We start from the raw sequence: 114,698 nt of genomic DNA, 5'->3' as shown, positions 1-114,698 counted from the left end.
ACGTCGTCGCCGTAGAGATCCCGCAGCCAGCTGGCCTGGTAGATGGTGTCGAGGTAGCGCTCGCCGAGGTCCGGACCGATGGCCACCGCGGTGAGTTCGCGTGCGTCGTGCCGGTTCAACCAGTCCGTCGCGCCGCTGACCACCGTGCCGGTGGAGCCGCCGAACACGAATCCGCGTCTGGCCAGCCGGTGGCAGGTACGGACGGTGTCTCTCTCCTCGACCCGTATCACTTCGTCCACGTAGGACTCGTCGAGCAACGGCGGGCGCATGCTCATCCCGAGGCCGGGAATCATCCGGCGGCCGGGCGGCCCACCGAAGGACACCGAGCCCACGCTGTCCACCGCGACGACCCGCACCGGCCGGTGCCACTCCCGGAAGAAGCGCGCGCAGCCCATCAGGGTGCCGGTGGTGCCGGCCCCGACGAACAGCACGTCCAGCTGCGGGAACTGACGGGCGATCTCCGGCGCCGTCCTGCGGTAGTGCGCCTTCCAGTTGCTCGGATTGGTGTACTGGCTGAGCCACACGTACCGGGGGTCGGAGGCGCACAGCGCACGCACGTACTCGATCCGCGCGCCGAGATAGCCGCCGTTGCTCTCCTGCTGACCGGCGATCATGTGCACCTGGCTGCCCAGGGCCTCCATCATCATCCTGGTCGACAGGTTGCCGCGGGAGTCCGTCACGCACAGGAACCGGTAACCCTTGCTCGCCGCGATCATGCTCAACGCCACGCCGAGGTTCCCGGACGAGGACTCGACCAGGATCGAATCCGGCTTCAGAACTCCGTCCCGCTCGGCGGCCTCCACCATCTCGAGGGCGGCCTTCATCTTGATGGAGCCGGCGAAGTTGAAGCCCTCGCACTTCAGGAAGAGCGTATGCCCGATGATCGCCCGGAGGTCGACATAGAGATCCTCTTCGTTGAAGGCCTGGGGAACGGAAATGACGGGCACGACGGTCTCCTCAATCTGGAGCAGAGCACTTTCGGAATGTCCGTCCGACCGTGGGCGGGCTTCTCGGTTCTGTGGGCGGGAGCCCGTGTCCATCCGAGTCGGACAGGGCCCTGCGTCAGGGGTCGCTGTCTTCTGCGGCCCGGGTTCGCGGCCGGCTCATCCGTACCGGCTCAGTTCGTGGAAGAAGTCGTCGACGACGTGCAGCTCTCCGCAGCGGGTCACTTCGTCGTAGACGTACTTGCCGACCGCGAGGTCGAGCACCCCGAGGCCGAAGGGCGAGAACACCACCGGCCGGTCCGCCGGCACGGTCACCCGCCCGGCCATCACGTCGTCCAACGTGCCGTGCACGAAGTCCCGGTTGCCCGTGAGCTGCTCGGCCAGATGCGGCGAGGTGTCGGCCTTCAGGCAGTGCTCGACGTCGTCGACGATGTTGGTCGAGGCGAGCAGGATCTCCGGCGCGAGGTCGCGCAGCGACACATGCAGCACCACCGGATTGTGATCGAACCAAGACAAATCACTGACGTGCGGCTGCCCGGCGACCGTGGCGAAGACCACCAGGTCGCTGTTGCGGATCAACTGCTCGGCGTTGTCGTGCACGGTGACCCGGCCGGTGGCGCCCGACTGCTCCAGGTAGCACCGGAAACCCGCCGCGCTGTCGGTGGACAGGTCGTGCACACCGATCTCGTCGAACGACCAGCCGGTGCCGACCAGGAACGTGTGGATGTACCGGGCGATCAGGCCCACCCCGAAGAAGCCGACCCGCGTCGGTCGCGGCCGGTCGCGGCTGAGCCGGTCGGCGGCCGCGGCGGCCGACGCGGCCGTCCTGGTGGCGCTGATGATGGAGCTCTCCAGACAGGCGAACGGGTAGCCGGTGTCATGGTCGTTCAGGATCAGTACGGCCGAGGCCCTCGGGACACCGGCCTTCACGTTCTCCGGGAAGCTGGAGATCCACTTCAGGCCGTCCACCCGCACCTCCCCGCCGATCGAGGCGGGCAGCGCGATGATCCGGGAGGACGGGCGGTCGGGGAACCGCAGGAAGTACGAGGGCGGGTTCACCGAGTCACCGGCGCCGTGCACCCGGTAGGTGGCCTCGACCAACTCCACGATCTGCTTCTCGCGTCCGCGCAGCGCGCGCTGGACCTGGGCACCGGGGATCACCGCGAACGGCGGCACGGTGATCGGCGGGGCCGGCGCGGGCTCCGGTGCGGTGGAACGGATGGTGGTCATGACGCGGTCACCTCGACGGTCGGAGAGCAGTCGGTCAGACGCACCGGGTCGGCCAGGGCGACGAGCACTTCGCGTGGTCCCTCGAAGGGCTCCCTGCTGTGCGCGGTGCGGATGTTGTCGACGAGCATCAGGTCGCCCGCCTGCCACGGCTCGCGTGCGGTGTGGGCCTCGTAGACGCTGTTGAGCAGTTCCACGACGTCCTCGCCGATCGGGTCGCCGTTGCCGAAGCGGGTGTTGAACGGCAGTCCGTCGGCCCCGTAGACGTCCATCAGGTACTCACGCACCTCGGGGGCCATCGTCCACTCGTTGAGGAACGCGATCTGGTTGAACCAGCAGCGGCGGCCGGTGACCGGGTGACGCACCACGGCGCTGCGGCGCTGTCGGGTGCGCAGCCCACCGTCCGGCTGCCACTCGAACGCGATCGCGTTGGCGCGGCAGTAGCTCTCGACGGCACCACGGTCCTCGGTGCCGAACGCCTCGGCCACGGACGCCCCGATCTCGTCGTTGTAGCTGCGAGTGAGCAGCCAGCCCTCGCGCTCGAAGCGTTCGGTCAACTCGGCGGGCAGCGCGTCGAGCACGGTCGGCGAGTCGGCGACCGCGGTCGCCCCTCCGTCGGTGGGCGCGCTCAGACAGGCGAACATCATCAGGCCGGGGAACTCGAGCGTGTAGCTCAGTTCGTGGTGCATGCACATCGGCTGGTTCGGCGGCCACTTCGTCGAGGAGTACACGCCGTCGGAGTAGGTCCGCCGGGGCGCGAAGACCTCCTTCTCGGTCATCAGACCGGTGGCGAGCTTCGAGAAGACGGCACCGGTCTCGGCCGCGTCGCGCAGCCCGAGGCCGCGGACCAGGACGCAGCCGTGCTCGGCGACGACGGCGCGCAGTGCGTCCCGGTGCCCGGCTGCCCAGCTCGCCGCGCCACCGGTGGCCTCGGCCCGCAGGAGCGGAGGTCTGCCGGACTGCAGTTCCACGTCGACCATCGACGCCGTGGAAGTGGACGACATCTCGATTTCCTTTCCGTAGCCACTCAGTCGGTTGTCACTCGGTCAGTCACTCGGCGGTCAGTCACTCGTCGGTCGGTCACTCGTCGGTTGTCACGAGTCAGTTGTCACTCAGGAAGGAGCGAACAGTTCGGCGGCGCGCAGAACGGCCTGTGCCGCTTCGGCCGGACGGGTGCGTGGGAAGTAGTGGCCGCCGTCGGCGAGCTCGTGCAGGTCGACCTGTTCGGCCAGGAGCTGCCAGTCGCGGTAGCGGTGCGGGTGGTCCGCCGTGCTCGGGTCGTCGGCGGCGACGACCACGGTGACCGGAGCGGACAGCTTCGGCGTCGGCGGGTTGTCCAGGAGGCCGGCGAAGTAGCGGTGTGCGGACACGCAGTCGTGCCGGTAGGCGGCACCCACGTGCTCGGCGTGCCGCGCGTCCAGCTCACCGAGTTCGGTGTACCCGCCGGCCGCGCTCAGCTTCGCGGCGACCTCGGCGTCGCTCAGTTCCGTCAGCTCGTCGATCGCGGCGCGCCGCCGGGCGGCGTCGCCGAGCAGTTGCGCGCCGAGGAACACCCGCTGGACGTCCACCCCGCGCTCCTGGAGCCTTCTGGCCGTCTCCACGGCCGGCGCGGCGCCCGAGGAGTGGCCCCACAGCAGGACCCTGGTCAGGCCTCGTCGGACGATCTCGTCGACGACCTGTTCGACCACTTCTGTCATCGGTGCGAACGGTTCACTGCCGGCTGCCATGTCGTGACCGGGCAGCTCGACGGCGTGGACGGCGGGCCCGTCGGCCGGCAGCGCCCTGGCCAGCGGCTGGAAGTTCACCGCGTTGCCGCCGGCGTACGGGAAGCACACCAGGGCCCCGGCCCGCGCATCGTCCGATTCCGACAGCGGGTGCAGCAGCCCGGGGTGCCGCTCGGACCTGCCGTCGACCAGCCCGGCCAGGTCGGCGAGGACCGGGTGACGGGTGACGTCCTTGAGGGACACCGCACGGTCCAGGGTGATCGCCAGCTTCACCGCCGACAACGAGGTGCCGCCCCGGTCGAAGAAGTGGTCCCGCCGTCCGATCTGGTGCTGCGGAATGCCGAGCACCTTCGCCCACGCGGCCGCCAGCCGGTGTTCCGTCGGTGTGTTCGGCGCCTGGTAGTCGTCCTGGACGACGCCGAGTTCTCCGGCGAGCGTCTGCAGGGTCTTTCTGTCGATCTTGCTGTTGGCGGTCAGCGGCAGGCGTTCGCGCCAGTGGAAGGCCGACGGGACCATGTACTCGGGCAGCGACTCGCCGAGCCGGGCCGGCAGGACGTCGCCGTCGAGGGCCCGCGGGCCCGAGTAGAACGCCACCAGGTGCTTGCTCTGGTCGGCCCGCTCGGCGACGACCACCGCGCCGTCACGCACCCCCGGCACCCGCAACAGGGTGTTCTCGATCTCGCCGATCTCGATCCGGAAGCCACGGATCTTGACCTGGGTGTCCCGGCGGCCCAGGAACTCCAGCTTGCCCCCGGGCTGCCAGCGGCCGTAGTCGCCGCCCCGGTAGAGCCGGGCGCCCTCACGGTGCGGATCGGTCAGATAGGCCTGCCGGGTGCGCTCGGGGTCGTTGATGTAGCCGCGGCCGACGCAGACGCCGGAGAACACGATCAGGCCGGGGGCGCCGAGCGGTACCGGGGTGAGGTGCTCGTCGACGACGTAGACGCGCACGTTGTTGACCGCGCGGCCGAGCAGGATGCGGTCCGGAGCCCGGTCCATGACCTCGTGGTTGGTGTCGTCCGAGGTCTCGGTCAGCCCGTAGGCGTTGACCAGCTTGATCCCGGGCTGGACGGCGAACCAGCGCTCCGTGAGCTCCTTCTTCAACGCCTCGCCGGTGACCGACACGCATCGCAGGTCCGGCAGTTCGCGGGGGCGCTGCCGCAGACAGGACACGACGACGTCCAGGTACGAGGGCACGACTTGGAGGACGGCGACCCGGCCTTCGACGATCTTGTCGACGAACCGCTGGACGTCCAGGATCACCTCCTGCTCCACCAGCAGGGTCCGCCCGCCGACCAGGAGTCCGGACACCAGTTGCCACAGCGAGATGTCGAAGCACTGGGGCGCGGTCTGCGCGACCACCTGTCCCTCGCCGAGCCCCAGGTCGTCGATCTTGGCGTAGAGGTGGTTGAGCATCCCCGCGTGCTCGCACATCGCGCCCTTCGGCTCACCCGTGGAGCCGGACGTGAAGTAGATGTAGGCGAGTTGGTCCGGTGCGACGGGCACGCCCGGATCGTCGTCGGCGTGGTCCTCCGCGTAGGCCGCGTCGATGAAGACCTTCCCGATCCCGGGCAGGGACTCCAGGGCCTGGTCGAGGGTGGTGGTGCTGCCGTGTTCGGTCAGCACGAAGGCGCACTCGGCGCGAGTGAGCGTGGTGGCGATGCGGCCGGCCGGGAAATGCGGCTCGATGGGCAGGTACACGCCCCCGGCCTTGAAGACCGCCAGCACGGCGGCCGGCCAGTCCAGGTTGCGTTCGGTCACCACCGCGACCACGCCCTCCCGGCGCAGCCCCCGCGCCAGCAGCGCGCGTGCCAGCCGGTTGGCCCGGGCGTTGAGCTCTCGGTAGGTCCACCGCCGTTCACCGTGTACGGCGGCGACGGCGTCCGGGTGTTCCCGCACCCTCTGTTCGAACAACTCGTGCATCCGGCGGTCCGGCAGGTCCCGGTGGGGTCCGGCGAGCCCTTCGAGCTGGAAGTGGAGTTCCTCGGCGGAGAGCAGGATCTGCCGTCCGTGCTCGGCATCCGGACCGACGGCGATCCGGGCGAGCGCGGTGAGGTGGTAACCGGCGATCCGGGCAGCGCAGTCCGCGTCGAGTACGTCGGTCCGGTACCGCAGCCGCAGCACGAGCCGGTCGTCCCGCCACGAGAACCCGACCCACAACACGGTGTCCTCGGCCAGGTCACCGCCCACACCGCCCGGATCGAACACGGCCTCGAAGGGCGGTTCGGTCAGGCCCAGTTCGCGCCTGAGCTCGTCGACCGGGAAGTCCTTGTGCGACAGCAGCTCCGACGCGGCCCGATGGGCGTTCAGCAGCAGCGTCCGCCACGTCGAGGGTTCGGTCGTCAGCCGGCAGGGCAACGGCCGGCCGCCGTCGACGGGGACGTAGCCGGACACGACCTCGCGCTCACCGGACAGCGCGGCGAGCACCTTGGCGTGCGCGGCCAGCAGCACCGAGTCGAGCGGTACCGCCAGGTCCTGCGCCAGCCCGCGCAACGGTCCCGCGACGTCCTCCGGGACCGTCGTCTCGTGGTCGGCGACGCCCGCCACCGGATGGGGCGTCCACCGCGGCAGCGCGGTGAACCCACCGGCCACGAGCTGACCGCGCCAGAACTCCCGATCGGCTTCCACTTGCACTCTCATCGCATCTTCCCGTTCACTCACTGGACCTGCCGGCCGGGGCGGTCACGCTGTGCCTCGTACGCCAGTGCGGCAGGCTGATAGGGGGTGTCGCGCATCTCCGCCGCGGGATTTCCGCCCCACCGGGCGCGCTCCGGGACTTCCTCGCCCTTCATGAGGAAGGAGTCGGAGGCGAGTTCCGCGCCGTCGCCCATCGTCACGCCGTAGTGGACGTGGGCGCCGACACCGAGCGTGGAGCCGGCGCCGATCGTGCTGCGGTCGGACTTGAAGGTGCCGTCCTCCTGCGAGTGGCACTGGATCTTGCTTCCCGCATTGAGCGTGCAGTCGCTCCCGATGGTGGTGAGCATCCGCTCGGTCAGGTGGCAGCCGTCGTCGAAGACCCTGCTGCCGATCCGAACGCCCAGCATGCGCCAGATCAGGTTCTTGAAAGGGGTTCCGTTGAAGATGTTGAGGTAATTCTCGGGCACCTTCCAGAGGCGCTCGTGCCACCAGAAGTACGGTTCGTAGATGGAACACAACTGCGGTTGCAGCCCGCGGAATGCCATGATGCAGCGCTCCACCAGCACGAAGTAGACAGGCGTGAAAGCAAGGCTGAACACCAGGAACACGGCGATCAGTACCTGTCCGTAGGAGTCGTACAGATCGACGTCGGCGAGAGCGACCACCGTGAGGACGAAGAAGTAGATCCACCGCACCATCAGGAAGAGGACCATCGAGCGCATGTTGTAACGGTTCTTCGCGGCGAGACTGCGACGGAACTCGTCGCCGTTGCGGAGATGGTCGAACCGGGAATCGCGCTCGACCGACCGGGGAATCTCGAAGCACGGCGAGCCCAGCAGGCCCACCCCCTCGCGCACCTCGCCCTCGAGCGGAATCATCACCTTCGTCGCGAGGAGACAGTTCTCGCCCGTCCTGGCCCCCGAGGGATAGGCGATGTTGTTCCCGATGAAGTTGCGTGGTCCGATCGAGGCCCTGGACACCCGGAAAGAGGAGCTCGAGTAGTCCGCGTTGACGATGGAGAGCCCGTCGGCGACCATCGTGCCGCTGCCGACGGAGCACAGATACGGGGTCTCGTGCTGTACTTCCGTGCCGAAATTCGACCCGGTCTGTTCGATCCGGGACAAGTCGTATCCGAGGCCGCGCAGATAGTAGACGATGTAGGAGCTGTCACCGAGCAGCCATTTGAAGAACTTGATGTTGGTCATGCGCCCGATCGCGCGGAACGTCGAGTAGTGAAAGCCGTACAGCGGGTAGACCTTGTCCGGCTTGATGACCAGGTTCAGCAGGCGCGGAACGGTGAACAGCACGGCCACGCCGAAGACGACGAAGCCGAAGAACAGCGTGAAGGACAGGACCAGCGCGTCGCCGTAGAGACTCGGTGCGGTGAACCCCACCGAACCCGGGCCCAGCCGGTCGTGCAGCGCCGGAATCAGGTCCAACAGCAAGTACGCGCCCCCGACCATCAGCGGCACGTAGAGGAAGAACACCTGAAGCAGGGTGACGAAACCGAAGCCGGCCCGGCGCAGTGTGCCGCACGCGGTCGGCTCGACCCTCACGTAGTCGTGCTCGGTGGGCTGTGCCGGGGATCCGTGCCACTGTTGGCCGTCCGGAACCGCCTGGCCGCTGTACAGCGTGGACGTGTGGCCGAGCTGCGCCCCGTCGCCCATCGACGTGTCGATGTCGAGCACGGTCTTCTCGCCGATGAACACGTCCCGGCCCAGGGTGACCCGGCCGGTCTGGATGCGGCCGGCGTGCGCCCGGTAGCAGTGGAAGAACGAGTCCTTGCGGATCACCGTTCCGGCGCCGATCGTGAGCAGGTCGGGGCAGGCCGGAGTCTGGCGGGAGAGGATCGTGACTCCCTTGCCGATCCGGGCGCCCAGGGCGCGTAGGTACAGCACATACAGGGGATTTCCGATGAAGAAGATCATCGGGTTGGCGTGGATCAGCGCCTTGACGGTCCAGAAGCGCAGATATGTCAGTCCCCAGATCGGGAACTCGCGCGGTTTCCACCGGCCGACGAGAATCCATTTGGCCACGATCGGGAAGGTGCACAGAGCGACGAATCCGATGGAGCCGAAAACGAGCGATCGTAGGTAGATGCCGATCGCGTTCGAGCCGGCGGACACCCATCCATAGCCTCGGTCGGCGACAATTCCGGCGAGGAATGAATATCCCAGGAAGAACAAGAACTGAAGCGTTCCGCAGAGGACGTACCGCGCCGTCCCGGCCCGGGTCACCACCGTGGCCGGCACCGGATCCGACGACTCGGAGGGAAGCGGTTCGGCGTCCCCGAGTCCCGTCGCCAGGCTTCGGATCGTCGGGTGCCGGTAGATGTCCTTCATCGACGCCGACGGGAGATCCGGCCGCTTCCTGACCCGTGCACAGAATTGGGCCATCACCAATGAGTTGGCGCCGAGGTCGTCGAAGAAGTGACTCTCGACCGATACTTGTTCGACGTGGATGACGCCGGCCAACACCTCGGCGAGCTCTCTCTCGATGTCGCTCTTCGGTCCGGTGTATCCACGCTTGTCGAGTGCGGATTCACCCGGACCAGGCGTCAGGACTTCGACGGACTTCTCCTCCATACGAGCTCCTTGAGGAACTTTCGAACGCCGCCTGGAAATACGGTCGACGCCCTGCACTCGCGCTTTTTGATGGCCGGAGCGAGTAATCCGGAAGCCATGAGGTCGGAATCTGTTGTCCGGTCACAAAACAGGTCCGGTCACAAGACCGTTGCCTCAGTCTTATCCGCCCACCCGTGGGGCTGCCACTCGAACCGGATCGTGTCGGTATGGCACTGTCCTTCGACGGCGTCAGGGGGTTCTCGCTGCTGACGCCCGACGCCCGCCACACAGAGCGCTCGGCACCCGTTTTCACTCCTCGTCCACCATCCCGCCCGACGGCCCGGCGACGAGTTGCGCGGGGGATTCGCCTTACTGCGTACGGGTGACGTGTACCTGATCCGGGAGGGCGGGTGGACGCCGCCGACGGAGTCGCGGACGTGGAGAGCTGTGGGGAGGCGGAGGGTTGTGGGGACGTGGAGAGCTGTGGGGAGGCAGAGGGTTGTGGGGACGTGGAGAACTGTGGGGAGACAGAGGGCTGTGGGGACGTGGAGGAGAGGCGCGGCGCGCCGGCCTGGCCTTCAGCCGCTCACACGCGCCGAGGGGAGGGCACGGGGACAGGGGCGTCCACGAAGAGGACTGCCGCCGGCAACCCCCGGCACGACCGAGCCGGAGGCGCCCACGCGGTCGCGTGGGCGCCTCCGGCTCGGTCGGGGACTCCGCTACCGCCCGGCAGGGGGCGCCGCGTGTCCCGACGGCGCCTTCTCCGTGCCGGGTACCCGCACCAGGTCCACGTCGCTCGCGCGGACATAGGCGATCCGGTGGCCGAACTGGATCTCGTAGTACTCCTCGCGCCCCGTCACCACCAGGCTCGGTGTGTCGCTGAAGGTCGATCTGTCGATGTAGGAACCGACGGGCCGGGACTGCGCCACGTACCGCTGGCCCGCGAGGAGGGTGTACGGGAGCGGGGACTCGGACTGCTGCTCCACTCCCTCCGGGTATGCCTCCTCCTCCGGGAGGGCGCGCCCGAACACCGGGATCTCGCTCAAGCCCTCCTTCGGTGTCACGAACCGGCCGCTCGCGCCGACGGCCGTCGGATGGTTCTTCGGGTTCTTGAACCACGCCTTGTGGCCCAGATACCAGATCGCCGTCCAGTCGCCACTGCGTCCGGCGACCGCGTAGGTCTGGCCGGCGGAGACCCGCGATCCCAGGTCGTTGACGTCCACGGTGGAGTCCTCGCCGTCGGGGCGCCGGCCCGGGTCCTGGATCAGTGGCGCGTGCTCGCTCGGCTCGGTGTGCAGGCGGACGGCGCTGGAGCCGTGCGGCGCGCACTTCACTCCGCTCTTGGTGCACCCCGTGAACAGCGGCTTGTGGGTGGCGAAGTCCGGCAGCACGGTCACCAGGTCGCTGTCGGGCCCGGCCGTGGCACGCAGGGGTGCGCCGAGGAGGTCGAAGTAGTGCCGCCAGTCCCAGAAGGGGCCGGGGTCGTCATGCATGTCGGGGATGCTGGAGGTGGTCGGCGACGCCACGTTGTCATGCCCGAAGATGTGCTGCCGGTCGAGCGGAATGTCGTACTTCTTCGCCAGGTAACGCACCAGTTTCGCCGAGGCCTGGTACATCTGCTCCGTGTACCAGGCGTCGGGCTGCCTGAGGAACCCCTCGTGCTCGATGCCGATCGAACGTGCGTTCACGAACTGGTTCCCGGAGTGCCAGGCCACGTCCTTGGTCCTGATGTGCTGGGTGACATGGCCGTCCTTGGAGCGGATCGAGTAGTGCCAGGACGCCTCCGTCGGATCCTGCACGGTCTGACGCATGGACGGCAGATCCGCCTCCGTGTCGTGGATGACGATGTACTCGATCTTCTGGTCCCTGGGCCGGTCGGCCAGGTCGTGGTTGCCGTAGTCGCCGTTGTCGTCGTACTCGACGTACGGCGCGGCCAGCCAGTCGCAGGTCAGCCCCGCGGGGCACTCGACCTCCTTTGGCCGCCGTGCGGCCTGGAGATGAGGGGTGCGGGGGCGCACGTTCGGGCTGGCGGGAAGGGTGATCTGCTGTCCGGAGTCGGTGGTGCGGTGCGCGCCCTTGCGGATCACCGCGAAGACGTTGTTCGCGTACTCCGCCGCCGACGCGGTGTCGCCCGTCCCCGGGAAGCGTGCCACCGCCTCCCACCAGTCCGCCGGGTTGGTGCTGAGCGGCTTGCCGAGTTGTCGTTGTGTCTCCGCGAGGAGCGCCGCACCTCCGCGTACGTTGGCCTCGGCATCGGTCCGCAGCCGCGCCACCGGGGCTCCGATCAGGCCGGCGGCCCGGCGCAGGTCCGCGGGCTGCGCGGAACGGCCGCCCGGGGAACCCGCCCCGGGTGAGGCCGAGGGGCCCGCCGCGGCCACGGGCGGCTGGGCACCTCCGCGATGCGACTCCGACGGAGCCGGTGTCGGGGACTTGTCCTTGGCCCTGACCTGGCGGGCGTCCACCAGATGCATCGGCCCATAGCCGCCGACGACACTCGGGGTGCCCGGCCGGGCGTCCCATCTCGACTGCAGGTACGACACGCCCAGGAGCACACTGCGCGGCACGTGATACTCGTCCGCGGCGTCCGTGAAGACGTTCTGAAGATGCCGGTCGGCCGACGTCCCGCCGGTGCATGCCGCCGGGCCGGCCAACAGCGGCATCAGGAGCGCCGCGGAGGCGGTCATGCGGACTGTACGGCGGTGCTCACGTGGGGAGTTGGGGACACGGGGGGCGACACGTTTTCTCATCGCAAGGGTCTCCAATCATGCTCGTCGCAATCAGGACAAAGGAGTTGCCCTCTGCATCACCCCCCGTACGTTTCCGTGCCCGACACGCCCCGTCGCGCCAAGCGTCACTGGTGTGGCCCAGCCACCCGGCAGAGGCCACCCGGTCGGCGGCAGAACGTCCGCCCCGGCGGGGAGTCGGCGCGAGCCCGCCGTACCGCGCGGGAGTCCCGTCGTACGGGGCGCGCGGGAGCCCCGTCGTACGGGGGAGGCGACGGCTCAGTCCTGGACCGGGTCCACCTGCCAGTCGGGGTGTCCCGGCATGGACGGGGTGCGGTCCCCGTACAGCCACGGCGTCAGGAACGGCTTCAGGTCCGCGCCCGCGACCTCGGACGCGAGCGCGACGAAGTCCTGGGTACCGGCGGCCCGGCCCTGGTACTTCGTCACCCAGGACCGCTCGATCCTGTCGAACGTCTTCTCGCCGACCTTCTCCCGGAGGGCGTAGAGCACGAGCGCAGAGCCGTCGTACCGCACCTGCTTGAACAGGGCCGCCTCGGTGCGGGGTTCGGCGGGCGCCCCGTCGTCGTGACGCCACTGGTCGTGCTGCTCGTACGCCGCCCGCATCGCGGACTCGACGCTGTCGCCGCCGTGCGCCTCGGAGTAGACACGCTCGTAGAAACGGGCGTGCCCCTCGCTCAGCCACAGGTCGGACCACCGCCGAATGGCCACGCTGTCGCCGGTCCACTGATGGGTCAGCTCATGCACGAGGTCGCGCTCGGCGTCGACCCGGTCACCCCGCAGGTCACCCTTCGGCACGAGGGACAGCGACTGTGTCTCCAGCGCCACCGGCAGGTCCGTGTCCCCCACCAGCACGCCATAGCGGCGAAAGGGGTACGGGCCGAGCCGCTGCTCCAGCCAGGCCAGGTGTTCGGGCGTGAGCGAGCGGTACGCCGCGGTGTCGGAGACCAGGTCACCGGGAACCACGTCCCGGACGGGCAGTCCGTGCGGACCGGTGCTCTCGACGAACGTGAACTTCCCGATCGCCACCTGCACCAGCTGCGCCGCGACCGGCTGTTCGGAGTCGTACGTCCACCGGACCCTTCCGTCGGGCTGCCGGACGCGCTCGACGAGCCGCCCGTTGGCCACCACGCTGACGCCCGGTGGAGTGGTGACGAGGAAGGTGACCGGCGCCCGCAGGCTCGGATGGTCGTTCGCCGGGAAGATCATCTTGGCCCCGTCGGGCTGCGGATAGAGCACGGTGCCGTCGGACGTGGGCACCCAGCCGTAGTCCCCGATCGCGTCGCCGCGATGCCGTCGCTGCGTCGGGTCGGCGGTGTAGGAGACCCGCACGGTGAACGCGCCGCCCTGGGGGATCGGCTTCGCGGGGGTGACGACGAGCTCGTCACCGTCGCGTACGGCCCTCGCCGGTACGTCGTCCACGGTGACCGAGTGCAGCGTGTTGCCCGCGAAGTCGAGGTCGAAGCGGGACAGGGCCTGCGTGGCGCTCGCGCTGATGGTCGTACTGGCGTCGAAGCGCGTCCTGGGCGCCCGCCAGTCGAAGGCGAGCGTGTAGCGGCGGACCGTGTACCCCCCGTTGCCGTCGAGCGGCAGCAGCGGGTCGCCGATACCCGGGGCGCCGGGGGAGGGGGCCGCGCCGGGTGATCCGGCGGAGGGGGTGGTGGTGGCGAGGGTGCCTGGGTGGGCGGGGGAGGGGTGGTCTCCGTGGGGGAGAGCGCCGACGAGAACGACGGCACCGCCGATCCCGATGGCGCCGGTGAGGGCGAGGAGGAGGGCCGCACGGCGGGTATGGCGGGTGCCGAGACCACGGAGACCACGGAGACCACGCAGGCGCCGCAGGCCACGGAACTGATTCGGCTGCCGGGGGTCGTGGATCTCCATGGCCGCACTATGTCAGCAGGATCCACCCATAATCGCCTATTTCATCGCACATCCCTGTCGGCCGGTCACCCCGCGCGGGTCCGCTCGAGCGGCGGACGGGTGTGCGAGTCGCGGAGTGGATGCGGATCGGGCAGAAGCGGGGAACGCTCCCCGTTTCCATGCTAGCGTCGGGGTGGGAAACGGGGATCAGTCCCCGTTAGTGGGGAGGGTGGACGTGACGGATACGGCGCTGGTGTTGGGCGGGGGCGGCCTGACCGCGTACGCATGGCAGGTCGGCATGCTGGCGGGACTGGCCGACGCCGGGCTGGACCTCGGCGGTGCCGACGTGCTCGCCGGCACGTCGGCCGGCTCGCTGCTCGCCGTGGAACTGGCAGCAGGGGCGGCGCCCGCCGACTTGTACGAGGTACAGGTCGCCCGGAAGCGAGCCATGATGGAGGTGGACTTCACCTTCGTCATGATGGTCAAGTACCTGTGGGCCGCGCTCGGTTCGCGCGATCCGGCGACCGTGGTCAAGCGGCTGGGCCGGCTCTCCCTGAACGTGCGCGACGTGACGGAGGCCGACGTCTTCGACGCGATCCGCCCCCAACTGCCGGTTCGGGACTGGCCGGAGCGGCCCGTGCGGCTGTTCGCGGTGGACGCGCTCACCGGCGAGCCGGCCGGCTTCGGCGCCGACAGCGGGGTCGACCTGGTGACGGCGATGTCGGCCACGTGCGCCCTGCCGCCGCTGTTCCCGCCGATCGCGATCGGGGCGGGCCGCTGGATGGACGGGGGCGTACGCTCCACGACCAACGCCGACTTGGCACACGACTGCCGACGGGTTGTGGTCCTGGCCCCGATCCCCACCGTGCCGGGTGCGACCCCGAGCGCCTTCGACCAGGTGGCCTCCCTGGAGGCGGGCGGCACCCGGGCCGCCCTGCTGGTCCCGGACCGAGCGGCTCGCCGAGCGTTCGGCCGCAACGCCCTGGACGCGTCCCGCATTCCGGGCGCGGCCCAGGCAGGGCTACGCCAGGCGGCCGAGTACGCCGAAGAGGTCCGAGCCATCTGGCACGGCTGAGCCTCTACCGAGTTCGATCTACCAATTTCGATCTACCGAGTTCGATCTACCAATTTCGATCTACCGAGTTCGATCTACCAATTTCGATCTACCGAGTTCGATCTTGAGTCCGTCGCTGGGCTCCCAGTCCTCCTGCCCGATCGCCTCGGCACAACCTTCGCCACAACGCGGAGCCGGACCCAATGCCGCATGCGTCGAACTCGCCGCGTCCGTAATCGAGTCACGTCCTTGGATACTCAGCCGCACTTCCCCGCAACCCAGCTGTTTCCCCGGTCGCCGTCTCCGTTCGTTGCACAGGCGCCCCGGGGATAGGCTGGTCGTACCGAATGCGGTCATGCGGCCGCCGACGAGACCATTTTGTCGCCGATGGCTGTCTGGCCACGGCATGAGTCGGCGGTGCGGCTCGCTTCCGTGGCGGCCGTGCTCCACGCCGACACTCCCCAGCAGGCCTTCTCGCCGCTGCTGTTTCCTTTGCGGCCAGGGAGTTTGCTGTTTTCCGTGCGGCCAGGGAGTCGCAATGAAGAACCTCTTTCTGCTGCACCGTCGCGCCGCGACCGTCGTCGCAGCGGTGCTGTTGACCGGTGGCACGGTATTGGAGACGGGCGCTTCCGCGACCGTCTCCAACGTCGGCCCCTCCGATCAACACGCCATCGTCTCCGAGACCAACAGCGTGCGCCAACAGGCCGGCCAGTCGCCTTTGACCTGGGACGACTCGCTCGCCAAGGCAGCCCAGGACTGGGCGGACGACCCGGCATCCACTGCGGGCGGCAAGCTGCACCATGGTCCGACGAGCAATGCCGCTGAAAACATTTCGTCCTCTCCGGCGTCCTCGGCCACAGGCCGATGGGCAAGCGAGAAGGCTGCCTACGAGGCCGACCCCAACCATGACACCGACAGCCCCGGCTACCAGAAATGGGGTCACTACTACAACATGATCAACGAGAGCTACGGGAAGATCGGCTGCGGCACCAGGAGCGGCGTTCCCACCGGGTCGATCACGGTGTGCCAGTACGCGCCCTGACTCCGGCGGCATCGTGCAGACAGGTCGGGCTGGGGTGGCACCGGATGGCGCTGACCCTGTACCGGGACATTCACGCGCGGTCGGAAAGGACCACTCAGGCACCAAACATACGCACGCGCGTCTGGTGAGCAACCTCCGTGCGCTCGTGCGTTACGAGGAAGCCGATGAAGTCGACGGCGGAGTACTGACGTACGGATCGCCGACGCCCCAAGGAGGACACGGGGCCCTTGCGCATGGTCCTCGGGGAGCCTGAGCTTCTCTTCGTAGCGGCCCCCGGGCCTTGGGTTGTTCGAGGAGTCAACTGGCCGTCGCTCGCGCACAGTTGCCTCCCTCGAATCGCAGGGCGGCCCTGGTACCGACGGCTGGGGTGAGGCAATCATGCAGGTATGCCTCAAGGGGGTCGCCGTCGCCGGGCATCGTTGACGCCGAATACGGCATGACGCACCTCACCCCTTCAGCATTTGGTCCGTACCAAACTATTGACGCCCCCTTATCTCACTTCTTAAATCAAGAGGCGACGCACTCACCCCCCACCTCGCTCGGCGCACCCGTGCGCCGGAAGGGAGAGCCGTGGTCTCGCCACGATCGCTCCGCAGATGTCTCCTCGCCGCCCTCTCCGCCATGTTGGTCGCGACCGCCGCGATCGGCCCGGCACGGGCGGACACCCCGAGTGTCGGGGCCGCCGCCGTGACGTTCTCCGACACTTTCGACGGGCCCGCCGGAGCGGCCGTCGACTCCTCGAAGTGGCAGATCGAGACCGGCGACAACGTCAACAACCACGAGCGGCAGTACTACACGTCGGGCAACAAAAATGCAGCCCTGGACGGTCAGGGGCATCTGGTCATCACGGCCCGCCGGGAGAACCCGGCCAACTACCAGTGCTGGTACGGGACTTGCCAGTACACATCGGCCCGTCTGAACACGGCCGGGAAGTTCAACGCCCAGTACGGGCACGTCGAGGCCCGGATGAAGATCCCGCGCGGGCAGGGCATGTGGCCCGCGTTCTGGATGCTCGGCACACCGGTCAACTGGCCGGACTCGGGCGAGATCGACGTCATGGAGAACGTCGGCTACGAGCCCTCCACGGTCCACGGCACGATCCACGGCCCGGGCTACTCCGGCTCGGGCGGCATAGGCGCGGCCTACTCCCTGCCCGGCGGCCAGGCCTTCGCCGACGCCTTCCACACCTTCGCCGTGGACTGGGCTCCCGACTCGATCACATGGTCGGTGGACGGGACCGTCTACCAGCGGCGCACACCCGCCGACCTGAGCGGCAAGGCCTGGGTGTTCAACAAGCCGTTCTTCCTGATCCTGAACCTGGCGGTGGGCGGCTACTGGCCGGGCGACCCGGACAGCTCCACCGCCTTCCCGCAGCAACTACTGGTGGACTCGGTGTCGGTGACCACGGGCGACACGGCCGCCGGCGTCGCGATCAGAGGGCTCGCCGGGAAGTGCGTGGACGTCGCCGCGGCGAACTCCGCCAACGGCACCCCCGTACAGCTCTACGACTGCAACGGCACCGCCGCCCAGCAGTGGACCGTCGGCTCGGACGGGACGATCCGCGCGCTCGGCAAGTGCCTCGACGTCACCGGCAACGGGACGGCGGACGGCTCGACGGTCCAGTTGTGGGACTGCGCGGGCGGACCGAACCAGAAGTGGGCCGTCTCCTCGGCGAACGACATCGTGAACCCGCAGGCGAACAAATGTCTGGACGTGACGGGCAACAACTCGGCCAACGGCACCCGGCTGCAGATCTGGACCTGCTCGGGCGGCGCCAACCAGAAGTGGACGGTCGGCTGAGCCGCAGGCTCTAGGCCACAGGGGGCGCTTCATACGTCCGTCCGTCCGAAGGTGTGCCGGAGGTGTGTCGCGAACAGCGAGACACAACAAGAAAGAGCGGGAGCCGGCAAATCCGACTCCCGCTCTCTCGCATCGGCATCCGTCCTGGTCAGCCCTTGCTTTCTGCTGATCCCTGGCGAGTGCCCCGAAAGAGTCCTGCCCCGGTGCGGCGAGCGGCGGTCGGGTCCTGCGGCGGACTGGCAACGAAGATCTACCTCGCCCGCGACGCCCGAGGTGGCGTATGCCGGCAGCGGCCGTCACGGGGGGTTGGCCGCCAGTCGGCAGGCACCGCTCGCGGCGCCGCCCGGCGTGCCGACCTGGGTCAGGGCGCTCGCACAGCCCTGCAGGTCACCGTGCACACCTTGGGTGCACGCGATTCTGACGGCGTCCGAGACTTCGACGCCTGTTTGTTTGACCATGTTCGTGCAGGCCGGGATGTCCGCGTGGGCGGCGGGGGCGGCGAAGGCCACGCCGCCGAGTGTGAGGGTCAAACCGGTGAGGACACCGGTGATACGGGCCGCCGTGTGCATGGCAGGCACCTGCTCTCCGGGGCTGGTCGGGGATTCGCGGATTCAAGGCGCCGAGCAGCGGACGCGCCCGGCGTACGACCGTGGCCTCGGGCCCCCACCCGGCGGCTCGGCAGGACTGCCCCTCCTCTGTTCGACGCTAGAACAACCCGCCGCCGCGCGCACTGCGGCCCGACGGCGGGACACTCCTAACCGGCTCATTCCGCTCGTCCGGGCGGTCCCACCGGTGCGGGGCAAACGTGCCGGCCCAGGCGCCGCCCCGACGCTGTGCCCGGCGACCGCGGTACGACCACGACCAGTACCGCGTCTCGCCTTGGTCCCTCGACGTGAAGCCGTTGGCTGGGCGCCCCTGCGACCTGCGGCACGCGTGTACTACGCGTGGCTGAACGCCGGGGTTCCGATCGCTGAGGTCGCCGCCGGGTGGGTAACTCGCCGGAAGTGATCCGTCGTCGATACCACTTACGTCGATGGTCACGAGGAAGCAGCCAACGCGAAGATCGCAAAGGCACTTGATGAGGACGGTGACGCAGCCTGGCTCGATCACTGAGTGGGTGTTCTGTGGGTCTTCGTCTGCCGTCAGCTTGAGTCGGTCTCCGGGGTGTCCGGTGTCGGCTGGGTAAGGGTGAACAGGCTGGGTTCGGGTTCGGCGGGGATGTCGCGGTTGACCGGGCTTTTCAGCTTGGCGCGCATGCCTTCGGTGTGCCGCGGCTCGGTGCCGAGGCCGAGGGTGCGGCAGACATCCCTGGCGCGCGGCCCGTCCCCGTTCTGCTCGAAGAGGGCGAGGATCTCGCGGTAGCTGTGCGGCAGCGGCTCGGGCGGTGGGGCGCCGTCCTCGGTGGCCAGTTCCAGCGCGGTCTCGCGAGGGGTCTCCAGCGGGTTCCGGTAGCGGAGGTCGCCCGCCGTGCGGGCAACTCTCCCGAGGCCATCCATCGCTTTTCGGCGTCTCATCGGACAGGTCGTTCGGGGATCCTCGGAAGAACCTTCTCGGCGATGTTGAGGAGAACGCTGTCGTTCGGGAGGGCTCCGGACGTGCTCCACACGGTGATGTCGCAGTAGCCGCCTCGGTCATTACGGTCCAGGGCCACGGACAGCGTCCTGGCCAGGGGGCCTTGTTCGACGGGTCCGCCGGATCCGCCACTCCCGAGATTGATCTCGAGCTTCATGGTGTGATCCGAGGAGAGGACCGCGGGCCGACCGAGAACCGTGAGCGTCTTGATGTCCTTCTCATCCCCGAACTTCATCAGCTTCACGTACTGGGCGGTCGACAGCTCGTTGTAAGTGGCCGAGACATTCACGGTGTACGTGTCGAACGTGACCTCGGCCTCCGGTTGGGCGACCTTTCCATCAGTCAGAGGAGCGGTGTTGTTGGTGCTGGAAACAGTGGTCGCGGTCTCTCCAGGCGTTCCAAGGAGCTTGGCCAGGTCTGGCCGGTTGAGCGCCTTGCACAGCTCTTCACCGGTCACAGGCTGGGGCGTGTCCTTGTAGGCCTTCGGAAGCTCCTCGTGTGCCCCGCCCGAACACGAGGCGAGCTGCGGGGCGTTGTCGCCGGACGGCATGAAGCGTGGGGCCACCCACAGCGCGGCCGCGAGTGCCCCGAACACGGCCACGGCCGCGACGGCCTGGCTCCATGCGTTGTGCTCCTTCTCCGGAGTGCCCGGGCTGGGACGCGGCCCGGTTCCGGCCTGGGCCTGAGGCTGGGGCTGGGCGGCAGCATCAACTGCCGCCCGGTCTGCGGAGGCTGTCGGACTCGGGTTCCGGCGTGCGCGCAGGGCCCGGATCACCGCGTAGACACGTATTGCGGTGAACACGAGGAACACCACGCCGAGACCGGCCGCGACCCGATCGTGATCGCGGACGGCGAGATACATGATGCGTACGCCGAGAACAGACCCGACCGCGATGAGCAGGGGCTCGCGGACCCAAAACGGCAGGAGACGGAGGAGGAAACCGAGCATCCGGCGATCTCACCAGGACAAGATCACATTCGCCATGATGGAAGCCACAGTTCCGGGCACGTGCAGGGCCTGCCGAAGCAAGAGCCGCCAAGCCGACGCTTCCGAGATCGGCTATCGGGACGACAGCGAGTGCCAGTGCTGAGCCAAAGATGCCTGATGTTCTCGACCACTCCACTGCCCTGAGCTCGGACACCCACAGCACGCCCGTGACCCGCCGTCCGCTACTGGCCTTCAGGTTCCTGAAACCCACTCGCTGCTCACTCGCGATCAGTGCGTAACAATGACAAAGAGCCGGACCCAGTAGGACTGGGTCCGGCTCTTATCGTCTGGCACTTTGGCTGGTCAGCGGGTTGATCGCGCTGGTCCGGCTTCTGTGCCCCCGGCAGGATTCGAACCTGCGCACACGGCTCCGGAGCACAATCAGAGTTCGACTTGCGAACGCTCCCTGAGCAGCGAGTTCCTTGATCGTTGAAGGCGTGCGATGCCCTCGTGTATCGCAGATAGTGCGTATCGGTTAGGGAGCGGGTCCGTAGTGGGGCGAGGGCACGTTCGAGTGAGTCACAGTAGATCTGGAGTCGCCTTCGGCTCCTGCGGAGATTGAGAGGTCAGCTTCGCCGACGCGCTCCAACATTTTTTGGGGACTCGCGTCCTGCAACACACGCTGGAGTCAGACCCGAACCGCCGGATGGCCCGTTGGTCACTCTCCGATCCGACGGCGGCTGCTTCTGTGAACCGTGCTAGACCGGTTGCTGACGGTCACTCTGGTTGCTCGGGCAGGTGTAAGGGGTGCTCGTGGTTACGGTCGGCTGGCACGGTTCCTGTGCCTGATTCTCGTGCGGTCTCGGCTTCTTCTCGGGCGTCGACGAGGCTGTGGCGGCTTTGCAGGGTGTCGGGGTGGGTGTCGCCCAGCGTCTGCTCGTACTGGGTGACGGTGGCCTCCAGTAGGGGGATGGCTCGGTCCGGGTCTCCGGGGATCGAGGTCTGGAACGAACAGGCCCGCCCGTTCCGCTGGACCAAGACAGCCGACCAGATCATCGACCGGATCTGCCGCTACTGCGACAGGATCTCCGGACCAGATCACTAGGTCGCTGGCCCCGGCGATGCCGGAGGGGGCCAGCGGATCCGCTCCCATCGTCCGGCCGGGCCGGGCGGTCTTCGCAGGCCCGGCAAACTGCACGGAGACAAGGGTTACGGCTCCAGGCACCTGCGACGATGGCTCGCCGCTCGCGGGATCAGACGTCGCCTCGCCTGCAAAGGCATCGAGTCATCCCGACGTGCGGGCCGGCGCCGCTGCGTCGTGGAACGGACCGGGTCCTGGCTGTCCGGCTGTCGACGCCTTCACGGCCGCTACGAGCGCAAGTCCGAACACTTCCTCGCCCTTACCGCCATCGCCGCGACCCTCATATGCCACCGCCGCATCGCCCGCATCGCCAAATGAAATGACGTCAAAGTGGGTGCTTCCCCGATGAGGCGGGGAAGCACCCACCGAAACCTTTAGCTCGCTGTGGTCACCATGCTAGTGCAGGTGTTGGCATCCACCGCGAGGTCCGCGTACTCTCCGACACACAGTTGAAACTTGACCTTAAGACCATCAGGGAACGTCTTGTTCTGGTAGCCGATGGTGCCATTGCCCCTGGTGTTCCAGATGGTGCCCCACCGAGTTAGGACGGTGAAATTACCGGCAGAGTCTTTTTTGTACAGCTCCCAGTACACGACAGCAGAGTGACCGTCTGCCTTGCCATCCTCCACTGAGAACCAGTCCCCATTTGGGGCGAAGCAGCCCTGCCCGTACGACGATACTCGGCATGCACTGAATGTGAGAGCGGTACCACCGGTGCTGGATTCGGTGACATCGGTTTCGGCACTTGCCGCAGATGCGGGAGAAACTGCGACCGCCCATGCGGCGGCGGCGGCCGCTACGACAGTCATGAACTTTGATCGACTTTTCACGTGTTCTCCTAATTTTTGCTAAGGGCGAAAGGCCTCGCCGGAGCCATGTCGGGCTTTCCTCTTGAAGAATGCTGCGCGATTAGTGTTCGCCATGCCTTCACGTATCAACAGCGCCGGTTTCATCGGAGCATGATCAGGCTTACCGCGTCGGCCCTGATGCGCGGACGGTGGTTTTCCGCCACTCTTCGCAACACCGTCCCCACTGGAGGTTAGCCCGTCCTGGTTCCCCTCTGGTGATGATCACTGGAGTTGCCGCACTTTATCGAGTGCGGCAGTTCGCGGCAACCGTCGAAGTGTAGGGCAAGGAATACGGACTCCAGCGGCCAGGACGGTTGGAATGCCGAAGCCCAATAGGTTCAGGTGAAAATAAATCGCCCACCAACTCGCATACCACTCCCGGAGGCATATAGCGATACCGCCATCACCACGGCGGACGCCAGCCCCTGAGTGCCAGCGGCACCATCCTGGCCACTGAACAAGTCTCCAGGCCTAGGTATCTGCGTCAGTGAAACTCTTCGGCTTGGGCGTGGCCGCATCCTTCTGCGGCCGCATGGCGTCCACACCTGGTGTGTCGCGTGTATCGCAGATGGTGCGCGAACAGTGAGAGAGAACGAGAAAGAGCGGGAGTCAGTGAGACTGACTCCCGCTCTCGCATCTAGGCATCCGCCCAGCTCAGCGCTTGATTCAAGCTGGCTGTGTGGCGAGTGCCCCCGGCAGGATTCGAACCTGCGCACACGGCTCCGGAGGGCCTTTCAGATGGCTGCGTTTCTCCTGGTCAGGCGATGTGTAACCGCCCTGACACAGGCAACCTGTCCACGGATGGTCCACGGAGTCGGAGGCCGGCTGGATTCTGGGCGTCCTGGCCAAAGATCGCCCCATGCGGATCACACGACGGGCCCCTTTGAGGCTAAGGTCTCCGGTTCATGCGCATGAACCTTCGTGCCACCATAGCTTCGAGGGGAAGGACGGAAATAATCTGTTCGTCCATCCGAGTCTCGCTATGGTCAGGGCCATACCGATCGAGGTCTATCTGGAGTGCCCTGTTTGCAATTTCGAGAGCCTGTTGTTCATCTCCCATTAGGGAATGCGTCCGAGCCAAATGCAAGAGAGTCGCCGGTAGCGGCGCGGCGTTAGGAATCCTGTCCATTATCTCGATGGCTTGCATCATATCTTGCCTCGCTCGATACAACGATTTGTCGCCAGGCTGACACGAAAGAAGTAGTATCCGTCCACGGCAGGAGAGGTATTTTGAATTCAGTAGATCGCTTCCGCTAGGTATTGTAGCGAGGAAACGCTCCACTTCTTCAAGGAGAGGGGTTGCCTCCGCGACGTTCGCTTCGTCTAGGTACGAGTCGGCCAGTTCGAGTACGTTCTCCATGTAGACCACGCTGCGGGTAACGCTATTTGCCAGTTGCTCCACAACTGCCTTCTGGTGTTGAAGACGATCTCCCGTATTGTTGCGATGGAGCGCAAGGGCGGCAGCGTCACCGTATATAGCGGCTGAGATCGAATTTCGATCCTCACTGAGTTGCCTCTCGGTGATCTTCCGTAGGCACCACAGGTTGACCTGCGACGCCTCTTCGTCTCTGTTTAGAAGGAGAAGAATTCTAAATTTGATGTGAGCCGTCATTAGGCGGGTCCATATTTGGACCTCTGCGATCTGCGGATCCTCCTCTGAAGTTGGATCCGGGATCCTTTTGAGCGCCATCTCTGCAAGGCCGCTATCGTGCAGGCGGCAGGCTATTCGTCCTAGGTCCGTGTACGCGTACATCTTGGACGTAAGGTCGTCCGGATAGTGGTGCAACACAATGGAGATGTTTTCCATCGCGACGTCGATTGCTTCTTCACGGGCGCCCTGGTATGCGAGTGCGCTACCCAGCGTCTGCGATATCCTGAAGAAGGTGGTCGTAGTAACGAACCCTTGAGGTATGAGCCTTCTGCCTACTTGATGAATTTCAGTAGCTAGGTTTACTGCCCCGTCGATATCTCCGAGGGTGAGTAGCTCCTCGCAAACGGAGACGGCTGTGAAAATCACTGCTGGGCCAGTAAGATCCTCTATCAATGCGAATCGGACCGCCGACCTAGTGTGGCCTGTGTAGCGGTACATTGGAATGTCCTCGGACCTGGTTTCCTCCTCCGCAGGCATTAGCGCCCCGGTTAGTACACCGATCGCGGATTCGATCCAGGGGACTTTGTCCTTTGTGGCCGCTCTGATGATTAGCTGGACCAGAGGGTGCACTACCAGGTGTCCGTCATCGATCCTGCATAGCGCATACTTACAGAGTGATGTGACCGCTTCATCCCGTTGCAAATTATCCCAGAGGGCAATTCTGGAATTCCAGCCGGATTCGTCATCTGCGCACCCTCCCCATTCGGGAAGCTTGGTTTTTTGCCATGGGAATCTTTTGATCCGCAACTTTTGATGCCCGTTTGTTACCCATGGGCGGATGGGTTCTTGGGCAAAGAATGATACGGGGATCGGTTCGGCGCTGAGGAATGAAAGGGTGCGAATTAGGCTGCCTGCCTGACCGCCTGCCTCGTCAACTGCTGCCAAAGCAAGGAGGATTGCCTTGGCTACGCTGATGGGGTGCCTGCTCGCTTCACCTAGGCTCAGAAGTTCTATTGATTGGGACTCTAGCCGGATGATGTATTCGCTGAGTGAGATGCGTGAACTATTGCAATAATTGACCGCTTGGCTGAGGGCCAAAGGATGGCCAGCAAGATGCTCTAAGAGTTCGCTGACGTTGTCTGCGAGTTCCGGCGGCAGTGACTTCGCGACGAAGGACTTCGATTCCTCTTCCGTCCACGCCCCTAGGGCAACGTATTGGAAGCCCTCGTCGATATGATGCGCTGTGCTAGTGATGATTATTCGAGTCAGTGATTTTCTTGGTATAACACCTCGAACTACGCTTGGGTCCGTCACTCCGTCGATAATTAGAAGAGTGGCCGATGACTCGATTAGCGGAGGAATTTCTGTACTGGAGACGCCAAAATCGCCACTCATGGAGGTACTCGCGGGAACTCCAGATACCACGGCAAGAGACTCAAGCAGTCCTGCTTTAGTGCTGCCGTCCACGAAGATCGGACGTAGAGTGTCCTGCTCGGATATTGCAAAATGAGATGCGAGCGAACTTTTGCCGATTCCTGCGAGTCCATGAATTACGACAGGCGCGACATATTCGGCATCGCCAGGGCGCAAGAGGTCGCGAATTTGTGCCATCTCATGGGACCTTCCGGTGAATAGGGAGTCCTCATGAATGGAGCGAACAGGGGTCCTATTTAATTCGTATGCTGCCTGCCTGTCGGCTTCGAACAGAATAATGTTTCGTAGTGTATCTGCGGACAAGTATCCTTCGACGTCGGGTCGGTTTATTATGTCATCCCGAATCGTCGGGCTCATGGATCTGAAAGTACCGCTTCGCGATTGCGGTAGTTCAGTACCTGTCTCGCCAATCGCTCTAACCAGAGCCTTATAGCTATTCTCGGCGAACTTGGTGTTACGGCCGTTCGTTTCCAGGTAACTTGCGGTTCTCCGGATCCCAACATCGCTGATCTCATTGCGGCGGGGAAGTGGTGTGGCTGGCAAATTTAGATGCCGAAGGAATTCCTCGCTGTCGGAAGCAATTGCCCCAAGGGCGCTTGCTAGCTTGGCGATTAGGGTGCCGTCCGGGCTGGCTTCTCCCGTGCAGACGCGCCAAATTTCATGTCCAGTTCCGGAGAATCCGGCATTACTCCAGAATGCGACCGTGCAGGTCCGTCCTGCCGCGCACCAGGCATCGTAGAGATCCTTAAGGACGCTGTCTTTTCTGAGTGCCGACCAGCTCCATGAGGAATCTCCTGATCGATTCGCTTCTCGATGCTTAATGGAGACGAGTTCGGGAAGTCCGGATGTGGGAAGGGTGATTACATCTGTAGAGTGCTCAATTAGTACTCCCTCTAGATCGTCTGAGAGGTGATCTAGAATGAATAGAGCAACGCATTCGTCTTGATATTCGAAGCGCGCCCGTGTTCCGGGGGCGGTGTTTTTTCGATCTTTTGGGATGCCTCTAAGGGGGCTTGGTACATCCGACTGATTGTTCGAGCTCTCCCGGTTCCCCATAAAAGACGATGCTAGCTTGGCTGTGCTGGGGCGGAAAGGTTACCGAGGGCGGTGGAGTCTCAACGGCCGAGTCAAGCCGGAGGGACGCCGTCCATCGACAGGACGGCGTCCCTCCGGGCAGGGGTTTTACAACCCTGGCCTCATCCTTATCAGGTCGATCACGGGGGTCTGCCAACGTCGGCCAACCGCCCCTGCGCCTCGCCCGATCGTTCACCGGCGTCCGGCCTCGACCGCTGCTGTCCGTGCTTGTTGGTGTCAGCCGCTGGTGTCAGCCCGTGCCCGCGGTCTTGACAAGGGCTGTCACCCAAGAACGATCATTCCGGTCAGCGTGATGATGATCCCTGGGACTGCCCAACGCCAATCGGTGGTGCCCGGACTACGTCCGTTCTTCCAGACGCCGTTCTCCTTGTCCCATACCGCTCGGCGGGACATGTACATGAGACCGAGGCCGACGAAGAACGTGATCCAACCCAGGGCAGCCCGCATGGCGTCTTCCTCCCCATCGGAGACCGCAGTGTAGCGAGCTGGGCAACCGTGACCCACCCACCTCAACCCACCACTCTCCCCAGCTCCCATCCCGTCTGCCGTCGGCCCACACACCGTGGAGCGGGCGTGGTTCAGGGCGTCAAGGTGGAGCGCGCCACTGTACGAACGACCTTGACGCCCTGGGCCGCGACTGCTCGGCTCTGCCTGGGTCGATGGCAGACGGGATGGGAGCACCCCACGCACGCCACTCGCGGCCGGCACCCGCGAACGGCGCCCCCTCCATCTCGGAGCCTGAGCGCCCCCGCCGGAGGCAGCTATGACCGGGACTGCTGTGTATGCAGGTCTCTACGCTCGGGCCGTTGCTTGCTGCGGCCCCATGGGCCGGCCCCGGCGCCGAAGGCGCAGAGGGGCCGAGCCCAAGGGGCCAGCCCGCGCTTGCGCGGGCCCTTGAACCAGTAGAGAAAGTTGTAACTCAGTCGGTCGCGTGGGGCTTGAAGTTGTATGCGCAGGACGGAAGTTCAATGCTTCGTCGGTGTGCCAAAGGCAGGAAGAGCACTGGTCGAGCCGTCCAAGTGATGCGTGTGCCGCCCTGGTTGATCGTGACTGTGCAGGGCTCCGAGCACAGGAGAGCTCTCCTCGTCTCGATGCGGCCCTCGTACAGCCACTCCCAGGCCTCGTCGGAAGCCCAGGAGTCCAGCGCTGGCGTGATGGTGCGCAGTGCGATCGCTATCCAGCGGTCCGCCTGGCCAGCCGAGTGGGCGTCGAAAGAGCTGTGAAAGGCCGGACTGTCTGCCTTGGTGAGGTCTTCGGTCCAGCATTCGCACCAGAAGCCGCGGATGTATCCGTTCACGAGGTCACTCCGGGCGGGTAGGTCACGAGGACGTAGCGCGTGTTCTCGTCGTGCAGGGTGAGTTGGTAGGCCGTGCCCGTGATCAGGTAGGTAAGGGCTCGTTCGTGCTCGCGCTCGTCCTTTAGCCAGCAGCGGCCCGGCTGGGCGTAGGCCATGTCGAGCTGGTCTGTGACGTTCCTCGTGCGTTCTCGAAGCCACCGCAGGGCCAGGCGGGGACTCGTCGCGTCGTGCGATCCCAGGAGGATCGAGCTGGTCTCGTGCAGCGGGTACGCCACGGCCCAGCAGCGGTATGCGCCACCCTGTCCCGGCCCCGCTTCGGCTAAGTCCTCGGGCGTGGTCGACGTCAGCACCGGTGACCTCCCGGCTGGGCGCTCGTGAAGAGTTCCGCGGTGACCGTGTGGCCGGCCTGGCTGTCGTGGATCACGACCCGGTGGGCAATCAAGCTGACCATGCCCAGGCCCCGCCCGTGTGTGGCGTCCTGGTCGGCGTGCTCGGCCTTCGGAGCCGTTCCGGTGCCGCCGTCGTCTGTGACCGACAGAGCAACCACTTGGGAAGAAACCGCGAGAGCCAGATGGAAGCTGCCCGACTGCTGTCCGCTGGCGGTGTGGAGGATCGCGTTCGCGCTCAGCTCGCTCACGATCAACTCGGCGTCCTCGGCCAACGGCGAGCCGCTCAGGATGTCCCGCGTCCAGCGGCGGGCCCTGCTGACCTCTTCTGGGAAACCTGGGCAAGTGAGGCCCCAGACCCGCGCAGTGCTCGTATACTCGTGCATACAAGTTCCTTCGTGCTGGTAGGCCGCCATGTGCAGCGGGTTCTGGCTAGACGAGTTTCACGCCGTCGTGGGCGCGGATGGCCGGCGGGGATGCCGCGTCGAGCGCGTCCAGGACGCGGATCGCGTATGCCTCGTCGGCGAGGTCGGTGACTTCTTCGCGGGTGACCCAACGCAGTGCGCGGGTCTCGTCCCCGGTGGTGGGCGAGCCGTCAGCGGCTTCACAGCGGAAGACCAGAGAGACGATCAGGCCCGTCATGTTCTTGTAGACGCCGGTGAGGGCCGCGGGAAGCGCGATCTTGATGCCGGTTTCTTCCAGGACTTCGCGCTGGAGTGCCTCGGGGAGGGTTTCCTCCCGCTCGACAACGCCGCCCGGAGGTTCCCACTGGCCGTTGTCGCGCCGCTGGATCAAGAGGGCCCGGCCCTGGTCGTCGACGATGACTCCGGCAACGCTCACGGAGTGCGGACGGTCAGTGCTCACGTTCCTCGGCCCTCTCAGATCGCTAGGCTCTCCACCGTAGCAACAACACTCGCCCACTCGTCTAGATACCTAAAGGAGTACTCGTGACCTCACTTCCGTCCCTGCTCGGCGATCTGGACCCCACGAGCGATCGTGCGGTGTTCCGGCAGATCGCTGACCAGCTGCGCGAGGCCATCGACCGTGGGCGATTCAAGGAGGGCGAAAAGCTTCCCTCGGAAGCCGAGCTCGTCGAGCACTATGGCGTATCCCGGATGACCGTCCGCAACTCCTTCTCCATCCTCCAGGGCGAGGGCCTGGTCGCCGCCGAACACGGGAAGGGCGTCTTCGTCCGGCCGCGTCCGCCCGTCCGTCGGCTGGCCTCCGACCTGTTCGCCCGGCGCCACCGCGAACAAGGGAAGTCCGCCTTCATCGTCGAGGCGGACGCCGCGGGCAGTCACCCCCAGGTCGACAGTCTTGAGGTCAAGGAGGAGAAGGCCAGTCAGGACATCTCCACCCGGCTCGGGTCCGTACGGCGCGTGCTCGCCCGCCGGCGCCGGTACCTACTCGACGGCCGACCGGTCGAGTTCGCCACCTCGTACCTCCCCCTCGACATCGCGCGCGGCACTCAGATCGCCGAACCCAATCCCGGACCCGGCGGCATCTACGCCCGTCTTGAGGAGCTGGGACACCACCTCGACCATTTCGAGGAGGAGATCCGCGCCCGGATGCCCGCGCCGTCTGAGGTCAAGACACTCCGGCTGGCTGCCGGTGTGCCGGTGATCCACCTGATCCGCACCGCGTACGACACGGAGGGGCGGGCCGTCGAGGTCTGTGACACGGTCATGGCAGCGGACGCGTACGTCCTCTCCTACCAGCTCCCGGCGACCTGATCGGCGGTGCGCGAGGCCACTTCTTCGGACTCGTACACCCCAACAGGCATACTCGTATAGACGAGTGGGCAAGTTGTGTGGCGGGGTGGTCCATGTTCCCGGAGAGATCGGGTTCTAAGGCTGCATCTTGTATAGACGAGTAGATGGGAAGAACTCTTGCGCACCATCCGTGTGGAGACCTCGGCCGCGACGATCCTGCTGACCGAGGCGCCCGAGCCCAAGGTCCGCGACCGTCAGACCGGCGAGATCGCCAAGGACATCAACAGCGGTGAGGCCCTGATGACGATCGGCGTCGTCTACATCGAGGAAGGGGAGTCGTCCCTGATCAAGGTGACGGTTCCGGAGAGCGGGGTGTCCGAGGGGCTCGCGCTCGGCGCTCCGGTCTCGCTGCCGGGGCTCGTGGCCCGGCCCTGGGAGAGCGTGTTCAACGGGCAGCAGCGGCACGGCATCGCCTACCGCTCCGCCGCCGTCACTCCGGCCGCGTTCCCGGCGGCCATGGGGGCCACGGCCTGATGACCGATCTGGCAACGCTTCTGGAGGTGGGTGGTCCTGTCGCCGCGCTCGGCGGCGGGGCTGCCTACACCCGGGCCAAGCACCCCGGCGTCTACTGGTCCACGGTCGGCCTCCCGATATCCACGGCCCGGCTGCTCAGCTCCTACAGCTCCGTCATGGAGGCCTGCGGCCTGACCGTGGCTCCCTCCCGGCTGCGGGTCCTGGCGGTCAAAGCCACCACCCGACGGGAGATACGCCCCGTACCGCCGCATCGGGGCATCATCCGGCCCACTTCGACCGGGTTACGGCTTCGACTGCGGCTCGCCCCCGGGCAGGAACCCGCCGACGTCGCCGCCTCGGCCGAACGGCTGCGGCACGCCTGGGGCGTTCACGCCGTGTACGTCACGACCGTCAAGCCCGGTGTGGTCGAACTGCGGCTCGTCGGCTTCGACGTGCTGCGGCGGGTACGGATGCCGCGCAAGGTCGATGGCGGGTTCCTCAAGGTGCCTGTGGCGCTGCGGGAGGACGCGACTCCCTTCGTACGGGACTACCGGACCGTGCCTCATCAACTGACCCTCGGGGCAACGCTGTCGGGCAAGTCCATGTACCTGCGGCATCTCGTCGCCGGAATCGCCCCGCAACCCGTCGCCCTGGTCGGCATCGACTGCAAGCGCGGTGTGGAGCTGGCGCCGTTCGCCGCCCGGCTCTCGGCACTGGCCACCGACCCCGAGCAAGCCGCCGAGCTGCTGCCGGTACTCGTCAAGGAAATGGAGGACCGATACGACCTGATCAAGGCCCGGCAGGGGATCGCGCCGGACGCCCCCGACGAGGAGATCACCTCCGACATCTGGGGACTGCCCGAGCACGAACGCCCCGTCCCCATCGTCCTGTTCGTCGACGAAGTGGCCGAACTCTTCCTCGTCGCCACCCGCAAGGACGAGGACCGGCGCGACGAAATGGTCACCCAGCTCATCCGTCTCGCCCAGCTCGGCCGCGCCGCCGGTATCTATCTGGAGGTCTGCGGGCAGAGATTCGGCGCCGAACTGGGCAAGGGTGCGACCATGCTTCGGGCCCAGTTGACCGGCCGTGTCTGCCACCGCGTCAACGACGAAGCCTCTGCCAAGATGGCACTCGGCGACATCGCCCCCGAGGCCGTCTCCGCCGCGTGCGCCATCGCCGCCGAACGGCCCGGCCTGGCCGTGGCCGGTGACACCTCCGGCGGCTGGTCCCGCATCCGCACCCCGTACCTCTCCCTCGGCGACGCCGCCGAGATCTGCCGCGAGTCGGCCCACCTGGTGCCCGACCTGCCCGCACTCAAGCGCTTCCGGCCCGACGTGCCCGTACGACCCGTCGAGACGGCGACGGCCCCGGTACTCCAGCCGCGCCCCGTCACCGACTGACACTCGCCCCCTCCCCACCCCGGTCGGCGTGACCGCCTCGCGCCAACTCCCTACCTCTCCCATGCCTGAATCCGGAAGGAGCCGCAGCATGCGCGCCCAACTGGCCCGTATCGACGCGGTACTCGTCCAAGCGCTCATCGCCGCAGCACTGTCCTTCGCCCACCTCCATGACGTCGCCTCGGCGGCCGGTCAGGACGGATGGAAGGCATGGGCGTATCCCATCTCCGTCGACCTGCTGCTCGTCGCCGCCTGGCGCCGACTGCGGACCGGCGACGCGAAAGCGGCTGGGTGGTGCTGGTTCGTCATCGCGCTCACCGCGTCCCTCGGGGCGAACGTTGCCACCGCCGGACTCCTCGACCTGGACCAGGTGCCGGCATGGCTGCGCATCCTCGTCGCGGGCTGGCCCGCGGTCGCCTTCCTCGGTGGAACACTCCTCGCCCACTCGGCCCCAGCCCCACACGAGGACACCGAGGAGCAGGACGACCAGGGGGACGCGCCCGATCCCGCCCCGGAGCTCCCTGCACAACCGGCTCCCGGGCCGACCCCGGCTCCGCCTGCCGTAGCCGTCCCGGCCGCCCTGGTCGAACACGCCCGCAAGGTCGCCGCCGAGCACCGCACCCGTACCGGAACGGCCATCGACACCCCGACCCTCCGTGCCCGGCTCGGCGTCCCCGCCCCCATGGCCGAAGCCATCGCCGCCCACCTCTGAAAGGAGTCCCACATGTCCCCTGACCGGCGCTTCCGTGACGTCACCCGCATCGGCCCCGTCCAGGTCGGCACGTCCTACGACAACCGGGGCCGTGAGAAGCACACCGCCGCCTGCACCGCCCCGCGCTGCGGCTTCTCCGCCGACTACGACAGCCGCGCCGCCGCCGAACTCGCCGCCCGTACCCACCGCTGCCCCGTCCGCTGAAAGGACCTGCACCACGTGACCGTCAGCCTCCCGCTCGTCGTCGTCCTCGGCTTCATCGCTTGGGGAGCGGTCAAGTTCCTCGGCGTCCGTACCTGGATCGTCGTCGTGATCGCACTGTTCGGCTTCCTGCTCTCGCACACCTTCATGGCTCCCGCCATCGACTCCGGCACGCGTTCCGGCGTGGGCATTGTCAACGGCTCACATGACTAGACGAGTAGATAAGGAGCGTCCCGCTGTGTTCCTGCCCAAGTACCCCGACAACCCGACACCGCCGCCCGCACACACCCACACCCCGGCCGATCCGGCACCCGTGCGACGCGCGCTCCCGCAGATCTCCATCAGCCCCGGAGCGGTCGCGGCCGTCCTCGTCGGCGGAGTCGTCCTGACCGCGCTCCTGGCCGCCGTCGCCGTCACGGCCATATCCGTCGCCATCGCCGCCGTGGTCCTGCGCTCGATGCTCCGCGACCACCACCGGCGCTGAACAGCGCCTGATGCCCCGGGGCGGTTCGACACGGCCAAGCATCCACCGCCCCGGGGCTCATCCCTCCTGACCAGCGCAGCAAGCCAGCCAGAAGGAGAACGCCATCTTCGCCCGCCCTACCCCGCCCCCGCTGCCCGAACTCGCCAAGCTGGCCCAGCACGGCACCCTGCCCGGTATCCTCCGCCAGCTCTCCGGACTCGGCGGCTGCACGACCCCGATCCGCCTCGACGGCCACCGCACCGAATACGACGTCGACACCCGCACCGGCGAGATCGGCCACGTCCTCCACCGCCTCGACTCCGCCGCCCTCCCGGCCGGTCATCTCCTGGTCCGCTGCAACAACCGCCGCATAACCCGCTGTGCGGCCTGCGCCGAGGTCTACCGCCGCGACACCTTCCACCTGATCACCTCCGGCCTGCGCGGCGGCAAAGGCGTCCCGGAACGCGTCGCCGCCCACCCCCGCGTCTTCGCCACCTTCACCGCACCCAGCTTCGGGCCCGTCCACAACCGCCCCTCCGGTCCTGCCGGTTCAGTCCGTCGTTGTCGATGCGGTGTCCGCCACGACCAGGACGACGCCGAGCTCGGCACCCCGCTCAACCCGGACACCTACGACTACGAAGCCGCCGTCCTCTGGAACGCCCACGCCGGTCCGCTTTGGCGGCGCTTCTCCACCTACCTGCGCCGGGAAGTCGCCAAGCGGGCCGGACTCTCACAGCGCGCGTTCCGCGAGCACGCCCGGGTGTCCTTTGCCAAGGTCGCCGAGTACCAGAAGCGCGGCGCCGTCCACTTCCACGCCGTCATCCGCATCGACGGCCCCGAGGGCGGCGACACCCCGCCTCCGGCCTGGGCTACCGCCGAGCTGCTCACCGATGCCATACGCGCCGCCGCTGCCCACGTCCGCGTGGATGGTCTGGTCATCGACGGACGCGCCCACACCTTCACCTTCGGCCGCCAACTCGACGTCCGCACCATCCGGTCCGCCGACTTCGAGGGCGGCCAAGAACTCACCGAACGGGCCGTTGCCTCGTACATCGCCAAGTACGCCACCAAAGGCGCCGAGACCGCCACGGGAGCTCTCGACCGCCCCCTCAAGTTCCTCGCCGAACTCGCCCAACTCGACATCACCGACCACGCCCGCCGGATGATCCGCACCGCTTGGACCCTCGGCGCCCGCAAGGAGTTAGAAGACCTCCGGCTCCGGTCCTGGGCCCACATGCTCGGCTTCCGCGGCCACTTCTCCACCAAGTCCCGCCGCTACTCCACCACCCTCGGCGCCCTCCGCACGGCCCGCGCCGAATGGCGCCGCGCTCAAGCCGTAGCAGCCACCGAGGGCGAGACCGAAATGACGACCCTCGTCCTCGCGCACTGGGTGTTCGCCGGTACCGGCCTCAGCAGTGCCGAAGCCTGGCTTGCCGCATCCCTCGAACCCGCCCCCGGAACAGAAGGAGAACCGACGTGGACCCGCGTCGCGACGAGCTGATGACCGTTCGCCAAGTCTTGGATGAGCTGGGCGGCGTCTCTCGCCGGACGTTCTACCGCTGGCGTGAGTTGGGATACGGGCCGGCCGCGTTCAAGCTGCCCAACGGGGAGCTCCGAGTGTGGCGGAGTGACTTCACCACGTGGCTGCGACAGCTGGAGACCGCAGCGTGAAGTCTCTCGACGTGAAGGTCTGGGCTGTGCGCAAGCGCGATACCAAAACGCCCTCATACGGCGTCCGCTGGTCCGTGGCGGGCAACGTCTTCTCCGACTCCTTCCGCACCAAGGCGCTTGCCGACCACTATCGCGCGAAGCTCATGCGCGCGATGCGCGATGGTGAGGAGTTCGACAAGGAGTCCGGCCTCCCGGACTCGATGGAACAGAAGAAGTCGGCCGTGTCGTGGTACGACTTCGCCCTCAGATACCTCGCGATGAAGTGGCCCCACGCCGCTCCCAATACGCGGGACGGCATCAACGAATCACTAACCAGCGTGACTGTGGAGCTCCTCGCCGAGCGGGCTGGACGACCGTCCGACCAGGCCATCCGTAAAGCGCTCCGCAACTGGGCATTCGTGTTGCCGGGGCCCGATGACCGAGAGGTCCCGGACGATGTACGGAACGTCCTTCACTGGGTCTCCAAGGCATCGCGGCCACTCGCCGATCTCGCTGAGCCCGCCACGGCCCGTGCAGTGCTGGACTCGCTGAAACTCAAGCTCGACGGCACGGCCGCAGCCGCTGAAACCGTGCGGCGTAAGCGGCGGACGCTTGTCAACGCTGCCAACTATGCAGTCGACCTGGGGGACCTGCGCGAGAACCCCATCACGGCTGTCCGCTGGCAGAAACTGAAGGTGTCCAACCAGGTCGACCCCCGCGTTGTCGCCAACCCGGAGCAGGCCCGGAATCTCCTGGCGGCCGTCTCCTACGTGGGTGGCCACCGGCGTGCTCGTGGTCGGCGCCTCGTGGGTCTGTTCGCTGCCATGTACTTCGGCGGTCTCCGGCCGGCTGAAGCGGTGGGCCTTGTCGAGACTGATCTGACCCTCCCTGAACTGGGCTGGGGATCGGCTCTACTCCACCGAACGCGCCCGTCGGTCGGCAAGCAGTGGACCGACTCAGGGGAGGCTCACGACGACCGGGGCCTCAAGAACCGCCCTGCTGAGGACGTCAGGCGGGTGCCTATCCCGCCCCACCTCGTCGTCGTGCTTCGCGAACATCTGGCCACCTTCGGCACGGCAGACGACGGGCGGCTCTTCTTCAGCGAGAAGGGCTCGGTCGTCCCGTCCTCGACCTACTACCGCGTGTGGCAGGAGGCTCGGCTTCTCGCCCTACCACCGGCCGTAGCGGCGTCACCCCTTGCGAGTCGCCCGTACGACCTTCGACACTCGGCCCTGTCGACCTGGCTCAACGCTGGTGTTGATCCCACTGAGGTAGCCGAGCGCGCCGGCAACAGCGTCGAAGTGCTGTTGGGCCGCTATGCGAATTGCCTCGACGGGCGCCAAGAAGTCGCCAACCGCCGCATCGAGGACTTGCTCCGCGAGTACGAGTGACACGGCCTGCCCCATGATCGAAGCCCCTGGAGTTTTGTCCAGGGGCTTCGCTGTTCTCGGGCTGACTCCGACAGGTTCGGCTGTGGTGGTTGGTGGCCACAGTGTCATCAGCCCCACTGGGCGACGACGGCTTCCTCGACACAGAAGATCGCATCACACTCGACGCACTGCGCGTGACCGAAGACGTAGGTCAATTTGCGTGCGATATCCGGCTGACCGTCGGCGAGTGCGCGGGAGTAGAGCCTTTGGGCCAGCCCTTCCAAAGCTGCGGGGGCCTGAGGCCGCAGCGGCACCTGCCTTGCCCTGGTGGTGGGCTCCATGTACATGCTGTCCGTGGTGGAGAAGAAGCCGTACTTGCCGAAGACTATGAAGTTCTGCGCACTGCACGAGGGGCAGGGCACCTCGTACTCCTCGTCGTTCAGTCCGTCGAACTGCTCGCCCCAGACCTCGACGCCCTCGAAACTCAGCAGCGTGCCGAGCAAGTCGATGTAATTCGTGGGGTCGTCGGCGAGTCCCGGGTCCTGGAGGGCTTCCTCGGTGAGTTGCACCAGGTCGGATATCTGGGAGGCGTAGGTCACTTGGGGATCCTCATCGCCGTATGGCTGATCTGTGCTGGCCACAATTGAGCCGGCCAGGTACAGGGGCATCCGCCGGTCCGCCGCTGACCACTGACGCGCCATCTCGGTCAGAGCGGGCAAGGCCGCGTAGCTCGCCGAGTAGACGGTGCCCTGATGGCACAGTCGGGACCAGAGTTTGTTCCAGCCGGGGTCCTGCGCGTCAGGACCCACTACGTCAAGCAGGACGGGGACGTCTTCTGCCGTGCCGTAGGCGTGGTGGAGCCGAGACCAGTCCGTCATGCCGATGATCTAAGCAGCCGAGCGCGGCACGATGCTGCGGCGGTCGGGGAGGGCGCGTGAGCCGGCCGCCTCTGGAATCCGGCAGTGACCTGCGGCGATGGGCCAAGATCCCGTCCACGCCTCGTCCACGGACCCCGACATACGGCCGCTTCGGGTGGCATCTGCCTGCACATACGCGAAGACCCCGGCCTCAGCGTTTCCGCTGGTGACGGGGTCTTTGGGCACCTCATACAGGGTGCCCCCGGCAGGATTCGAACCTGCGCACACGGCTCCGGAGGCCGTTGCTCTATCCCCTGAGCTACGGGGGCGTGTCGGGCGCGGTGTTCGCGGCGACGGGTAGAACCCTACCAGCTCTTTCGTGGGGGACTGGCATGGGTTTATGTGGGGGCGGGGCGGTGTTCCGGGGAGGGGGAGCGGAGGCGTCCGCGGGGGGCCTCCTCGGGGTGGTTGCCGCCCCCGCACGGGGGTGGAAGTGGGGAAAACCCGGACGGCGCGGTGGGCGCGCACCTACTCTCGAGTTGTGCCAGGCGCGTCCGGTCGGGTGCTTGTTGTGGACGACAACAAGGTCATCCGGCAGCTGATCAGGGTCAACCTCGAGCTGGAGGGCATCGAGGTCGTGACCGCGGCCGATGGTGCCGAATGCTTGGACGTCGTGCATCACGTGCGCCCCGATGTGGTGACCCTGGATGTGGTCATGCCTCGGCTCGACGGGTTGCGTACCGCCGCCCGGTTGCGTGCCGACCCCCGGACCCGGAATCTTCCCCTCGCCATCGTCAGTGCCTGTACGCAGTACGAGGTCGACAGCGGGCTCGACGTCGGCGTTGACGCCTTTCTTGCCAAGCCCTTCGAACCTGCCGAACTCGTGCGGCTCGTACGGGAGTTGATGGAGCGGCGGGGGAGTGGGGGCGGGAGCGGGAGTGGGGCCGGTGGTGGCGGTGCCTTTGGCGGAGAAGCCTTTCGTCCAGATGAGCTCGGCGCCGAGGAGGTCGGGGCCGAGGAGGCCCAGCGCGCCGGTCATTGAGCGGGTGCCGCGCCGCTGAGTGGTGGTGATGAGGAGTCGGGGGTGGTCGGCCCTGCGGGCACCTGCCCTTCCGTGTCGGTGATCGGTGATCGGTGATCGGTGCTGCGTGAGAGTGGTGGGTTCTCCGTCGCCAGGGATGCGGTCGTCTTGCGGTTCCGGTCCCTCGTTCGCCGACGTTCCCGAAGCTCCGTTCGAGTTGCCGTACTCCGTACTCCGTCCACGTCGCTTCTCCTACTCCCTCCACGTCGTTGAGCGTCGGCCGTGGCGGCGGTCACTCGCCGTCCGTCAGTGAGAACACCCGCGCCCTCCGCGCCCCGTCCACATCCCGGACCCTCGCCAAACCGACTCGCCTACCCACCCCCCTCCTCCCCTACGCTTGTCCCGTGACCCCCGTCGAGCTCTCCCGCACCGTGCTGCGCGCGGTGCGTCGTGCCGTGGACGAGGGGGAGCTGAGCGTGGTCGTGCCGGTACGGGTGGTGGTGACGCCGCCGGGGCCGGGTGGGTGCGGGGACTACGCCACGAACATCGCGTTGCAGTTGGCGCGGCCCGCCGGGCGGCCGGCACGGCAGGTCGCCGAGATCCTGCGGCCCCACCTCACCCGCAGCGACGGTGTCGCCGACGTCGCGATCACCGGGCCGGGGTTCCTCAACATTCGTCTGGGGGGTGGCGCGGGCGCCTCTCTCGTACGGGAAATCCGGCTCCGGCGTGACGCCTATGGGTGCGGCGACGTCCTCGCAGGGCAGATCGTCCCGCTCCGGATCCCGTACGACATCAGGGCCGAAATCGTCGCCGACGCGCTCGTACGGATCGTGGCCACCCAGGGCGGCCGTGCAGAGGTGCACCACTTCCATCCCTCGCCCGCCGAGCCCACGGGCACCGACCTCTCGCCCGCCGAGCCCACGGGCACCGACCTCTCGCCCGCCGAGCCCACGGGCACCGACCTCTCGCCCGCCGAGCCCACGGGCACCGACCTCTCGCCCGCCTGCTCTCGCCGAGCCCACGGGCACCGACCTCTCGCCCGCCGAGCCCACGGGCACCGACCTCTCGCCCGCCGAGCCCACGGGCACCGACCTCTCGCCCGCCGAGCCCGCCGACCCCGCAGGCACCGAGCCCTCACCGACCGACCCCTCACGCACCAAGGCGCCGCACGCCCACCCCTCGCGCCCCCACCACTCCCCGCGCCCCCAGCCCGCGACCCTTCGCCCCACCCCGCCCCCGAAGACCCCACCCCCTCGGCCCCGACGCCGCCCGCTGGGCCCTGCTGCACCCCGCGTCCCACGACCGGCCGCGGGTCAGTGCCGATCACCTGCTTCAGCGGGAGAGCAACCCGCTCTTCCGGGTCCGCTACGCCCACGCCCGCACCCGGGCCCTCACCCGCAACGCCGCCGCGCTCGGCTGCACCGGCGACCCCGGTGACGTACCCGGCGAGGGCACCGACGCGCTTGTCGGTGCCCTCGCCGGGTATCCGGCCGTGCTGACGCAGGCGGCCCTGCACCGCGCGCCCGACCGGCTCGCCCGGCACCTCGTCACCACCGCCGACGCCCTCCTCGCCTTCCAGCACACCGTGCTGCCGCTCGGCGACGAGAAACCCTCGGCCGCCCACCGTGCCCGGCTCGCGCTCGCCGAAGCCGCCGGGACGGTGCTGGCCGGCGGCCTGTCCCTGCTCGGCATCAGCGCCCCTGACTATCTGTGACCGTCTGTGAGAGAAAAATGAGCCGTTCCGCACACCCCGCCGGGCCCCGTCACGCCGATGTCCTCACCGAGGGCCACTACAGCGCCCCGCCCGCCGACCTCAACGCCCTCGACCCCAAGGTCTGGGCGCACACCGTCAGCCGTACGGACGACGGCGTCGTCAGCGTCGGTGGGATGCAAGTCACCCGGCTCGCCGAGGAGTTCGGCACCCCCGCCTACTTCATCGACGAGGCCGACTTCCGCGAGCGCGCCCGCGCCTGGCGGACCGCCTTCGGGCACGACGCCGACGTCTTCTATGCCGGGAAGGCCTTCCTCTCGCGCGCCGTCGTGCGGTGGCTGCACGAGGAGGGGCTCAACCTCGACGTGTGCTCCGGCGGTGAGCTCGCCACCGCCCTCTCCGCCGGGATGCCCGCCGACCGCATCGCCTTCCACGGCAACAACAAGTCCGAGGAAGAGATCACCGCCGCCATCGTGAGCGGGGTCGGGCGGATCGTTCTCGACTCCTTCCAGGAGATCGTCCGCGTCGCCCACATCGCGCAGTCCCTCGGCAAGCGGCAGCGGGTGCAGATCCGCGTGACCGTGGGGGTCGAGGCGCACACCCACGAGTTCATCGCGACCGCGCACGAGGACCAGAAGTTCGGGATCGCGCTGGCCGACGGGCAGGCCGCGGAGGCGGTGCGGCGGGCGCTCGCGCTCGACGGGCTCGAGCTCGTGGGGATCCACTCGCACATCGGTTCGCAGATCTTCGACATGGCCGGGTTCGAGGTCGCCGCCCGGCGCGTGGTGTCGCTGCTGGCCGCCGTTCGTGACGAGCACGGGGTCGAGCTGCCCGAGATCGACCTCGGTGGTGGTCTCGGCATCGCGTACACGAGTGACGACGATCCCAGCGAGCCGCACGAGATCGCGAAGGCGCTGGGCGAGATCGTCACGCGGGAGTGCGAGGCCGCGAAGCTGCGGACGCCCCGGATCTCGGTCGAGCCGGGGCGGGCCATCGTCGGGCCCACCGCCTTCACGCTCTACGAGGTCGGCACCATCAAGCCGCTCGATGGGCTGCGGACGTACGTCTCCGTCGACGGGGGCATGTCCGACAACATCAGGACCGCGCTGTACGACGCCGAGTACAGCGTCGCTCTCGTCTCGCGCACCTCCGACGCCGAGCCCATGCTCGTCCGTGTCGTCGGCAAGCACTGTGAGAGTGGCGACATCGTGGTCAAGGACGCCTTCCTGCCCTCCGACCTGGCCCCCGGCGACCTCATCGCCGTACCCGCCACGGGTGCCTACTGCCGGTCCATGGCCAGCAACTACAACCACGCCCTGCGCCCGCCGGTCGTCGCCGTGCGCGACGGCGAGGCCCGGGTGATCGTCCGCCGGGAGACGGAGGAGGACCTGCTGCGTCTCGACGTCGGGTGACCGGCCGATCAGGTCGGAACGACCGGCTGGTCACCCTCGGAATGACCGGCTGATCCAGGTCGGAATGACCGGCTGATCCAGGTCGGAATGGACGGTCGGCCCAGGTGGAAGATCTCCTGCCGCCGGCTGTCAGAAAAATGAAATAGATGTCTCACGATCCGGACCAGGGATAGAAACTCCCGTCCGGTGAGTGAGACTGGTCCAACCGTAGACGGTATGAGGAAACGAGGTCGGATGATGCGTACGCGTCCGCTGAAGGTGGCGCTGCTGGGCTGTGGGGTTGTCGGCTCAGAGGTGGCGCGCATCATGACGACGCACGCCGACGACCTCGCGGCCAGGATCGGGGCCCCCGTCGAGCTGGCGGGCGTGGCCGTCCGCCGGCCCTCCAAGGTGCGCGAGGGCATCGACCCCGAGCTCGTCACCACCGACGCCACCGCCCTCGTCAAACGCGGGGACATCGACGTCGTCGTCGAGGTCATCGGCGGTATCGAGCCCGCCCGCTCCCTCATCACCACCGCTTTCGAGCACGGCGCCTCCGTGGTCTCCGCCAACAAGGCGCTCCTTGCCCAGGACGGTGCGGCCCTGCACGCGGCGGCGGAGGCGCACAACCGGGACCTCTACTACGAGGCCGCCGTCGCCGGCGCCATCCCGCTGATCCGGCCGCTGCGCGAGTCCCTCGCCGGTGACAAGATCAACCGCGTGATGGGCATCGTCAACGGGACGACGAACTTCATCCTCGACAAGATGGACTCCACCGGGGCCGGCTATCAGGAAGCCCTCGACGAGGCCACCGCGCTCGGGTACGCCGAAGCCGACCCGACCGCCGACGTCGAGGCGTTCGACGCGGCCGCCAAGGCCGCCATCCTCGCCGGAATCGCCTTCCACACGCGTGTGCGCCTCGACGACGTGTACCGCGAGGGCATGACCGAGGTCACCGCCGCCGACTTCGCCTCGGCGAAGGAGATGGGCTGCACCATCAAGCTGCTCGCCATCTGTGAGCGGGCGGCGGACGGGGGATCGGTGACGGCGCGCGTGCATCCGGCGATGATTCCGCTGAGCCACCCCCTCGCCTCCGTGCGCGGCGCGTACAACGCGGTGTTCGTCGAGTCGGATGCCGCCGGGCAGCTCATGTTCTACGGGCCGGGCGCCGGCGGCGCCCCGACCGCGTCCGCCGTGCTCGGCGACCTCGTCGCCGTCTGCCGCAACAAGCTCAGCGGTGCGACCGGACCCGGCGACTCCGCGTACACCCAGCTGCCCGTCTCGCCCATGGGTGAGGTCGTGACGCGGTACCACATCAGCCTCGACGTGGCGGACAAACCGGGTGTTCTCGCCCAGGTGGCCACCGTTTTCGCCGAGCATGGCGTATCGATCGATACGGTGCGCCAGCAGGGTAAGGACGGCGAGGCCTCTCTCGTCGTCGTCACCCACCGAGCGTCCGACGCGTCCCTGAACGGGACCGTGGAGGCGCTGCGCAGCCTCGACACCGTGCGGGGTGTCGCCAGCATCATGCGGGTTGAAGGAGAGTAACCAGCAATGACCCACCAGTGGCGCGGAATCATCGAGGAGTACCGGGACCGGCTTCCGGTGTCCGACAGCACGCCTGTCGTGACGCTCCGTGAGGGCGGCACGCCGCTCGTGCCCGCGCAGGTGCTCTCCGAGCGCACGGGCTGCGAGGTCCACCTGAAGGTGGAGGGCGCCAACCCGACCGGGTCCTTCAAGGACCGCGGTATGACCATGGCCATCACCCGGGCCAAGGAGGAGGGCGCGAAGGCTGTCATCTGCGCCTCCACAGGCAATACGTCCGCCTCCGCCGCCGCGTATGCCGTGCGTGCGGGCATGGTGTGTGCCGTGCTCGTCCCGCAGGGCAAGATCGCCATCGGCAAGATGGGCCAGGCCCTCGTGCACGGCGCGAAGATCCTCCAGGTCGACGGCAACTTCGACGACTGCCTGACGCTCGCGCGCTCGCTGTCCGACAACTACCCGGTGGCGCTGGTCAATTCGGTCAACCCGGTGCGCATTGAGGGCCAGAAGACCGCCGCCTTCGAGATCGTGGACATGCTCGGCGACGCGCCCGACATCCACGTCCTGCCGGTGGGCAACGCGGGCAACATCACCGCGTACTGGAAGGGCTACACGGAGTACGCCGCCGACGGCATCGCCGGGCGCACCCCGCGCATGTGGGGATTCCAGGCCTCCGGTTCCGCGCCCATCGTGCGCGGCGAGGTCGTCAAGGACCCGTCGACGATCGCCACCGCGATCCGCATCGGCAACCCGGCCTCGTGGAAGTTCGCGCTGGCCGCGCGGGACGAGTCGGAGGGCCTCATCGACGAGGTGACGGACCGTGAGATTCTGCGCGCCTACCGGCTGTTGGCCGCGCAGGAGGGCGTCTTCGTCGAGCCCGCGTCCGCCGCGTCGGTCGCCGGTCTGCTGAAGGCCGCCGAGCAGGGCAAGGTCGACCCCGGCCAGCGGATCGTCTGCACGGTCACTGGAAACGGGCTCAAGGATCCGGACTGGGCCGTTGCGGGTGCCCCGCAGCCGGTTACCGTTCCTGTGGACGCGGCCACGGCGGCGGAGCGGCTCGGACTGGCGTAAGGCAAAAAGGCCGTAAGGCAAAAAAGGCCGTAAGGCAAAGGGCTCGGGCCGGCGGACGGCGGGGTGGGCGGAGTGGCGTAAAGCCGCCTGGCGCACATCCGCCAGAAGCCGTCGGGGCCTGTCAGGGACTGTCAGTGGCAGGCGGATTTCGCCAGAAGTTGGCGAAATCCGGCCGCCGCCAGGGCCACCCCTAGCGCAACCCGACAGGGGGTGCACGGGGGGCTTACGACACGCATCGTGCGCCTCCTGTGCGCCCTATGTCGCCACAGAACCTTCCTTCGATAGGCTGTACCGAACCCGCCCGCCGCATATGCCGCGGTGCCGCGCCGTCAGTGCAGTCAGTGCAGTCAGGGCAGCCACTGCGGTCTCCGGGTCTTCCGTACGTATCGCAGTCCCTCTCGCAGTTCATCCGAGTTCATCCGAAGCACGTAGTTCCTCTCGCAGCACATCGAAAATCTCGTACATCACGCAGCTCAAGGAGAGTCATCGAGCGATGGCCGGTCCAGCGTTCCGCGCCGCCGCCGTCCGGGTGCGCGTCCCCGCCACCAGCGCCAACCTCGGGCCGGGCTTCGACGCCTTCGGCCTGTCACTGGGGCTGTACGACGACGTGGTCGTCCGGGTGGCCGACTCCGGGCTGCACATCGACATCGCAGGTGAGGGCAGCGAGACGCTGCCCCGCGACGAGAATCACCTCCTCGTACGCTCCCTGCGCACCGCCTTCGATCTGCTGGGCGGACAACCGCGCGGCCTCGAGATCGTCTGCGCCAATCGCATTCCGCACGGGCGGGGCCTCGGCTCTTCCTCGGCCGCCATCTGCGCCGGAATCGTCGCCGCGCGCGCCGTGACCATAGGCGGCGACAGCAAACTCGACGACACCGCGCTTCTTGAGCTCGCCACCGAGATCGAGGGCCATCCCGACAATGTCGCGGCCTGTCTGCTCGGCGGTTTCACGCTGTCCTGGATGGAGGCCGGAGCCGCGCGGGCGATCAGGATGGACCCTGCCGATTCCGTCGTTCCGGTGGTTTTCGTTCCCGGAAAGCCGGTCCTCACCGAGACCGCGCGCGGTCTGCTGCCGCGCACCGTTCCGCACGTCGACGCCGCCGCCAACGCGGGCCGGGCCGCACTGCTCGTCGAGGCCCTCAGCCGGCGCCCCGAGCTGCTGCTGCCCGCCACCGAGGACCGGCTGCACCAGGAGTACCGCGCCCCGGCCATGCCGGAGAGCGCGGCGCTGGTGGAGCGGCTTCGGGCCGATGGCATCCCCGCGGTGATCTCCGGCGCGGGCCCCACTGTCCTCGCGCTGGCCGACGAGGAATCCGCCGACAAGGTCGCTCATCTCGCAGGTCAGGGCTGGGCCGCCAATCGGCTGGACCTCGACGAAGCGGGAGCGTGCGTCCTTCCGCTCGCCCCGGCGGGCGTCCATTAAAAGCGCGCGGTTGCCGGATTTGGAGAGGGGGAATGTTTGTTGGATCCGGTAGTGTTAACCTCAAGTCTGCACCCGACCCCACCATGGCGAGGTGCTTCGTGTCCCCGTCCGGGACAACCATTCTTCCGGGAGCCTCCCAAACTGCTTTGTGCCATGCATTGGGTGCTATGCGCTGAGCAGTGCTGAGCACGCTCCGGAACCGGCGTGACCGTGCCGATGACACCGCAATTCAGTGCCACGGCTCCGGAATCGTCATCACCAGATATGTCTTCCGCCTCTTTGGCGGACCACCGCCCCGGCACGGTCCACACAGCAAGGACCAATGCCGGACAGCACAACCGGTCGCCGAGCCAGACAGGCCGACGTCCGCTCCAGGGAAGGACCCTTCGTGAGCGACACCACCGATCTGATGGGCGCACGTGTCGAGGAGACCGCTGCCGCGCCCGCCACGGACGCCTCTGCCGCGCCTGCCTCCGGTGCCGGCTCCCGGCGGCGCCGCGGTACCGGCCTCGAGGGCATGGTGCTGGCCGAGCTGCAGCAGGTCGCGTCCGGCCTCGGTATCAGGGGCACCGCGCGGATGCGCAAGAGCCAGCTGATCGAGGTCATCAAGGAGGCGCAGGCGGGCGGGGGTGCCCCGGCCAAGGCCGAGGCCGCCACCGAGACCAAGCCGAAGCGCCGGGCCACCTCCAAGGCCCGTACCGGCGACGACGCCGCTCCGGCCGCCGAGAAAAAGGCCGCCGAGAAGCCCGCAGCCGAGAAGGCCGTGGCCCAGCAGCAGATCGAGATCCCCGGCCAGCCGGCCAGCGACGACGCCCCCGCGGGTGAGCGTCGCCGTCGCCGTGCCGTGGCCGAGGCCGGCAGCCCCGAGACGGTCACCGCCGAGGCGAAGAGCGAGCCGAAGGCCGCCGCCGTCGCCGAGGCCCCCGCCGAGACCAGGACCGACGCCGGTGACGGCGTCGACGGCCGGCAGGGCCGCCGGGACCGCCGTGACCGCGGCGAGCGTGGCGACCGCGAGCGTGGCGGCCGTGACCGCGACCGCCGCGGTGGCAAGGGCGACGAGCAGCAGCAGCAGGGCCAGGGCCAGGGCGGAGCCGGCCAGCAGCGCCAGGAGCGCCAGGACCGTCAGCAGCAGGGCGGCGGCCGTCAGGACCGTCAGGACCGCCAGCAGCGTGACAACGGCCCGCAGGACGACGACGACTTCGAGGGCGGCCGTCGCGGCCGTCGCGGGCGCTACCGCGACCGTCGTGGCCGTCGTGGCCGCGACGAGTTCGCCACCAACGAGCCGCAGCTCGCCGACGACGACGTCCTGATCCCCGTCGCGGGCATCCTGGACATCCTCGACAACTACGCGTTCATCCGTACGTCCGGCTACCTGCCGGGCCCGAACGACGTGTACGTGTCCCTCGCCCAGGTCCGCAAGAACGGTCTGCGCAAGGGTGACCACGTCACCGGCGCGGTCCGTCAGCCCAAGGACGGCGAGCGCCGCGAGAAGTTCAACGCGCTCGTGCGCCTGGACTCGACCAACGGCATGGCCCCCGACTCCGGGCGCGGGCGACCGGAGTTCAACAAGCTGACGCCCCTTTACCCGCAGGACCGGCTCCGTCTGGAGACCGACCCGGGCGTGCTGACGACCCGCATCATCGACCTCGTCGCGCCGATCGGTAAGGGCCAGCGTGGTCTGATCGTGGCCCCGCCGAAGACCGGCAAGACCATGATCATGCAGGCGATCGCCAACGCGATCACGCACAACAACCCCGAGTGCCACCTGATGGTCGTCCTGGTCGACGAGCGTCCGGAAGAGGTCACCGACATGCAGCGGTCGGTCAAGGGCGAGGTCATCTCCTCGACCTTCGACCGCCCGGCCGAGGACCACACCACGGTCGCCGAGCTCGCCATCGAGCGTGCCAAGCGCCTCGTGGAGCTGGGCCACGACGTCGTCGTCCTGCTCGACTCGATCACGCGTCTGGGCCGTGCGTACAACCTCGCCGCCCCGGCCTCCGGCCGCATCCTGTCCGGTGGTGTCGACTCGACGGCCCTCTACCCGCCGAAGCGCTTCTTCGGTGCCGCGCGCAACATCGAGGACGGCGGCTCGCTGACCATCCTCGCGACGGCGCTCGTCGACACCGGGTCCCGCATGGACGAGGTCATCTTCGAGGAGTTCAAGGGCACCGGCAACGCGGAGCTCAAGCTCGACCGGAAGCTCGCTGACAAGCGCATCTTCCCGGCGGTGGACGTCGACGCGTCCGGTACCCGCAAGGAAGAGATCCTGCTCGGCAGCGACGAGCTCGCCATCACCTGGAAGCTGCGTCGCGTGCTCCACGCGCTCGACCAGCAGCAGGCGATCGAGCTGCTGCTCGACAAGATGAAGCAGACGAAGTCGAACGCCGAGTTCCTGCTGCAGATCCAGAAGACGACGCCGATGCCGGGCAACGACTGACGACATCCGCACAGCTGAGGGCCGCTCCCCGTGACGGGGGCGGCCCTTTGTGCTGCCTGGGACACATGTACGATCGCGCTCTCTTTCAACGTATGAGTCTCAGGGGGGACTTGAGTGGATACGTCCATGTCCGGGCGCGGTCGTCACAGACGCCGGATACGCATCGCGGTGCCCGTCGCGGCGGCGACCCTGGCGGCGGCCGTCGGGGGTGCGCTCCTGATGTCGTCGGCGAACGCCGCCACCGCGCAGCCGGCGCCGCTCGCCAAGACGACCGGTACCTCGCCGAGCCTGGCCACGCTGCAGAAGCGGATTGCCGGGGCCGTCGCGAGTGACGGTACGGCCGGACAGCCGACGACGAAGGCCTCACCGAGCACGAGCGCCGGCGCGAGCACAGGTACAGGTACAGGTACGGGCAAGACCGCGACCACCGGTACGAGCACGAGCACGGCCGCGAGCGCGAACACGAGCGGCGCCTCCGTCGACCCGAAGATCATCGGCGGCACCACGACCACCATCACCACCGCCCCGTGGATGGCCCAGCTCTGGTACCTCGACGACAAGGGCACCAGCGACACCAGTGACGACTTCGGTTTCTTCTGCGGTGGCTCCGTCGTCTCGCCGACGAAGATCCTCACCGCCGCGCACTGCGTCAAGGACGAGCAGGGCAAGAGCTACGACTGGAAGTCCCACGGCGCCGTCGTGACCGGCACCTCGCAGCTTCCCTCGGCGGGCGGCACCGATCTGCACGGCGGCACCGCCACCGCCGTCCTGCGGCAGTGGAACCACCCCTCGTACAAAGCGTCGACCATCGACAACGACATAGCGGTCCTCACGCTGGACGGGCCCGTCAAGGCCAAGCCGATCCGGATGACGACGTCGGGCGACACCGCCTCGTACGCCTCCGGTACCAAGGCGACGCTCTACGGCTGGGGCCGCACCTCCTCCGGCACCCAGGACATCTCCGAGACCCTGAAGACGGCCACGCTGCCCATCAAGTCCGACGCCACGTGCGGCGGCTACTACGGCGGCGAGTTCATCAAGGGCCACATGGTCTGCGCGGGCAACCCCGCGACCGGCAGCGACACCGGTACCACCTCCGCCTGCAACGGCGACTCCGGCGGCCCGCTGATCGTGGGCGGCCGCATCGTGGGCGTCGTCTCCTGGGGCGTGGTGGACTGCGTCGAGAAGGGCGCGTACAGCGTCTTCACCAAGGTCAGCTCGTACGTCGGTGCCGCCTACCCGCGCGTCGACGACACGAACCTGAGCGGTGACGACAAGGCCGACCTGTTCGTCCGCAACTCCTCCACCAAGACGCTGTACGAGAAGGACTCCAAGGGCACCTCGTTCGGCGCCCGGCAGTCGTGGGGCGGCTGGAGCACGTCGAACGTCGTCCTTCAGGCCGACCTCGACCGGGACGGCTACCAGGACGTCGTCGAGCGCCGCACCTCCAACGGCGACATCCACTGGTGGCACTACCTGCCGTCCACGGGCAAGTGGGCCGACACCAAGCTCTTCAGCGACTGGAAGACCCGCACCCGCGTCGTCGCCCCGGGCGACGTCACCGGTGACGCCCTGCCCGACCTGCTCTCGGTCGACTCCGGCGGTGTCCTGTGGATCTACCCGGGCAAGGGCAACGGCACCTTCTCGGCCCGCGTCAAGGTGAGCTCCGGCTGGAACCAGTACAACTCCCTGCGCGCCCACGGCGACTTCACCGGCGACGGCAAGGCCGACCTGATCGCGCGCAGCAAGACCGGCTCGTACGTCTACCTGTTCAAGGGCACCGGCAAGGCGGGCTCCGGCGCGTTCTCCAGCCGGATCAAGGTGCGTACCTGGGTCGGCTACAACGCCTTCGACGCGGTGGGCGACGTGACCGGTGACGGCAAGGCCGACTTCCTGGCCCGTACGCCCGCCGGCACGCTCTACCTGTACCCCGGTACCGGCAAGGCGACCAGCGAGATCTTTGCCACAGCCATCAAGATCGGCACCGATTTCAAGCAGTACGACATCTTCGGCTGAAATCGCAGGTGAGCGAGGTTTCCCCGAGCTCGCCCGTCACGCACTGTGCCCATCGCGCCACGCGGTGGGCACAGTGCGTTGTGCAACCCTTGCCCGAGTTTCCCCGTCTGACCGTACGGAGTGACCATGAGGCACTACATGGCGCACCGGACCGTGCTTGGCCCTGAAAGCAGGGGGTAACCGACCGCAACGAGGACAAGAGGAGCACATGCCTGCCGAGAGCATGCCGGAACCCGGCACACCGGGTGAGCCCGGCACGAGCGTCCCGCGTCGCCGTGTGAAGGGCAGCCGCCGCAAGCCGCGCGGCACGCGAAGCAAGGCCCTGCTCATCACGGCCTGGACCGCGGCGGGCGTCGTGGTGCTGGGGGGCGCCGGCGTCGGGTACCTGTATTTCAAGCTCAACGGCAACATCAAGACCGTCGACATCAACCAGGCCCTCGGCACCGACCGGCCGCTGAAGGTCGACAACGGCTCCGAGAACATCCTGGTCCTGGGCTCCGACACCCGTTCCGGCAGCAACAAGGACCTCGGCGGTGGCACCGACGACGGCAGCGCCCGCTCGGACACGGCGATGGTCGTGCACATATACGAGGGTCACAAGAAGGCCAGCGTGGTCTCCATACCCCGCGACACCCTCGTCCCGCGCCCCTCCTGCACCGACGCCAAGGGCGTCACCCACGCCGCCGCGACCAGCGTGATGTTCAACTCCGCGTACTCCACCGGTGGGGCCGCCTGCGCGGTGAAGACCGTCGAGTCCATGTCCGGTATCCGCATGGACCACTACATCGAGGTCGACTTCAGCGGTTTCCAGAAGCTCATCGACGACCTCGACGGTGTTCGGGTGACCACCACCAAGAACATCAAGGACCCCGACAGCCATCTGAACCTGACCGCCGGCACGCACACGCTCGACGGACAGCAGGCGCTCGGCCTCGTCCGCACCCGGCACGGCGTCGGCGACGGCTCCGACCTCGGCCGCATCCAGCTCCAGCAGGCGTTCATCAAGGCCCTGGTCAACCAGGTCAAGCACATCGGCGTGCTGTCCAGCCCCACGAAGCTGTACGACCTCGCCGACACCGCGACCAAGACCGTCACCACCGACTCCGACCTCGGCACGGTCAAGAACCTCGCGTCCTTCGCCAACGGTCTCAAGGGCATCAGCTCGTCGAACATGAACATGGTGACGATGCCGGTCCAGTACGACAGTGCCGACGCCAACCGCGTCCTCGTCGACAAGGCCAAGGCGCAGCTGGTGTGGACCGCCCTGAAGAACGACCGGACGATCCCGAAGGCGGCCACGAAGGGCACGGCCACGGGCACCGCGAAGGGCGTCGTCAGCTCGACCTGAGCCGGTACGGAGGCCGCGCCGGGGCCCGTACGAGCCCCGTACACACCCTCGGGAATAGATCGTCCAAGCCCCCGGTTTTGGGGGATGGCGCCAGTCCTGGCAGACTGGTACGTCGGCTCCGGTTCACGCACCCGCATCCCGCGGCGGCGACCCGGCGCCCTCCCGAAACTAGGAGACACCTTGAAGCGCGACATCCACCCCGAGTACGTCGAGACGCAGGTCAGCTGCACCTGTGGCGCGTCGTTCACCACCCGTAGCACGATCTCCAGCGGTTCCATTCGCGCCGAGGTCTGCTCCGAGTGCCACCCGTTCTACACGGGCAAGCAGAAGATCCTCGACACCGGTGGCCGCGTGGCCCGCTTCGAGGCCCGCTTCGGCAAGGCTGCCGCTGCCAAGAAGTAGCGAGCCCACAGCGCCGGTCTTCGGCGTCCCCGGCACGGGGGCGCCGGGACCGGCGCTTTGCGGTGCAGCCCCCTCCCCCAAGCTCTCGACTTCGCTCGAGCAGGGGGGACCCCCATGCCTTACCTACGTCCCAGAGCCCATGATGGAGCTGGGGACAGTCCATTGGAGCCGGAGATGTTCGAGGCGGTCGAGGAACTCATCGGCGAGCACGCCGATCTGGAGAAGAAGCTCGCTGACCCGTCGGTGCACGCCGACCAGGCCAACGCGCGCAAGCTGAACAAGCGCTACGCCGAGCTGACCCCGATCGTCGCGACGTACCGCTCCTGGAAGCAGACCGGGGACGACATCGGCACGGCGAAGGAGTTCGCCGCCGACGACCCCGACTTCGCGGCCGAGGTCAAGGAGCTGGAGAAGCAGCGCGAGGAGCTCACCGAGAAGCTCCGCCTGCTGCTGGTCCCGCGCGACCCCAGCGACGACAAGGACGTCATCCTCGAGATCAAGGCGGGCGCGGGCGGCGACGAGTCGGCCCTGTTCGCCGGCGACCTGCTGCGCATGTACCTGCGCTACGCCGAGCGTGTCGGCTGGAAGACCGAGATCATCGACTCCACCGAGTCCGAGCTCGGCGGCTACAAGGACGTCCAGGTCGCCGTGAAGACCAAGGGCGGCCAGGGCGCCACCGAGCCCGGTCAGGGTGTCTGGGCGCGTCTGAAGTACGAGGGCGGGGTGCACCGCGTGCAGCGGGTGCCCTCGACCGAGTCGCAGGGCCGTATCCACACCTCCGCGGCCGGTGTGCTGGTCACGCCCGAGGCCGAGGAGGTCGACGTCGAGATCCACGCGAACGACCTGCGCATCGACGTCTACCGTTCGTCGGGCCCCGGCGGTCAGTCCGTCAACACGACCGACTCCGCGGTGCGCATCACGCACATTCCGACCGGAGTCGTCGCCTCCTGCCAGAACGAGAAGAGCCAGCTGCAGAACAAGGAGCAGGCGATGCGTATCCTGCGCTCCAGGCTCCTCGCCGCGGCGCAGGAGGAAGCGGAGCGTGAGGCCGCGGACGCCCGCCGCAGCCAGGTCCGCACCGTCGACCGCTCCGAGAAGATCCGCACGTACAACTTCCCGGAGAACCGCATCTCGGACCACCGCGTCGGATTCAAGGCGTACAACTTGGACCAGGTGCTCGACGGGGACCTCGACGCGATGATCCAGGCGTGCGTCGACGCCGACTCGGCCGCGAAGCTCGCGGCCGCGTAAGGCGGAACGGCGGACGGCCGAACGGCGGAACGGCCGAACGGCGGAACGCAGCTTTGTGAGGCCGTACTTGTAAGCCCTGCTCGTCAAGCCGTACGACAACAGCTCAGCCCCGGAGGACCAGCGTGAACCTGCTGCTCGCGGAAGTGGCCCAGGCCACCCAGCGGCTGGCCGACGCCGGCGTGCCCTCGCCGCGCAACGACGCGGAGGAGCTCGCCGCCTTCGTGCACGGCGTGAAGCGGGGCGAACTGCACACCGTCAAGGACGTGGACTTCGACGCCCGCTACTGGGAGGTGACCGCGCGCCGCGAGGCCCGCGAGCCGCTCCAGCACATCACCGGACACGCCTACTTCCGCTATCTGGAACTCCAGGTGGGCCCCGGGGTGTTCGTCCCGCGTCCGGAGACGGAGTCCGTCGTCGGCTGGGCCATAGACGCCGTCCGCGCGATGGATGTCGTCGAGCCGATGATCGTCGACCTGTGCACCGGCTCGGGCGCCATCGCGCTCGCGCTCGCGCAGGAGGTCCCGCGCTCACGCGTACACGCCGTGGAGCTGTCCGAGGACGCCCTCCAGTGGACGCGCAAGAACGTCGAGGGGTCCAGGGTCGACCTGCGTCAGGGAGACGCCCTGGAGGCCTTCAGGGACCTCGACGGCCAGGTGGACCTGGTGATCTCCAACCCGCCGTACATCCCGCTCACGGAATGGGAGTACGTGGCGCCGGAGGCCCGGGACTACGATCCCGAACTCGCCCTGTTCTCCGGCGAGGACGGACTCGACCTCATCCGTGGCATCGAGCGCACCGCACACCGGCTGCTGCGCCCGGGCGGTCTCGTCGTCATCGAGCACGCCGACACCCAGGGCGGCCAGGTGCCGTGGATCTTCACCGAGGAGCGGGGCTGGGCCGACGCGGCCGACCACCCGGACCTCAACAACCGGCCGCGGTTCGCGACCGCCCGCAAGGCGATGCCGTGAGCGCGCGCATCGTGATCCCCAGCCAGCAGTACGTGTACGAGGAGGCCCGCTAAATGGCACGGCGATACGACACCAACGACGCGACCGACCGCATCACCGGTCTGCGTGAGGCCGCGTCCGCCGTCCGCCGTGGCGAGCTGGTGGTCCTCCCGACGGACACGGTGTACGGCATCGGCGCCGACGCGTTCACCTCGGAAGCCGTCGCCGACCTCCTCGAGGCCAAGGGCCGGGGCCGCAACATGCCCACCCCTGTCCTCATCGGCTCCCCGAACACCCTCCACGGCCTTGTCACGGACTTCTCCGAGATGGCCTGGGAGCTCGTCGACGCGTTCTGGCCGGGTGCGCTCACCCTCGTCGCCAAGCACCAGCCGTCCCTGCAGTGGGACTTGGGCGACACCCGGGGCACGGTGGCCATCCGTATGCCGCTGCACCCGGTCGCCATCGAACTGCTGACGGAGGTCGGCCCGATGGCCGTCTCCTCCGCGAACCTCACCGGCCACCCGGCGCCGGAGGACTGTGACGCCGCGCAGGAGATGCTCGGTGACTCCGTCTCCGTGTACCTGGACGGCGGTCCGACTCCCGGTAACGTTCCCTCCTCGATCGTCGACGTCACCGGCAAGGTGCCGGTCCTGCTGCGCGCGGGTGCCCTGTCGGCGGAGGAGCTCCGGAAGGTCGTACCCGACCTCGAGGTGGCGAATTGACAGCCCCTGACGCGGGGCGTGGCATAGGCACGGGGATCACGGGGACCAATGGGTCCCCCAGGGGGTCCTTCCGCATCCTCCACGTCAGCACCGGCAACGTGTGCCGCTCGCCGATCACCGAGCGGCTGACCCGCCATGCCCTCGCGGACCGGCTGGGCGACCCCCTGTGGGGCGGCCTGATCGTCGAGAGCGCCGGCACCTGGGGGCACGAGGGCGCCCCGATGGAGGCCAACGCCGAGACGGTCCTCGCGGACTTCGGCGCGGACCCCTCCGGCTTCGTCGGCCGCGAGCTCCTCGACGACCACGTCATCAGGGCCGACCTGGTCCTCACCGCCACCCGCGACCACCGCGCCCAGGTCATCTCCATGGGCCACTCCGCGGGCCTGCGCACCTTCACCCTGAAGGAGTTCACCAGGCTGGTCCGCGCCATAGACCCGGCCACGCTGCCGCCCCTGGAGGACGGAGTGGTCGAACGCGCCCGCGCCCTGGTCCGGGCGGCGGCCGCTCTACGCGGGTGGCTCCTGGCTCCCACGGCGGAGGCGGACGAGGTCTTCGACCCGTACGGCGCGCCCCTGCCGTTCTTCCGCTCGATCGGTGACGAGATCAACGAGGCGCTGGATCCGGTGGTGACGGCGCTCACCGGGGTGCGGGCGCGCGCGTAGGCCGGTGTGGGCGTTTTCTCGTGGGACGCCCGATAGGCCGTAATACCGGGCGTCCCACCGGTCCCGGTTCTACATTGGACGTAGCGCACCCTGCCGAGGCCCGGAGTCCACCATGCCGGTCACACAAACGCTGGAAGCGGATGTTCTGCGTCTGCAGGACCCGGAGCTCGCCGAGATCCTGATGGGGGAGCTGGCGCGGCAGTCGACGACGCTCCAGCTGATCGCGGCCGAGAACTTCACCTCGAAGGCGGTGCTGACCGCCCTCGGGTCGCCGCTGGCGAACAAGTACGCCGAGGGCTATCCCGGCGCCCGCCACCACGGCGGCTGCGAGATCGTCGACGTCGCCGAGCGCCTCGCCGTGGAGCGCGCCAAGGCCCTCTTCGGTGCCGAGCACGCCAACGTGCAGTCCCACTCCGGATCTTCGGCCGTCCTCGCCGCGTACGCCGCCCTGCTGCGGCCGGGGGACACCGTCCTCGCCATGGGACTGCCGTTCGGCGGCCACCTCACGCACGGGTCGCCCGCGAACTTCTCCGGCCGCTGGTTCGACTTCGTGGGGTACAGGGTGGAGGCGGAGAGCGGGCTCATCGACTACGAGCAGGTGCGCGCACTGGCCCGTACGCACCGGCCGAAGGCCATCGTCTGCGGGTCGATCTCCTACCCCCGGCACATCGACTACGCGCTCTTCCGGGCGATCGCCGACGAGGTCGGCGCCTATCTCATCGCCGACGCCGCCCACCCCATCGGCCTGGTCGCCGGGGGAGCGGCGCCCAGTCCGGTTCCGTACGCCGATGTCGTCTGCGCCACCACGCACAAGGTCCTGCGCGGCCCCCGCGGCGGCATGATCCTCTGTGGCGGCGAGCTGGCCGAGCGGGTCGACCGGGCCGTCTTCCCGTTCACCCAGGGCGGCGCCCAGATGCACACCATCGCCGCCAAGGCCGTCGCGTTCGGCGAGGCCGCGACGCCCGCCTTCATGGCGTACGCACATCAGGTGGTCGCCAACGCGAAGGTGCTGGCCGAGGGGCTGGCCGCGGAGGGGCTCGCCCTCACCACCGGGGGGACCGACACCCACATGCTCACCGCGGACACCGCTCCGCTCGGTCTCGACGGACGCGGCGCACGAGGCCGTCTCGCCGCCGCCGGAATGGTCCTCGACACCTGCGCGCTGCCCCACGGCGACGCACGCGGCCTGCGCCTGGGCACGGCCGCGCTGACCACGCAGGGGATGGGCGAGGCGGAGATGGCGCAGGTCGCGAAGATGTTCGCGGCGGTGCTGCGGGACGAGACCGACAGCAAGCGGGTGCGTGAAGAAGTACGGGATCTGGCCGGGAGATTTCCGCCCTATCCGGACGAGTGAGGGGTACACGCACACGTGTGCACAGCCACTCGTGCAACCATCGTCGCTACCCGGAAGTCCCCAACCATATGCGCGCATCGCTAGGGTGTGGGGCTGAGATGGCCAGCGAGACCTGTGGGGAAGCCCGTGCGTGAATATCTGCTGACGCTCTGCATCACGGCCGCGGTGACGTATCTGCTGACAGGGCCGGTGCGGAAGTTCGCGATCGTGGCCGGAGCCATGCCGCAGATCCGGGCACGTGACGTGCACCGGGAACCCACGCCGCGGCTCGGTGGCATCGCGATGTTCTTCGGTCTGTGCGCCGGTCTGCTGGTCGCCGACCATCTGCGGAACCTCAACGCCGTCTTCTCCGACTCCAACGAGCCCCGCGCGCTGCTCTCCGGCGCCGCGCTGATCTGGCTGATCGGTGTCCTGGACGACAAGTTCGAGATCGACGCCCTGATCAAGCTGGGCGGCCAGATGATCGCCGCGGGTGTGATGGTCATGCAGGGTCTGACGATCCTGTGGCTGCCCATCCCCGGCGTCGGCCTGGTCGCGCTGACCCAGTGGCAGGGCACCCTGCTCACCGTGGCGCTGGTCGTCATCACGATCAACGCGGTGAACTTCGTCGACGGCCTCGACGGTCTGGCCGCCGGCATGGTGTGCATCGCCTCGGCCGCGTTCTTCCTGTACGCCTACCGCATCTGGTACAGCTACGGCATCGAGGCCGCCGCCCCGGCGACGCTCTTCGCGTCGATCCTCATGGGCATGTGTCTGGGCTTCCTGCCGCACAACATGCACCCCGCCCGGATCTTCATGGGCGACTCCGGCTCGATGTTGATCGGCCTGGTGCTGGCCGCCGGTGCGATCTCCATCACCGGGCAGATCGACCCGGACGCGATGAACCTGTTCTCCGGTTCGGAGCGCAACACCGTGCACCAGACGGTGCCGGTCTACATCCCGCTGCTGCTGCCACTGACGATCATCGCGGTCCCGGCCGCCGACCTGGTGCTCGCCATCGTGCGGCGCACCTGGCGCGGTCAGTCGCCCTTCGCCGCCGACCGCGGCCACCTGCACCACCGCCTCCTGGAGGTCGGCCACTCGCACAGCAGGGCCGTCCTGATCATGTACTTCTGGTCGGCGCTGATCGCCTTCGGAGCGCTCGCCTTCTCGGTGAACTCGGCGTCCATGTGGATCGTGCTCGGCATCGCGGCGCTCAGCGCGGTGGGTCTCGTACTGCTCCTGCTGCCGCGCTTCACGCCGCGTGCCCCGCGCTGGGCCGAGCACCTGGTGCCGCCGCGCTACCGCCGCCGTCGCAGGGTCGCCCTGGCGGCCGAGGCGGAGGCCGCCGTGGCCTCCGCCGCGTACGAGGAGCCGGCGTCCCACGAGAAGGCGGCCCAGGAGCGGGAAGAGGGCGTGCGCGAACACCGTTCCCCGGTCACCACGGGTGTCTCAGGAGTCAACGGAGCGACGGCAATTGGGCCCCGTGCGCGCTTCCTTGAAGGGCGCAAAGCCGAATCTTCACGCTGACGCAAAGTAAGAATTCCGCAAGAGGGATCACCGGCAAACCGCGTCAATACCAGACAAGTCGCCCTCGATATTGCACAAACGCGCAGGTTCACTCTCATGTGTGACAGCGAGCACACCTTCTAGGTAAAGACCGCATCAAATAGTTTGTGATACGGTTCACGAGAACCCGGGATAGAGCCGAAGGACCGTAGTGAGACGGCCCCTTGGCGTGAGGTTCTCTCTCAGCCCGGGACTACGCTCGTCCATGACGACACCCTGCCCCCGAAGCAAGCGGAGTTGCCGCCATGCCGTCCAATGACGCCCGGAACCTATTGCACACCGCTGTCCCCACAGCGGCTGTCGGCGTGATCGCCGTCGCCGTCAGTGGCGTGGTCGCCGGTGGCAAAGGCGCGCTCGGTGCGGGCATCGGCACCCTGCTGGCCATCCTCTTCATGGGGATCGGCCTCTACGTCCTGCAGTGGACGGCGAAAACGCTCCCGCAGTTGTTCCAGGCCATGGGTCTGATGCTCTACGTCGCCCAACTCCTGCTGCTCCTGATCTTCGTGGCACTCTTCAAGAACACGTCTCTGTTCAACCCCAAGGCGTTCGCGGTCGGTCTCGTCCTCGCGACCGTCGTGTGGATGGCGGCGCAGGCGCGGGCGCACATGAAGGCCAAGATCTTCTATGTCGACCCCGAACCCGAGAAGAAGAGCGAGAAGCCCGAGAAATCAGGGCCCTCGTCGTGAGGGGTAGGGGTGGGATAAAGCCATGTGGGAGATCCTGCTATCGTCCGGTGCCAACTGCGGCATCGCGGGCGCGGGCATCTGAGCTGACGCCTGCTCAATCGCGAGGCTTGATGCCCCACAGCCGCCCCCACATTCGTTACACCAGTCCAGTGCCGAACCGCGGCTGCGCGCCGCGCCGACACAACGAGGTTGCCGTACCTATGCGTCACGCCGAAGGAGCCCGTGGTGAGTGCTGACCAGACCCAGCTCGCCTTTGACTGGAGCTGTCGGATCATGTCCGACAACGGGTGTGGCTTTCCGGCTCCGGGCCTGCACTCGTTCCTCTTCAAGCCGCTCGCCACGGTCGGGGGGTTCGAGTTCAACAAGGTCATGCTGCTCGCCCTCCTCACCTCCATCCTTGTCGTCGCCTTCTTCTGGGCGGCCTTCGGCAAGGCCAAGGTGATCCCGGGCAAGCTGCAGATGGTCGGTGAGGCCGGTTACGACTTCGTGCGCCGCGGCATCGTCTACGAGACGCTCGGCAAGCGCGAGGGCGAGAAGTACGTCCCGCTGATGGTCTCGCTGTTCTTCTTCATCTGGATCATGAACATCTGGTCCGTGATCCCGCTGGCGCAGTTCCCGGTGGCGTCGGTCTTCGCCTTCCCGGTCGTGCTCGCAGCGCTCGTCTGGATCCTCTGGGTCTCGGTGACGTTCAAGCGCCACGGCTTCGTCGGCTTCTTCAAGAACGTCACCGGCTACGACAAGTCGCTCGGTCCGGTGCTGCCGCTCGTCATGGTCATCGAGTTCCTCTCGAACCTGATCGTCCGGCCCTTCACGCACGCGGTCCGACTCTTCGCCAACATGTTCGCCGGCCACCTGATGCTGGTCATGTTCACCGTCGCCTCCTGGTACCTGCTGAACAGCTGGATGGTCCCGGCGGCCGGCGTCTCGTTCATCATGACGATCACCATGATCCTCTTTGAGCTCTTCGTGCAGGCCGTCCAGGCGTACGTCTTCGTGCTGCTGGCTTGCTCCTACCTCCAGGGCGCTCTCGCCGAGCACCACTGAGGCAAACCGCCCCGCAAACCCCCAGGCGTCCGGTGGCCAACCCCCACCGGTCCATGAAAGAGAAGGAAGAACCGGCATGTCCGCTCTCCAGACCATCGCTGCCGCTGCGACCGTCCACGGCTCGGTCGGCTCCATCGGTTACGGTCTCGCCGCGATCGGCCCCGGCGTCGGCGTCGGCTACATCTTCGGTCAGGGCACCCAGGCCCTGGCCCGTCAGCCCGAGGCTGCCGGTCTGATCCGCGCCAACCAGATCCTCGGCTTCGCCTTCTGTGAGGCGCTCGCCCTCATCGGCATCGTTATGCCGTTCGTGTTCGGTAAGTAATCACCCCTTACTGACACGAAACGACGAAAGGCACTGATGTGATCGCCAACCTGGTTGCACTCGCAGCCGAGGAAGAGCAGAACCCGCTCATCCCGGCGGGTCCCGAGCTGCTCGTCGGCGCCATCGCCTTCGCCATCGTCTTCTTCTTCTTCTGGAAGAAGCTCCTCCCGAACATCAACAAGGTTCTGGAAGAGCGCCGTGCGGCGATCGAAGGCGGTATCGAAGAGGCCGACGCCATGAAGGTCGAAGCCCAGAGCGTGCTGGAGCAGTACAAGGCCCAGCTCGCCGAGGCACGGCACGAGGCCGCGCGGCTGCGCCAGGAGGCGCAGGAGCAGGGCGCCACGCTCATCGCCGACATGCGTGCGGAAGGCCAGCGGCAGCGCGAGGAGATCATCGCCGCCGGTCACTCGCAGCTCGAGGCCGACCGCAAGGCCGCCTCGCAGGCGCTGCGACAGGACGTGGGCAAGCTCGCCACCGACCTGGCCGGCAAGCTCGTCGGTGAGTCCCTCGAGGACCACGCCCGGCAGAGCCGCGTCATCGACCGCTTCCTCGACGAGCTCGAGGAGAAGGCCGAGGCGACTCGATGACCGCACACGGAGCAAGCCGCGAGGCCCTCGCTGCAGCTCGTGAGCGTCTCGACGCGCTGACGGACTCGACGTCCGTGGACGCGGTCCAGCTCGGCGACGAGCTGGCCGCCGTCACCGCGCTGCTCAACCGCGAGGTGTCGCTGCGTCGGGTCCTGACCGACCCGGCGCAGCCCGGCGAGGCCAAGGCCGAGCTGGCCCAGCGCCTGCTCGGCGGCCAGGTCGGCGGGCCGACCGCGGACCTGGTGGCCGGCCTGGTGCGCTCGCGCTGGTCGCAGTCGCGTGACCTGGTGGACGCGCTGGAGGAGCTGGCGAGCATCGCCGACCTCACGGCCGCCCAGCGGGCGAACGCGCTCGACGACGTCGAGGACGAACTGTTCCGCTTCGGCCGGATCGTCTCCTCGAACACCGAGCTGCGCGCCGCGCTGACCGACCGCACCGCCTCGAAGGCGGCCAAGAGCGAGCTGCTGCACAGCCTGCTCGGCGGCCGGGCCAACCCGACCACCGAACGCCTGGTGACGCGCCTTGTGGCCGCGCCCCGGGGACGTAGCCTGGAGGCGGGACTCGAGTCCCTGTCCAAGCTCGCCGCCGAGCGCCGCAACCGCATGGTCGCCGTCGTCACCTCGGCGGTCCCGCTGAGCGACGGACAGAAGCAGCGCCTCGGCGCCGCCCTGGCGAAGCTCTACGGCCGCCCGATGCACCTCAACCTCGACGTGGACCCCGAGGTCATCGGCGGGATCCGGGTGCAGGTCGGCGACGAGATCATCGACGGTGCCGTCGCGGACCGACTCGAGGACGCGCGCCGACGCATCGTCGGCCAGTAGCAACTCAATACGCGTAACCACGTAGTACTTACGGCCCTGGTTGGGCCGTGCAGAGGATTCCTGGGGGCTGACCCCAGACCCCCCAAGAAAACTTCGGGCCCAACAAGGAGAGCAGGGAACCCAGATGGCGGAGCTCACGATCCGGCCGGAGGAGATCCGGGACGCGCTGGAGAACTTTGTCCAGTCGTACAAGCCGGACGCGGCCTCGCGCGAGGAGGTCGGTACGGTCACCGTCGCCGGCGACGGTATCGCCAAGATCGAGGGCCTTCCCTCGGCGATGGCGAACGAGCTGCTGAAGTTCGAGGACGGAACCCTCGGTCTCGCGCTGAACCTGGAAGAGCGCGAGATCGGTGCGGTCGTCCTCGGCGAGTTCAGTGGTATCGAGGAGGGCCAGCCGGTGCAGCGCACCGGTGAGGTGCTGTCCGTCGCCGTGGGCGAGGGCTACCTCGGCCGCGTCGTCGACCCGCTCGGCAACCCGATCGACGGCCTCGGCGAGATCGAGACCACCGGCCGCCGCGCCCTCGAGCTGCAGGCCCCGGGCGTCATGGTCCGCAAGTCGGTGCACGAGCCGATGGAGACCGGCTACAAGGCCGTCGACGCGATGACCCCGATCGGCCGTGGCCAGCGTCAGCTGGTCATCGGCGACCGTCAGACCGGTAAGACCGCGCTGGCCGTCGACACGATCATCAACCAGCGCGACAACTGGCGCTCGGGCGACACCAAGAAGCAGGTCCGCTGCATCTACGTCGCCATCGGTCAGAAGGGTTCGACCATCGCCTCCGTGCGTGGCGCCCTCGAAGAGGCCGGCGCGCTGGAGTACACGACCATCGTCGCCGCCCCGGCGTCCGACCCGGCCGGCTTCAAGTACCTTGCGCCGTACACCGGTTCGGCCATCGGCCAGCACTGGATGTACGAGGGCAAGCACGTCCTCATCATCTTCGACGACCTCTCGAAGCAGGCCGACGCCTACCGCGCCGTGTCCCTGCTGCTGCGCCGTCCGCCGGGGCGCGAGGCCTACCCCGGTGACGTCTTCTACCTGCACTCCCGTCTGCTGGAGCGCTGCGCGAAGCTCTCCGACGAGATGGGCGCCGGTTCGATGACGGGTCTGCCGATCGTCGAGACCAAGGCGAACGACGTGTCGGCGTTCATCCCGACCAACGTCATCTCCATCACCGACGGCCAGTGCTTCCTGGAGTCCGACCTGTTCAACGCCGGCCAGCGTCCGGCCCTGAACGTCGGTATCTCGGTCTCCCGCGTCGGTGGCTCCGCCCAGCACAAGGCGATGCGCCAGGTGTCCGGCCGACTGCGTCTGGACCTCGCCCAGTACCGCGAGCTGGAGGCGTTCGCCGCCTTCGGTTCCGACCTGGACGCCGCGTCGAAGTCGCAGCTGGAGCGCGGTCAGCGGCTGGTCGAGCTGCTCAAGCAGCCTCAGTACCAGCCGATGGCCACCGAGGACCAGGTCGTCTCCGTGTGGGCCGGCACCACCGGCAAGATGGACGACGTACCGGTCGCCGACATCCGCCGCTTCGAGACGGAGCTCCTGGAGTACCTGCACCGCAAGGAGCAGGGCCTCATGACCTCCATCAAGGAGGGCGCCAAGATGTCGGACGACACCCTCACCGCCATCGCGGACGCCATCGCGGACTTCAAGAAGCAGTTCGAGACCTCGGACGGCAAGCTTCTCGGCGAAGACGTTCCGGCCGCGGCCAAGTGACGTAAGGAAGGGACCTGACTCATGGGAGCCCAGCTCCGGGTCTACAAGCGTCGCATCCGATCCGTCACCGCGACCAAGAAGATCACCAAGGCGATGGAGATGATCGCCGCCTCGCGCGTCGTCAAGGCGCAGCGCAAGGTGGCGGCCTCCGCGCCGTACGCGACCGAGCTCACCCGCGCGGTCACGGCGGTCGGCACCGGCTCGAACACCAAGCACCCGCTGACCACGGAGGCGGAGACGGCGACCCGTTCCGCGGTGCTGCTCCTCACGAGCGACCGCGGACTGGCCGGCGCCTTCAACTCCAACGCCATCAAGGCGGCGGAGCTGTTGACCGCCCGTCTTGAGGCGGAGGGCAAGGAGGTCGACACGTACATCGTCGGCCGCCGCGGTCTGGCCCACTACAACTTCCGCGAGCGCACGGTCGTGCAGTCGTGGTCGGGCTTCACCGACGAGCCCACCTACGCGGACGCCAAGAAGGTCGCGGCGCCGCTGATCGAGGCCATCGAGACGGCGACGGCGGACGGCGGCGTGGATGAACTCCACATCGTCTACACCGAGTTCGTCTCGATGATGACGCAGACGGCGGTCGACGGCCGCCTGCTGCCGCTGCGCCTCGAAGAGGTCGCGGAAGAGGCGCCCAAGGGCGAGATTCTTCCGCTGTACGAGTTCGAGCCGTCGGCGGAGGACGTCCTCGACGCCCTGCTGCCTCGGTACGTCGAGAGCCGTATCTACAACGCGCTGCTCCAGTCGGCTGCCTCCAAGCACGCCGCCACCCGCCGCGCGATGAAGTCGGCGACCGACAACGCGGGAGACCTGATCACCACGCTCTCCCGTCTTGCCAATGCGGCCCGCCAGGCCGAAATCACCCAGGAAATCAGCGAGATCGTCGGTGGCTCCGCAGCCCTTGCCGACGCGACCGCGGGGAGTGACAAGTAATGACGACGACTTCTGAGACGGCCGTTGCCACGGGCCGCGTCGCCCGGGTCATCGGCCCGGTCGTCGACGTGGAGTTCCCCGTCGACGCGATGCCGGACATCTACAACGCCCTTCACGTCGAGGTGGCCGACCCGGCCAACGCCGGCGAGAAGAAGACGCTGACCCTGGAGGTCGCCCAGCACCTGGGTGACGGCCTGGTCCGCACGATCTCCATGCAGCCCACCGACGGTCTGGTCCGCCAGGCCGCGGTCACCGACACGGGCACGGGCATCACCGTCCCCGTCGGTGACTTCACCAAGGGCAAGGTCTTCAACACCCTCGGTGAGGTGCTGAACTCCGACGAGAAGTACGAGGGCGAGCGCTGGTCCATCCACCGCAAGGCCCCGCGCTTCGACGAGCTCGAGTCGAAGACCGAGATGTTCGAGACCGGCGTCAAGGTCATCGACCTTCTCACCCCGTACGTCAAGGGTGGAAAGATCGGTCTGTTCGGTGGTGCCGGTGTCGGCAAGACGGTGCTCATCCAGGAGATGATCTACCGCGTCGCCAACAACCACGACGGTGTCTCCGTGTTCGCCGGTGTCGGTGAGCGCACCCGTGAGGGCAACGACCTCATCGAGGAGATGTCGGACTCGGGCGTCATCGACAAGACCGCGCTTGTCTTCGGTCAGATGGACGAGCCCCCGGGCACCCGTCTGCGCGTGGCTCTCGCGGGTCTGACGATGGCGGAGTACTTCCGTGACGTCCAGAACCAGGACGTGCTGTTCTTCATCGACAACATCTTCCGCTTCACGCAGGCCGGTTCCGAGGTCTCGACCCTGCTCGGCCGTATGCCCTCCGCGGTGGGCTACCAGCCGAACCTGGCCGACGAGATGGGTCTCCTCCAGGAGCGCATCACCTCGACCCGTGGTCACTCGATCACCTCGATGCAGGCGATCTACGTCCCCGCGGACGACCTGACCGACCCGGCCCCGGCCACCACGTTCGCCCACCTCGACGCGACGACGGTTCTGTCCCGTCCGATCTCCGAGAAGGGCATCTACCCGGCCGTGGACCCGCTGGACTCCACGTCCCGCATCCTGGACCCGCGCTACATCGCGGCGGACCACTACGCCGCCGCGATGCGGGTCAAGTCGGTCCTGCAGAAGTACAAGGACCTTCAGGACATCATCGCGATCCTCGGTATCGACGAGCTCGGCGAGGAGGACAAGCTCACTGTCCACCGCGCCCGTCGCGTGGAGCGCTTCCTGTCCCAGAACACCCACGTCGCCAAGCAGTTCACCGGCGTCGACGGGTCGGACGTCCCGCTGGACGAGTCGATCGCGGCCTTCAACGCGATCATCGACGGTGAGTACGACCACTTCCCGGAGCAGGCGTTCTTCCTGTGCGGTGGCATTGAGGACCTCAAGGCCAACGCCAAGGAGCTCGGCGTCTCCTGAACCTCGCGTATCTGAGGGACTCCGGTTCCTGAGGAACTCGTGTTCGTAAGGGAGGGGGACGGGACCGCACCTCGCGGGGCGCGTCCCGTCCCCCTCCGTACGCCCATTAGACTTTGACCCAACACCCGGCGGCCATGCCGGGTGGTGACCCGAGGAGCCCACCTTGGCTGCTGAGCTGCACGTCGAGCTCGTCGCCGCGGACCGCAGTGTCTGGTCCGGCGAGGCCACCCTGGTCGTCGCGCGTACCGCGTCCGGCGACATCGGCGTCATGCCCGGTCACCAGCCGCTGCTCGGTGTGCTGGAGTCGGGCCCGGTGACCATCCGTACGAGTGATGGTGGAACGGTCGTCGCCGCGGTGCACGGCGGTTTCATCTCGTTCGCCGACAACAAGCTGTCACTGCTGGCCGAGATCGCCGAGCTGTCGGACGAGATCGACGTCCAGCGTGTGGAGCGGGAGCTCGAGCGCGCGAAGGCGGAGGGCGATGCCTCCGCCGAGCGCCGCGCGGACGTCCGTCTGCGGGCGGTGTCGGCGCGCTGAGTCGCCGCGCTGTGTGATGCTTTGCCTCAGCCGCGGCGGGGACCGGATCACTCCGGACCCCGCCGCGGCTGAGGCAAATGCGGAGGTTTTTTCTTTTCCGTTACCTAGGAGACGAGGAGGTCGGTGTCGATGGTCCTCGCTCTGACTGTGTGCGGATTGGTAGTGGCGCTCGTGGTGGTGGGGCTGTTCGTCTTCGGCCTCCGCCGCCGGCTGATCCAGCGCTCCGGGGGCACGTTCGACTGCAGCCTGCGCTGGGACGTCCCGGAGAAGAGCGACCCCAACGGAAAGGGCTGGGGCTACGGCGTCGCCCGCTACAACGGCGACCGCATCGAGTGGTATCGCGTCTTCTCGTACTCCCCCCGCCCGCGCCGCGTCCTGGAACGCTCGGCGATCGAGGTGGCCGGCCGCCGCACCCCGGACGGCGAGGAGGAACTCGCCCTGCTCTCCGACGCGATCATCCTGGCCTGCGTGCACCGGGGCACCCGCCTGGAACTGGCGATGAGCGAGGACGCGCTGACCGGTTTCCTCGCGTGGCTGGAGGCGGCCCCGCCCGGACAGCGAGTGAATGTGGCCTGAAAGGCCGCATTCACCCGCTGGGTGGGGGTCCCCCCCCCGGACGAAGTCTGGGGGAGCGTCAATGGGGCCTAGCGGCTATCCCAGTCCGCTGTTGATCGCGCTCACCAGTTCGCCGTTGCTGGTGTCTCCGCTGAACTCCCAGAAGAACGCGCCGCCCAGGCCCTGGTTCTTGGCCCAGGCCATCTTCGTGCCGATGGTCGCCGGGGTGTCGTAGGACCACCAGTTGCTGCCGCAGTGCGCGTACGCCGTCCCCGCGATCGTGCCGGTGGCGGGGCAGGACGTCTTCAGCACCTTGTAGTCCTCGATGCCCTGCTCGTACGTTCCCGCCGCCGGACCCGTGGCCGTGCCGCCCGGTGCGTCCTGGGTGACGCCCGTCCAGCCGCGGCCGTAGAAGCCGATGCCGATCAGCAGCTTGCTCGCGGGCACGCCCTTCGCCTTGAACTTGGCGATCGCGTCGGCCGTGGTGAAGCCGGGCGTCGGGATACCGCTGTACGAGGTGAGCGGGGAGTGCGGGGCGGTCGGGCCCTGCGCGTTGAACGCTCCGAAGAAGTCGTACGTCATCACGTTGTACCAGTCGACGTACTGCGAGGCGCCCGCGTAGTCGGCGGCGTCGATCTTGCCGCCGGAGGTGCCGTCGGCCGTGGTGGCCGCGGTGACCAGGTTGCCCGTGCCGAACTTGGCGCGCAGGGCCTGCATCAGGTTCTTGTAGGCCGCGGCGCCGCTGGTGTCGCAGGACAGACCGCAGGCGTTCGGGTACTCCCAGTCGATGTCGATGCCGTCGAAGACGTCGGCCCAGCGCGGGTCCTCGACCAGGTTGTAGCAGGACTGGGCGAAGGCGGTCGGGTTGGCCGCGGCCTGAGCGAAGCCGCCGGACCAGGTCCAGCCGCCGAAGGACCAGAGGATCTTGATGTTCGGGTACTTGGCCTTCAGCTCGCGCAGCTGGTTGAAGTTGCCGCGCAGCGGCTGGTCCCAGGTGTCGGCGACGCCGCTGACCGACTGGTCGGCGGTGAAGGCCTTGTCGTAGTCCGCGTAGGAGTCGCCGATCGCGCACTGGCCGTTGGTGACGTTGCCGAAGGCGTAGTTGATGTGCGTGATCTTCGCGGCCGAGCCCGAGGTCACCAGGTTCTTGACGTTGTAGTTGCGGCCGTAGATGCCCCACTCGGTGAAGTAGCCGAGCTTGACGGCGTTGCCGGTCGGGGGCGGGGTCGTACCGCCGCCCGTGGTGTGGACGGCGACCGCGCCGCTGACCGGACCGGTCTGGTCGGCGGTGTCACGGGCCTGGACGGTGTACGAGTAGTCGGTGCCGGCGGTCAGACCGGTGTCCGTGTACGAGGTCGTGGTCACGGTGGCGACCTTGGTGCCGCCGCGCAGGACGTCGTAGTTCTTGACACCCTTGTCGTCGGTGGCCGCGCTCCAGGAGAGCTTCACCGAGGTGTCGGTGATCGCGGAGGCGGTGGGGGTGCCGGGCGTGCTCGGCGGGTTGTCGCCGGGGACGGTGGTGCCGCCGTCACAACTGCCGCCGTTGAGCGTGCAGTTGGTCGGAGATCCCGTGCCGGCGCCGTTGAAGCCGAAGGAGACGGAGGCGCCCGCGGCGAGGGTGCCGTTGTACGACTTGTTCTTCGCGGTCCAGTGGGTGCCGGAGGAGGTGACGTCCGCGTCCCAGGCCGAGGTGACGGACGTACCGGAGGGGAAGTCCCAGTCGATCGTCCAGGAACTGATGCTGGTGGTACCGGTGTTGGTGACGGTCCACTTGCCTTCGAAGCCCGTACCCCAGTCCTGGGTCTTGGTGTACGTGGCGGTGGCGGAGGTGGCTGCCGAGGCGGGGCTCGCGAGCCCGACCAGGGCGGCGAGCGGAAGCAGCAGAGTGGTGAGTCCTGCCACGGTTCGCTGTCGGACTCTGGTTCTGAAGCGCATGCTGCGCCTCCTTCTTTGTCTGTTTCGCCTCCGGGGCGCTCCAGCCGGTGGCGAGACCGCGACCGTGCTCAACCCTTCGGGCCTCCGCGCGCTCGCGCTCTCGCCACCGGCGCGCCCCTTCGGCGGGGGAGGTGTCGGGGGCATGACCAAGCGCAGTGCGGCGAGAATAGAAAGGTCTGGACCATAGGTCAATAGGTCTGGACCAGTGCGCCCGCGGGGGAGTCAGACCCCCAACTCCTGGGCCAGCACGGCCGCTTGAACCCTGCTCCGCAACTCCAGCTTCCCGAGCAGACGGCTGACGTGGGTCTTCACCGTCGCCTCCGCCATGTCCAGCCGTCCCGCGATCTCCGCGTTGGAGAGCCCCTCACCCAGGCAGGACAGCACCTCCCGCTCCCGGCGCGTCAGCGCGTCGAGCACGGCCGGGTCGGCGCTCGGCTCCCGTACCGGCTTCGCGGCGAACTCGGCGATCAGCCGACGCGTCACGGCCGGAGCGATCAGCCCCTCGCCGCTCGCCACCGTCCGCACCGCCACCAGCAGATCCTTCGCCTCCGTGTTCTTCAGCAGAAACCCCGAGGCGCCCGCGCGCAGCGCCCCGAAGACGTAATCGTCGAGGTCGAAGGTGGTGAGCACGAGCACGTCGGCGAGCCGCTCGGCGACGACCTGACGGGTGGCGGACACTCCGTCGAGCCGGGGCATCTGCACATCCATCAGAACGAGGTCCGGGCGGAGTTCGCGGGCGAGCGCGACCGCCTGCTCGCCGTCCGCGGCCTCGCCGACCACCTCGATGTCGGGCGCGCTGCGCAGGATGAGGACGAGCCCGGCCCGTACGGCGGACTGGTCCTCGGCGACGAGCACGCGGATCATTCGGTTTCTCCTTGGGCGAGGGGCAGGATGGCGCGTACGGCCCAGATTTTGCCGTCCCTGCCGTCCCTGCCGTCCCTGCTGTTCTTGCCGTTCCCGCTGTCGGGGGAGGGCTCGGGCCCCGCCTCGAAGCTGCCGCCCAGCAGGTCGGCCCGCTCCCGCATACCCACGAGACCGGCGCCGGAACCAGGGGCGCGGGGGCCGCTCGGACCGCCGTACGGACTGGTCACCGCGATGGCGAGCGAGCCGTCCCGCTCGGCGAGCGTCACCGTGACGTGGCCCTCGGGCGCGTGCTTGAGGGCGTTGGTCAGCGACTCCTGGACGATGCGGTACGCGGCGAGTTCGACCGGGGCGGGCACCGTGCCGTGCTCGGTGGCGAGCGTGACGTCGAGCCCGTTGGCGCGGGCGCCGGCCACCAGGGCGCCGAGTCCGTCGAGGGTGGGGGCCGCGGCCGGTTCGCGGTCGCCGCTGCCGTCGCGCAGGATCCCGATCAGCCGGCGCATCTCGGCGAGCCCCTCGACGCTGTTCTCACGGATGACGGTGAGCGCGTCCTTGGACGTCTTCGGGTCGTCGATGGAGAGCGCGGCCGTGGAGTGGATCGCGATCGCGGAGAGATGGTTGGCCACCATGTCGTGCAACTCCCGTGCCATCCGGGCCCGTTCGGCGGTGACGGCCTGGGCGCGGTCCATCTCGGCGAGCAGGGCCGTCTGTTCGGCGCGCAGCCGTTCGGCGACGGCGGTGTCGCGGTGGTTGCGCACGATCCAGCCGGTGGCGGCGGGAGTGAACGTCACCAGGCCGGTGAACGCGCCGATCAGCAGCCCCTCCGGCTTGTGCCAGGCCGCGACCGGCCACACGGTCGCGATCACCGTGATCAGCCCGGTGATCCAGGGGATGCGGCGGGCCGCGCCGGGGGAGCCGTACAGGACTGCCGCGTAGACCAGGTCCGTGAACATCACGACCGTGGCCAGGCTGCCGCGGGTCAGCAGGTCGGCCACGAGCGCGAGTGTGCCGACGAGCAGGGCGGTGCGCGGCCGTGTCCGGCGCAGCAGCTCGCAGCAGGCCATCACGGCCAGCGGCACCAGGACGGCCCAGCCCTGGTCCACACGGGAGACCGGATCGTCCGGCCTACGGCTGTAGAGACCGACGCTCCACAGGAACAGGCCGCCGAGCAGTCCGCCGACCGCGATGCCCACGTCGTCGCGGTGGGGGCGGGGCCGTCGCCTGGCCACGACTCCGTCCACGACCCCGTCCATGACTCCGTCCATGACTTCATCCAACACGGTGCACCGGGCCGCCGCCTGATGCCCAGGAAGGGTCCGGAACTGCATCTTTCGATGTACCGGGACTTCGTCACCGCCGACGACGATCCGAGCCGCCCCGGACGCGAGCCTGGAGGGGTGACCGAGAGGAGCGAAACGTGATCGTCGGGTTGATCGTCGCGTGCGAGGCCGGCTTCTGGGTGCTGCTGGCCGCGGGCCTCGCCGTCCGCTATCTGCTGAGGCTGCGCCGCACGAGCGTGGCCCTGCTGCTGTGTGAACCCCTGCTGGAGGTGGTGCTCTTCGTGGTGACGGCGATCGACCTCAGGAACGGCGCCGAGCCGAGCTGGGAACACGGCCTGGCCGCGCTCTACCTCGGCTTCACCGTCGCCTACGGCCACTACACCATCCGCCGGCTGGACGGCCACGCCGCGCACCGCCTGGCCGGTGGCCCGCCCCCGCCGAAGCCCCCGCGCTTCGGCCTGCCCCGGGCCGCCCACGAGGGCTGCCTCTGGCTCCGCACCCTCCTCGCGGCGACCGTCGCGTGCGCCCTTCTCCAGGGCGCGATCTGGTTCGTCGGCGCCGGCGACACCTCGTCGCTGCGCGCCTTCCAGTGGGTGGCGCTACGGGCGGTGGGGCTCCACGGCCTGATCGCCCTGACGTATCTGCTCTGGCCCAAACGGGCCCCGGTCACCCAGGGCCGGTCCGGCGGCTAGCGCTCGCCCCCCGGCACCCACAGCACGTCCCCGGTCTCCTTGTTGGCGGTGCGGGCCAGGATGAACAGCAGGTCGGAGAGGCGGTTGAGGTAGGTCGCGGTGAGCGGGTTCATCACCTCCGCGTGCACCTCCAGGGCCGCCCATGTCGAGCGCTCGGCCCGTCGTACGACCGTGCAGGCCTGGTGGAGGAGGGCCGCGCCCGCCGTGCCGCCGGGCAGGATGAAGGAGCGCAGCTTCTCCAGCTCGTCGTTGAAGCGGTCGCAGTCCGCCTCCAGCTTGTCGATGTAGAACTGCTCGACGCGCAGGGGCGGGAACTTCGGGTCCTCGGCCACCGGGGTCGACAGGTCGGCGCCGACGTCGAAGAGGTCGTTCTGCACCCGGGTGAGGACCGCGACGACCTCCTCGTCGAGACCGCCCAGTGCGATCGCCGTCCCGATCACCGCGTTCGCCTCGTTGGCGTCCGCGTAGGCCGAGATCCGGGGATCGGTCTTGGCGACCCGGCTCATGTCCCCGAGAGCGGTGGTGCCCTGGTCGCCGGTCCTGGTGTAGATGCGCGTCAGATTGACCATGGGGCCAGCGTAGTTATGCTCCGGCCTTCCGGAAGACACGTGTGCCCACCGTCACGGAGAGCGCCGCGAAGCCGAGGGCGACCAGGACGCCGTACAGCATGTGGGCCGTGGCGTACGAGCCCACGTACGCGTCCCGCACCGCGTCCACCAGATAGCGGAACGGCATGAAGTGCGAGAGCACGTCCAGCCAGCCGGGAGCCAGTGTCATCGGGAGCATCAGGCCGGACAGCAGCATGGCCGGCATCGTCATGGCGTTGATGGCGGGGCCGAACTCCTGCGGGGTGCGGACGATCATGGCCAGGGCGTAGGAGAGGGAGGCGAGGGAGAGGGTGAGCAGGGCGACGAACGCGAAGCCGATCAGGATGCCGGCGAGTGGCGCGCGCAGCCCCATCGCCAGTGCCGCCAGGACCAGCAGTACCGCCTGGAAGACGAAGACGGCGGCGTCGCGCAGGACCCGGCCGAGCAGCAGCGCGAGCCGGCTCACGGGGGTGACCCGCATCCGTTCCACGATTCCCTGGCTCTTCTCGATGATGATGGTGAAACCGGCGAACGCGGCCCCGAACAGCCCGAGTTGAAGCAGCAGTCCGGGGACCAGGACCTGCCAGGAGCTGCCCCGCGAGCCGAGCGGCAGGCCGGTCAGCAGCGGGCCGAAGAAGAGCAGGTACAGCAGCGGCATCAGGACGCCGAAGAGCATCGCGAAGCGGGAGCGGAGGGTCTGGCGGGCGTAGCGCCCGAAGATCAGCGCGGTGTCGTGGAGAAGCATCGGTTCCTGGGTCCTCTACGTCCTATACGGCCACGGGGGCGGAGTCGGTGGGTGCCGGGCCGCGCCCGGTGATCGCGAGGAACGTGTCCTGGAGCGACGCGTCGGGCGCACCGCCGTGCGTCAGCTTCAGCGTGCTCGGTGTGCCGTCGGCCACGACCACTCCCCGGTCGACGATCACGAGCCGGTCGGAGAGGGCGTCCGCCTCGTCGAGGTAGTGCGTGGTCAGGAAGACCGTGGTGCCGTGCTCGTCGCGCAGCCGGCGGACCAGGTCCCACAGGTCCGCGCGGCTGGCCGGATCCAGGCCGGTCGTCGGCTCGTCCAGGAACAGCACCCGCGGGCGGTGCGTGAGCGCCATCGCGATGTCCAGGCGGCGGCGCTGCCCGCCGGAGAGCGCGGACGTCCTGCGGTCGAGCAGTCCGGTCAGGCCGAGGTCGTGCGCCAACTCCTCGGCCCGGTCCTGCGCCTGAGCCCTCGGCAGGCGGTACAGCCGCCCCTGGGTGACCAGCTCCTCCCGCACGGTCACGTGCGGGTCGACGCCTCCCGACTGCGCCACATAGCCGCTGGCGCGGCGCACCCCGGCCGGGTCGGTGGCCAGATCGCAGCCCGCGACGGTGGCCGCGCCGCCGGTGGGCTTCAGTAGCGTGGTGAGCATGCGCAGCGTGGTCGTCTTGCCCGCGCCGTTCGGGCCGAGGAAGCCGAGGATCTCGCCGGGCCGCACGGTGAGATCGATGGAGCGGACGGCCTCCACGAGGCCGCGTTTCGTCCGGAAGGTACGCGCCAGACCGGCCGTACTGATGATTGCCATGCCCTCAGAGAAACAGAGTCCCTGAAAATTTGCAACGACACCAAGAATGTCTTGTCACCAATATTTCTATGTGCCCAAGGTTTCATCGGCTCCAGCGAAGCTACGATGCGGACATGGCTGAAGGGCTCAGGGAGCGGAAGAAGCGGCAGACCCGGCAGTACATCTCGGATGTCGCCACCGGTCTGTTCTTGGAGCGCGGCTTCGACGCGGTGACGGTCGCGGAGGTCGCGGACGCCGCGGACGTCTCCGTCAACACCGTCTACAACTACTTCCCGACCAAGGAGGACCTCTTCCTCGACCGCTCTCAGGGTGTCGTCGACCGGCTCGCCCGCTGGGTGCGCGGCCGGGAGAAGGGGGAGTCGGCCGCCGTCGCCGTGCTGCGCGAACTGCGTGACGAGGTCGCGGCGGTCTCGCCGCGGGTCGGCCTGATGGACGGATACGCCCGCTTCATGCAGGTCATCCACGCGGCTCCCGCCCTCCGTTCACGGCTGTGGGCGATCGGTCAGGAGGTGCTCGACAACCTGGAGGAGGCGCTGCGCGAGGAGACCGGCGCGTCCGCCGACGACCCGCTGCCCGGTCTGATCGCAGGACAGGTCAACTGGGTCCACCAGACGGTCATGGCCGTCATCGGCCGGGAGATGATGGCCGGCCGCAATCCGGACGAAGTATCACGTGAGGTACTTCTTCTCCTCGATGACATGGAGGAGCTGTTGAGCGAGAAGGTGCTCAACTACGCGGTCCGCGACGCGGGGTGAGCCATCCGGTGTGATGTCCGTCAGATGAGACGTGACGCGCATTACTTACCGGTCACACAGGCCCTCACGAGCGCTAGTGTCCGCCCGAGAGGCAGACATAAACACCGCGTCAGGGGAGTCGCACAGTGGCAGGGAAGCTCGCCGTCATCGGAGCCGGGCTCATGGGGTCCGGTATCGCCCAGGTGTCCGCGCAGGCGGGCTGGGACGTCGTTCTGCGCGATGTCACGGACGAGGCGCTCACGCGAGGCATCGACGGCATCAAGGCCTCGTACGACAAGTTCGTGAGCAAGGGCAGGCTGGAGGCGCACGACGCCGATGCCGCGCTCGGCCGGATCACCGCGACCACCGATCTCGACGCCGCCGCGGACGCGGACATCGTCGTCGAGGCCGTCTTCGAGAAGCTCGAGGTCAAGCACGACATCTTCCGCGCGCTCGACAAGATCGTGCGGGACGACACCGTGCTCGCCTCGAACACCTCCGCCATCCCGATCACGAAGATCGCCGCGGCCACCGAGCGCCCGGAGCGGGTCGTCGGCGTCCACTTCTTCTCACCCGTACCGATGATGCAGCTGTGCGAACTGGTGCGCGGCTACAAGACGAGCGACGAAACCCTCGCCACCGCACGGGAGTTCGCCGAGTCCGTCGGCAAGACCTGCATCGTCGTCAACCGTGACGTGGCCGGCTTCGTGACGACCCGTCTCATCTCGGCGCTCGTCGTCGAGGCCACCAAGCTGTACGAGTCCGGCGTGGCCACCGCCGAGGACATCGACCTCGCCTGCAAACTGGGCTTCGGTCACGCCATGGGCCCGCTCGCCACGGCCGACCTCACGGGCGTCGACATCCTCCTGCACGCGACCGGCAACATCTACACCGAGACGCAGGACGAGAAGTTCGCCCCGCCGGAGCTGATGCGCCGGATGGTTGACGCCGGTGACATCGGGCGCAAGAGCGGGCAGGGCTTCTACAAGCACTGAATCAAGCGAGTCATCCAGCATCACCCGTCACGGAAACCGCACGTGCCTCTGGGGTGTCACCCCATGAGGTGAATTCGGTATCGGTTCGCTTACAGACGGCAACCTCTGCGGCCTCAAGCCAGTCAGACGGTGCACACGCAAAACTGCGGACCGACACTGACGCAGAGAGACCGACGCAGAGTACGAGACGCACTCTCGGGGAGCGCATATGTACATCAGGGGCGACCACGCCGAGCTGGTCGTCGGGGGCCGCCTCGACGTACGCAGCGCGGCGGACGCCCGTACGGTCCTGCACTCGGCCGTCGACGACGGAGTCGGCGACCTGGTGCTGGACCTGTCCGAGCTGGACTCCTGGGACGCCACCGGCCTCGGTGTCATCATGGGGGCCCACCGAAGGGCCGGGCGGTGCGGCCGGCGGCTCGTGCTGCGCCGCGTACCACCACAGATGCAGCGCCTGCTGGTGGCCACCCGGCTGCACCGGATCCTCGCGATCGAGGGCGGCATCGGAGTCGAGTCACTGCCCCGCGTGTGATCCGGCGTACGCCTCCTGAGCGGCGTACGAAACGCACCTCGCGCACAATCCTCACGAGACTGTGACGTCTCGGACGGCGCGGTACCCCGGCCTGTCGGAGATACTGTGCGAAGGTTTAGGGTTCGGCTGCCCGCCACCCGAAACCCTACGAGCGGGCACCGGACCAGAAGCGACAGCGCGGTGTGCAGCAAGGCCGGGAGGGGCCTGGGTCCTTGTCATCGGACTCCCGGCGACAAGATCCGCACACGACGCTTTTGGGGGGCTTGGAACATGGACCCGAACAACCGGGGACCCGAAGAGTACGGCCATGACGACGACGGCCAGGCGCCTCGCTCGCGCCCGCCGCGTGATGCGCTCACCGCCGACCTGGGTCAGCACACACCCGCACTCGCCCGTACCGTCCAACTCGTCTCGGGCGACTTCCTGCTTACGGTCAACCCCGTCGACGGCAGTGAGATAGAGGTCTGCCCGCCGGGAGAGCGACCGCAGCGGCCCACGAAGTTCAGTGCCGCCGAGCGCGCCGATCTGGCCCGCGCCGCCCTGCCGCCCGTACCGCCGGGTCCCGCCCAGCCCCGTCTGCCGCTCCTGGAGCGCCAGGAGGAGCGCGAGCGGCTCGTCCGCCTGCTGGCGCGCGGGCGTTCCGTACGCCTCACCGGCCCCGCCGGCTCCGGCCGCACCAGCCTGCTCGACGCCGTCGCCGACGACTGCGCGGACCTCGCCCCCGACGGCGTCGTCCGCCTCTCCGGATACCGGCGCACGGCGACCGACCTGCTGTACGACCTGTTCGCCGCCGTCTACAACGCTGCCCTGTACCGCCCCGAACGGGACGAACTGCTCGAACTCGTCCACGGGATCGGCGCGGTCGTCGTCCTCGACGACGTGGAGATCGGCGGCACCGCGCTCGACGAACTCCTCGACGCCACCCCCGAGTGCGCCTTCGCCATCGCCGCGACCCCCGACGTCCCCGCGCCCTCCACCGACTCCCTCCTCGAAGAGGTCTTCCTCGGCGGACTCGACCGCAGCGGCGGCCTCGAGCTCCTGGAGCGGACCGTCGGACGTGTGCTGACCGAGGAGGAGGCGAACTGGGCGGGCGACCTCTGGTTCGAGTCCGAGGGCCTGCCGCTGCGCTTCATGCAGGCCGGCGCCCTGCTGCGACAGCGCGACCGGTTGCAGGCCAAGGAGGACGCCTTCGACGACTTCGGCGTCTTCCAGGACGCCCCGGTCGACCTGCCGGTCGACGCGCCCTTCGAGGCCGCCGACGGTCACGACGTACCGCTGCCCTCGCTCGCCGAGGGGGCCGCGCCCGCCGCGCTGCTCGCCTCCCGGCTGAGCGGGTCGGCCCGTGCCACCCTGCGCTTCGCCATCGCGCTCGGCGGTGAGGTGCCGCACCAGACGCATCTGCCCGCCCTCGTGGACGACACCCACGCCGACGCCGCGCTCGCCGAACTGGCGGGCTGCGCGCTGGTCTCCCCGGTCGGCTCCCGCTACCGGCTCGCCGCCGGTGTGCAGGCCCAGCTGGAGGCCGCCGGATACGCCGACGTGCTGGAGGAGCAGGCCCGCACCGCGGCCCAGCACTACACCTGGTGGGCCGGACACCCCTCGGTCACCCCCGAACGGGTCTGCGCCGAGGCCGACGCCGTGCTCGCCGCCCTCACCGTCCTGGTCCCGCTCACCACGCCCCCGGTCGACGAGCAGGACGAGAGCGTCGCCGTGCAGCTGGCCCGCACGGCCGCGCCCGCCTTCGCCGCAGGACTGAACTGGAACGCCTGGGAGCGCGCGCTGCGCTCCGGCGCGGAGGCCTCCCGGCTCGCCGGCGAGGTCGGCGAACAGGCCTACTTCCAGCACGAGTTGGGCATCCTCGCGCTCTGTGGCGGTCAGCTGGACCGGGCCCGTGCCGAGCTGGAGTCCTCCATCGGGCTGCGCGGCGCCCTCGCCGACAAGCGTGGCACCGTCGCGGGCCGCAGGGCCCTCGCGCTGGTCGCCGACCGCTCCGGGGCCGTACTGCCCGGTGGGCGCACGGCGGCGGGCGAGGAGGTGCCCGACGCGCGGCACGAGGAGTCGGCATCGCCGCCCGGCGGCGTACCGGCCGCGTTCGTGCTGTCCGCCCCGGCCGGGGAGCCCTCGACGCTGGTCACCAACCGGGCCGAACCGGGCCTGGCGTCGAAGCGCGTGGGCGTGGGCACCCGCCTGGTGACCGGCACCCGGCGCAACCTGGTGGCCGCGGGCGCGGGTGCGCTGCTCGTCGCGGTGCTCGGCACCGTGGTGACCCTCGGCGCGACCTCGAACAACAACACCGACAACCCGTCCGAGAAGGTCGGCGTCAACCCCTCGGCCAGCCAGGGCGGCCAGGACGACAGCCTCGGCGCCGACAAGGCGAAGAAGGGCGGCGGGGGCGGCAGCGACGCGGGCGTGGTGACCACGCCGACGGATCCGGGCCCCGACGGCACGTACGGGACCTCGGACGACCCGACGCCGCCGACGAGCACGAGCCGGCAGCCTTCGGACAGTCCGAGTGGGACGAAGGGGACCTCCAGCAGTCCGTCCAAGTCGCCATCCAAGTCGCCGTCGAAGACGCCGTCCAAGACGCCCTCGCAGACGCCGTCCAAGACGCCGAGCCAGACGCCGTCGGACACGCCGACACCCACGCCGACACCCACTCCGACACCCACCCCGACGACGACGCCGTCCACCTCGAACTCCGCCAGCGGCCCCGCCTCCAGCGTCCCCGCGAGCACCACCGCCAGCGCTCCGCAGAGCAGTGCGGCGAGTGTTCCCGCGAGCAGCGGCGCCGCCGGGTCACCGAACGGCTCGGTGATCTGAGCACCACGACAGAAGTGAGGGCCGGGTCCGACATCGGACCCGGCCCTCACTTCTGACCGGTGAACTACCTGGCCGATTGAGTCAAAGTCGTTCGAATCAGAACAACCGCAGTTTGTCGTCCTCGATGCCCCGCAGCGCGTCGTAGTCCAGGACCGTGCAGCCGATGCCGCGGTCCGTGGCGAGGACGCGGGCCTGCGGCTTGATCTCCTGGGCGGCGAAGACGCCCCGGACCGGTGCGAGGTGCGGGTCGCGGTTGAGCAGCTCCAGGTAGCGGGTGAGCTGCTCCACGCCGTCGATCTCGCCGCGGCGCTTGATCTCGATGGCGACGGTCTGGCCCTCGCCGTCGCGGCACAGGATGTCGACGGGGCCGATGGCCGTCATGTACTCGCGGCGGATGAGCGTGTAGCCCTCGCCGAGCGTTTCGATGCGGTCGGCGAGGAGCTCCTGGAGGTGCGCTTCCACGCCGTCCTTGATCAGGCCGGGGTCCACGCCGAGTTCGTGCGAGGAGTCGTGGAGGACTTCCTCCATGGTGATGATGAGCTTCTCGCCCGCCTTGTTGATGACGGTCCAGACGCCCTCCTCGTCGCCGGAGCCCTCCTTCAGGGTGCAGGGCGGCGACATCCAGTTGAGGGGCTTGTAGGCCCGGTCGTCAGCGTGGATCGAGACGCTGCCGTCCGCCTTCACCAGGATGAGGCGGGGGGCCGACGGGAGATGGGCGGTGAGCCGGCCCGCGTAGTCAACGGAGCAGCGGGCAATGACGAGACGCATGGTCCGCAACGCTACTCGACGGGCAGAGGTCCACGCGATTCGCCCTGGAAGACGCCTGTTCGGTCGTGGCTGATTGTGGGCCTACTGGGAGTTCACTATGTGCGCATTCTCCTGGTGCCGTCACCGTACGTTGCTTACCGTATAAACGGGAGGTCGCGATGCGTGTACTCAGAGTGTTCGATATCGCGAATGTCCCTTACCTGTCCGGCAACCCCCGAGGTCTGGGGGTGCGAGAGGAGAACCCATGTCGCTCGACGTCTCACCGGCCCTACTCGAGAAGGCCGAGCGAGGCGAGGTCGACGAAGCAGAATTCGTCGACTGCGTCCGGACCTCCCTGCCCTACGCATGGGAGATGATCAGCTCCCTGGTGGCTCAGCTGAAGGTGGACGGCGGCAACTTCGCCGACAACCAGACGCCTCCGCCGGACGAGCAGGCGCGTGGCCAGCTGCTGCGTGCGCTCGCGAGTGACGCGATACGCGGCGCGCTGCAGCGGCACTTCGGTGTGCGGCTGGCCTTCCAGAACTGCCATCGGGTGGCGGTGTTCCCACTGGACGCCTCAGTGGACGACACGCTGGCACGCTTCACCTCGGTGCGCAGTCAGCTGCTGAATCAGTCGCCGGAATTCCGAGACTGCTGACGTGACGCCGTGATGCCGCATTGCTTGCCGCTCCGTACGCGGGAGGTGCATCTGTACGGGGCGGCAGGCTCCCCCGGGTCCCCGGGCCGACGGCGGGACGTGGATCGTGGGTGGGTGGGTGTGTGCGTCGAGTCAGGAAGACCGAGTTGTCCGGGCCGCGGGGCGGGACAAGCCGGTCGTGGGGCCCTGGAGACCCTCGGTGGGCCCAGGGCGCCCGCACCCTCTCCCGGGCCCACGCCGTCCGCGGTGACCTGTCTCAGCCGAGGTGGGTGAGTACCTCGGTGCCGAGCCGTTGGACGTTCTCCTCTGTCGCCGCCAGGTCGCCGGAGCCCTCGACGAGGAGGGCGAAGCGGGAGATTCCGGTGCGCTCCGAGGTGGCCGCGAGACGGTCGGCGCACAGGCGCGGCGTGCCCACCGGGTGCAGTCCGCACAGGAGTTCCGTGTACGCCAGCGGGTCCCGCATCGCGCGGGCGCGGCCGTCGACCGTCACATGCGCGTCCAGCCCCTGCCTCAGCCAGCCCGGCATCGCCTTGAGGAGAGTCTCGACGGCGTCGGTGCGACGGTCCGCGATCTGGCAGACGCCGGCCGACACATGGGCCGCGCCGAGGATCTCGTCCGTCGAACGGCCCGCCACACGCGCCAACTGTCGCCACAGGGACACCATTTCGGCCTTCTCCTCGTCGCCGACATGCATACCGAGGAGCATCGGCAGCCCCCGCTCGGCGGCGAGCCGCACGCTCGCCGGCGAGGTGCAGGCGACGACGACCTCGGGGCCGGGGGAGCCGCTCAGCGCCTCCGACGGCCGGGGCACGACGGGCACTTCGCGGAACCTGAACCGCTCACCCCGCCCTTCCACGGACGGCTCGCGCAGCCAGCGCACCAGCAGATCGAGTGATTCCGGGAACCCCTTCTCGTACGCCTCCAGGCCCGCGCCGAAGACCTCCAGGTCCACCCAGGGCCCGCCGCGCCCCACGCCCAGTGTGAAACGGCCGCCGGATGTCACGTGCAGCAGCGCGGCCTGCTCGCCGAGGGCGACGGGGTGGACGGTGGGCAGTACGCTGACCGCCGTACCGACGCGGATGCGGCTGGTGCGGCCCAGCAGCAGGGCGGCCAGGGTGACCGCCGACGGGCACGTCCCGTACGGCACGAAGTGGTGCTCGGCCAGCCATACCGCGTCGAGCCCGGCCTCTTCGGCGACCTCGGCCGTGCGCACCGCGCGGTGCAGGGCCTCCCCCTGGCCCTGGCCAGGGAACTGGGCCGCCAGTACAAAACTTCCAACGTGCATGGTGCTTTCCTGCTTCCTCGGCTCCGACGCGGAGCTCCCCCACCGGCATAACCGTCCGACACGTGCCGAGGACACGGCTTGTCGGAGAGATTTGCGGATTGTCTGCAGAATGGGCCGACGGGAGGGCGGTCCGAGGGGGTTGGTGGGGTACGGCTACCCCTGTCCGCTCCGCGTAGGCTGGAGAAGACCCTGCTCCCTGTATAGCTCCGTGAGGTGTCCTGTGTCCCCGCGTCGCAACCGTCCCAAGGGTTCCGACCCCTCCGACCGGAGCGCGGAGGACGACCGCTCCGGGCGGTACGGCGGCTGGCAGTCCACGGAGAGCTGGCAGGGCGAGGAGTGGAGCGTGCGTCATGTGGCGGGCGCCAGCGCCGAGGGCAAGACCTACCGCTGCCCGGGCTGCGATCAGATGATCCCCTCCGGCGTCCCGCACGTGGTGGCCTGGCCGGAGCACTCGGGCGTCGACGAGCGCCGCCACTGGCACAAGGCCTGCTGGAACGCGAAGGACCGCCGCACCTCAAGGGTGCAGCGGTCCCGTAACGCGCCCAGGTTCTAGGCGACTTCAGGTCGCAGCGGCCTCACACGTCCCGGCGCTCCAGCAGCACGAACGCGGCGGCGATCGCCGCCGCCGTCACCCCGGCGAGCAGGCCGAGCTGCGCGCCGCCGCTTCCGTTCCCGTTGTCCAGCGCGAAGACCCTGGCGAGGGCGTTGGGAGCGGCGTACTCCTGCATCTTCTCGCCGATCGTGCGCATGCTCTGCGACATCATCAGGAACGCGGGCAGGATCGCGGGCACCAGCACGAGGCCGAGCATCGTGGTGATCGCGCCTGCCGAGTGCCGCAGCATCGAGCCCACCGCGAGCGACAGGACGCCGAGCAGCGAGACGTACAGCGCACCCTTGATGACCGTGCCGCCCCACGAGACGTTCGAGGAACCGCTGTGCATGGCCGAGGTCATGAGGCCGACCAGGCCGATGGAGAACACCGACACGGTGAACGCCACCGCGAAGAAGATGATCAGCTTGGCGGTGAGCACCCGGTGGCGCTGCGGCGAGGCCGTGAAGGTCGTGCGGATCATGCCCGTGCCGTACTCGGAGGAGACGACCAGGACGCCCAGCGTGATCAGGCAGATCTGGCCCAGGATCAGCCCGAAGAAGGCCGGGATCGTGTACGGCACGTCGCCGAAGTCGGAGTCCTGGGTCTGCGCGGCGACCAGGAAGCCGATGCCGACCACCAGGAGCAGGAAGATGCCGAGCGTCCACAGCGTGGAGCGCACCGACTTGATCTTCGTCCACTCGGAGGTGAGCGCGTGGCCGAGGTGGGTGGGGGTGACCGGGATCGGCGAGCTGTACGAAGTGCCGGGCGCCGCCTGCCAGGTGGGGGCAGCGGCGGCCTGCTGCGGCATCGGGGGCGGGGGCGTGCTCATCGGGCGTCCTCGGGCTTGGTCAGGTCGGGGGCGGTGGGCGCGGCGGGCGCCGGGGGCGCGACGGGCGGCTGCGCGGGGGTCTGGGGAGCGGGCTGGGCGTACGGGTTGACGTCCGCGGCACCCGGCGCACCCGGGGTGCCCGGAGCGCCGTAGGGGCCCGCCTGCGCGGCGCCCTGCGGCATCGCGAACGGCTGCCCGCCCTGCTGGGGCGGCGGCGGCGCGTACCAGCCCGGTTGGCCCTGGCCCGCGACCGGCAGCTGCGGCGGCGGCATGGCACCCGGCGGCAGCTCCTGCTGGAGCCCGGCCTTCTGGTCGACGGTCGAGCGGTAGTCGACGGCACCCTGCGTCATCCGCATGTACGCCTCCTCCAGCGAGGCCTGGTGTGGAGAGAGCTCCCACAGGCGTACGTCGGCGGAGTGCGCGAGGTCGCTGATGCGGGGCAGCGGCAGGCCCATCACGCGCAGCGCGCCGTCCTGTTCGGGCAGCACCTGGCCGCCCGCCTCGGTGAGCGCGGCGGTCAGCTTCTCGCGCTGCTGCGGCTCGGTCTCCGGGGTGCGGACCCGGGCGAAGTCGGCCGAGTTGTGCGAGATGAAGTCCTTGATGTTCTGGTCGGCGAGCAGCTGACCGCGGCCGATCACGATCAGGTGGTCGGCGGTCAGCGCCATCTCGCTCATCAGGTGCGAGGAGACGAAGACCGTGCGGCCCTCCGCCGCGAGCGCCTTCATCAGGTTGCGGACCCAGAGGATGCCCTCGGGGTCGAGGCCGTTGACCGGCTCGTCGAAGAGCAGCACCTGAGGGTCGCCGAGGAGCGCGGCGGCGATGCCGAGCCGCTGCCCCATGCCGAGCGAGAAGCCCTTGGAGCGCTTCTTGGCCACGTCCTGCAGCCCGACCACGCCGAGCACCTCGTCGACCCGGCGGGCCGGGATGCCCGACAGCTGGGCGAGGCAGAGCAGGTGGTTGCGGGCGTGCCGGCCGCCGTGTACGGCCTTGGCGTCGAGGAGCGCGCCGACCTGGCGGGGCGCGTTGGGCAGCTTGCGGTAGGGGAAGCCGCCGATGGTGACCTGCCCCGAGGTGGGGTTGTCGAGGCCGAGGATCATCCGCATCGTCGTCGACTTGCCCGAGCCGTTGGGCCCGAGGAAGCCGGTGACGGCACCCGGCCGCACCTGGAAGGAAAGGTTGTACACGGCCGTCTTGGCGCCGTAGCGCTTCGTCAGGCCGACTGCCTCGATCATGCTCCGCACCCATCGAAAGGTTCAGGACGTCGGGGCGCACGCCCCCGTAAGGGTTAGGAGGATATCGGGGCGCTGACGGTTCCACTCAAGAGAAAGTAAAAATGCCCAGGTCACGCGGGGGACGGTTGAGGTAAAGGTCTTACCTGGGGCCTTACCCGCACCCCCGTCTTTGTCAGGTACCCGTCCTGCCTGGTCAGGCTGGAAACGGAACCTCCGCACCCGATACCAAGCAGGTCTCACGCCCGACGGGGAAGCGAGTCGTCCAGCGGCGGCAGGTCGTCGTACAGCCGCAGCTCGGACGCGTCGTCGACGTACGGCAGGAAGTCCGTCTGCGGCAGTACCCAGCCCTCCTCACCGAAGACCAGCGTGCCCCGCTCGCGCAGCGCGCGGTCGGCTCCCGCACGCCGCACCCAGGTGGCCGGGTCGGGACCGAGCAGTTCGCGCAGTCGGGCGGAGCCGGCCAGCAGCGCCGCGAGCAGCTCCGCCTGGTCGCCGCCGCCCGGACGCGGCTGCCCCGTGGCCGGATCGGCGAGCACCCCGTGCGCGCTGAAGTAGATGTACGCGCCGCCCAGCCGCTCCCCGGAGGGCATCGTCATCGCGAACGCGTCGCCCGGGAGTATCGCCCGCCGGTAGTCAGGGAACTCGGTGTCGTCGACCGCCTTCAGCTGTGTCGAGTCCAGCCAGGTGACGACGAGCGTGGTCTCGGCACGCGGGTCGACGTACGGCGTCCCCGCCACGTACCCCGCCGGACTGATGTGCCCCGAGCAGCCCACCCCGATGCCGTGCACCCGCACCGGCACCATCGGCACCGTCGCCGGGATGCCGAGCCGGGTCAGCTTGTGGGCGACCTGGCCGGGGGAGGCGTTGGAGCCGACGGCGATCACCGGGTGGCGGTGCCCGGTGCCGACCTGGCCGAGGTCGGCGAGCGCCTCGTCGAGCCGCTGCTGCTCCTGGCGCTCCTCCACGTACCACTCGCCGAGCCGCAGCGGCCGTACGTCGAGCTGGAGCAGTTCGCCGCCGGTGAGCAGTGAGGGCTCGGTGGTGGGACGGCCGGGATAGGTGAGCGGCTGCTTCGCGGGCACGTCGTCCAGGCCCAGCGCCTGCAGGCTTCGGTCCTTCGTCGTCACGGTGACGCCCTTCCGGGGTGGTCGCGCGATACGGGCAACAGCCTTCCACGCGAGGTGTACCCGGGGCGGGGCCTGGTCTCCCCGTCCGGGCGGGGTTGGCCGGAACGGACACCGGGAATCATGCCGTCCCATTGTACGAGTGGGGGCGAAGTGGGTTACGGGGGAAGTGAGTTGAGGTTGATGAGACGCGGGTGGGGTCGGGTGGGGTACTCGGGGCGGGGCCGGTCGCATCCGCGCTTCCGTACGTCCGTTCGCTGGTGGATCGCCGGACGCACCGTCCACGCCCTGCTCCTGATGACACTGGGCGCGCTGGCCGGGCTGTCCGTCGTCATCGCGACCGTGTGGACGCTCACCGAGCATTCGCCGCGGTCGATGGCGCAGCGGTTCTCGAACGGGGAGCGGCTCTTCGACCTCAGCCTCGCGGTATTGCGGGCGAGCGTCGGTACGGACAACCTCAACCCCGAACCGGACAGCACCGCGCATCAGCTGCTCGCCACGGTCGCCTCCGTCACCGGCTCCCTGGTGCCCGCGGTGCTGCTGGGCATCGTCCTGATCAAGATGTTCGCGCTGCGGCCGTTCGTCTGGCGGCAGCGGGCCAGCATCTCGCACGCCTGGACCGCGGACTTCCCCGGCTACTCGCGGCGCCACGCCGGCAGCGATGACGCGATCATCGCCGTCCGCTTCTACAACCGCTTCGACAACCTGTCGGTCGTGGATCTGCGTGCCCGTGCGCATCTGCGCTACCTCGAGCGCTCGCCGCACGACGGCAGCCTGGTCATCTACAAGCAGTGGCTGAAGGTCCTGGACGCGCAGGGCGAACCGGCCGACGAGCGCTACTGGCTCGCGGTCGAGCGCGGGGCGCCGTTCACCGTGTGGATACCGGTCGAGGCACCGGTGGCCGAACTGCCGTTCCGGCGTATCCAGGGCAAGGAGCTGTCCGGTTCGTACGGCGTCAAGCTCCTCGTCCGGCTGACGGCGCGGACCGTGGGCCTGGGCACCGAGGTCGCCGACGAGCGCTGGTTCGACCTGGAGGCGGGCGACTTCGAACTGGGCCGCTTCGTGCCGCTCCAGCCGGACCTGGACAAGGACGTGTGGCGCTGGGAGGGCTGGACGGACTTCGACGCCCTGGAACCCCACCCGAACGGCGAGGACCCCACGCCCTGAGGGTCCAGAGGACTCCAGGCCCTGAATGTCTAGGCGTCCCGCCTCTTCAGCAGCAGATAGCCCCCGAGGAGCGCCGCGACCACCCACAGGACCATGATCGCCAGGCCGCCCCAGGGTCCGTACGGGGTGTTGTCGCCGATCGGGGTCACCACTCGCATGATCTTGCTGCCGGCCTGGTCGGGCAGATAACGGCCGAGCTTCTTGGTCGCGGACACCGCGCCGAGGATGTTGGAGATCAGGAAGAAGAACGGCATGAGGATGCCGAGCGAGAGCATCGGGCTGCGCAGCATCGTCGCGACACCCATCGAGAAGACCGCGATCAGCGTCATGTAGAGGCCGCCGCCGATCACCGCGCGCAGCACCCCGGAGTCGCTGATCGACGCGCTGTGCGTGCCGAGCGCCGCCTGTCCGAGGAAGAAGGCGACGAAGCTGGTGATCATGCCGACGACGAGGGCGAGCCCCGTCGCCACCGCGATCTTGCTGAAGAGGAACGTGGCGCGCTGCGGGACCGCGGCCAGCGAGGTGCGGATCATGCCGGTGCTGTACTCGTTGCCGACCACGAGCACCCCGAACACGATCATCGCGAGCTGACCGAGGGTCATCCCCGCGAAGCTGATGAACGTCGGGTCGAAGGAGAGCCGGTCCTTCTCGCCCATCTTGTCGAACTCGTTCTTCGACAGCAGCGAGATCAGGAGGCCCAGCGCGATCGTGACCACCGCGGCGAGACTGAGCGTCCAGACGGTGGACGCGACGGACCGGATCTTGGTCCACTCGGACTTGAGGACCTGGGTCGCCGCCATGCTCAGGTCTCCTGGTTCCAGCGGCCGCCCCACTGCTGGGGCGGGGCGTCGGTGTGCGCGTGGTACTCCACCGACTCCGCGGTCAGCTGCATGAACGCCTCCTCCAGGGAGGCCTGCTGGGGGCTCAGCTCGTGCAGCACGATCTGGTGCTGCGCGGCCAGCTCACCGATCCGCTCCGACTTCGCGCCGTCCACCTCCATCGCCCCGCTGCCGCTCTCGACGACCGTGATCCCCGCCCCGTGCAGGACGTCGAGCAGCCGCTCGCGCTGGGGGGAGCGGATACGGACGTACGACCGCGAGTTCTGCGCGATGAAGTCGGCCATGGAGGTGTCCGCGAGGAGGCGACCCTGGCCGATGACGACGAGGTGCTCCGCGGTCAGCGCCATCTCGCTCATGAGGTGACTCGACACGAAGACCGTACGGCCCTGGCCGGCCAGCGACTTCATCAGGTTGCGGATCCAGTGGATGCCCTCGGGGTCGAGGCCGTTGACCGGCTCGTCGAACATCAGGATCCGCGGGTCGCCGAGCAGCGCGCCCGCGATGCCGAGCCGTTGGCCCATGCCGAGCGAGAAGCCCTTGGCCTTCTTCCTGGCCACCGAGGTGAGGCCCACGGTGTCCAGGACCTCGTCCACCCGCGCCTTGGGGATGCCGTTGCTCTGGGCGAGACAGAGGAGGTGGTTGAAGGCGCTGCGGCCGCCGTGCATGGCCTTGGCGTCCAACAGGGCGCCGATGTACTTCAGCGGGTCCTTGAGGTGGTCGTAGTGCTGCCCGTCGATGCGTACGTCGCCCGCGGTGGGGCGGTCGAGACCGAGCATCATCCGCATCGTCGTGGACTTGCCCGCGCCGTTCGGACCGAGGAACCCCGTGACGATGCCGGGTCTGACGGTGAAGGTCAGATGGTTGACCGCCACCTTCTCGCCGTACCGCTTGGTCAGCCCCTCTAGCTCGATCATGCGGACACGGTAGGACGCGCCCCGGGGCTGTGCCACTTGGGCGCCGGTGTGTTTGCCGGGTGTTCACCGTCTCCGACCGCTGCGCCATCGTGGCTCGTCGCGCCCACGCGGCGGAGCCGCAGAATGTCACAGCCCCGCGCCCCTTCCGGGGCACGCCAACGGCCCGCGCTCCCGAGAAGAGAGCGCGGGCCGGAGTGCTGCCGGAAACGGCTCGAACCTACCGGGACTGCTGGGCCGGAACCCCGCGGGAGATCGGCTCGTCCTCGGCCGGCGTGCTCGCTGCGGCCACCGCGGCGCCCGTGAGCGTCGCGAGCATCTCGCGGACGTTCGTGAGCTGAGCGTTGATCGAGTCGCGACGGTTCGTCAGCGCCGCCAGCTCGCGCTCGGATTCCGAGCGGATGCGGTCGGCCTTGGCGTTCGCGTCGGCCACGATGTCCTCGGCCTGGCGCTGAGCCGTCTCCACCGTCTGGCGGGCGCGGCGCTCGGCGTCCGTGCGCAGCTTCTCGGCCTCCAGGCGGAGCTGCTCCGCGCGGTGCTCGATCTCCGCGAGGCGCTTCTCGGCCTTGGCCTGACGCGACGCCAGGTCACGCTCGGACTGCTCGCGGCGCTTGGCGAGGTTCGTCTCGAAGTCGGCGGCGGCCTGCGCGGCCTTGGCACGCGTCTCCTCGAAGAGGGCGTCCGCCTCCTCGCGCTTGGACTGCGCGTCCTTCTGCGCCTCCTGGCGCAGCTGGGAGGCGTCGCTCTTGGCCTTCTCGACGATCCGGACGCCCTCGTCCTCCGCCTTGGACTTGCGGTCCGCAGCGAACGATTCTGCGTCGTTGCGGACCTGCTGGGCGGCCGACTCGGCGAGCTCACGGTGCTGCTCGGACGCGCGACGGGCCTCCTCGCGCAGATCCTTCGCCTCCTCCTCGGCGAGGCGGAGGATCTTCTCGACGCGCGCGCCGAGACCCGCGTACGACGGCTCCGCGTCGCTGACCTGGGCCTGGGCGTTCTGCGTCTCGAGGTGGAGCTCCTCGATGCGCTTTTCGAGAGCAGTGATACGGGCCAGAGCGCTGTCACGGTCGGAGACGAGCTTCGAAATGCGTTCGTCCACCTGAGCGCGGTCGTACCCACGCCGCACAAGCTCGAAGCCGTAGGGGGAAGTGTCGCTCATGGGGTTCCTGTCGAATGAGACCGGTGAGGTGATAGGGGGAATCCTAGGGGCCAAAGCGGTGTGTCATCGAGCGGATACGTGTTTGATCTGGAGAATGAGACTCCTTTTGGGTGGCTAACTGTCAGAGGGCTTGCCAGAACCTGTGGCAAAGGTCCGTACAAAGCATGGAATGGGTGGTTCTGGCTAGCCCTCTGACGACTTGCCACTCGAACGAGTTGCGCCGGCGGCGGCGCCCGCTTTGACCCCACCGTCCTTGCCTGCGGACGGGGCCTCAAAGGACTCCAACGCCTCCAGGACGTCCTGGACACGGGAGATCTCGGCGTTGATGTCCTCGCGTCGGCGGATCAGCACCTCCAGCTCGCGCTTGCCCTCCTCGACCGCGGCCCGCGCCTCGCGGATGGCCTCGGCCTTGATCTCCGTCGCCTCCGCGATGAGCGAGCTCTTCTTCTGCTCGGCCTCCTTGAGGAGCCCCTCGGCCTTCTTGACCGCGGCGATACGGACCTTGCTCGCCTCGGAGTTGGCCTCCGAGACCAGGTCCTTCGCCTTCGCCTCGGCCTCGGCGAGCTGGCCCTCGGCGGCCCGCACCAGCGCGTCGCAGCGCTCGCCGGCCGTCTTCATCGCCTCGGCCGACTCGCGCCTGGCCCGCTCGTGCAGCTCCTCGATCTCGGTGGTGATGCGGTCGCGCAGCTCCTCCGCCCGCTCCCTTATGGCGGTCGCGTCCCGGCGCGCGCCGACCAGCAGCTCGTCCGCGTCCGTACGGGACCGCTCCACCAGGGTGTTGCCCTCGACGGTCGCCTCGGAGACCAGTCGTTCGGCCTCGTTGCGTGCCGCGCCCACCATCGTGTCGGCCTGCGACTCGGCGTCCGCCGTGGTCTTCTGCGCGCTCTGCTGCGCCTCGGCGAGCAGCTTGTCCGCCTCGGACGCCGTCTCCGAGATGAGGGTGTCGACCTGCTCGGCCGCCTCGGAGCGCCGCTTGTTGGCCTCCCGGCGTGCCGCGTCCAGCGTCCGGTCGGCCTCCTCGCGGGCACCGGACGTGAGCCGCTCGGCCTCCGCCGCCGCCTCGGCCTTGACCCGCTCGGACTCGCTGCGGATCCGCTCGGCGTGCTGCTGCGCGGAACCGACCGTCTCGGCGGCCTCGGCGCGCAGTCGCTCCGCGTCCCCGGTCGCGTCCGAGACCAGCCGTTCGGCCTTGGCCACGGACTCCGCGCGTACGCGCTCGGCCTCGGCGTTCGTCTCGTTCGTCAGCCGCTCCGCCTCGGAGCGTGCCTCGTTGATGAGCGTGTCGACCTGCGTGGCCGCGTCCGAACGGATCCGGTTCGCGTCCTCCCGGGCCTCGGCACGGCTGCGCGAAGCGTCCTGCTCGGCGTTCGCGATGGTGTCGGAGGCCTCGGTGCGCACCCGCTGGGCGTGCTCGGCGGCTTCCGAACGCAGCCGCTCGGACTCGGCGATCGCCTCCGAAACCGTGCGTTCCGCGAGTGACTTGGCGGCGTCCGTCTCTTCGGCCGCCTCGCGCCGGATGCGGCTCGCGTCCTCGGAGGCCCGCTCCCGCTCCGCGTACGCGTCGGCGCGGACCCGGTCCGCCTCCTCCTGCGCCTCGGTCCTGGTCCGGTCGGCCGCGTGCTCGGCGGCGCTGCGCAGACCGGTGATCTCCTCCTGCGCCTGCTCGTGCAGCCCCGCCACGGCGTCGCGTACCTGCTGCGCGGTCTGTTCGGCGCTGGAGACCATCTCGGTCGCGCGCCGGTCGGCCTCCTCGACCAGCCGTACGGCCTCGGCCTGGGCCTCGTCGACACGCTTGCGCGCCGAGGCGAGGAGCTCCTCGCTCTGCTCGCGGGCCCGCTCGCGCTCCTGGTCGGCCTCCTGGCGCGCGGAACCGAGGAGCTCCTCGGCCTCGCGGCGGCGCCGGGCGGCCTCCTCCTGGGCGGCGGCCAGCGTCTCCGCGCCCTCGGTGGCCAGCCGCTCGGCCGCGGCCTGGGCCTCCGTCCGTACCCGGTCGGCGCTGTCCTGGGCCTCCGACTTCAGCCGCTCGGCCTCCGCCGCGGCCTCCGAACGCAGTCGTACGGCGATGTTCTCGCCCTCGGCGCGCGACGCGGCGGCGTCCGCGGCGGCCTCGTTGCGCAGCCGCTCCGCCTCCGCCTCGGCCTGCGCCTGGAGCGTACGGATCCGCTCGGCGGCCTCCGAACGCAGCCGGTCGCTCTCCTCGGCGGCCTCGCGGCGGATCCGCTCGGCGTCCGCCCGTGCGTCACTCAGCGCCTGCTCGGCCGAGGCGAGCCGCTGCTCGGCCTCGGTGTGCAGCCGGGTCAGCTCCTCGGCGGCCTCCGTCCGGCGGGCCGCTATGGCGCGCTCGGTCTCCTCGCGCAGCGCCTCGGCGGCCCGCTCGGCCTCCGCCTTGATCGTGTCGGAGAGCTCGACGGCCTCCTCGCGGTTGCGCTCGGCCTCCTTGCGCGTGCGCTCCAGGGTCTCCTCGGCCTGGCGGCGCAGCGTCGTGGCGCGCTCGATGGCCTCGGTGCGCACCCGCTCGCTGTCGCTGGTGGCCGTGTTCCGCAGCTCGTCCGCGTCCGCCTTGGCCTTCGCGAGCAGCTCTTCGGCGGTCTTGGCCGCCTCCTCGATCTGCTGGACGGCCTCGCGCCGGGCCTCGGAGCGGATCCGCTCGCCCTCGGCATTGGCGTCGGAGCGCAGCTGCTCGGCCTCGCCGCGCAGTCGGCGCGCCTCCTCCTGCAGCTCGACCGTCTTGGCGCGGTACTCCTTGGTGTCGTCCTTCGCCGTGCCCTTGAGCTGCTCGGCGATGTCGTGCGCCTCGGCACGCAGCCGGTCCGCCTCGGACTCCGCCTCGGTGCGGATCCGCTCGGCCTCCTCGGCCGCCGCCTTCCTGGTCGCCTTGGCGTCCTCGGAGGCCTTGTTCAGGACGTCCTCGGCGGTACGGGCCGCCTTGGAGAGCTGGGAGGCGGTCTCCTCGGCGGTGAGGCTGCGCGCGGTCTCCTCGGCCTCCGCGACGATCTTCTCGGCCTTGGTCTTGGCGTCCGCGACGGCCTGCTCGGCGTCGGACTTGGTGGTCTCGGCCTCCTTGGTGGCCTCGCTGACCAGTCGGGCGACCTGTTCCTTCGCCGTCCGCGTGCGCTGCTCGTTCGCCGACTCGGCGCTCGCCAGGGCCTTGGCCGCGGCCTCCTTCGCCTCGGTGACGACCTTGTCCGCCTCGGTCCGCGCCTCGCGCAGCGCCGACTCGGCCTCCATCATGCGCTGCTCGGCGGCCCGGCTCAGCTCGGTGGCCTGGCGGCGGGCGCTGTCCGATTCGGTCGCCGTGGAGCTGCGCAGCTGCTCGGCGTGGTCGGTGGCCTCCTGGGCCTGCGTCGACGCGGCGTTCAGCAGCCGCTCGGCGTCCGTGCGGGCCCGGCGCAGCAGCGCCTCGGCCTCGGCACGGGCCGACTCGGCGTCGTTCGTCAGCCGCTGGCGGGCCTCGGCGGCGATCCGCTCGGCCTCCGCGCGGGCGGTGCTCAGCGCCTGGTCCGCCTCCGTGCGCGACTCCTCCAGGAGCCGGCGGGCCTGCTGCTCGCTGCGGGCGCGCAGCTGCTCGGCCCACGCCACGTTCTCGTTGACGTGCGACTCGACGGTCTGACGGCGCTCGGCCAGCTCCTGATCGAGCTGCTGGCGGCGCGCGACCGCCTCCTGGTGCAGTTCGGCCTGCAGCCGGGCGGCCTGCTCGGCGTGCTCCTGGAGGATGCGCTGCGTCTGCGCCCGGGCCTGGCTCATCTCGCGCTCGGCGTCGGCGCGCAGCTGATCGGCCTGGATCTGGGCATTACGGAGCAATTGCTCGGCCTGATAGCCGAGGTCGCCACCGCTCTCGTAGGCAGGCCGGGTCGCCAGACTGCGGCGCGCCTCGTGCAGCTTGGCGCGCAGCACCTCGACCTGATAGCCGAGGTCCTCGGCGTGCTGGACGGCCTTCTCCCGCTCGGTCTTCAGCCGTTCCATCTCGGCCTCGAACCGAGAGAGGTGGTCGACGTCAGCCGCCGGCTCTCGCTCCTGGCGTTCGTAGCCCCGCACTGCGCGGTCCCATCCGTCCCCTGGTCGCAAGTCTCTCCAAACGAACCCCGTCCATCCGCCGAACGGGGCCCCCGGGGAATGGTGTCAGATCAACAGCGGAGCACGGGCTGTCGCCCCGACGCTCGTCCCCCGAAACCTGGACCCCGGCCCTTGACCACGCCGTCCTCGGGACGGCATGACCTCAGGGCCCGTCGCCGGACAGGCCCTGGGCCGCCCCGAAATGGCAGCGGCCGCCCCCAACCCTACCGGCCCAGATATACGGAGGTCAGTGCTCAGGTGACTCAACAGCCGCCGAAGTGACCAGTTCTGTCAGGACACCATGGCAATCCTTTGGGTGAAGGAACGTGATTCGTGACCCCATGGAGCCGCGTCGGGGCTCGTCGTAGAGGACGCGTACGCCTTTGTCCCGGATATCGGCGGCATCGGCGTCGACGTCCGCCGTACCGAACGCGATGTGATGGACACCTTCGCCGTTCTTCGCCAGCCACTTCCCGACGGCCGAGTCCTCGCGGGTCGGCTCCAGGAGCTGCAGGTAGGAGGCGCCGCCGTCGGACGTCTCATTGATCTTGAGCATGGCCTCGCGTACGCCCTGCTCCTCGTTGATCTCGGAGTGGAAGACCTCGAAGCCGTACGTCGCCCGGTAGAACTCGACAGTCGCGTCGAGATCGAAGCAGGCGATACCGATGTGGTCGATTCGCGTCAGCATGGAGTCAGTGCAGCGCTCATACGGCGGTTACGCAACGTGCGCGCGATCACACTGACTGCCGGATGACGGGTGGCCTACCGCTCAGTACATTCAAGTAAACCCTCGTTCACTCCTCGGCTGTGCAGCCGGTAAGGGGATCGCACCTCATGTCTGGAACGAACAGCAGTACCTCGGTGATCGTCGCGGGCGCTCGTACGCCCATGGGACGGTTGCTGGGCTCGCTGAAGTCCTTCTCCGGGGCCGACCTCGGAGGCTTCGCGATCAAGGCCGCCCTCGACCGTGCGGGGATCGGCGGCGACCAGGTGCAGTACGTGATCATGGGTCAGGTGCTGCAGGCCGGGGCGGGGCAGATCCCGGCACGCCAGGCCGCGGTCAAGGCGGGCATCCCGATGAGCGTCCCGGCGCTCACGATCAACAAGGTGTGTCTGTCCGGTCTCGATGCCATCGCGCTCGCGGACCAGCTGATCCGCGCGGGTGAATTCGACATCGTGGTCGCGGGCGGCCAGGAGTCCATGACGAACGCGCCCCACCTGCTCCCCAAGTCCCGCGAGGGCTTCAAGTACGGCGCGATCGAGATGCTCGACGCGATGGCGTACGACGGTCTCACCGACGCCTTCGAGAACATCGCCATGGGCGAGTCGACGGAGAAGCACAACACACGCCTGGGCATCGCCCGCCCGGAGCAGGACGAGATCGCGGCCCTCTCGCACCAGCGTGCGGCCACCGCCCAGAAGAACGGCATCTTCGAGGCGGAGATCACGCCCGTGGAGATTCCGCAGCGCAAGGGCGAGGCCGTCGTCTTCAGCAAGGACGAGGGCATCCGCGCCGAGACCACGGTGGAGTCGCTGGCCAAGCTGCGCCCCGCCTTCACCCGGGACGGCACGATCACGGCGGGCACCTCCTCGCAGATCTCCGACGGCGCCGCGGCCGTGGTCGTGATGAGCAAGACCAAGGCGCAGGAACTCGGCCTCCAGTGGATCGCCGAGATCGGCGCGCACGGGAACGTCGCAGGTCCGGACAACTCCCTCCAGTCCCAGCCCTCGAACGCGATCCTGCATGCCCTGAAGAAGGAGGGCCTCGACGTCTCCGACCTCGACCTCATCGAGATCAACGAGGCGTTCGCCGCGGTCGCCGTGCAGTCAATGAAGGACCTCGGCGTATCCACGGAAAAGGTGAACGTCAACGGTGGTGCCATCGCCCTCGGTCACCCGATCGGGATGTCCGGCGCCCGCCTCGTGCTGCACCTGGCCCTGGAGCTCAAGCGGCGCGGCGGCGGGGTCGGCGCGGCGGCGCTGTGCGGTGGCGGTGGGCAGGGTGACGCGCTGATCGTGCGGGTACCCAAAGCCTGAAGCCGTTGTCTCTTTCCGTACGACCCTGGTGCGTACGACTCTGAACGACCTCGGTGCGTACGACTCTGAACGGATCTGAACGGAGCTGTGATGCAGGACGTCTCCTCGCTGGTGGCCCAGGCCAGGGAAGGCAGGCCGCGGGCCGTGGCCCGGCTGATCTCCCTGGTGGAGGGGGCGTCCCCGCAGTTGCGCGAGGTCATGGCGGCGCTGGCCCCGCTGACCGGCAACGCGTACGTCGTCGGGCTCACCGGCTCTCCGGGCGTGGGCAAGTCGACCTCGACCTCGGCGCTGGTGACGGCGTACCGGCGGCAGGGCAAGCGGGTCGGTGTCCTGGCCGTCGACCCGTCCTCGCCGTTCTCCGGAGGCGCCCTGCTCGGCGACCGTGTCCGTATGTCCGAGCACGCCTCCGACCCCGGCGTCTACATCCGCTCGATGGCCACGCGCGGCCACCTGGGCGGTCTCGCCTGGGCGGCCCCCCAGGCCATCCGCGTCCTCGACGCGGCGGGCTGTGACGTGATCCTGGTGGAGACGGTCGGTGTGGGCCAGTCGGAGGTGGAGATCGCCTCCCAGGCGGACACCTCGGTGGTCCTGCTCGCCCCCGGCATGGGCGACGGCATCCAGGCGGCGAAGGCCGGAATCCTGGAGATCGGCGACGTGTACGTGGTGAACAAGGCCGACCGGGACGGAGCCGACGCGACCGCGCGCGAGCTGAACCACATGCTCGGGCTCGGCGAGTCCCGAGCTGCCGGGGACTGGCGGCCGCCGATCGTCAAGACGGTCGCGGCGCGGGGCGAGGGCATCGACGAGGTCGTCGAGGCCCTGGAGAAGCACCACGCCTGGATGGAGGAGCACGGTGTTCTCGCCGAGCGCCGCCTCTCCCGGGCGTCCCAGGAGGTCGAGACGATCGCGGTCACGGCGCTGCGTCAACGTATCGGTGACCTCCACGGTGACCGCCGCCTGAGCGCGCTCGCGGAGCGGATCGTGGCGGGGGAGCTGGATCCCTACCGGGCGGCGGACTCGTTGGTGGAGGGCCTGACAGAGGTCTGAGCCGGGGGTTTCCTCGTTCCCCGCCGCCCCTACTCGTCCCATCCCGTCCCTGGTGGCTCGCCCCCAGACCCCCGGGTGGGTTCTTTGCCTGCGGGCCGGTGGGGGCTGGTCGCGCAGTTCCCCGCGCCCCTCAAGGGCGCTGGCGCGCATCCTTCAGCCCGTCCGGAGTTTGAGGACGAGGGAACGCGTACCTGTCGACTTTCGGCGCCCGCTGTTACGTTACGGCGCATGTTCCTCCTCTTGGCATAGGGCCCGCCCAGGCCCGCGACGGACACCGGTGGGTGGGTCGGCGCGGTAGTCAGGCGACCCCTTTCCGCCTCCCGGTCGAGGAACCCCAACATGTCTGCGCCCGCGCCGCGGCCCTCGTACGCCGCGTTCTTCCGCATCCCCCACACCCGACACACCTTCACCGCCGCCCTCATCGGCAGACTCTCGTACGGCATGGTCTCGCTGGCCATGATGCTCAGCGTGACCGAGGCCACCGGCTCGTACGCCGTCGCCGGCACGGTCATGGCGCTGTTCGGCGCGACGAGCGTGCTCCTGTCGCCCGCGAGGGCGGCCCTGATCGACCGCCACGGCCCCCGCCGCGCCCTCATCCCGATGGCCTCGCTCTACGCCACCCTGCTCGCGGCCCTCGCGACAGCGGCCTGGCGGCCCGGAACCCCCGCACCCGCCCTCGGCGCCCTCGCCGTCACCGCGGGCTCCTGCACGCCGCCCCTCGGCCCCACGGTGCGCGCCCTGTGGGGCGAGGTCATCGAGGACAAACGGGTCCTGCAGCGGGCGTACAGCCTGGACGGCATCGCCGAGGAGATCCTCTTCGTCTCGGGTCCGCTGCTGGTGGGCGCGGTCGTCCGGTTCGCACCCCCGGCCGCCGCGCTCGCGCTCTGCGCCCTGCTGGTGTGGACCGGAACCCTCGCCTTCGTCCTGTCGCCGGCCGTGGCGGGCGTACGTCCGGCCGTCACGAAGCCCGTCGCACGCTCACGGCACCGCTTCAGCGACGGGCGCGCGCTCCTGCAGCCCGTCGTCGTCGCGGTGGGCGTCGGCCTGTCCGTGGGAGCCGTCGACCTTCTGGTGATGGCCTACGCCACACGGCACCATCACGGGAACGACGTGGTGGCCCGGGTGCTTGCCGCACTGTCGCTGGGCAGTGCCCTAGGCGGCATCCTGAACGGCGCCGTCGACTGGCGTATGCCCGCACGGGTGCGGCTGCCGCTGCTGGTGGGCGGCCTGGGCCTCGCCCTGGCGGCTGCGGGCCTCGCTCCAGGCCTGGGCACCCTGACCATCGCCGTGGCCTGCGCCGGTTTCTTCGTCGCCCCGGCCCTCACGACGTCGTACCTGATCGCCGACGAGGCGGCCCCGCCGGGCCGCCGTACCCAGGCCGGTGCCTGGGTCAACACCGGGGTGAACGCCGGAAGCGCGGGGGGCACCGCGGGAGCGGGCCTTCTGGTCGACCACCTGCCCCTGGGCCTCTGCTTCGCCCTGTCGGGGACGGTGGCGGTGGCGGCGGGACTTCTCTGCGTGCGCCAGGCGGACCCGCGCCCGAGGGGGGCGCGGGGAACTGCGCGACCGGCCCTGGACGGCCCGCAGTCGCACAGCCGCCCGCACACGCAGAGCAGCAGCCATCACGGGTAGGACGGCCTGCCGCCTCTCACGTACCCAGCGGAGCGTTACGGCTTACCCCGCTGCCCCCGCAAATGCTCCGCGATCGGCCGCAGTGACTTGTGCAGCTCCTCCAGGGCCTCCGGGGACAGCAGGTCCATGAAGTGCCTGCGCACGGACGCCACGTGGTGCGGGGCGACCTTCTTCATCGTCTCCATGCCGTGCTCGGTGAGGACGGCGAACAGTCCCCGGCGGTCGGACTCGCAGTTCTCGCGCCGGACCAGGTCCGCGTTCTCCATGCGGGTGATCTGGTGCGAGAGCCGGCTCTTGGACTGGAGGGTGGCGGCCGCGAGATCGCTCATCCGCAGCCGGAACCCCTCCGACTCGGAGAGGTTCACCAGGATCTCGTAGTCGTTCATCGTCAGCCCGAACGGCTGCAGATCCCTTTCGAGCTGGTACGTCAACAGCCTGTTGACCTCCAGGTGGGTGCGCCAGGCGCACTGCTCCGCATCGGTCAGCCAGCGCGTGGCCGTCTCGGTCTCCATGAATCAAGTCTACCTAAAATGTTGAAAGGCGAACTAGTGAGGGTGGTGTGACTACGCGCACGCGTTCGACGTCACACTCCGCAGACTACCGCTCACAGACCGAAGCGACGCTGGAGGTCTCCGAGCTGTCCGGGAAGACGCGGTGTGCCGGCTTGCTGACCGTGCTGTCCCTGGTGACCTGGTACCCCGCCGCCGCCGGGTACACCCGGCTCATGCGGAACGGCCCCCGTGGCCTGCTCGGCCATGAGGACCTCCGTGGACTGCAGCAGGACCGTGCCGGCCCCTACGAACTCGAACTGGTGCTCCTCTCCAGAGGCCCCGCCGAGGCCTGTCAGTGCACGTAGACCGCCCATGAGGCCTGTCATGTACCCGTGGTCATAGTGATGGCACGGGGACGGGCAGTCGGCCCAGCCGACAAGCGCTTGCGGATCCACCCGGATGGGAGGCTCCATGAACACCACCGGACCGTTAGAGGCCGCTACGAACTTGCCGGTTCCGATCAGCGTCAAAAAGCCCGGCACGATCGATTGCTTGAGCGCGAGACTTGGCTGAAAAGCGAGCAGGTTGCCAGAGCGAATGGTCAGGTTGCCTTCGTCCAAGTCATACGAATTCACGTCGAAGGCCCGGTCGGCGAGGAGCATCTTGCCCGAGCCCTCCGCCACCACCCAGTCGCTTGCGTGCAGAGGCGAATGGAAAGATGTGCGCACGAGACGGTCCAGTCGGCCGTGCCCGATGCCGTTGAAATCCATCGACCCGTAGTAGGCGATCATCTTGCCCTTCTGCAGGAACCACTGGCTCCCCTTGAGCTCGACGCAGAAGGTGTACTTGTTGACGTTGTCGTCGACCGGCAGGGTCATCGGGTCGTAGATCACCGGGCCGCCCGGAGTCCCGTACGCGCTCACAGCTTCTCCTCCGAGGCCTGGACGTACACCGCACCACTGCCGCTCAGCTCCAGCTGGAACGCCTCGCCCGAGCCGCGGCCCACCATGTCGCGCCAGCCGAGCGCTGTGGACAGCTTGTTGCGTACGTCACCGTGGTGCGCCACGTACGCCTGGGGGTCGACATGGACGGGGCGCTGGGGGGAGATGGGGACCTCGATCACGCCCCCGTGGGCCATCACGGCCACCGCGCCGTGCCCCTTGAGGGTGGTCGTGAAGAGCCCCTGGCCCGTCACCTGGCCGCGGACCATGCCCATGACCCCGCCCTGCGAACCGAGGAACATCGTGCCCTGCTGGAGGGTGCCGTCGAAGGCCAGCAGCCGGTCCGCCTCGACGTACAGGGTGTCGCCCGTGAGGTTGATCACCTGGATGTGATGGCCGCCGTGCCCGAAGAAGACCGTGCCGCTGCCCTCGACGGTCATCAGCGGGGTGGCCTCGTTGGCGACCCGGCGGCCGATCATCGACATGATCCCGCCCTGGCCGCCCTGGACGTTGGGTGTGAAGGAGACGTCGCCCTTGTAGGCGAGCATCGCGCCGCGCTGACTGAACAGGCGCTGGCCGGGCAGGAGCGTCGCCTCGATCATCTTGGAGTTCACTTCGCGGAACGGCATGTCACAGGTCCCCCGCGATCGTGTTGCGCTCACTGGGCTGTACGTAGACCAGTCCGTCGCCCTCGAAACGGATCTGGAAGGCCTCGCCGCCGCCCTCGCCCAAGAACGTGCGGAATGTCACGCCGGCCTGGAAGGACTGCCGGACATTGCCCTGGTGTGCGATGTACGCCCCCGGGTCGACCGTCAGCGGGTACTGGGAGCTGACACGCAGCACCACCGCCGGACCGTCGGACGTGATCGCCGCCTGGCCGTGGCCCTCGACGGTGGTCGTGAACAGCCCGTTTCCCTGGGAGGCGCCTCTGAGGCCTGTGAAGGACGTGCCCGTCCGCAGGCCCGCGTCGGTCGCGAGCAGGTTGCTCGCCTCGACGTACAACTTGTCCCCCTGGAGGTTCACCAGGTTGATCTCGCAGGCCCGGTCCGCGAACCAGCAGGTCCCTTGTCCCCTCACCTCCATCACCGTCATCTGCTCACCGGTGATGCGCCGGGTCACCATCCCGCGGATCCCCTCCCCACCACCGCTCAGCTTCTTGAACGCCATCTGACCGTCGTACGCGACCATCGAGCCGTTCTTCGCCTTCACGGCGTCCCCGGTCATGTCGACGGCCAGCACCTTGCTGCCTTGAAGTCGGAACATCGCCACGTGGTGAAGGTAGCGGCAGGGTGGGAACGCGGACAGGGCCCACGGGTGGATCTCACCCCTGAGCGGACCCTTAGGGGCCAAGCGGACATCCCCGCCCCCCACCCCCGGGCGGGGATGTCCCGGCTCAGGTGTCACAATGGTGGACGCTTGTGCTTGCGTTCACAAAGCGGCTCCCCGCCGAAAGCGAATCTCCCACCGAAGGTGACCCGTGGACATAAAGACCGCCACCGCCCTCCGCCGCCTCCGCCTGGTCTCGGCCCCCGAGGCCGTCTCCTTCCTGCTGCTGCTCCTGTGCTCGGTGCTGAAGCGGACCACGGACTTCAACGGGGTGCCCGTCATGGGCTCCATCCACGGGATCCTCTTCATCCTGTACGTGATCTTCTGGGCGGACGCCTGGAGCCGCACCAAGTGGAGCAAGAAGACGGCGGCCCTCTACTTCGTCCTCTCCGTGCTGCCCACCGGCGGTTTCTTCGCCGAGCGCAAGCTCCGGCGCGAGACCGAGGACGCGGTCATCGCCTCCCGCGCCCGCCGCGAGGGAGTCGTGGAGTCCTCATGATCGTCGCCTTCTCCGTGACGCCCCTGGGTGTCGGCGAGGACGTGGGGGAGTACGTCGCCGACGCCGTCCGGGTCGTCCGTGCGTCGGGGCTGCCGAACCGCACCGATGCCATGTTCACCTCCATCGAGGGGGAGTGGGACGAGGTGATGGACGTGGTCAAGCGCGCCGTCGCCGCCGTCGAGGCACGTGTGCCGCGCGTCTCCGTCGTCCTGAAGGCGGACATCCGCCCCGGTGTGACGGACGGTCTGACCTCCAAGGTGGAGACCGTGGAACGGCACCTGTCCGCGTAGGCCTTCGGCGAGAAGACCCGAAACCCCGGTCCTGTGGGCCGGGGTTTCTCGCGCCCGACTGTTTGAGCGATCGCTCAAACCCCGGTAATCTCAGGCGCGGTTGATTGAGCGATCGCTCAAAAGTGGTCACTGATCTGGGGGTTCGGTAAATGGGGCTCTACGTAGAGACACATGTACGAGGCGATCTCGACGACCTGTGGGCACGGACGCAAGACCCTGCGCAGCACCAGCGCTGGGACCTGAGGTTCACCTCCATCGACTATCTCCCGCGCATCGAGGGCGAGCCGCAGCGCTTCCGGTACGCCACCCGGGTGCTGCCCTTCCTGACCGTCGCCGGGACGGGCGTCTCCGCCGGGGAGAAGGAGCGCCCCGACGGCACCCGCACCTCCGCCCTGCGCTTCGCCTCCCCGCACCCGCTCTCCCTCCTCGCCGAGGGCAGCGGCTACTGGCGCTACGTCCCCGACGCCGACGGCGTCCGCTTCCTCACCGGGTACGACTACCGCCCGCGCTGGGGCCGCTTCGGTGCGGTGGCCGACCGGCTCCTCTTCCGCCCCCTCATCGGCTGGGCCACGGCCTGGTCCTTCGACCGGCTGCGGATCTGGCTGGAGCGGGGCATCACGCCGGAGCGGGCGCTGCGCCACTGGCTCGCCGAGTGCGCCGTGCGCGGCTTCGTCCTGCTGGCCGCCTGCTCGGGCACGGTGTACGGCGCGCTCGTGGACGCGGCGGGCCCGCTGGCGCCGCTCGCCCTCTACTCGACCCCCGTACTGGCCGTCGTCGCCACCCTCCTGGCCCTCTTCGCGCCTCCGCTGCCCGGTACCCCGGCCGCCCGCCGCTGCCAGCGCACCCCGATCGCGCGGGTCCGCGCCCCGCGCGTCCTCGCCACCCTGGAGCAGCGGTGACGCCCTCCATCTTCCGCACCGCGATGGGCGCCGACTTCGATCGTCTCCACCCCGAGTTGCGGCGGCGCTTCTCCGTGGGCCTGGCCGGCGGCGAGGTGTGCACCGGCCACGGCGTCATGGACCGCGTCTGGCACGGGAGGGGCTTCGTGAAGCCGTTCCTCGTCCTCGGCGGCACCCGCAACATCCTCGTCCCGCGTGCGGGCCGGAACGTCCCCTTCATGATCGAGAATGTGCCCTACGCCGACACCTTCGGCCGTGAGACGGTGAGCTTCGTGCGCACCTTCGACCTGCCCGGCCGCTCCCGCCGCTTCGACGCCCAGATGGTGCTGAGCCCCAAGGGCGACCGCGTCCTGGACTACCTCGGCACGCATCAGCACCTCGCCAGCGACCTGCACTTCCGTGCCGAGCCCGATGGTTCCCTGCTGATCCGCTCCGGCGAACACCGCTTCCGGGAGGGCCCGGTGGACGTCCGCGTCCCCGAACTCATCGGCGCCGACGCCGAGGTACGCGAGTCCTTCGACGACTCCACGGGCCGCTTCCACATCCAGGTCCGGGTCGTGAACCGGCACTTCGGTCCGCTCTTCGGCTACGAGGGCAGCTTCCGGGCGACGTACACCGACGTCCGTACCCGCGGGGTCCGGCCCGGGCTGCGGCCCGTCCGCGAGGAGGCGCGCGCGTGAGCGAGGCGACCCGGGCGAAACTGCTGGAGGGCGCCCTGCGGACGCTCACCGAGCAGGGGATCGCGAAGACCTCGGCCCGTACGATCGCGGCGACCGCCGGGGTCAACCAGGCCCTCGTCTTCTACCACTTCGGATCCGTGGACGAGTTGCTGTCGGCCGCGGTTCGGTACGGGGCGGAGCAGCGGGTCGCGAACTACCGGGAACGGCTCGCCGAGGTCGGGTCGCTGACGGAACTCCTCGCGTTCGGGCGGGAGATGCACGAGGTGGAGCGGGCCGAGGGGCATGTCGCCGTCCTGGGGCAGCTCCTCGCCGGGGCGCAGACGGACGCGCGTCTGGCGCCCGCGACCTCGGCGGGGCTGGACCTGTGGATCACCGAGATCGAGCGGGTCCTGGTCCGGGTCCTCGCACCGACCCCGCTCGGCGAGTTCGCCGATCCCGCCGGGCTGGCGCGTGCCGTCGCCGCCTCCTTCGTCGGCATCGAGCTGTACGAGGGGGTCGACCCCGAGGGTTCCCGGGCCGCCCTCGACGCCCTGGAACAACTGGCCGCCCTGGTCACCGCCCTCGACACCCTCGGCCCGGTCGCCCAACGAGCCATCCGCCACCACCTGCGCCGCACCACGCGCGGCTGACCGGGGCGACACGGGGCGGGCTATTGCTCCGGACCCGACGCCAGCGCCATCCCCAGGGGGGTGCGTTCGTACAGGACCTGGTGGCCGTAGCGGCGTGAGGTGAGCAGGCCTCCGGCGCGCAGGACCGTGAGGTGCGCGGAGACGGACGACGGGGCGAGGCGGAGGCGGTGGGCGAGGGCTGTGGTGGTGGTGGGTTCGTCCAGGGCCGTGAGGACGGTGGCCCTGCCCCGTCCCAGGAGTCGCACGAGGGCGTCGGGAGTGTGGTCCGTCGGTTCGGCCCACAGGCCGCCGATGCCGCGGGCGGGGTAGGCGAGCGTGGGCTGCCAGGGGGGATCGAAGGAACTGACCACCTCCGGCCAGATGAAGACGCTGGGCACCAGAATCAGGCCCTGTCCCGCGAGGTCCCGCTCGTGCCGGCCCTTCCACTCGATGGTCAGCGTGTGGGAGCGCCAGCCGAACCGACGGTCTATCTCCGGCAGCAGCCCGCCCAGACCGACTTCCGCGAGCCGCCGCGAGTGGAACGCGATGTCCGCCTCCAACAGGGCGCGCAGCCGCGGCCAGTCCGGCTCGACGAGCGCGTGCCAGGCCGTCTCCATCAGGTCGGCCAGCTCCTGGACCATGCGCGCCGGATCCTTCAACAGTGCCCGGCCTCGGGACGATTCGAGGGCGCCCGGAGTGTCCGCGAGCGACCTCGCGGCCTCCTCGCGGGCCGCCTCGGGGTCGGCCGCGCGGACCGCGGCGATCTCCTCCTCGAAGGTGGCCGCAGGACCGATCGGGGGCGGGCAGAGCCAGTCGGGGCAGTAGCCGCGCTGCGGCATCAGCAGCCACAGCGGTGCGAGGTCGAGCCCGGCGGCGGCCGCGCGGATACGGCGCAGCCAGTGCGCGTGGTAGCCGTGCCGCGCGGGACGGTTGAGCGTGCGGACCGCCTCCTGTGTCTCCCACAGGGGCGACACCGCGAATCGGCAGTTGAGGAAGTCGTCCTCCCCGAAGTGCAGAAGGGAAGGCAAGGAAAGGCACCCCTGAAGATCTGAAGATTCGGCTGGAGCCGAAACTCTACGGTCCGGCCCGACGGGTGAGCACGCTGTTGCCCATGCCGGAAGCAGAGATGGCGGAGACGAAGGCCACAACGACGCAGCCCGACCCATCGACCACCCCACCGAACGCGCCCGAAGCCACGGGCTACGGCCGAGTCTTCGCCGTACGGGAGTTCCGCGCCGTCTTCGCCGCCCACGCGTTCTCGCTGCTCGGGCTCGTGGTCAGCGAGCTCGCCCTGTCCGTGCTGGTCTACGACCTGACGGGCTCGCCCCTGATGAGCGCCCTGACGTTCGCGCTCGGCTTCCTCCCGTACCTCGTCGGCGGCACCCTCCTCGCCGGCGCCGCGGACCGTTTCCCGGCCCGCCGGGTCCTCGTGGTGTGCGACCTGGTGTGCGCGGGCTGCGTGGCCGTCATGGTGGTGCCGGGCGCGCCCATCGCCGTATTGCTGGCCATGCGCTGCGCGCTCGCCGTCGTCTCACCGCTCTTCCAGGGGGCGCGCACGGCGACGCTGACCGACGTCCTCGGCGACGGCGACCTGTTCGTACTGGGCCGCTCCCTGCTGCGGATCGTCTCGCAGGGCGCGCTGCTCGCCGGGTTCGGGCTCGGCGGCGTACTGCTCACCGTCGTGTCACCGCGCGGCGCGCTGCTCATCACGGTGTGCACCTTCCTGATCTCCGCCGCGCTGCTGCGCTTCGGTACCCGGCGACGGCCCGCGCGGGCCCGTGACGGTGGCGCGCTGGTGCGGGACTCGCTGCACGGAACCCGCCGGATCCTCGCCGACCGGCGCGTACGGGCCCTGCTCCTGCTGTTCTGGGTGCCGCCGATGTTCGCCGTCGCGCCGGAGGCGCTGGCCGCGCCCTACTCCGACGGACTCGGCGCCGGATCGGCCGGGCTCGGCCTGCTGATGTGCGCCCTGCCGGTCGGCACGATCGCGGGGGAGCTGTACGCGGGTTCGAGGCTGCGGCCCGCGACCCGCACCCGGCTCGCCCTCCCGCTCGTCTGCGTCACCCTGCTGCCGTACGTCGGCTACGTCCTGCGGCCGGACCTCGGCTGGTCGCTGGCCCTGCTGCTGCTCGCGGGCACCGGATCCGCGTACTCGCTCGGCCTGGACCAGTGGTTCGTGCGGGCCGTGCCCGAGGAGCTGCGAGGCCGGGCGATGACCCTGAACACCGCCGGGCTGATGACCGTCCAGGGGGTGGGGATGGCGCTGTCGGGGGTGGCGGCGGAGTTCGCCGGGGTGCGGGCGACGGTCGCGGGCGCGGGGGTGCTCGGCACCGTCTGCTGTGTCCTGCTGGCGGTGGAGGCGCGGCGTACGGAAGGGGCCGCGGTCCCCGCCGTAGAGGGGGCCGGGACCGAAAGGCGAGACGGGGCTGACCAGCATATGACCGGCGGGTAAGGTCTTATGCCGTGCCGAAGCCGCTCAGTCTTGCCTTCGATCCCATCGCCCGCGCCGACGAACTCTGGAAGCAGCGCTGGGGATCCGTGCCGTCCATGGCCGCGATCACCTCGATCATGCGCGCGCACCAGATCCTGCTCGCCGAGGTCGACGCGGTCGTCAAGCCGTACGGACTCACCTTCGCGCGCTACGAGGCACTGGTCCTGCTCACCTTCTCCAAGGCCGGCGAGCTCCCGATGTCCAAGATCGGCGAGCGCCTCATGGTGCACCCGACCTCCGTCACGAACACCGTGGACCGGCTGGTGAAGTCCGGGCTCGTCGACAAGCGGCCCAACCCCAACGACGGGCGCGGCACGCTCGCCTCCATCACCGAGAAGGGCCGTGAGGTCTGCGACGCGGCGACCCGGGACCTGATGGCGATGGACTTCGGGCTCGGGGCCTACGACTCCGAGGAGTGCGCGGAGATCTTCGCGATGCTGCGCCCCCTGCGCATCGCCGCGAGTGACTTCGACGAGGAATAGACGAGGAACAGAGAAAAGAGGCGCGCCGGGGCGGGGGTGCTCGTAGATCGCGCAAATGGGGTCGTTACGCTCATCCCCATGAAGAAGAGCGTGCTGACCCGCTACCGCGTGATGGCCTACGTCACCGGTGTGCTGCTGGTCCTGCTGACCCTCGGTGTGATTGCCAAGTACGTGTTCCACATGAACGGTGCCGTGGACTTCACGCGCGTCGTCGCCATCGCGCACGGCTGGCTCTACGTCGTCTACCTGGTCTTTGCCTTCGACCTGGGCTCCAAGGCGAAGTGGCCGGTCGGCAAGCAGCTGTGGGTGCTGCTCGCGGGGACCATTCCGACGGCCGCGTTCTTCGTGGAGCGGAAGATCACCCAGGAGCTGGAGTCGAAGGTCGCGGAGGACTCTCCGGCGGTCGTCAAGGCGTAACGCTTACCGCCACGGGAGTGGTCCGTGGCGGTTTGCCATCGACATTTAGTAGGACGTCCTAGTAAATTCGAAGCATGGACGCTGACGCCATCGAAGAGGGCCGCCGCCGCTGGCAGGCCCGGTACGACACCTCGCGCAAGCGTGAGGCCGACTTCACCACGCTCTCCGGCGATCCGGTGGAGCCGGTGTACGGGCCACGGCCGGGGGACAGGTACGACGGCTTCGAGCGGATCGGCTGGCCCGGCGAGTACCCCTTCACCCGCGGCCTGTACCCGACCGGCTACCGAGGGCGTACGTGGACGATCCGCCAGTTCGCCGGGTTCGGGAACGCGGAGCAGACGAACGAGCGCTACAAGATGATCCTCGCCGCGGGGGGCGGCGGACTGTCGGTCGCCTTCGACATGCCGACGCTCATGGGGCGCGACTCCGACGATCCGCGCTCCCTCGGCGAGGTCGGGCACTGCGGGGTCGCGATCGACTCGGCGGCCGACATGGAGGTCCTGTTCAAGGACATCCCGCTGGGTGACGTCACGACATCGATGACGATCAGCGGACCGGCCGTACCCGTCTTCTGCATGTACCTGGTCGCGGCGGAACGGCAGGGCATCGACCCGTCCGTCCTGAACGGCACCCTCCAGACCGACATCTTCAAGGAGTACATCGCCCAGAAGGAGTGGCTCTTCCAGCCCGAGCCACACCTGCGCCTCATCGGCGACCTGATGGAGCACTGCGCCGCGAAGATCCCCGCCTACAAGCCGCTGTCCGTCTCCGGCTACCACATCCGGGAGGCCGGTTCCACGGCCGCGCAGGAGCTGGCGTACACGCTCGCGGACGGGTTCGGCTACGTCGAACTGGGGCTCTCGCGTGGCCTGGACGTGGACGTCTTCGCCCCCGGCCTCTCCTTCTTCTTCGACGCGCACCTCGACTTCTTCGAGGAGATCGCCAAGTTCCGGGCGGCGCGGCGGATCTGGGCGCGGTGGATGCGGGACGTGTATGGCGCGAAGTCGGAGAAGGCGCAGTGGCTGCGCTTCCACACCCAGACCGCGGGTGTCTCGCTGACGGCGCAGCAGCCGTACAACAACGTCGTCCGTACGGCGGTGGAGGCGCTCGCGGCGGTTCTCGGCGGCACGAACTCCCTCCACACCAACGCGCTGGACGAGACGCTCGCGCTGCCGTCCGAGCAGGCCGCGGAGATCGCCCTGCGGACGCAGCAGGTACTGATGGAGGAGACCGGCGTCGCCAACGTCGCCGACCCGCTGGGCGGTTCCTGGTACGTCGAGCAGCTCACCGACCGGATCGAGGCCGACGCGGAGAAGATCTTCGAGCAGATCAAGGAGCGGGGGCTGCGGGCGCATCCCGACGGGCAGCACCCGATCGGTCCCATCACCTCCGGCATCCTCCGGGGCATCGAGGACGGCTGGTTCACCGGGGAGATCGCCGAGTCGGCGTTCCAGTACCAGCGGGCGTTGGAGAAGGGTGACAAGCGGGTGGTGGGCGTGAACGTCCATCACGGGTCCGTGACCGGGGATCTGGAGATCCTGCGGGTCAGTCACGAAGTGGAGCGGGAGCAGGTACGGGAGTTGGGAGTGCGGCGGGACGGGCGCGACGACGCGCGCGTACAGGCCGCGCTGGACGCGATGCTTGCCGCCGCGCGGGACGGGTCGAACATGATCGTGCCCATGCTGGATGCGGTGCGGGCCGAGGCCACGCTCGGCGAGATCTGTGACGTGCTCCGGGACGAGTGGGGCGTGTACACGGAACCGGCGGGCTTCTGACCCCCTGGGGCTCCGCCCCAGACCCGGGGCGCCCTTCTTTGTCCGCGGATGCGTGGGGGTTGGTCGCGCAGTTCCCCGCGCCCCTCGGGCCGGGGCTGCGCCCCGGATCCCCCGGTCGGCCGGATTCCTTGTCCGCGGGTGCGTGGGGGCCGGTCGCGCAGTTCCCCGCGCCGCTGAAAGCCTCGGGCCGTCCGGCGTTCGAGGGCGAGGAGAGTCGGGTCAGGTGGTGGGTGTTGTACCGGTCAGGCCCAGGAGGAGCATTTGGGTGAATGCGCGGACCCACTCCTCGTCCGCCGGCTCCGCGCTGACGAGGGTGCGATGCACCACCGCCCCGGCGACCACGTCGAAGATGAGGTCCGCCGTACGCGCGGCGACCTCGGGGTCGGACTCCGGAGGGAGTTCGCCGCGCGCGGTGGCGCGGGCCCGCCCCTCCACGACGAGCCGCTTCTGGCGGTCGACGATGGACGTGCGGATGCGTTCGCGCAGCGGCTCGTCACGGGTTGACTCGGCCACCACCGCCATCAGGGCCGTCGCGGTCTCGGGACGGTTCAGGAGCGCCGCGAACTGAAGCACCACGCCCTCGATGTCGGCGGCGAGGCTCCCACGGTCGGGGAGTTCCAGTTCGTCGAAGAGGACGGCCACCGCGTCGACCACGAGCTCGTTCTTGCCCGCCCAGCGACGGTAGAGGGTCGTCTTGGCGACCCCGGCCCGCGTCGCCACGTCCCCCAACGTCAGCTTGGACCAGCCCAGTTCGACCAGCGCCGCCCGCGTCGCCTTCAGGATCGCGGCGTCCGCGGCAGCGCTGCGCGGGCGTCCCGTGCGGGGGGTGGTGGTGCGACTCTGCATGTCAGGACCTTATCCGCCGTCCCGGGCGGCCAAATCAGGCGGTTGTGTGAAGTCGTGAGGGAGATCACCGGGGTATGGCGGACAGGGGAGCCACGGGACAGTTACGCTACGAGCCGTAGCGAAAGCTCGTACACGGTGACTCGTGGACGGGTGACAACCACTGGCGCCGGGTGGGGACCCGGTGCCCGACAGCACGGATCGAGTCGGGTCGCGTCGTAAAGCGGCCCGGCTTTCACAGCGCTTTTCACACGTGCGCGAGGAAGGGGGAGGATGTACTCATGCAGCCACGGAACATGTCCATGAGCGGAGTCGTCGACCTCGCCGCGGTGAAGGCGGCCCAGGAGGCCAAGGCGAAGGCGGAGCAGGCGCGCGCCGAAGCGGCCAGGCAGGGCGGCGGAGGCGGGGCCGTGTCTCCCGCCGGCCTCGTCATCGATGTCGACGAGGCGGGATTCGAGCACGATGTCCTTCAGCGGTCCACCGAGGTCCCGGTCGTCATCGACTTCTGGGCCGAGTGGTGCGAGCCCTGCAAGCAACTGAGCCCGGTGCTCGAACGGCTGGCCGTCGAGTACAACGGACGGTTCGTCCTTGCCAAGATCGACGTCGACGCCAACCAGATGTTGATGCAGCAGTTCGGGATCCAGGGGATCCCGGCCGTGTTCGCCGTCGTGGCGGGACAGGCACTGCCGCTCTTCCAGGGTGCGGCCGGAGAGGCGCAGATCCGCGGGACCCTCGACCAGCTCGTCGAGGTCGCCGAGCAGCGCTTCGGCCTCACCGGCGTGACCGTCGACCCCGACGCCGAGCCCGGCAGCGCCCCCGCGGTGCACGAGGTGCCGGCAGGGCCCTACGACGCGCTCCTGGAGGCCGCCGTACAGGCCCTGGACGCGGGTGACTTCGGCGGTGCCGTACAGGCGTACAAGAACGTGCTGAGCGACGACCCGGGCAACACGGAGGCCAGGCTCGGCCTCGCGCAGGCCGAGTTGCTGCAGCGCGTGCAGGGCGCCGACCCGCTCCAGGTGCGCAAGGACGCCGCCGAGAAGCCCAAGGACGTACCGGCGCAGATCGCGGCCGCGGACCTCGACCTGGTGGGCGGGCACGTCGAAGACGCGTTCGGGCGGCTCATCGACACGGTGCAGCGCACGGCGGGCGACGACCGGGATGCCGTACGGCTGAGGCTGTTGGAGCTCTTCGAGGTCGTGGGCGGCGACGATCCGCGGGTGATCGCGGCGCGCCGGGCGCTGGCGAGAGCGCTGTTCTGATCGACTCCCGGACCGGGTTCCGCCCGGTGTGCTGACCTGTTCCTAAACGCCGGGGCGTGTGATGCCCAGGTGAAAGATTTGCCGAGAGAGCGGCAGGTGGCCGCGCTTTACCAAAACTTGGTAAACGCGGCCGCTGTTACTTGGAGTAAGTCAGGGGCGTTGATCTGTCGGATTCTGTCCATGGATCAACTGTTTTGGTGTCCCCCTTGGTGCCACCCAGAGTTGTCGACCGATACCGCCGGGTCGTTGTTCGGTTATCCGGCCGTTACTAGCCAGTAACGAACCCCCTTGTGCGGGCGGCGAGAATGCACCACGATCGGCGACGCTCGGTCCATTCCCCCTACCCCGACAACCAATCGGGTCAAGGGGTTTTCTGGGTCCCCACCGAGTAGGGGCGGCGGCAGTGGCGCCGACCCTTGGACAGGGGGGTCTCTGCCGTTCGGCGGAGCCTGTCCAGCAGGTTGTGCGTGATGCGTGTCAGGCGCGACCAGTGGTTGTCGCTCGGGGGTGATCGCCGGTGATGTCGGGCGCAGTTGGCGCTCGACGAGTACGGGCGCTCTCCTTTCCGAGGACGTAGCACTTCTCCCATCCCTGCCCGGCTGAGCCGCCGACATGGGTCAGTCAGGGCCAGGAGATGTACGTCCGAGAAGGAGGAAATATGGAGTCCCAGGTGCGTGGCGGGACCAGATGGAAGCGGTTCGCGGTCGTGATGGTGCCCAGCGTGGCCGCCACGGCAGCGATAGGTGTCGCCCTCGCGCAGGGCGCTCTCGCCGCGTCGTTCAGTGTGTCGGGTCAGTCGTTCAAGGTGACGGCGGACTCGCTCCACGGAGAAGGCTTCTCGCAGTACGGAGCCATCGACTCGGGGTACACCCTCGACGGTCAGAAGACGGCTCACCCCGTCGCGGTCTCGGCGTTCAAGTCCGCGTCGATCACCAACATGTGCCAGTCCGTGGTCACCCCGAACATCCCGCTGCTCGGATCGGTCAGTCTGGTCCTGAAGGCGGGCGGCGGTGGCACGCCGGTCCAGGCCGAGAACCTGTACATCGACGTCGAGGACCTGCAGGCCGACGCGGTGTTCCACAACATCGACATCGGTGTTGCGGCCAAGGACGCCAGCAAGGGTCCGGGCATTGCCAAGGGTGACCAGGCGAACCCGTACGGATTCGCCCAGCAGGCCGACTCGGCCGACCTGACCGATGTGAAGCAGACGGCGTGGGCGACCACCGCCGGTACGTTCAAGCTCAGCGGCCTGAAGATGTCGCTGTCCAAGGGCGTCAAGGAGTGCTACTAGGCACTCCAGGGGCGGGCGGGGGAGCCGGCAGCTGCCCCGCCCGCCCCACCTTTTCCCGCAGTACGTGAACTACTCAAGCGCGTACGCCACACAGTAAAGCCGTTCCAGGGAGCCGTTTCCATGAGCGCCGAGTCACCCGGGCAGAGCGAGCACTATCTCCAAGTCTTCCGGCGGAACTTCCGTACCTGGAGGGGCGATCGCCCGTTCTGGGCCGGCTTGTTCATCCTGCTCGGCGGCTTCCCCATCGCCTACTTCCCGTACGCGAACCTCCAGATCGGCCATCTGACGCTGGCGATGTCCACCACCGCCGGCGCCGGCTCCCTGATCATCGGCGTGCTGCTCTGGGTCCTGGGCATCAGTCTCTGGTTCCAGAAGCACGTACGGACCTTCGCCGGGGTCGCCGCGATCCTGCTCGCGCTGGTCTCCATTCCGGTGTCCAACCTCGGTGGCTTCCTCATCGGCTTCCTCTTCGCCATGACCGGCGGCGCGATGGCGGTCTCCTGGGTTCCTGGTGAGCCCGGCGAGGAACAGATTGCGCCGGCGCACAAGAGTGAGGGCGGCGCCCCGGACGCCCTCGACACCACCCCGAACACCCCGCACCTGCCGCAGAGCCCGGAGTCCACGGGCATCCAGCACGGTGCCGACAGCGCGGGCCCCGCGGTCGCCGACGAGTCGGGCGAGCCGAAGGACCTGTCAGGAATGAGCTCCGCCTACGGGGCGAACGGGAGGCACAGTGCCGGCTGACGAGGTGATCCGCGGGACCGAGGTGGACGAGTCCCGGGTGAGAACCGGGCCGCGCCACGCGGCCCCGAGGAAGCCGCTGTTCACCAGGTTCCACGTGCCCGCGGGCAAGGCCGTCGCCATCGCGGCGATGCCGACCGCGGTCCTCATGGGGATGGGGTTCACGCCGACACTTGCCCAGGCCGACGACCACTCGCCCGCCAAGAGCCTGACGGCCGACGAGTACCAGAAGTGCGTCGAGGCCGTGGCCGGCAAGGACACGTCGGCCAGCCCGACCCCCTCCGCCTCGGCGTCCTCCTCTTCCTCGGCGAGCGCCTCCGCGTCCACCGACAAGCCGGAGCCGACACCCTCGGCCAGCGCGTCCTCGTCGCCGGACAAGACCTCTTCGTCGGATTCAGGTTCCGACGACAAGGCCGGGTCCACGTCGGCGCCGTCCGCGAGCAAGTCGGCGCAGAGCAGTGGCGGCGGCACCGCGGCGACGGCGACCCCGTCGGCGTCCGCGAGCAGCGGGGGCGATCTGCTGGGCACCATCGGTGACGCGATCACGGGCATCTTCACCGGCGGCAGTGGCTCCACGGCGAGTGCCACCGCGAGCCCCACGCCGTCGGCCTCCGCGTCCGCCTCGGCGAGCGCGACCAAGGACACCGGCGACAAGACCACGTCCGACACGGTCAAGGACACCACCAGCAAGGTCGCCGACACGGTCAAGAACACCGTGAAGGACACGACCGACACGGCGACCAAGGCGGCCGAGGGCACCACCAAGGCGCTCAAGGACGCTACCGACGCGGCCACCTCGTCCCCCAGCCCGTCCGCGAGCTCCACCACCAGCGCGGCGGACTGCCCGGTCGCCACCGACGCCGAGGGCGGCGTCGACAACCCGGTGACCCTGCCGGACGACCCCTGGTACCTGAACGCCAGTTCGCTGCTCCTCAAGGGCGCGGACTACCAGGGCATCGTGAAGGTGAAGACCGCCAACGGCACCGTCAAGAAGGTCCTGAAGTACGTCATCTCCGACGGCACGGACATCGGCGACCTGCACCAGACGGTGAACGACAAGCAGTCCGGCAAGACGTACCACGTGCAGGCCGGCAGCGGTACGACGTCCACCATCCGTGACGGCAAGACGGTGATGTACACCGAAAGCATCTCCGGCAACCTGCTCGGCCTGATCCCGATCACGTTCAGCCCGGACAACCCGCCGCCGCTGAACATACCGCTGATCTACTTCACCAAGGTGAAGGTCGTACAGGCCGGCCAGTTCGGCGGCACGCTGACCATACCCGGGCTGCACCAGTACGTGACCGGCTGACGGCCGGTCACGACCAAGACCCGTTCGGGAGCCGCACACAGGACTGTGGCCCGGTTCCTCCGCTCACGCGGAGGGCCGGGCCACAGTCCTGTACGGAGCGGAACAGCTCGGCAGGGAAGCGTTCGCAGCAGCGGGGGTGATGTTCTGATGAATGACCTCTTCGACGGGCTGGACCGGCTCGACCTGGACGCGCACGCGCGTCGCTGGTCGGCGTCGGGCACGGACGGCGCCGATGGGGCCGTGAGTCAATGGACGGCCGCGGCTCAGCAGTTCGCCGCCCGCATCCAGGCGGACCCGGCCGGGGTGACCGACGAGCAGTGGCGGGCGATCGCCGAGGCCTGGCCGGCCCTGCTGGCGGCCGCCGAGCGCGCGACCGGCACACAGCACAACGAATGGCTGTTGCGCGACCTTTGGCTCAGGTCCTGGCTGCTGGAGAAGGTGGGTCCGCGTGAGGGCGTCTCCATGTTCGGTCCCGGACCCGTGCTCGAACGAGCGTTGGACGCCATGCCGATGAGCCCGCAGGAGGCAGCCGGGCTCGCCCCGCGGTGGCGTGAGCTGGAGCGTGCGCAGATCCGCTCGCTCCGGATGATCCGGCGGCTGCTCGCGCCCCCGCGCGCCCTGGCCCCGCTCCTTGCGGATCACCCGCGGTGGAGCGAGTTCGAGGCGTATCAGCAGTCGGCCGACGCACTGCCGTGACCGCGCCCGTGATCAGCACACACCGAGGGCGCCCCCTGTCGCAGGAGGCGCCCTCAGTGGCGTACGGAGGCCGCGGGGGTCAGGTGGTGCGGCCGCTCTCGCCCAGGTGGTGCACCCGGA

Annotated in this window: 104 protein-coding genes, 1 tRNA gene and 3 pseudogenes (2 of these 108 cut by a window edge); 67 read left to right on the top strand and 41 right to left on the bottom strand. The window is 68.8% G+C overall.

Translation table 11 applies throughout. The features are described 5' to 3' along the window. From sbnA to SMIR_RS11135, 7 genes are all read right to left on the bottom strand, one after another. Positions 1–947, bottom strand: the 5' portion of a protein-coding gene (gene sbnA, locus SMIR_RS11165) for a 2,3-diaminopropionate biosynthesis protein SbnA (RefSeq protein ID WP_168495508.1). The gene continues 139 nt to the left of window position 1, outside the view; the window shows 947 of its 1,086 coding nt (coding positions 1–947); the start codon lies at positions 945–947; its stop codon lies beyond the left edge, outside the window. A gap of 156 nt (positions 948–1,103) precedes the next feature. Further along, entirely contained in the window at positions 1,104–2,174 is a 1,071-nt protein-coding gene (gene sbnB / locus SMIR_RS11160; protein ID WP_168495510.1) for a 2,3-diaminopropionate biosynthesis protein SbnB, read from the bottom strand. Next, the gene (locus SMIR_RS11155; RefSeq protein WP_168495512.1) at positions 2,171–3,175 is read right to left on the bottom strand and encodes a TauD/TfdA family dioxygenase; all 1,005 of its coding nucleotides are present in this window, start codon (positions 3,173–3,175) and stop codon (positions 2,171–2,173) included. The genes sbnB and SMIR_RS11155 overlap by 4 nt, the downstream gene beginning before the upstream one ends. 108 nt (positions 3,176–3,283) lie before the next feature. Further along, on the bottom strand, positions 3,284–6,532 hold the full coding sequence (locus SMIR_RS11150; RefSeq protein WP_212726942.1) for a non-ribosomal peptide synthetase: 3,249 nt from the start codon (positions 6,530–6,532) through the stop codon (positions 3,284–3,286). A gap of 17 nt (positions 6,533–6,549) precedes the next feature. Next, positions 6,550–9,114: a Pls/PosA family non-ribosomal peptide synthetase gene (locus tag SMIR_RS11145; RefSeq protein WP_168495516.1), complete on the bottom strand. Its 2,565-nt coding sequence runs from the start codon at positions 9,112–9,114 to the stop codon at positions 6,550–6,552. 698 nt (positions 9,115–9,812) lie between these two features. Beyond that, positions 9,813–11,777: an N-acetylmuramoyl-L-alanine amidase gene (locus SMIR_RS11140; protein ID WP_168495518.1), complete on the bottom strand. Its 1,965-nt coding sequence runs from the start codon at positions 11,775–11,777 to the stop codon at positions 9,813–9,815. Between the two features lie 318 nt (positions 11,778–12,095). Next, complete coding sequence (locus tag SMIR_RS11135) at positions 12,096–13,715, bottom strand: M1 family metallopeptidase (RefSeq protein WP_248003122.1); 1,620 nt, start codon at positions 13,713–13,715, stop codon at positions 12,096–12,098. 214 nt (positions 13,716–13,929) lie between these two features. Between SMIR_RS11135 and SMIR_RS11130 the strand changes: the two genes are divergently transcribed. The 3 genes from SMIR_RS11130 (at position 13,930) to SMIR_RS11120 (ending at position 17,590) form a co-directional block, all read left to right on the top strand. Then, positions 13,930–14,769 (top strand): patatin-like phospholipase family protein, encoded by an 840-nt coding sequence (locus SMIR_RS11130; protein ID WP_248003123.1) that lies wholly within the window; start codon positions 13,930–13,932, stop codon positions 14,767–14,769. A gap of 517 nt (positions 14,770–15,286) precedes the next feature. Next, positions 15,287–15,790, top strand: a complete 504-nt coding sequence (locus SMIR_RS11125) for a CAP domain-containing protein (RefSeq protein ID WP_168495523.1) — start codon at positions 15,287–15,289, stop codon at positions 15,788–15,790. A 570-nt stretch (positions 15,791–16,360) separates the two neighbouring features. Then, positions 16,361–17,590, top strand: a complete 1,230-nt coding sequence (locus tag SMIR_RS11120; RefSeq protein WP_168495525.1) for a ricin-type beta-trefoil lectin domain protein — start codon at positions 16,361–16,363, stop codon at positions 17,588–17,590. Between the two features lie 296 nt (positions 17,591–17,886). Here the strand turns inward: SMIR_RS11120 and SMIR_RS11115 are convergent, their stop codons facing one another. The 3 genes from SMIR_RS11115 to SMIR_RS11105 form a co-directional block, all read right to left on the bottom strand. Then, complete coding sequence (locus tag SMIR_RS11115) at positions 17,887–18,159, bottom strand: hypothetical protein (protein ID WP_168495527.1); 273 nt, start codon at positions 18,157–18,159, stop codon at positions 17,887–17,889. A gap of 573 nt (positions 18,160–18,732) precedes the next feature. After that, on the bottom strand, positions 18,733–19,104 hold the full coding sequence (locus SMIR_RS11110; protein WP_168495529.1) for a hypothetical protein: 372 nt from the start codon (positions 19,102–19,104) through the stop codon (positions 18,733–18,735). After that, positions 19,101–20,111, bottom strand: coding sequence for a DUF6215 domain-containing protein (locus SMIR_RS11105; protein ID WP_212726941.1), 1,011 nt, complete (start codon positions 20,109–20,111; stop codon positions 19,101–19,103). Before SMIR_RS11105 ends, SMIR_RS11110 begins: the two co-directional genes overlap by 4 nt. A 949-nt stretch (positions 20,112–21,060) precedes the next feature. Between SMIR_RS11105 and SMIR_RS44295 the strand changes: the two genes are divergently transcribed. Then, the gene (locus SMIR_RS44295) at positions 21,061–21,195 is read left to right on the top strand and encodes a hypothetical protein (protein ID WP_282190322.1); all 135 of its coding nucleotides are present in this window, start codon (positions 21,061–21,063) and stop codon (positions 21,193–21,195) included. Between the two features lie 36 nt (positions 21,196–21,231). Beyond that, a pseudogene (locus SMIR_RS11095) lies at positions 21,232–21,549 on the top strand (transposase); the annotation flags it as partial. A 1,419-nt stretch (positions 21,550–22,968) separates the two neighbouring features. On the opposite strand, the gene SMIR_RS11090 reads toward SMIR_RS11095, so the two are convergent. From SMIR_RS11090 to SMIR_RS11065, 6 genes are all read right to left on the bottom strand, one after another. Next, on the bottom strand, positions 22,969–26,160 hold the full coding sequence (locus tag SMIR_RS11090) for a tetratricopeptide repeat protein (protein ID WP_212726940.1): 3,192 nt from the start codon (positions 26,158–26,160) through the stop codon (positions 22,969–22,971). Between the two features lie 300 nt (positions 26,161–26,460). After that, positions 26,461–26,646: a hypothetical protein gene (locus tag SMIR_RS11085; protein ID WP_212726939.1), complete on the bottom strand. Its 186-nt coding sequence runs from the start codon at positions 26,644–26,646 to the stop codon at positions 26,461–26,463. Between the two features lie 472 nt (positions 26,647–27,118). Next, positions 27,119–27,496: a hypothetical protein gene (locus SMIR_RS11080; RefSeq protein WP_212726938.1), complete on the bottom strand. Its 378-nt coding sequence runs from the start codon at positions 27,494–27,496 to the stop codon at positions 27,119–27,121. Continuing rightward, on the bottom strand, positions 27,493–27,846 hold the full coding sequence (locus SMIR_RS11075; RefSeq protein ID WP_212726937.1) for a hypothetical protein: 354 nt from the start codon (positions 27,844–27,846) through the stop codon (positions 27,493–27,495). The genes SMIR_RS11080 and SMIR_RS11075 overlap by 4 nt, the downstream gene beginning before the upstream one ends. Continuing rightward, a complete protein-coding gene (locus SMIR_RS11070) occupies positions 27,840–28,268 on the bottom strand; it encodes an ATP-binding protein (RefSeq protein ID WP_212726936.1) in 429 nt (142 codons plus the stop codon). The genes SMIR_RS11075 and SMIR_RS11070 overlap by 7 nt, the downstream gene beginning before the upstream one ends. Positions 28,269–28,314: 46 nt before the next feature. Next, a complete protein-coding gene (locus SMIR_RS11065) occupies positions 28,315–28,722 on the bottom strand; it encodes an NUDIX hydrolase (protein ID WP_212728348.1) in 408 nt (135 codons plus the stop codon). Between the two features lie 107 nt (positions 28,723–28,829). Between SMIR_RS11065 and SMIR_RS11060 the strand changes: the two genes are divergently transcribed. The 10 genes from SMIR_RS11060 to SMIR_RS11015 all read left to right on the top strand — a co-directional run bounded on the left by SMIR_RS11060 (position 28,830) and on the right by SMIR_RS11015 (position 35,921). Continuing rightward, positions 28,830–29,615 (top strand): GntR family transcriptional regulator, encoded by a 786-nt coding sequence (locus tag SMIR_RS11060; RefSeq protein WP_212726935.1) that lies wholly within the window; start codon positions 28,830–28,832, stop codon positions 29,613–29,615. Positions 29,616–29,771: 156 nt separating this feature from the next. Next, positions 29,772–30,128, top strand: a complete 357-nt coding sequence (locus SMIR_RS11055) for an SCO3933 family regulatory protein (RefSeq protein ID WP_010985166.1) — start codon at positions 29,772–29,774, stop codon at positions 30,126–30,128. Then, the gene (locus SMIR_RS11050) at positions 30,128–31,507 is read left to right on the top strand and encodes an FtsK/SpoIIIE domain-containing protein (RefSeq protein ID WP_212726934.1); all 1,380 of its coding nucleotides are present in this window, start codon (positions 30,128–30,130) and stop codon (positions 31,505–31,507) included. The genes SMIR_RS11055 and SMIR_RS11050 overlap by 1 nt, the downstream gene beginning before the upstream one ends. Before the next feature lie 88 nt (positions 31,508–31,595). Next, complete coding sequence (locus tag SMIR_RS11045; protein ID WP_212726933.1) at positions 31,596–32,216, top strand: DUF2637 domain-containing protein; 621 nt, start codon at positions 31,596–31,598, stop codon at positions 32,214–32,216. A gap of 12 nt (positions 32,217–32,228) precedes the next feature. Further along, a complete protein-coding gene (locus tag SMIR_RS11040) occupies positions 32,229–32,420 on the top strand; it encodes a mobile element transfer protein (protein WP_212726932.1) in 192 nt (63 codons plus the stop codon). Positions 32,421–32,435: 15 nt separating this feature from the next. Next, positions 32,436–32,630: a hypothetical protein gene (locus SMIR_RS11035; protein WP_010985162.1), complete on the top strand. Its 195-nt coding sequence runs from the start codon at positions 32,436–32,438 to the stop codon at positions 32,628–32,630. 25 nt (positions 32,631–32,655) lie between these two features. Beyond that, positions 32,656–32,901 (top strand): SpdD protein, encoded by a 246-nt coding sequence (locus SMIR_RS11030; protein WP_212726931.1) that lies wholly within the window; start codon positions 32,656–32,658, stop codon positions 32,899–32,901. Between the two features lie 166 nt (positions 32,902–33,067). Further along, positions 33,068–34,381 carry a replication initiator gene (locus tag SMIR_RS11025; protein WP_212728347.1) on the top strand — a complete coding sequence of 438 codons (1,314 nt, stop codon included), beginning with the start codon at positions 33,068–33,070 and terminating at the stop codon, positions 34,379–34,381. Next, on the top strand, positions 34,381–34,551 hold the full coding sequence (locus SMIR_RS11020; protein ID WP_212728346.1) for a helix-turn-helix transcriptional regulator: 171 nt from the start codon (positions 34,381–34,383) through the stop codon (positions 34,549–34,551). The genes SMIR_RS11025 and SMIR_RS11020 overlap by 1 nt, the downstream gene beginning before the upstream one ends. Beyond that, positions 34,548–35,921: a tyrosine-type recombinase/integrase gene (locus SMIR_RS11015; RefSeq protein ID WP_212726930.1), complete on the top strand. Its 1,374-nt coding sequence runs from the start codon at positions 34,548–34,550 to the stop codon at positions 35,919–35,921. Before SMIR_RS11020 ends, SMIR_RS11015 begins: the two co-directional genes overlap by 4 nt. Positions 35,922–36,028: 107 nt before the next feature. Here the strand turns inward: SMIR_RS11015 and SMIR_RS11010 are convergent, their stop codons facing one another. Then, the gene (locus SMIR_RS11010; RefSeq protein ID WP_212726929.1) at positions 36,029–36,778 is read right to left on the bottom strand and encodes a hypothetical protein; all 750 of its coding nucleotides are present in this window, start codon (positions 36,776–36,778) and stop codon (positions 36,029–36,031) included. 236 nt (positions 36,779–37,014) lie between these two features. Then, positions 37,015–37,086: transfer RNA gene (locus SMIR_RS11005), tRNA-Arg, on the bottom strand. Positions 37,087–37,250: 164 nt separating this feature from the next. Between SMIR_RS11005 and SMIR_RS11000 the strand changes: the two genes are divergently transcribed. The 27 genes and pseudogenes from SMIR_RS11000 (at position 37,251) to SMIR_RS10870 (ending at position 66,263) form a co-directional block, all read left to right on the top strand. Further along, entirely contained in the window at positions 37,251–37,799 is a 549-nt protein-coding gene (locus SMIR_RS11000; protein ID WP_422664421.1) for a response regulator, read from the top strand. Between the two features lie 383 nt (positions 37,800–38,182). Further along, positions 38,183–39,277 (top strand): hypothetical protein, encoded by a 1,095-nt coding sequence (locus SMIR_RS10995; protein WP_212726928.1) that lies wholly within the window; start codon positions 38,183–38,185, stop codon positions 39,275–39,277. Then, positions 39,199–39,492 (top strand): annotated as a pseudogene (locus SMIR_RS10990) (DALR anticodon-binding domain-containing protein); the annotation flags it as partial. The gene SMIR_RS10995 and the pseudogene SMIR_RS10990, both read left to right, overlap by 79 nt. A 17-nt stretch (positions 39,493–39,509) precedes the next feature. Beyond that, entirely contained in the window at positions 39,510–40,901 is a 1,392-nt protein-coding gene (gene lysA, locus SMIR_RS10985) for a diaminopimelate decarboxylase (protein WP_168495572.1), read from the top strand. A 237-nt stretch (positions 40,902–41,138) separates the two neighbouring features. Continuing rightward, entirely contained in the window at positions 41,139–42,428 is a 1,290-nt protein-coding gene (locus SMIR_RS10980) for a homoserine dehydrogenase (protein WP_101403748.1), read from the top strand. Positions 42,429–42,434: 6 nt separating this feature from the next. After that, a complete protein-coding gene (gene thrC, locus SMIR_RS10975) occupies positions 42,435–43,493 on the top strand; it encodes a threonine synthase (RefSeq protein ID WP_101400684.1) in 1,059 nt (352 codons plus the stop codon). Positions 43,494–43,986: 493 nt separating this feature from the next. Next, entirely contained in the window at positions 43,987–44,916 is a 930-nt protein-coding gene (gene thrB, locus SMIR_RS10970; RefSeq protein WP_168495574.1) for a homoserine kinase, read from the top strand. Between the two features lie 388 nt (positions 44,917–45,304). Next, positions 45,305–47,353 carry a transcription termination factor Rho gene (gene rho, locus SMIR_RS10965; protein ID WP_212726927.1) on the top strand — a complete coding sequence of 683 codons (2,049 nt, stop codon included), beginning with the start codon at positions 45,305–45,307 and terminating at the stop codon, positions 47,351–47,353. A 126-nt stretch (positions 47,354–47,479) separates the two neighbouring features. Beyond that, positions 47,480–49,369 (top strand): trypsin-like serine protease, encoded by a 1,890-nt coding sequence (locus SMIR_RS10960; RefSeq protein ID WP_212726926.1) that lies wholly within the window; start codon positions 47,480–47,482, stop codon positions 49,367–49,369. Positions 49,370–49,577: 208 nt separating this feature from the next. Then, a complete protein-coding gene (locus SMIR_RS10955) occupies positions 49,578–50,717 on the top strand; it encodes an LCP family protein (RefSeq protein ID WP_212726925.1) in 1,140 nt (379 codons plus the stop codon). 180 nt (positions 50,718–50,897) lie between these two features. Beyond that, on the top strand, positions 50,898–51,119 hold the full coding sequence (rpmE, locus tag SMIR_RS10950) for a 50S ribosomal protein L31 (protein ID WP_033323852.1): 222 nt from the start codon (positions 50,898–50,900) through the stop codon (positions 51,117–51,119). Positions 51,120–51,293: 174 nt separating this feature from the next. Further along, a complete protein-coding gene (prfA, locus tag SMIR_RS10945) occupies positions 51,294–52,370 on the top strand; it encodes a peptide chain release factor 1 (protein ID WP_054233261.1) in 1,077 nt (358 codons plus the stop codon). Between the two features lie 122 nt (positions 52,371–52,492). Next, a complete protein-coding gene (prmC, locus tag SMIR_RS10940) occupies positions 52,493–53,338 on the top strand; it encodes a peptide chain release factor N(5)-glutamine methyltransferase (protein ID WP_101400688.1) in 846 nt (281 codons plus the stop codon). Positions 53,339–53,391: 53 nt separating this feature from the next. Beyond that, a complete protein-coding gene (locus tag SMIR_RS10935) occupies positions 53,392–54,039 on the top strand; it encodes an L-threonylcarbamoyladenylate synthase (protein WP_054233231.1) in 648 nt (215 codons plus the stop codon). Further along, complete coding sequence (locus tag SMIR_RS10930; RefSeq protein WP_054233230.1) at positions 54,036–54,701, top strand: arsenate reductase/protein-tyrosine-phosphatase family protein; 666 nt, start codon at positions 54,036–54,038, stop codon at positions 54,699–54,701. The genes SMIR_RS10935 and SMIR_RS10930 overlap by 4 nt, the downstream gene beginning before the upstream one ends. A gap of 112 nt (positions 54,702–54,813) precedes the next feature. Continuing rightward, positions 54,814–56,055, top strand: a complete 1,242-nt coding sequence (gene glyA, locus SMIR_RS10925; protein WP_212726924.1) for a serine hydroxymethyltransferase — start codon at positions 54,814–54,816, stop codon at positions 56,053–56,055. Between the two features lie 126 nt (positions 56,056–56,181). Then, a complete protein-coding gene (locus SMIR_RS10920) occupies positions 56,182–57,564 on the top strand; it encodes an MraY family glycosyltransferase (RefSeq protein WP_212726923.1) in 1,383 nt (460 codons plus the stop codon). 284 nt (positions 57,565–57,848) lie between these two features. Continuing rightward, positions 57,849–58,289 (top strand): Cg1360 family ATP-synthase-associated protein, encoded by a 441-nt coding sequence (locus SMIR_RS10915; protein WP_168495586.1) that lies wholly within the window; start codon positions 57,849–57,851, stop codon positions 58,287–58,289. 225 nt (positions 58,290–58,514) lie between these two features. Then, positions 58,515–59,333 carry a F0F1 ATP synthase subunit A gene (atpB, locus tag SMIR_RS10910; protein WP_527252120.1) on the top strand — a complete coding sequence of 273 codons (819 nt, stop codon included), beginning with the start codon at positions 58,515–58,517 and terminating at the stop codon, positions 59,331–59,333. A gap of 76 nt (positions 59,334–59,409) precedes the next feature. Further along, positions 59,410–59,655, top strand: a complete 246-nt coding sequence (gene atpE / locus SMIR_RS10905) for an ATP synthase F0 subunit C (RefSeq protein ID WP_212726922.1) — start codon at positions 59,410–59,412, stop codon at positions 59,653–59,655. Between the two features lie 38 nt (positions 59,656–59,693). Further along, positions 59,694–60,242 carry a F0F1 ATP synthase subunit B gene (locus SMIR_RS10900; protein WP_212726921.1) on the top strand — a complete coding sequence of 183 codons (549 nt, stop codon included), beginning with the start codon at positions 59,694–59,696 and terminating at the stop codon, positions 60,240–60,242. Beyond that, positions 60,239–61,063, top strand: a complete 825-nt coding sequence (locus SMIR_RS10895) for a F0F1 ATP synthase subunit delta (protein WP_168495590.1) — start codon at positions 60,239–60,241, stop codon at positions 61,061–61,063. The genes SMIR_RS10900 and SMIR_RS10895 overlap by 4 nt, the downstream gene beginning before the upstream one ends. A 124-nt stretch (positions 61,064–61,187) precedes the next feature. Then, the gene (gene atpA, locus SMIR_RS10890; RefSeq protein WP_101400693.1) at positions 61,188–62,777 is read left to right on the top strand and encodes a F0F1 ATP synthase subunit alpha; all 1,590 of its coding nucleotides are present in this window, start codon (positions 61,188–61,190) and stop codon (positions 62,775–62,777) included. A gap of 21 nt (positions 62,778–62,798) precedes the next feature. Continuing rightward, a complete protein-coding gene (locus tag SMIR_RS10885; RefSeq protein ID WP_168495592.1) occupies positions 62,799–63,713 on the top strand; it encodes a F0F1 ATP synthase subunit gamma in 915 nt (304 codons plus the stop codon). After that, positions 63,713–65,149: a F0F1 ATP synthase subunit beta gene (gene atpD / locus SMIR_RS10880; RefSeq protein WP_054233221.1), complete on the top strand. Its 1,437-nt coding sequence runs from the start codon at positions 63,713–63,715 to the stop codon at positions 65,147–65,149. The genes SMIR_RS10885 and atpD overlap by 1 nt, the downstream gene beginning before the upstream one ends. A 163-nt stretch (positions 65,150–65,312) precedes the next feature. Beyond that, positions 65,313–65,687: a F0F1 ATP synthase subunit epsilon gene (locus tag SMIR_RS10875; protein ID WP_054233220.1), complete on the top strand. Its 375-nt coding sequence runs from the start codon at positions 65,313–65,315 to the stop codon at positions 65,685–65,687. A gap of 129 nt (positions 65,688–65,816) precedes the next feature. After that, the gene (locus SMIR_RS10870; protein WP_054233219.1) at positions 65,817–66,263 is read left to right on the top strand and encodes a DUF2550 domain-containing protein; all 447 of its coding nucleotides are present in this window, start codon (positions 65,817–65,819) and stop codon (positions 66,261–66,263) included. Between the two features lie 75 nt (positions 66,264–66,338). Here SMIR_RS10870 and SMIR_RS10865 read toward each other — a convergent pair whose 3' ends face one another. From SMIR_RS10865 to SMIR_RS10855, 3 genes are all read right to left on the bottom strand, one after another. Continuing rightward, entirely contained in the window at positions 66,339–68,177 is a 1,839-nt protein-coding gene (locus tag SMIR_RS10865) for a glycoside hydrolase family 18 chitinase (protein ID WP_168495596.1), read from the bottom strand. Positions 68,178–68,399: 222 nt separating this feature from the next. Further along, on the bottom strand, positions 68,400–69,041 hold the full coding sequence (locus SMIR_RS10860) for a response regulator (RefSeq protein ID WP_168495598.1): 642 nt from the start codon (positions 69,039–69,041) through the stop codon (positions 68,400–68,402). Further along, complete coding sequence (locus SMIR_RS10855; protein ID WP_248003704.1) at positions 69,038–70,267, bottom strand: sensor histidine kinase; 1,230 nt, start codon at positions 70,265–70,267, stop codon at positions 69,038–69,040. The genes SMIR_RS10860 and SMIR_RS10855 overlap by 4 nt, the downstream gene beginning before the upstream one ends. A 188-nt stretch (positions 70,268–70,455) precedes the next feature. Here SMIR_RS10855 and SMIR_RS10850 point away from each other — a divergent pair, with 188 nt between their 5' ends. Next, a complete protein-coding gene (locus SMIR_RS10850) occupies positions 70,456–71,010 on the top strand; it encodes a hypothetical protein (RefSeq protein ID WP_168495602.1) in 555 nt (184 codons plus the stop codon). Here SMIR_RS10850 and SMIR_RS10845 read toward each other — a convergent pair. The 3 genes and pseudogenes from SMIR_RS10845 to SMIR_RS10835 all read right to left on the bottom strand — a co-directional run. Further along, positions 71,007–71,579 carry a cob(I)yrinic acid a,c-diamide adenosyltransferase gene (locus SMIR_RS10845; RefSeq protein WP_168495604.1) on the bottom strand — a complete coding sequence of 191 codons (573 nt, stop codon included), beginning with the start codon at positions 71,577–71,579 and terminating at the stop codon, positions 71,007–71,009. The two genes, SMIR_RS10850 and SMIR_RS10845, sit on opposite strands and share 4 nt — an antisense overlap. A gap of 13 nt (positions 71,580–71,592) precedes the next feature. After that, positions 71,593–72,342 (bottom strand): ABC transporter permease, encoded by a 750-nt coding sequence (locus tag SMIR_RS10840; protein ID WP_168495606.1) that lies wholly within the window; start codon positions 72,340–72,342, stop codon positions 71,593–71,595. A 22-nt stretch (positions 72,343–72,364) separates the two neighbouring features. Continuing rightward, positions 72,365–73,066: pseudogene (locus tag SMIR_RS10835) on the bottom strand (ATP-binding cassette domain-containing protein); the annotation flags it as partial. A 194-nt stretch (positions 73,067–73,260) separates the two neighbouring features. Between SMIR_RS10835 and SMIR_RS10830 the strand changes: the two are divergent. The 4 genes from SMIR_RS10830 (at position 73,261) to SMIR_RS10815 (ending at position 78,228) form a co-directional block, all read left to right on the top strand. Continuing rightward, on the top strand, positions 73,261–73,902 hold the full coding sequence (locus SMIR_RS10830; RefSeq protein WP_168495610.1) for a TetR/AcrR family transcriptional regulator: 642 nt from the start codon (positions 73,261–73,263) through the stop codon (positions 73,900–73,902). Between the two features lie 125 nt (positions 73,903–74,027). After that, a complete protein-coding gene (locus SMIR_RS10825) occupies positions 74,028–74,876 on the top strand; it encodes a 3-hydroxyacyl-CoA dehydrogenase family protein (RefSeq protein WP_054233213.1) in 849 nt (282 codons plus the stop codon). A gap of 208 nt (positions 74,877–75,084) precedes the next feature. Beyond that, positions 75,085–75,408 (top strand): STAS domain-containing protein, encoded by a 324-nt coding sequence (locus tag SMIR_RS10820; RefSeq protein ID WP_030596935.1) that lies wholly within the window; start codon positions 75,085–75,087, stop codon positions 75,406–75,408. A gap of 270 nt (positions 75,409–75,678) precedes the next feature. Next, entirely contained in the window at positions 75,679–78,228 is a 2,550-nt protein-coding gene (locus tag SMIR_RS10815) for an ATP-binding protein (protein ID WP_168495612.1), read from the top strand. Positions 78,229–78,324: 96 nt separating this feature from the next. On the opposite strand, the gene nucS is transcribed toward SMIR_RS10815, so the two are convergent. Beyond that, a complete protein-coding gene (gene nucS / locus SMIR_RS10810; protein ID WP_060901300.1) occupies positions 78,325–78,996 on the bottom strand; it encodes an endonuclease NucS in 672 nt (223 codons plus the stop codon). 244 nt (positions 78,997–79,240) lie between these two features. On the opposite strand from nucS, the gene SMIR_RS10805 reads away from it, so the two are divergent. Further along, on the top strand, positions 79,241–79,633 hold the full coding sequence (locus SMIR_RS10805; protein WP_101400700.1) for an SCO5389 family protein: 393 nt from the start codon (positions 79,241–79,243) through the stop codon (positions 79,631–79,633). Between the two features lie 256 nt (positions 79,634–79,889). On the opposite strand, the gene SMIR_RS10800 is transcribed toward SMIR_RS10805, so the two are convergent. Beyond that, positions 79,890–80,918 (bottom strand): LLM class flavin-dependent oxidoreductase, encoded by a 1,029-nt coding sequence (locus tag SMIR_RS10800; RefSeq protein ID WP_212726919.1) that lies wholly within the window; start codon positions 80,916–80,918, stop codon positions 79,890–79,892. A gap of 220 nt (positions 80,919–81,138) precedes the next feature. Here SMIR_RS10800 and SMIR_RS10795 point away from each other — a divergent pair, with 220 nt between their 5' ends. Further along, positions 81,139–81,471, top strand: coding sequence for an Rv1322 family protein (locus SMIR_RS10795; protein WP_054233208.1), 333 nt, complete (start codon positions 81,139–81,141; stop codon positions 81,469–81,471). 22 nt (positions 81,472–81,493) lie between these two features. On the opposite strand, the gene SMIR_RS10790 is transcribed toward SMIR_RS10795, so the two are convergent. The 3 genes from SMIR_RS10790 to SMIR_RS10780 form a co-directional block, all read right to left on the bottom strand. Next, entirely contained in the window at positions 81,494–82,339 is an 846-nt protein-coding gene (locus SMIR_RS10790) for an ABC transporter permease subunit (RefSeq protein WP_211118810.1), read from the bottom strand. Continuing rightward, entirely contained in the window at positions 82,336–83,571 is a 1,236-nt protein-coding gene (locus tag SMIR_RS10785; RefSeq protein ID WP_168495616.1) for an ABC transporter ATP-binding protein, read from the bottom strand. The genes SMIR_RS10790 and SMIR_RS10785 overlap by 4 nt, the downstream gene beginning before the upstream one ends. Before the next feature lie 236 nt (positions 83,572–83,807). After that, positions 83,808–84,698 carry a hypothetical protein gene (locus SMIR_RS10780; RefSeq protein ID WP_248003129.1) on the bottom strand — a complete coding sequence of 297 codons (891 nt, stop codon included), beginning with the start codon at positions 84,696–84,698 and terminating at the stop codon, positions 83,808–83,810. A gap of 201 nt (positions 84,699–84,899) precedes the next feature. Here SMIR_RS10780 and SMIR_RS10775 point away from each other — a divergent pair, with 201 nt between their 5' ends. Further along, the gene (locus tag SMIR_RS10775) at positions 84,900–85,862 is read left to right on the top strand and encodes a hypothetical protein (RefSeq protein WP_168495617.1); all 963 of its coding nucleotides are present in this window, start codon (positions 84,900–84,902) and stop codon (positions 85,860–85,862) included. A gap of 29 nt (positions 85,863–85,891) precedes the next feature. On the opposite strand, the gene SMIR_RS10770 is transcribed toward SMIR_RS10775, so the two are convergent. The 5 genes from SMIR_RS10770 to mce all read right to left on the bottom strand — a co-directional run bounded on the left by SMIR_RS10770 (position 85,892) and on the right by mce (position 93,509). Beyond that, positions 85,892–86,662 carry an ABC transporter permease gene (locus SMIR_RS10770; protein ID WP_168495619.1) on the bottom strand — a complete coding sequence of 257 codons (771 nt, stop codon included), beginning with the start codon at positions 86,660–86,662 and terminating at the stop codon, positions 85,892–85,894. A 2-nt stretch (positions 86,663–86,664) separates the two neighbouring features. Beyond that, complete coding sequence (locus SMIR_RS10765; RefSeq protein ID WP_168495621.1) at positions 86,665–87,615, bottom strand: ABC transporter ATP-binding protein; 951 nt, start codon at positions 87,613–87,615, stop codon at positions 86,665–86,667. 217 nt (positions 87,616–87,832) lie between these two features. Further along, a complete protein-coding gene (locus tag SMIR_RS10760) occupies positions 87,833–88,768 on the bottom strand; it encodes a coiled-coil domain-containing protein (RefSeq protein ID WP_075028943.1) in 936 nt (311 codons plus the stop codon). A 183-nt stretch (positions 88,769–88,951) separates the two neighbouring features. Further along, entirely contained in the window at positions 88,952–92,803 is a 3,852-nt protein-coding gene (gene scy, locus SMIR_RS10755) for a polarized growth protein Scy (RefSeq protein WP_212726918.1), read from the bottom strand. A 265-nt stretch (positions 92,804–93,068) separates the two neighbouring features. After that, complete coding sequence (mce, locus tag SMIR_RS10750; protein WP_101400707.1) at positions 93,069–93,509, bottom strand: methylmalonyl-CoA epimerase; 441 nt, start codon at positions 93,507–93,509, stop codon at positions 93,069–93,071. Between the two features lie 146 nt (positions 93,510–93,655). On the opposite strand from mce, the gene SMIR_RS10745 reads away from it, so the two are divergent. The 3 genes from SMIR_RS10745 (at position 93,656) to SMIR_RS10735 (ending at position 97,537) form a co-directional block, all read left to right on the top strand. Continuing rightward, positions 93,656–94,858 carry an acetyl-CoA C-acetyltransferase gene (locus tag SMIR_RS10745; protein ID WP_075028945.1) on the top strand — a complete coding sequence of 401 codons (1,203 nt, stop codon included), beginning with the start codon at positions 93,656–93,658 and terminating at the stop codon, positions 94,856–94,858. Between the two features lie 90 nt (positions 94,859–94,948). Next, the gene (gene meaB / locus SMIR_RS10740) at positions 94,949–95,905 is read left to right on the top strand and encodes a methylmalonyl Co-A mutase-associated GTPase MeaB (RefSeq protein ID WP_168495623.1); all 957 of its coding nucleotides are present in this window, start codon (positions 94,949–94,951) and stop codon (positions 95,903–95,905) included. Between the two features lie 339 nt (positions 95,906–96,244). Further along, positions 96,245–97,537 (top strand): MFS transporter, encoded by a 1,293-nt coding sequence (locus tag SMIR_RS10735; protein WP_212726917.1) that lies wholly within the window; start codon positions 96,245–96,247, stop codon positions 97,535–97,537. A 35-nt stretch (positions 97,538–97,572) separates the two neighbouring features. Here the strand turns inward: SMIR_RS10735 and SMIR_RS10730 are convergent, their stop codons facing one another. The 4 genes from SMIR_RS10730 to SMIR_RS10715 all read right to left on the bottom strand — a co-directional run bounded on the left by SMIR_RS10730 (position 97,573) and on the right by SMIR_RS10715 (position 100,232). Further along, entirely contained in the window at positions 97,573–98,049 is a 477-nt protein-coding gene (locus tag SMIR_RS10730; RefSeq protein WP_054233196.1) for a MarR family winged helix-turn-helix transcriptional regulator, read from the bottom strand. Positions 98,050–98,141: 92 nt separating this feature from the next. Further along, the gene (locus tag SMIR_RS10725; RefSeq protein ID WP_060900268.1) at positions 98,142–98,951 is read right to left on the bottom strand and encodes an AIM24 family protein; all 810 of its coding nucleotides are present in this window, start codon (positions 98,949–98,951) and stop codon (positions 98,142–98,144) included. Beyond that, complete coding sequence (locus SMIR_RS10720) at positions 98,948–99,598, bottom strand: AIM24 family protein (protein WP_168495629.1); 651 nt, start codon at positions 99,596–99,598, stop codon at positions 98,948–98,950. Before SMIR_RS10720 ends, SMIR_RS10725 begins: the two co-directional genes overlap by 4 nt. 1 nt (position 99,599) lies before the next feature. Further along, positions 99,600–100,232: an AIM24 family protein gene (locus SMIR_RS10715; protein ID WP_168495631.1), complete on the bottom strand. Its 633-nt coding sequence runs from the start codon at positions 100,230–100,232 to the stop codon at positions 99,600–99,602. 214 nt (positions 100,233–100,446) lie between these two features. On the opposite strand from SMIR_RS10715, the gene SMIR_RS10710 reads away from it, so the two are divergent. The 5 genes from SMIR_RS10710 to SMIR_RS10690 all read left to right on the top strand — a co-directional run bounded on the left by SMIR_RS10710 (position 100,447) and on the right by SMIR_RS10690 (position 103,292). After that, entirely contained in the window at positions 100,447–100,794 is a 348-nt protein-coding gene (locus SMIR_RS10710) for a DUF3817 domain-containing protein (protein WP_168495633.1), read from the top strand. Then, positions 100,791–101,084 (top strand): MTH1187 family thiamine-binding protein, encoded by a 294-nt coding sequence (locus SMIR_RS10705; protein WP_168495635.1) that lies wholly within the window; start codon positions 100,791–100,793, stop codon positions 101,082–101,084. Before SMIR_RS10710 ends, SMIR_RS10705 begins: the two co-directional genes overlap by 4 nt. Before the next feature lie 149 nt (positions 101,085–101,233). Continuing rightward, positions 101,234–101,983, top strand: coding sequence for a hypothetical protein (locus SMIR_RS10700; protein WP_168495637.1), 750 nt, complete (start codon positions 101,234–101,236; stop codon positions 101,981–101,983). 23 nt (positions 101,984–102,006) lie between these two features. Next, positions 102,007–102,663: a DUF4166 domain-containing protein gene (locus tag SMIR_RS10695; RefSeq protein WP_168501301.1), complete on the top strand. Its 657-nt coding sequence runs from the start codon at positions 102,007–102,009 to the stop codon at positions 102,661–102,663. Next, on the top strand, positions 102,660–103,292 hold the full coding sequence (locus tag SMIR_RS10690; protein ID WP_168495639.1) for a TetR/AcrR family transcriptional regulator: 633 nt from the start codon (positions 102,660–102,662) through the stop codon (positions 103,290–103,292). Before SMIR_RS10695 ends, SMIR_RS10690 begins: the two co-directional genes overlap by 4 nt. A gap of 20 nt (positions 103,293–103,312) precedes the next feature. On the opposite strand, the gene SMIR_RS10685 is transcribed toward SMIR_RS10690, so the two are convergent. Next, positions 103,313–104,299, bottom strand: a complete 987-nt coding sequence (locus SMIR_RS10685) for an ArsR/SmtB family transcription factor (RefSeq protein WP_168495641.1) — start codon at positions 104,297–104,299, stop codon at positions 103,313–103,315. Positions 104,300–104,397: 98 nt separating this feature from the next. On the opposite strand from SMIR_RS10685, the gene SMIR_RS10680 reads away from it, so the two are divergent. The 4 genes from SMIR_RS10680 (at position 104,398) to icmA (ending at position 108,436) form a co-directional block, all read left to right on the top strand. Further along, entirely contained in the window at positions 104,398–105,723 is a 1,326-nt protein-coding gene (locus SMIR_RS10680) for an MFS transporter (protein WP_212728344.1), read from the top strand. Between the two features lie 11 nt (positions 105,724–105,734). Continuing rightward, positions 105,735–106,244, top strand: coding sequence for a MarR family winged helix-turn-helix transcriptional regulator (locus tag SMIR_RS10675; protein ID WP_095852549.1), 510 nt, complete (start codon positions 105,735–105,737; stop codon positions 106,242–106,244). A 78-nt stretch (positions 106,245–106,322) separates the two neighbouring features. Continuing rightward, entirely contained in the window at positions 106,323–106,661 is a 339-nt protein-coding gene (locus tag SMIR_RS10670; protein ID WP_075028953.1) for a DUF3817 domain-containing protein, read from the top strand. Between the two features lie 74 nt (positions 106,662–106,735). Continuing rightward, positions 106,736–108,436, top strand: a complete 1,701-nt coding sequence (gene icmA, locus SMIR_RS10665; protein ID WP_168495643.1) for a coenzyme B12-dependent isobutyryl-CoA mutase large subunit — start codon at positions 106,736–106,738, stop codon at positions 108,434–108,436. A gap of 219 nt (positions 108,437–108,655) precedes the next feature. On the opposite strand, the gene SMIR_RS10660 is transcribed toward icmA, so the two are convergent. Then, entirely contained in the window at positions 108,656–109,282 is a 627-nt protein-coding gene (locus tag SMIR_RS10660) for a TetR/AcrR family transcriptional regulator (protein WP_168495645.1), read from the bottom strand. Positions 109,283–109,560: 278 nt separating this feature from the next. On the opposite strand from SMIR_RS10660, the gene SMIR_RS10655 reads away from it, so the two are divergent. From SMIR_RS10655 to SMIR_RS10635, 5 genes are all read left to right on the top strand, one after another. Further along, positions 109,561–110,538, top strand: coding sequence for a tetratricopeptide repeat protein (locus SMIR_RS10655; RefSeq protein ID WP_168495647.1), 978 nt, complete (start codon positions 109,561–109,563; stop codon positions 110,536–110,538). 658 nt (positions 110,539–111,196) lie between these two features. Further along, positions 111,197–111,829: a DUF6230 family protein gene (locus SMIR_RS10650; RefSeq protein WP_067369161.1), complete on the top strand. Its 633-nt coding sequence runs from the start codon at positions 111,197–111,199 to the stop codon at positions 111,827–111,829. Between the two features lie 120 nt (positions 111,830–111,949). Further along, complete coding sequence (locus tag SMIR_RS10645) at positions 111,950–112,573, top strand: DUF6114 domain-containing protein (protein ID WP_168495649.1); 624 nt, start codon at positions 111,950–111,952, stop codon at positions 112,571–112,573. After that, entirely contained in the window at positions 112,563–113,882 is a 1,320-nt protein-coding gene (locus SMIR_RS10640) for a hypothetical protein (RefSeq protein ID WP_212726916.1), read from the top strand. Before SMIR_RS10645 ends, SMIR_RS10640 begins: the two co-directional genes overlap by 11 nt. Positions 113,883–114,029: 147 nt before the next feature. After that, positions 114,030–114,578 (top strand): hypothetical protein, encoded by a 549-nt coding sequence (locus tag SMIR_RS10635; RefSeq protein ID WP_212726915.1) that lies wholly within the window; start codon positions 114,030–114,032, stop codon positions 114,576–114,578. A 79-nt stretch (positions 114,579–114,657) separates the two neighbouring features. On the opposite strand, the gene pyk is transcribed toward SMIR_RS10635, so the two are convergent. Next, positions 114,658–114,698, bottom strand: the end of a protein-coding gene (pyk, locus tag SMIR_RS10630; RefSeq protein ID WP_168495655.1) for a pyruvate kinase. 1,393 nt of this gene lie beyond the right edge of the window; only the last 41 of its 1,434 coding nucleotides appear in the window; its start codon lies beyond the right edge, outside the window — the gene reads right to left on this strand; the stop codon is at positions 114,658–114,660.

The sequence above is a fragment of the Streptomyces mirabilis genome (assembly GCF_018310535.1).
Lineage (GTDB): Bacteria > Actinomycetota > Actinomycetes > Streptomycetales > Streptomycetaceae > Streptomyces.
This window is presented reverse-complemented; position numbering and strand designations above follow the sequence as displayed.

What these genes read in the sequence shown, in the direction of transcription:
- sbnB (WP_168495510.1), bottom strand. Translation starts at nt 2,174, where the DNA reads ATGACCACCATCCGTTCCACCGCACCGGAGCCCGCGCCGGCCCCGCCG.
- SMIR_RS11155 (WP_168495512.1), bottom strand. Translation starts at nt 3,175, where the DNA reads ATGTCGTCCACTTCCACGGCGTCGATGGTCGACGTGGAACTGCAGTCC.
- SMIR_RS11150 (WP_212726942.1), bottom strand. Translation starts at nt 6,532, where the DNA reads ATGAGAGTGCAAGTGGAAGCCGATCGGGAGTTCTGGCGCGGTCAGCTC.
- SMIR_RS11145 (WP_168495516.1), bottom strand. Translation starts at nt 9,114, where the DNA reads ATGGAGGAGAAGTCCGTCGAAGTCCTGACGCCTGGTCCGGGTGAATCC.
- SMIR_RS11140 (WP_168495518.1), bottom strand. Translation starts at nt 11,777, where the DNA reads ATGACCGCCTCCGCGGCGCTCCTGATGCCGCTGTTGGCCGGCCCGGCG.
- SMIR_RS11135 (WP_248003122.1), bottom strand. Translation starts at nt 13,715, where the DNA reads ATGGAGATCCACGACCCCCGGCAGCCGAATCAGTTCCGTGGCCTGCGG.
- SMIR_RS11125 (WP_168495523.1), top strand. Translation starts at nt 15,287, where the DNA reads ATGAAGAACCTCTTTCTGCTGCACCGTCGCGCCGCGACCGTCGTCGCA.
- SMIR_RS11115 (WP_168495527.1), bottom strand. Translation starts at nt 18,159, where the DNA reads ATGCACACGGCGGCCCGTATCACCGGTGTCCTCACCGGTTTGACCCTC.
- SMIR_RS11110 (WP_168495529.1), bottom strand. Translation starts at nt 19,104, where the DNA reads ATGAGACGCCGAAAAGCGATGGATGGCCTCGGGAGAGTTGCCCGCACG.
- SMIR_RS11105 (WP_212726941.1), bottom strand. Translation starts at nt 20,111, where the DNA reads ATGCTCGGTTTCCTCCTCCGTCTCCTGCCGTTTTGGGTCCGCGAGCCC.
- SMIR_RS44295 (WP_282190322.1), top strand. Translation starts at nt 21,061, where the DNA reads ATGGCTCGGTCCGGGTCTCCGGGGATCGAGGTCTGGAACGAACAGGCC.
- SMIR_RS11090 (WP_212726940.1), bottom strand. Translation starts at nt 26,160, where the DNA reads ATGGGGAACCGGGAGAGCTCGAACAATCAGTCGGATGTACCAAGCCCC.
- SMIR_RS11085 (WP_212726939.1), bottom strand. Translation starts at nt 26,646, where the DNA reads ATGCGGGCTGCCCTGGGTTGGATCACGTTCTTCGTCGGCCTCGGTCTC.
- SMIR_RS11070 (WP_212726936.1), bottom strand. Translation starts at nt 28,268, where the DNA reads ATGCACGAGTATACGAGCACTGCGCGGGTCTGGGGCCTCACTTGCCCA.
- SMIR_RS11050 (WP_212726934.1), top strand. Translation starts at nt 30,128, where the DNA reads ATGACCGATCTGGCAACGCTTCTGGAGGTGGGTGGTCCTGTCGCCGCG.
- SMIR_RS11045 (WP_212726933.1), top strand. Translation starts at nt 31,596, where the DNA reads ATGCGCGCCCAACTGGCCCGTATCGACGCGGTACTCGTCCAAGCGCTC.
- SMIR_RS11040 (WP_212726932.1), top strand. Translation starts at nt 32,229, where the DNA reads ATGTCCCCTGACCGGCGCTTCCGTGACGTCACCCGCATCGGCCCCGTC.
- SMIR_RS11020 (WP_212728346.1), top strand. Translation starts at nt 34,381, where the DNA reads ATGACCGTTCGCCAAGTCTTGGATGAGCTGGGCGGCGTCTCTCGCCGG.
- SMIR_RS11010 (WP_212726929.1), bottom strand. Translation starts at nt 36,778, where the DNA reads ATGACGGACTGGTCTCGGCTCCACCACGCCTACGGCACGGCAGAAGAC.
- lysA (WP_168495572.1), top strand. Translation starts at nt 39,510, where the DNA reads ATGAGCCGTTCCGCACACCCCGCCGGGCCCCGTCACGCCGATGTCCTC.
- SMIR_RS10980 (WP_101403748.1), top strand. Translation starts at nt 41,139, where the DNA reads ATGCGTACGCGTCCGCTGAAGGTGGCGCTGCTGGGCTGTGGGGTTGTC.
- thrC (WP_101400684.1), top strand. Translation starts at nt 42,435, where the DNA reads ATGACCCACCAGTGGCGCGGAATCATCGAGGAGTACCGGGACCGGCTT.
- thrB (WP_168495574.1), top strand. Translation starts at nt 43,987, where the DNA reads ATGGCCGGTCCAGCGTTCCGCGCCGCCGCCGTCCGGGTGCGCGTCCCC.
- SMIR_RS10960 (WP_212726926.1), top strand. Translation starts at nt 47,480, where the DNA reads ATGTCCGGGCGCGGTCGTCACAGACGCCGGATACGCATCGCGGTGCCC.
- SMIR_RS10955 (WP_212726925.1), top strand. Translation starts at nt 49,578, where the DNA reads ATGCCTGCCGAGAGCATGCCGGAACCCGGCACACCGGGTGAGCCCGGC.
- prfA (WP_054233261.1), top strand. Translation starts at nt 51,294, where the DNA reads ATGTTCGAGGCGGTCGAGGAACTCATCGGCGAGCACGCCGATCTGGAG.
- SMIR_RS10935 (WP_054233231.1), top strand. Translation starts at nt 53,392, where the DNA reads ATGGCACGGCGATACGACACCAACGACGCGACCGACCGCATCACCGGT.
- glyA (WP_212726924.1), top strand. Translation starts at nt 54,814, where the DNA reads ATGCCGGTCACACAAACGCTGGAAGCGGATGTTCTGCGTCTGCAGGAC.
- SMIR_RS10915 (WP_168495586.1), top strand. Translation starts at nt 57,849, where the DNA reads ATGCCGTCCAATGACGCCCGGAACCTATTGCACACCGCTGTCCCCACA.
- atpE (WP_212726922.1), top strand. Translation starts at nt 59,410, where the DNA reads ATGTCCGCTCTCCAGACCATCGCTGCCGCTGCGACCGTCCACGGCTCG.
- SMIR_RS10895 (WP_168495590.1), top strand. Translation starts at nt 60,239, where the DNA reads ATGACCGCACACGGAGCAAGCCGCGAGGCCCTCGCTGCAGCTCGTGAG.
- atpA (WP_101400693.1), top strand. Translation starts at nt 61,188, where the DNA reads ATGGCGGAGCTCACGATCCGGCCGGAGGAGATCCGGGACGCGCTGGAG.
- SMIR_RS10885 (WP_168495592.1), top strand. Translation starts at nt 62,799, where the DNA reads ATGGGAGCCCAGCTCCGGGTCTACAAGCGTCGCATCCGATCCGTCACC.
- atpD (WP_054233221.1), top strand. Translation starts at nt 63,713, where the DNA reads ATGACGACGACTTCTGAGACGGCCGTTGCCACGGGCCGCGTCGCCCGG.
- SMIR_RS10870 (WP_054233219.1), top strand. Translation starts at nt 65,817, where the DNA reads ATGGTCCTCGCTCTGACTGTGTGCGGATTGGTAGTGGCGCTCGTGGTG.
- SMIR_RS10865 (WP_168495596.1), bottom strand. Translation starts at nt 68,177, where the DNA reads ATGCGCTTCAGAACCAGAGTCCGACAGCGAACCGTGGCAGGACTCACC.
- SMIR_RS10860 (WP_168495598.1), bottom strand. Translation starts at nt 69,041, where the DNA reads ATGATCCGCGTGCTCGTCGCCGAGGACCAGTCCGCCGTACGGGCCGGG.
- SMIR_RS10845 (WP_168495604.1), bottom strand. Translation starts at nt 71,579, where the DNA reads ATGGTCAATCTGACGCGCATCTACACCAGGACCGGCGACCAGGGCACC.
- SMIR_RS10840 (WP_168495606.1), bottom strand. Translation starts at nt 72,342, where the DNA reads ATGCTTCTCCACGACACCGCGCTGATCTTCGGGCGCTACGCCCGCCAG.
- SMIR_RS10830 (WP_168495610.1), top strand. Translation starts at nt 73,261, where the DNA reads ATGGCTGAAGGGCTCAGGGAGCGGAAGAAGCGGCAGACCCGGCAGTAC.
- SMIR_RS10820 (WP_030596935.1), top strand. Translation starts at nt 75,085, where the DNA reads ATGTACATCAGGGGCGACCACGCCGAGCTGGTCGTCGGGGGCCGCCTC.
- SMIR_RS10815 (WP_168495612.1), top strand. Translation starts at nt 75,679, where the DNA reads ATGGACCCGAACAACCGGGGACCCGAAGAGTACGGCCATGACGACGAC.
- nucS (WP_060901300.1), bottom strand. Translation starts at nt 78,996, where the DNA reads ATGCGTCTCGTCATTGCCCGCTGCTCCGTTGACTACGCGGGCCGGCTC.
- SMIR_RS10805 (WP_101400700.1), top strand. Translation starts at nt 79,241, where the DNA reads ATGTCGCTCGACGTCTCACCGGCCCTACTCGAGAAGGCCGAGCGAGGC.
- SMIR_RS10800 (WP_212726919.1), bottom strand. Translation starts at nt 80,918, where the DNA reads ATGCACGTTGGAAGTTTTGTACTGGCGGCCCAGTTCCCTGGCCAGGGC.
- SMIR_RS10790 (WP_211118810.1), bottom strand. Translation starts at nt 82,339, where the DNA reads ATGAGCACGCCCCCGCCCCCGATGCCGCAGCAGGCCGCCGCTGCCCCC.
- SMIR_RS10785 (WP_168495616.1), bottom strand. Translation starts at nt 83,571, where the DNA reads ATGATCGAGGCAGTCGGCCTGACGAAGCGCTACGGCGCCAAGACGGCC.
- SMIR_RS10770 (WP_168495619.1), bottom strand. Translation starts at nt 86,662, where the DNA reads ATGGCGGCGACCCAGGTCCTCAAGTCCGAGTGGACCAAGATCCGGTCC.
- SMIR_RS10765 (WP_168495621.1), bottom strand. Translation starts at nt 87,615, where the DNA reads ATGATCGAGCTAGAGGGGCTGACCAAGCGGTACGGCGAGAAGGTGGCG.
- SMIR_RS10760 (WP_075028943.1), bottom strand. Translation starts at nt 88,768, where the DNA reads ATGAGCGACACTTCCCCCTACGGCTTCGAGCTTGTGCGGCGTGGGTAC.
- mce (WP_101400707.1), bottom strand. Translation starts at nt 93,509, where the DNA reads ATGCTGACGCGAATCGACCACATCGGTATCGCCTGCTTCGATCTCGAC.
- SMIR_RS10745 (WP_075028945.1), top strand. Translation starts at nt 93,656, where the DNA reads ATGTCTGGAACGAACAGCAGTACCTCGGTGATCGTCGCGGGCGCTCGT.
- meaB (WP_168495623.1), top strand. Translation starts at nt 94,949, where the DNA reads ATGCAGGACGTCTCCTCGCTGGTGGCCCAGGCCAGGGAAGGCAGGCCG.
- SMIR_RS10735 (WP_212726917.1), top strand. Translation starts at nt 96,245, where the DNA reads ATGTCTGCGCCCGCGCCGCGGCCCTCGTACGCCGCGTTCTTCCGCATC.
- SMIR_RS10730 (WP_054233196.1), bottom strand. Translation starts at nt 98,049, where the DNA reads ATGGAGACCGAGACGGCCACGCGCTGGCTGACCGATGCGGAGCAGTGC.
- SMIR_RS10720 (WP_168495629.1), bottom strand. Translation starts at nt 99,598, where the DNA reads ATGCCGTTCCGCGAAGTGAACTCCAAGATGATCGAGGCGACGCTCCTG.
- SMIR_RS10715 (WP_168495631.1), bottom strand. Translation starts at nt 100,232, where the DNA reads ATGTTCCGACTTCAAGGCAGCAAGGTGCTGGCCGTCGACATGACCGGG.
- SMIR_RS10705 (WP_168495635.1), top strand. Translation starts at nt 100,791, where the DNA reads ATGATCGTCGCCTTCTCCGTGACGCCCCTGGGTGTCGGCGAGGACGTG.
- SMIR_RS10700 (WP_168495637.1), top strand. Translation starts at nt 101,234, where the DNA reads ATGGGGCTCTACGTAGAGACACATGTACGAGGCGATCTCGACGACCTG.
- SMIR_RS10695 (WP_168501301.1), top strand. Translation starts at nt 102,007, where the DNA reads ATGGGCGCCGACTTCGATCGTCTCCACCCCGAGTTGCGGCGGCGCTTC.
- SMIR_RS10680 (WP_212728344.1), top strand. Translation starts at nt 104,398, where the DNA reads ATGGCGGAGACGAAGGCCACAACGACGCAGCCCGACCCATCGACCACC.
- SMIR_RS10670 (WP_075028953.1), top strand. Translation starts at nt 106,323, where the DNA reads ATGAAGAAGAGCGTGCTGACCCGCTACCGCGTGATGGCCTACGTCACC.
- icmA (WP_168495643.1), top strand. Translation starts at nt 106,736, where the DNA reads ATGGACGCTGACGCCATCGAAGAGGGCCGCCGCCGCTGGCAGGCCCGG.
- SMIR_RS10660 (WP_168495645.1), bottom strand. Translation starts at nt 109,282, where the DNA reads ATGCAGAGTCGCACCACCACCCCCCGCACGGGACGCCCGCGCAGCGCT.
- SMIR_RS10655 (WP_168495647.1), top strand. Translation starts at nt 109,561, where the DNA reads ATGCAGCCACGGAACATGTCCATGAGCGGAGTCGTCGACCTCGCCGCG.
- SMIR_RS10650 (WP_067369161.1), top strand. Translation starts at nt 111,197, where the DNA reads ATGGAGTCCCAGGTGCGTGGCGGGACCAGATGGAAGCGGTTCGCGGTC.
- SMIR_RS10645 (WP_168495649.1), top strand. Translation starts at nt 111,950, where the DNA reads ATGAGCGCCGAGTCACCCGGGCAGAGCGAGCACTATCTCCAAGTCTTC.
- SMIR_RS10635 (WP_212726915.1), top strand. Translation starts at nt 114,030, where the DNA reads ATGAATGACCTCTTCGACGGGCTGGACCGGCTCGACCTGGACGCGCAC.